Source organism: Microbacterium sp. USTB-Y (assembly GCF_023703415.1).
GTDB lineage: Bacteria > Actinomycetota > Actinomycetes > Actinomycetales > Microbacteriaceae > Microbacterium.
Window position 1 is genome coordinate 56,071 of the sequence record NZ_JAGMTU010000002.1, and the last position, 113,683, is coordinate 169,753.

Consider the following 113,683-nt stretch of genomic DNA (forward strand, 5'->3'; position numbering starts at 1 on the left):
CTGACCTTCGCCCGATCCGACGGAGATGCGGTGCAGACCCTTCCGGATCCCCTCCACGTCCACGTCCTCGGGCTCGGCGGGCATCCGCATCGGCTCGTTGTACACGGTCAGGTAGTACATGACGTCCGGGTCGGGGTGCGTGCCGCCGTACATGCGCTCGATGCCGTCCTGCACGATGTGCGAGACCTCGTAGCCGTAGGCCGCGTCGTAGACGAGCGTCGCGGGGTTCGTCGACGCGAGCAGCGGCGAGTGGCCGTCGGCGTGCTGGGTGCCCTCACCGGTCAGCGTGGTGCGCCCGGCGGTGGCGCCGATGATGAAACCTCGGCCCATCTGGTCCCCGGCGGCCCAGAAGGCGTCTCCGGTGCGCTGGTAGCCGAACATCGAGTAGAAGATGTAGATCGGGATCAGCGGCTGGCCGTGCGTCGAGTAGGCCGTCGAGGTCGCCGTGAACGCGGCGACCGCACCGGCCTCGTTGATGCCGACGTGCATGAGCTGGCCCTGCGGGCTCTCCTTGTACGCGAGCAGCAGCTCCCGGTCGACCGAGGTGTAGTTCTGGCCGTTCGGGTTGTAGATCTTCGCGGTCGGGAAGTACGCGTCCATGCCGAACGTGCGGGCCTCGTCCGGGATGATCGGGACGATCCGCTCGCCGAAGCCCTTGACCCGCATGAGGTCCTTGACCATGCGCACGAAGGCCATGGTCGTGGCGACCTCCTGGTTGCCGGATCCCTTCTTCGGCAGCGCGTAGTCCTTCTCCTGCGGCAGTTCCAGGCCCACGTGGGTGGTGCGGCGCTCGGGGAGGAAGCCTCCGAGGTCGCGGCGGCGCTCCAGCATGTACTGGATCGTCTCGTCGTTCTGTCCCGGGTGGTAGTACGGCGGGCGGTACGGGTCGGCCTCGAGCTGCGCGTCCGTGATCGGGATGTGCATCGTGTCGCGGAAGAGCTTGAGGTCGTCCAGCGTCATCTTCTTCATCTGGTGCGTCGCGTTGCGCCCCTCGAAGTGCGGGCCGAGGCCGTAGCCCTTGACGGTCTTCGCGAGGATGACGGTCGGCTGGCCCTTGTGCTCCATGGCGGCCTTGTAGGCGGCGTACACCTTGCGGTAGTCGTGACCGCCGCGGCGCAGGTGCCAGATGTCGTCGTCCGAGTAGTCCTTGACGAGGGCGAGCGCGCGCTCGTCGCGGCCGAAGAAGTTCTCGCGGACGTAGGCGCCGCTCTCGGCCTTGAACGTCTGGAAGTCGCCGTCGGGCGTGACGTTCATGAGGTTCAGCAGGGCGCCGTCGGTGTCGCGGGCGAGCAGGTCGTCCCACTCACGGCCCCACACGACCTTGATGACGTTCCAGCCGGCGCCGCGGAAGAAGCTCTCCAGCTCCTGGACGATCTTGCCGTTTCCGCGCACCGGGCCGTCGAGGCGCTGCAGGTTGCAGTTGATCACGAAGGTCAGGTTGTCCAGGCCCTCGTTCGCCGCGACCTGGAGCTGTCCGCGGGACTCGACCTCGTCCATCTCGCCGTCGCCGAGGAACGCCCACACGTGGGAGTCGTTCTGCTTGATGCCGCGGTTGGCGAGGTACTTGTTCGTCATCGCCTGGTAGATCGCGTTGATCGGGCCGAGGCCCATCGACACGGTCGGGAACTGCCAGAACTCCGGCATCATCCGCGGGTGCGGGTAGGACGGAAGGCCGTTCGGCGCGCCGGACTTCTCCTGGCGGAACGCGTCGAGCTGCTGCTCGGCGATCCGGCCCTCGAGGAAGCCGCGGGCATAGGCGCCGGGGGAGGCGTGGCCCTGGTAGAAGATCTGGTCGCCGCCGGACGGGTGGTCCTGGCCGCGGAAGAAGTGGTTGAAGCCGACCTCGTACAGCGAGGCGGCCGATGCGTAGGTCGAGATGTGTCCGCCCACACCGATGCCGGGGCGCTGCGCGCGGTGCACCGTGATCGCCGCGTTCCAGCGGATCCAGTGGCGGTAGCGGCGCTCGAGCTCCTCGTCGCCGGGGAACTCCGGCTCGTTCTCCGGGGCGATGGTGTTGATGTAGTCGGTGGTGGGCACCATCGGCACGCCCAGGTGCAGGTCCTTCGAGCGCTTCAGCAGGCTGAGCATGATCTCGCGGCCGCGGCCGTGGCCCTTCGCGCCGACGAGCTCGTCGAGCGATTGCTGCCATTCGCTGGTCTCCTCCGGGTCGCTGTCGAGCGGGCCCTGGGAGTACGGATCCTGGTCGTGAACAGTCACAGGAGGCCTTTCGTCTGTCTGGCAGGTCGTGCCAACGAAATCGGGATGCGGCGCGAGGGAGGCTTGTCGACTCCGCACAAGAGCGCGCGTCAGTCAGCCTAGCCCCGATCGCCGAGACCGGGCGCACGGAGGCGCCGAGGGTCGAGGTGCGCCCAGAGAGACTCGAACTCCCGACCACATCGGTGTAAACGACGTGCTCTACCAACTGAGCTATAGGCGCGTGCCTCCAGCCTAGCGGGGCGCGTGTGCCAGGCTGGGCGCATGAACCTTCCGCACGACGATGTCGATCCCGACGGTCTGCTGGAGTACTCGGTGGTCTTCACCGACCGCTCCCTGAACCACATGTCCGCGCGATTCATCGGCGTGATGCAGCGGATCCAGTCCGACCTGCGCGCCGCCTACGGCGCGTCGACCACGGCCGTGGTCCCGGGCGGCGGCACGTACGCCATGGAGGCGGTCGCCCGCCAGCTCGCCACAGGACGGCGCTGCCTCATCGTGCGCAACGGCCTGTTCTCCTACCGCTGGTCGCAGATCCTCGATGCCGGCGACATCGCGCAGAACGTCGTCGTCTGCGCGGCGAGGCCCGATTCGGATGACGCGCAGGCCGCGTGGGCGCCGGCGCCCATCGATGAGGTCGTCGCGGCGATCCGGGCGCAGCGCAGCGAGGTCGTGTTCGCACCCCACGTCGAGACCGCCGCAGGGATCCTCCTCCCGGACGAGTATGTGCGGGCCCTCGCCGACGCCGTCCACGAGGTCGGCGGGCTGCTGGTGCTGGACTCGATCGCGTCCGGCGCCCTCTGGGTGGACATGGCGGCGCTCGGCGTCGACGTGCTGATCTCCGCCCCGCAGAAGGGGTGGAGCGGATCCCCGGGCGCGGGGTACGTGATGCTCGGCGACGCGGGCCGGCAGGCCGTGACGTCGCGGGTCTCCTCGAGCTTCGCGATGGATCTGGCGAAGTGGCTGTGGATCGCGGAGGAGTACCGGGACGGCCGGGCTCCGTATCACGCGACGATGCCCACCGACACGCTGCAGCACAATGCGCTGCTGATGGCGGAGACCCGCGAACGTGGGTTCGAGGCGCTGCGCACCGCCCAGTGGGAGCTGGGCACCCGGGTGCGCGCACTCCTGGCCGAGCGAGGCCTGCCTTCGGTCGCGGCAGCGGACTTCGCGTCGCCGAGCGTGGCGGTCGTGCATGCGACCGACCCTGCGCTGCGGACGGGCGTCGCTTTCCGCGAGCAGGGGCTGCAGATCGCGGCAGGGGTGCCCCTGCACTGCGGCGAGCCCGATTCGTTCTCGACGTTCCGCATCGGTCTCTTCGGTCTCGACAAGCTCGCCGACGTGGACGGTACGGTGCAGCGTCTCGCCGACGCTCTGGACCGGATCGGGCGCTGAGCCCGACCCGGTCCCGCGGTGCTCAGCGTCCGGTCGCCGTGACACTCTCCGGCCGCAGATCCAGCCGTCGCAGGAGCTGTGCGTTGAGCGCGACGACGACCGTGGACACCGACATGAGCACCGCTCCGACCGACATCGGCAGGAGGAACCCGATCGGCGCCAGAACGCCGGCGGCCAGGGGGACGGCGGCGAGGTTGTAGCCCGCCGCCCACCACAGGTTCTGCCGCATCTTGCGATAGGCCGCGCGGGACAGCTCGATCGTGGAGACGACCGAGCGGGGATCCGAGCTCGCGAGCACCACTCCGGCCGAGCCGATGGCGACGTCGGTGCCCGCGCCGATCGCGATGCCGACGTCGGCCTTGGCCAGCGCCGGAGCGTCGTTGACCCCGTCGCCCACCATGGCGACGACGCGGCCCTCGCTCTGGAGCTCGCCGACGCGAGCCGCCTTGTCCTCGGGCCGCACGCCGGCGAAGTAGCGCCGGATGCCGAGCTCTGCGGCCACCGAGGCGGCGACCGCTTCCGCGTCCCCGGTGATCATGACCACGTCGATGCCGCGCCTCTGCAGTGCCTGCACGGTCGTGCGCGACTCCTCGCGGATCGCGTCAGCCAGACGGAGGGCGCCTGCGACGACGCCGTCGACGAGCACGTGCAGGATGATCGCGCCCTGCGCACGCCACTGGTCGGAGACCGCCATCTCGGCGACGCCGGAGCGGGTGAGCAGGGCGGGCCCGCCGACCTCGACGATGCGCCCGGCGACCGTCGCGCGCACGCCCAGCGCCGGCTCGGACCGGAATCCCGACGCCTCGGTCCGCGGCAGCCCCCGGTGCTCCGCCGCGATGCGGATCGCCGCGGCGAGAGGATGCTCGGAGTCCGCCTCGGCGGAGGCCGCGACCGCGAGCAGTTCGTCGTCGGTGAAACCGGGGGCGGCGGCCACCGCCGTCACGGCGGGCGCCCCTTCGGTGAGCGTGCCGGTCTTGTCGAACAGCACGGCGTCGACCTGACGCATCCGTTCGAGCGCCATCCGATCCTTGACGAGGATTCCGCCGCGCGCCGCGCGTTCGGTCGCGATCGACACGACGAGCGGGATGGCGAGCCCCAGTGCATGCGGGCAGGCGATCACGAGCACGGTGATGACGCGAACCACGGCGGCGTCGGGCAACCCGATCGCCGTCCAGACGATCGCGGTGAGGACGCCCGAGATGAGGGCGAACCAGAACAGCCAGCCCGCCGCACGGTCGGCCAGGCGCTGTGCTCGCGACGACGAGGCCTGCGCCTCGGCGACCAGCCGGCCGATCCCGGCGAGCGCCGTGTCCTCGCCGACGGCGGTCACCCGCGCGCGCAGCGCCGAGTCGGTCGCGATCGTTCCGGCGACGACGGGGTCGCCGACGGAGCGGGCGACCGCACGCGATTCGCCGGTGATCATGGACTCGTCCACCTCGGCGGATCCCTGCACGACCGTCGCGTCGGCCGGCACGCGCCCGCCGGGGCGGATCAGCACGAGGTCGCCGATCCGCAGATCGGCGGGAGCGACCATCTCGACCTCGTCGCCGACGACGCGCTCGGCGGAATCGGGGAGCAGCGCGGCGAGCGAGTCGAGCGCGGAGGTCGTCTGGGCCAGGGAGCGCATCTCGATCCAGTGGCCGAGGAGCATGATGACGATCAGCAGCGCCAGCTCCCACCAGAAGTCGAGTTCGTGGTCGAGGAGCCCGAGCGTCGCACCCCAGGAGGCGAGGAAGGCCACGGTGATCGCGAGGGCGATGAGCAGCATCATCCCGGGTTGCCGTGCGCGCAGCTCGCCGACAGCGCCGACGAGGAAGGGCCACCCGCCCCAGACGAAGAGCACGGTGCCGATCACCGGAGGGACCGCGCGCAGCACGAGGAGATCGGGCACCTCGTAGCCGACGAGCATGGCGAACATGGGGGAGAGCGCCACGACGGGCACGGCCAGCACGAGCATGATCCAGAACAGGCGCCGGAACTGCGCGACGTGGTCGCCGTGACCGCCGTGACCGCCTCCGGTGCCGTGGTCGCCGTGACCCGTTTCGGTGTCGTGGTCGCCGTGCCCCGCGTGAGCGGCGTGGCCTGCGTGCGGGGCGTGGCCGCCATGCTCCGCGTGCGGGCCGTGCGGCGCTTCGTGCATCGGCGCGTCGTCGTGCGCGTGGGTGGTTCCGTGCATCGCTCGTTCGTCCATGATGACTCCAACCATATACCCCCTAGGGGTATTCCGCGGGAGAGGTGCGCCCGCGGGGTCATAGAGTGGATCCGATGGATGAGGCGACCGGCGACCGGGATCCCGCGCGGCGTTGCCCCTGCGGGAGCGGCGATCGGTTCGACGCCTGCTGCGGGCCCCTCCTCGCGGGCCGCGCCGCGCCGACCGCCGAGCGTCTGATGCGCTCCCGCTACACCGCGTTCGCGATCGGCGACACCGAGTACCTGCGGCTTTCCTGGCATCCCTCCACGCGGCCCACGCGGCTGGACCTCGATGAAGACGTGCGGTGGCTCCGTCTCGACATCATCGCGAGGAGCTCGGGCGGGCCGTTCGACACGGAGGGCGTGGTGGAGTTCGAGGCCATCCACCGCTCGGCGGCCGGCCGCGGCGTCCTGCGCGAGCGCAGCCGGTTCCTCCGCGAGTCCGGCCACTGGTACTACCTCGACGGCGACGTGTCCTGACGGATCCTGCCGCGCAGGCGGATGCTCGTCTGGCGTAGGTTTGAGGGCGTGAAAGCCAACCCCGCGCACCAGATCGTGCTCCTCGACATCGCCGACATCGACCGCCGCATCCTGCAGGCCGACCACGCGCGCACGCACCCGGTCCAGGGGGAGCGGATCAACGAGCTCGCCGCCCAGCGCCAGGGGCAGCTGCGCGAGCTGACCGAGCTCTCCGGTGCGAGGGACGACGTGCAGGCGGAGCTCAAGCGGCTGGAATCCGACGTCGCACTGGCGGCGCAGCGGCGCGATCGCGACGCCGAGCGGCTCGCGGCGACGCAGAACCCCAAGGACGCGGTCGCTCTGGAGCAGGAGATCGCGAGCCTAGGACGACGGATCAGCGATCTCGAGGACGCGGAGCTCGAGATCATGGGCCGGCTCGAGGACGCCGACGCCGCCGTCGCGGCCCAGCAGGCTCTCATCGACGAGACGGTCGCCGAGGGCACCCGACTGACCGCCGAGGCCAAGGCGCTGATCGCCGCGGCCGTGACCGAGGGGGAGCAGCTCGCCCGGGATCGGGTCGCGCTCGTCGACTCCGTCTCGCCCTCGCTCATGGCGGAGTACCAGCGGCGGTCCGGTCGGACCGCGGGGGCGGCGCTGCTGCGTCGCGCCACGTGCGAGGGCTGTCGGATGGTCCTGTCGGGGACGGATCTGAACGTCATCCGTCAGGCTGCCGATGACGACGTGGTGTCCTGCCCCGAGTGCGGCTGCATCCTGGTGCGCACCGAGGAGTCGGGACTGAGGAGCAGCGCCGCCGCGGCGGACTGACCTCGTCCGCGCGGCGTCGCCGTGCTCGTCAGAACTCTTCGTGGGTGGCGGGATCGGCGCCCCAGAGTCGCCCGTCGGATTCGCCCAGCGCGGTGATGGCGTCGACGTCGTCCCGGCTCAGACGCACCTGCGCCGCGGCGAGGTTCTGCGCCTGATGCTCGGCTGAGGCCGCCTTCGGGATCGCGACCACGCCGCGCGCGGCGTGCCAGGCGAGCACGGTCTGCGCCGGCGTGATCCCGCGTGCGGCGGCGATCGTCGTGATGACCGGATCCTCGAGCACCTCGCCGGCCCGCCCGAGCGGACTCCAGGCCTCGGTGATGATCCCGCGGGCGCGGTGGTAGGCGAGCGCCTCCTCCTGCGGGTAGCGGGGATGCAGCTCGATCTGGTTCACGACCGGTCGCACACCCGTCGCGTCCTCGATGCGCTCGAGGTGCTCCGGAAGGAAGTTCGAGACGCCGATCTGGTGGACGAGTCCTCGCTCGCGCGCCTCGATCAGCGCCTGCCATGCCTCGACGTACGAGTCCTGGCGCGGCAGCGGCCAGTGGATGAGGAACAGGTCGATCGCCTCGGCTCCCAGGCGGAAGCGGCTCTCCTCGATCGCGTCGAGCGCCTTCTCCCGCCGGTGGTGGCGGCCGGCCAGCTTCGAGGTGACGATGAGCTCGGCGCGATCGACGGCGGCGCCGGAGATGCCCCAGCCCACCGCGCCCTCGTTCTCGTAGTTGAACGCGGAGTCGATCAGCCGGTAGCCGCTCTCGATTCCGCTGCGGACGGCGTCCGCGCCCGCCTCGCCGCGGAATCCGTAGGTGCCGAGGCCCTGGACGGGCAGGGTGAAGCCGTTGTGGGCTATGAAGGGGGATGCGTCGGACATGGGGTCTCCTCTCCGGTGCTTCCACGCTAACGGTGCTCGAGGTCCTCCGTGCGGGACGCGATACACGCCGACATACCCGGTCGTCACCGGTTCGTCAGGGAGTCTGTCGCGCACCGCGCCGGAGACGGCGTAGATTCGAAGACATGATCGAATCGGCCGTTCCGCACGAGGTCGTGCTGGGACGCTCGGATCGGCCCGAGCACTGGTGCCTCGTGTCGTTCGGTGCGGACGGGGCGGAGCAGGGGATGCGGGAGCTTCCCGGGGCCGGCCTGCACGCCGCGATCGCGGCGATCGAGGAGACGGCGCACCCGCGCTGGGTGGTGCGGAGCCTGCGCGACGTCTATCCGCCGCTGCTCGCCGCGGGGATCCGGATCCGTCGCGCGCACGACCTGCTGCTCTGCCACGCGATCCTGCGCGACACCGCGAGCCTCGCGGAAGCGGTGCCGCCGTCCCCGCGCTGGATCCGCGTGGATCCGCTCGCGGGGTCGGCGGCGGCGCCCGCGCTGTTCGACCTGCACGACGTCGCAGTGTCGCCGGCCGATCAGGTGCCCGAGATCGACGAGCTCCGCGCCGAGTTCGCCCGGCAGAGGTCGGCCCTGCGCCGGGCTCCGGACGGGCGGCTGGCGCTGCTCTGCGCGGCGGAGTCGACCGGCGCGCTGATCGCCGAGGAGATGACAGCGGCCGGGGTGCCGTGGAGCACGAACGTGCACGAGCGGCTCCTCACGGAGGCTCTCGGCCCTCGTCCCGTCCCCGGGGCGCGCCCGGCGCGGATGGCCGAACTCGCCGCCGAGATCGCGCGCACGCTGGAAGACCCCTCGGTCAACCCGGACAGTCCGCCGCGGCTGCTGAAGTCCCTGCGTCGTGCCGGCATCCTCGTCGACTCCACCTCCCGCTGGGAGCTGGGGGAGATCGAGCACCCGGTCGTGGAGCCGCTCCTCGCCTACAAGAAGCTCGCGCGGCTGTTCACCGCGAACGGCTGGCACTGGCTGGGCGAGTGGGTGCGCGATGAGCGCTTCCGCCCGATCTATCTGACCGGCGGCGTCGTCACGGGCCGCTGGGCCTCCAGCGGCGGGGGTGCGCTGCAGATCCCGCGGAGCCTGCGCCCGGCGGTGCGCGCCGATGAGGGATGGGTGCTGGTGAGCGCCGACGTCGCCCAGCTGGAGCCGCGTGTGCTCGCGGCGATGTCCAAGGACGGCGCGATGGCGGCCGCGGCGCGGGGCGCAGATCTGTACGAGGGCGTCGTGCGCTCCGGAGCCGTGCAGACGCGGCAGGACGCCAAGTACGCGGTGCTGGGCGCGATGTACGGCGCGACGACCGGGCCCAGCGGCCAGCTCGGGCCCCGGCTGCGCAGCGTCTTCCCACGCGCGATGGCGCTCGTCGACGGCGCGGCGAAGACCGGCGAGGACGGCGGGGTGGTCTCGACCCTGCTGGGGCGCAGCTCGCCGCGACCGGATGCGGCCTGGACCGCTGCACAGTCGCGTGCGAGCGATCCCGACGCCGATGGCGCCGACGAGCGGGTGGCACGCAGCAGGGCGAGGGATCGCGGCCGGTTCACGCGTAATTTCGTCGTGCAGGGAACCGCGGCCGAGTGGTCGCTGCTGTGGCTCGCCGAGATCCGGCATCGGCTGAGCGCGCTGCCCGAGGCCGCCCGGCCCGCCGCGGGGTCGGGCCCGGTGTTCGGTCGTCGCCCGCATCTCGCCTTCTTCCTGCACGACGAGGTGATCGTGCATGCGCCGGCGGAGCTCGCCGACGAGGCCGCACAGGCGGTGCGGGACTCCGCCGATGCCGCGACCCGCCGCCTCTTCCCGGGATTCGACATCGACATCCCGCTCGATCTGCGCATCGCCGAGGATGCGGGGAAGTCCTCGTAGACTGGTCGGGAACGGGTCGGCCGGACGGTCGCGTGGCGGGAGACCGCACCGAGGAACGTCCGGGCTCCACAGGGCAGGGCGGTGGGCAACACCCACCCGGAGCAATCCGCGAGACAGTGCCACAGAGAGAAGACCGCCCCCGCCGTCAGGCGCGGGGTAAGGGTGAAAGGGTGGTGTAAGAGACCACCGGGGGCCGTGGCGACACGGCCCGCCAGGTAAACCTCGCCCGGAGCAAGGCCAGACAGGGGATGATGACGCGGCTCGCCGAGTCCCCGGGTAGGCCGCTGGAGCGGCGCGGCAACGCGTCGCCGAGAGAGATGACCGTCGAAGGGACACCCCGAGAGGGGCCCCGGAACAGAACCCGGCGTACAGGCCGGCCCGTTCCCCGCACGGAGAAGGCCCGGATCCGCAGCAGATGCGGATCCGGGCCTTCTGGCGTCTTGCGGATGGTCCGGGGCGCGCGGTATCAGTCCGCGGCGAGCGATGCGGCGCCGATGATGCCCGAGGAGTTGCGGTGCACCGCGGCCACGATCGGGGTCTTCAGATCCAGCAGCGGCAGGAACTTCTCGGGGTGCTTGGAGACGCCGCCGCCGACGACGAACAGGTCGGGGCTGAACAGGAACTCGACGTGCGAGAAGAAGTCCTGCAGGCGCGCCGACCACTCGGCCCAGTCCAGCTGATCGCGCTCCATGGCCGAGTACGCCGCCCACTTCTCGATCGACTCGCCGCGGAAGTCGAGGTGGCCGAGCTCGGTGTTGGGAACCAGCACGCCGTTGTAGAGGAACGCGGATCCGATGCCGGTGCCGAGCGTGGCGAGGATCGTGAGGCCCCGGGCGTCGCGGGCCGCGCCGTGGCGGCTCTCGGCGACACCGGCGGCATCGGCGTCGTTCACGAAGGTGATCTGCCGGCCGAGGCCGTCCTCGAAGAACCGCTCCGCCTCGAAGTCGATCCAGTCCTTGGCGATGTTGGCCGCGGACAGGGTGCGGCCGTGCTTCACGATCGCGGGGAAGGCGACGCCCAGGGGGAGCCGGGAGTCCTGCACGCCGAGGGTCGAGAGCACCTGCTTGACCGTCTCGAGCACGTCCGCGGGCTTCGCGCCCTTCGGGGTCGGGATCCGGATCCGGTCGGATTCCAGGGTGCCGTGCTCGAGGTCGACGACACCCGCCTTGATGCCGGTCCCGCCGATGTCCACGCCGATCGCTTTTGCCATGCGCAACAGCCTAGCGAGACGCGGGAGCCCCAGTAGGATCGTGACAAGCACACAGGAGGAGCAGCGATGAGCGACGCGCACCGCGACGACAAGTACGACGGCGAAGACTTCGGCGACGAGAAGTACTGGTTCAACAGCAAGACCGGGCAGGTCGAGCACGGCATGCTGTCCTCCTCCCTCGACCGCATCGGGCCCTTCGACACCGCCGAGGAGGCGGCTCGCGCCCCGCAGGTGCTCAAGGAGCGCTCGCGGCTCTGGGCCGACGAGGACACGGCGGAGGACGACTGGGGCGGGGCGGACGGCGCTCGATGAGCGGGATGGACAAGCAGCGGGACTTCGTGCTGCGCACCATCGAGGAGCGGGGCGTCAAGTTCATCCGCCTCTGGTTCACCGACGTGATCGGCACGCTGAAGTCGGTGGCGATCGCTCCCGCCGAGGTGGAGGGCGCCTTCGCGGAAGGCATCGGTTTCGACGGCTCGGCGATCGAGGGTCTCACGCGGACCTTCGAGTCGGATCTGCTCGCGCAGCCGGACCCGACGACGTTCCAGATCCTCCCGTGGCGCGGGGAGATCGATCCGACGGCCCGGATGTTCTGCGATCTGACGACGCCGGACGGGCGTCCGGCGGTCGCCGACCCGCGGCACGTCCTCAAGCGCACCCTCGCCAAGGCGGCCGATGCGGGCTTCACGTTCTACACGCATCCGGAGATCGAGTTCTATCTGCTGAAGTCGTCGCAGTTCGGGCCCGAGGGCCCGGTGCCGGTCGACTCGGCGGGCTACTTCGACAACGTCCCGGGCGGCACGGCGCACGACTTCCGCCGCCGCTCCGTGCGGATGCTCGAAGACCTCGGGATCTCGGTCGAGTACAGCCACCACGAGGGCGGTCCCGGGCAGAACGAGATCGACCTGCGTTACGCGGACGCGCTCACCACGGCGGACAACATCATGACGTTCCGCACCGTGGTGAAGGAGGTGGCCATCGAGCAGGGCGTCTACGCGACGTTCATGCCGAAGCCGCTGAGCAACCACCCGGGCAGCGGCATGCACACGCACATGTCGCTGTTCGAAGGCGACCTGAACGCGTTCTACGAGGAGGGCGCCAAGTATCAGCTCTCCCGCACCGGACGCCAGTTCATCGCAGGCCTGCTCCGGCACGCGAACGAGATCGCGGCCGTGACGAACCAGTTCGTCAACTCGTACAAGCGGCTCTGGGGCGGCGATGAAGCCCCGAGCTTCGTCACCTGGGGGCATGCGAACCGGTCCGCGCTCATCCGGGTGCCGATGTACAAGCCGAACAAGGGGCAGTCCACGCGGATCGAGTACCGCGCCCTCGACTCGGCGGCCAACCCCTATCTCGCGTACGCGCTCATGCTGGCCGCGGGACTCAAGGGCATCGAGGAGGGGTACGAGCTGCCGCCGGAGGCGGAGGACAACGTGTGGTCGCTGAGCGACACGGAGCGCCGTGCCCTGGGCTACGCGTCGCTGCCCGCGAGCCTGGACCACGCGCTCGAGCTGATGGAGGACTCGGAGCTCGTCGCGGAGACCCTCGGCGAGCAGGTGTTCACCTATGTCCTGCTGAACAAGCGCAAGGAGTGGGAGGCGTACCGCGGTCAGGTCACGCCGTTCGAGCTCAAGAGCAACCTCGAGCTGCTCTGATCGGGCCGCGTCGTGCCCCGATTCGACGATTCGCTCTCCCTCTCCGCTCTCGCACGGCTCGGCTTCGTCGAACTGTCGGAAGCGGCGGCGGGACTGCGTGAGCTGTCCGAGCTGTCCGGCGCTTCGCCCGCGGCGCTGATCGAGGGACTGCGCAGCGCGGACCCGGATGAGGCCCTCGCGGGCCTCATCCGGGTCGCGCGCCGTGACCCGGCGGCGGTGGTGGCCATGCTCTCCGACGAGGGCGCCCGCGCCCGGGCCTGGGCCGTTTTCGGCGCCTCGCCCGGACTCGGGCGTTTCTTCGAACGCCGGCCGGCAGAGCTCGTCGTGCTTCAGGAGGACCGGCCCGCGCTGCCGACCGCTCAGGAGCTCGGCGCCGAGATGCTCGCATCCGTCGGCGCCGACGACGGGTTCGCCGCGACGGCGCGGGTGCGTCTGCGTGTCGCCTACCGGCGCGCCGTGGTGCGGATCGCGGTCTGGGACCTGGCGGCGCCGGATCCGGTCGAGGCCGTCGCCCCGGTCGCTTCGGCCCTCGCGGACGCGGCGTCGGCCGCGCTCGAGGCGGCTCTCGCGGTCGCCCGAGCAGAGGTCGCGGGGGCATCGGAGGATGCGCGGCGTGACGTGGCCCTCACCCGGCTGGCCATCATCGGCATGGGCAAGACGGGGGCCCGCGAGCTGAACTACGTCAGCGACGTCGACGTGATCTACGTCGCCGGCACGGAGGACGAGGAACGGCTGGACGAGTCCAAGGCCATCGACATCGCCACGAGGCTGGCCCGCAGCACGATGCAGGCGATCTCGGGCATCGAGGCGGAACCGCCGCTGTGGGAGGTCGACGCGGCGCTGCGCCCCGAGGGCAAGCAAGGCGCGCTCGTGCGTTCGCTCTCCTCGCACGTGGCCTATTACGATCGCTGGGCGAAGAGCTGGGAGTTCCAAGCCCTGCTGAAGGCGCGTGCGATCGCCGGTGATGCCGATCTCGGCCGTGAGTATCTCGCCGCGGTGCAGCCCAAGGTGTGGTCGAGCGCGGCGCGGGAGGACTTCGTCGGCAGCGTTCAGCGCATGCGCGAGCGGGTCACCGAGCACATCGCTCCGGAAGACGTCCCCTACCAGCTGAAGCTCGGGCCGGGAGGCCTCCGTGACATCGAGTTCACCGTGCAGCTGCTCCAGCTGGTGCACGGGCTCACGGATCCCGAGATCCGTACCCGGGGCACTCTCGAGTCCCTGGATGCGCTCGTCCTCGGCGGCTACATCGGCCGTGCGGAGGCCGCGCTGTTCGGGCGCGACTACCGTGTGCTGCGTCTCATCGAGCATCGGTTGCAGCTCCGCGAGATGCAGCGGACGCATCTCGTCCCCCGCGAGGAGGAGGCGCTCCGCGTGCTCGGGCGCGCGACCGGTCTCGCGGAGACCGCGGACGGCATCCGGCGGGTCTGGGAGGACGTGCGCCGCGAGGTCCGCGACCTGCACACGCGCCTGTTCTACCGGCCGCTGCTGAGCGCGGTCGCCTCGCTGCCGGAGGAGGAGCGCACGCTCTCCACCGACCAGGCCCACGACCGCCTCGCGGCCATCGGCTTCCGCGACCCCGCCGGCGCCCTGCGGCACATCGGCGCGCTGACCACTGGCCTCAGCCGCAAGGCGACGATCCAGCGGCACCTGATGCCCGTCATGGTGCGCTGGTTCGCCGACGGCACGGATCCCGATTACGGCCTCATCGCGTTCCGGAGGATCAGCGAGCGCCTGGGGGACACCCCGTGGTTCCTGCGGATGCTGCGGGATTCGTCCGGCGCTGCGGAGCGGCTCACCCGGGTGCTGTCCACGTCCCGCTACATCGGCGAGTTGATGGAGTGGATCCCCGAGTCCGTCGCCTGGCTGGAGAGCACGGAGCAGCTGCGGCCCCGGCCCGGCCGGGCGCTGGACGAGGAGGCCAGGGCGATCCAGACCCGGCACGAGACGATCCTCGACGCGATGCGGTCGGTGCGGGCCCTACGACGGCGCGAACTGCTGCGGACTGCGATGGGTGCGGTGCTGGACGTGCTCACGATCGACGATGTCGCCGCCGCCCTCACCGCGATCACGGAGGCCACGATCCAGGCGGCACTGCGCGCCGTGCGGCGCGACGCGGTGCCGGCGGAGGACGACGCGCTCGATTTCTCGGTGATCGCGATGGGGCGCTTCGGGGGCGCGGAACTGGGATTCGGGTCGGATGCGGACGTGCTGTTCGTCTACGACGCGAACGGGATCGAGCCCCAGCGCGCGCAGCAGCTCGCGGCGCGCATGGTCGCCGGCCTGCGCGAGCACCTGACCGATCATCGTCTGCCTCTGGAACTGGACGCGGATCTGCGCCCGGAGGGCCGCAACGGTCCGCTGGTGCGCAGCCTCGACGCGTACGCGGAGTACTACCGGCGCTGGTCGCTGTCCTGGGAGGCGCAGGCGCTGCTGAGGGCCAGGGGGGTGGCCGGCAGCCACAAGCTCATCGAGCGCTTCACGTCCCTCGCGGACGGCGTGCGCTATCCCGAGGCGCTGGACGTGAACTCGCTGCGGGAGATCAAGCGCATCAAGGCGCGTGTGGAGGGGGAGCGCCTGCCGCAGGGGGTCGATCCGCGTCGCCATCTGAAGCTCGGGCCCGGCACGCTGAGCGACGTGGAGTGGCTGATCCAGATCGTCCAGCTGGAGCACGCCCACGCGGTACCCGCGCTGCGCACCACCTCGACCCTGGCGGCCCTCGACGTCGCTGTCGGTGCCGGCTTCGTACCGGAGGAGGCGGGGGAGCGGTTGCGCGAGGCATGGCGGTTGTCGAGCCGGCTGCGCTCCGCGATGACGCTGCTGACCGGCCAGACCAAAGACGTCCTGCCGGCGGATCCGCGCGAGCTCGACGGAGTGGGCCGGATCCTCGGCTACCCCGATCGCTCGGCGGTCGCGGTCGAGGAGGAGTACCTCCGCGTCACGCGCCGCGCGAGAAAGGTGTTCGAGACGCTGTTCTACGGCTGACGCGCGGAGATCCACCATTCGCACGGCGGAACGGGCAGGCTGAGACCATGACGAAGATCGGCGTGGTCCGCAACCCCGTGAAGCTCGCGTCCGAGGAGGAGGTGCGCGCGGCGATCCTGCAGAGCATCCCCGACGCCGACATCCGGTTCTCCACGACCACGGAGGACGACCCGGGGCGTGCCATGGCGCAGGACGCGGTCGACGCCGGCTGCGAGCTCATCCTCGCCGCAGGGGGCGACGGCACCGTACGCGCGGTCGCCGCCGTCGTCGCCGGAACCGACAGCGCACTGGGGATCCTGCCGCACGGCACCGGAAACCTGCTCGCCCGGAATCTCGGCGTGCCCCTGGACAGCACACAGGCCGCGGTCGCGCACGCCCTGGCCGCGCAGCCGCGCCGGATCGATGTGGGAACGATCGAGATCACCGACGGCGACGACCCGGGCGAGCACATGTTCGTGGTGATGGCCGGCCTCGGACTCGACGCGCGCATGCTGGAGGAGACGGACGACGAGCTCAAGGCGAAGGCGGGTTGGCTCGCCTATGTGAAGGCGCTCGGCGCGGCGGCGGCCGGGACCGAGCTGGTGCGCGCCTCGCTCTCCCTCGACGACGAGCCGGAGGATCGCGCGCAGCTCCACACGCTCCTGATCGGCAACTGCGGCATGATCCAGGGCGGGATCACGCTGCTTCCCGATGCCGCACCCGACGACGGCGTGCTGGATCTTCTGCTGGTCAGCGCGGACGGCGTCGCGGACTGGTTCGAGACCGTGCGCACCCTGGTCTGGGACAACGGACTGCGACGTCTGCTCGGTGGGGAGACCATGAGCACGGATGTGATGCGCCACGCGTCGGGCCGACGGGTCAGGGTCGAACTGGAGGAGGCGCAGCCGTTCCAGATCGACGGCGAACAGCACGGAACGGTGCGCGCCTTCACCGCGACGATCCGGCCGGGCGTCCTGCTGGTCCGGGCCTGAGTTCCGAGAGCCCGTCTCTTCACCGAGACCTGGGCGGAGACACCGCGCGCCCCCGCCAGCGAGACCGGGGTTTGCATGTCTGCGCTCCGGGGACGAACATCGCACTGTGACCGAGTTCGACAGCATCGCGGCGGAGCTCCTCTCCTGCGCGCCCGGTGACTTCGTGTCCGCGCGGGAGGCCCGCGCGAAGGAAGCGGGGGACGCGCACCTCGCGGCGCGGATCCGCGCACTGCGCAAGCCGACCACCGCGGCCTGGGCCGTGAACCTCTTCGCGCAGGAGCGCGCGCCGCAGTTGCAGGAGGCGCTCCAGCTCGCCGCCGCGCTGCGCGAAGCACAGGCCGAGCTCGACGTGCCGGCGCTCGCGAAGCTGGGCCGGGACCGGCGCGCGCTCACGGCGCGGCTCGCCGAGGACGCGGCAGAGCTCGCGCGCGCCCGCGGGGGACGCATCAGCGCCGGGATGCTCGACGCGGTGCAGCGGACCCTCTCGGCGGCGTTCTTCGACCCGGGCGCGGCAGCCGCCGTCGCCTCGGGAAGACTCCTGAGTGAGCTCGACGGCGACGGCACACCCGTCGATCCGTCCACGGTGATCGCCGGCGACGTCGCGGACACGCCGGTGGCAGCGACGCGACCCGATGACGACCTGGCCGCCCTGCGGGCGCGTCGTCGGGCGGAGCAGACGCTGAGACAGGCCGAGCGAGAGCGCGCGGCGGCCGAACGCGATCACGCTGCGGCCGAGCGGGCCGTCCGGGATGCATCGCGCCGCGGCGCGCAGATCGCTGCGCGCATCGCCGAGCTCGAGGGCGAGCTCAGCGCCGTGCGGGAGAGTGCGCAGGCAGCGGCGATGGCGGTCTCGGGCGCCGAAGCGGAGGAGAGGCGGGCGGCGGCGGAGCTCGCGCGCCGGGAAGAGATCGTCGCGGCGGCGCGCGCGGCATCGGACGCGCGCCCGGCCGGCTGAACGGAGGAACGAAGAACCCGCCTCAGCCGGGGGACGCTGAGACGGGTTCTTCGGAACTGCGGTTCTCCTGCGGACCAGCCCCAGGAGAACCGCGGAATCTGCTTACACGCCGTAGTAGAGCTCGTACTCGTACGGGTGCGGGCGCTGTGCCATCGGCAGGATCTCGTTGTTGTACTTGTAGGAGATCCAGGTCTCGATGAGCTCCTCGGTGAACACGCCGCCCTCGAGGAGGAAGGCGTGGTCGGCGCGCAGCGCCTCGAGCGAGTCCAGCAGGGAGTTCGGCACCTGCGGGATGTTCTTGGCCTCCTCGGGCGGGAGCTCGTAGAGGTCCTTGTCGATCGGCTCGAGCGGCTCGATGCGGTTGCGGATGCCGTCGAGGCCCGCCATGAGCTGCGCGGCGAAGGCGAGGTACGGGTTGCCCGATGCGTCCGGCACGCGGAACTCGATGCGCTTGGCCTTCGGGTTCGAGCCCGTGAGCGGGATGCGGATCGCGGCGGAGCGGTTGCCCGCGGAGTAGGCCAGGTTGACCGGCGCCTCGAAGTGCTTCACCAGGCGGTGGTAGCTGTTCAGGGTCGGGTTGGTGAAGGCGAGCACCGCGTGCGCGTGCTTGAGCAGGCCGCCGATGTACCAGCGCGCCGTGTCGCTGAGCTGGCCGTAGCCGTTCTCGTCGAAGAACAGCGGCTTGCCGTCGAGCCACAGCGACTGGTGCGTGTGCATGCCGGAGCCGTTGTCGCCGAACAGCGGCTTCGGCATGAACGTGACCGTCTTGCCCCACTCCTCGGCCGTGTTCTTGACGATGTACTTGAACTTCAGGATGTCGTCGGCCGCGTGCACCATGGTGTCGAAGCGGTAGTTGATCTCCTGCTGACCGGCGGTGCCGACCTCGTGGTGCGAGCGCTCGAGGTGGAAGCCGGAGTCGATCAGGCGCAGCGTGATGTCGTCGCGCAGGTCCGCGGTCTTGTCGACCGGCGCGACCGGGAAGTAGCCGCCCTTGAACGGCGTCTTGTTGCCGAGGTTGCCGCCCTCCTCCTCGCGGCCGCTGTTCCACGCGGCCTCCTCGGAGTCGACCTTGTAGAAGCTCTCACCGGCGGTGACGGAGTAGCGCACGTCGTCGAAGATGTAGAACTCGGCCTCGGGGGCGAAGTACGCGGTGTCGGCGATGCCGGTCGAGGCGAGGTACTTCTCGGCCTTCTTCGCGACCTGGCGCGGGTCCTTGCTGTAGATCTCGCCGGTGCGCGGGTTGTAGATGTCGAACACCATGACGATGGTGCTCGCCTCGCGGAACGGGTCCACGTACGCGGTGGTCACGTCGGGGATGAGCTGCATGTCGGACTCGTGGATCGACGCGAAGCCGCGGATCGAGGAGCCGTCGAAGAGCTGGCCGTTGGCGAAGAAGTCCTCGTCGACCGTCGCAGCCGGGATGTTGAAGTGCTGCTGCACGCCGGGCAGGTCGGTGAAGCGGATGTCGAGGAACTTGACGTCGTTGTCGCGGATGTACGCGAGCACGTCGGCGGGGGTGGTGAACATGCATCAACTCCTGGAGGAACGGGTGCGGTCGAGCGACCTGCAAGCAGGTTACGGGCGAGGGATGACGCGGCCGTGTCTGGAATGTTTCCGGCGTGTTACGTCCGGGCGAGGGTCCGACGGCGGCGCGTCGGGTGCTCCGCATCGCCTCGCCTAGGCTGGAGGGATGTCCGACACCGCGCAGAGATACCCCGGCGAACGACTCGGCCTCCCGGAGACCGGACCCGGCAGCGTCGGTCGTCTCGGGCGTCGGATCGCGGCGCTGTTCATCGACTACGCCGCCGCGACGATCATCGCCACGGCGTATCTCGGGTTCCAGCAGTGGGCGCTGCCGAAGGAGGCGGGACTCAGCCAGTTCGCGCCGATGATCGTCTTCGCGGTGCTCCAGATCGTCTTCATCCCGACGATCGGAGGGAGCCCGGGCCATCGCATCGTCGGGATGCGGCTCGTGATGCTGCACGGCGGCTGGGTGGGGCTGTGGCGCCCCATCGTTCGCACGGTCCTGCTGGTCTTCGTCATTCCGGCCGTCATCTTCGACGCGGATCAGCGGGGACTGCACGACAAGGCGGTCGGAACCGTCCTGATCCGCGCCTGAGACCGGCTCAGACCGCGGCGTGGCCGCGATTCAGGCGGCGGTAGGTCTTGGGCGCCTTGCCGCCCAGGAAGGACCGTGCCGGGTCGATCGTGAAGCCCTGACGCAGCGCCTCCCGCCCGATCAGCATCCGGAAGCCCATCTCGCTGCGGTTGCTCAGGGTCACTTCGGCGGTGACCCTCCGATCGACGAGGATCAGATCGAGCAGCACGACGAGCCGGCTCTGCGCATGTCCGGACGATGAGCGCACGTCCCGCCGGTCGAACACGGGGAGCTCCACGGGAACGAGCTCATGGGCGCCCTGCCACGGGCGCACGTCGAAGCGCACCCAGGCCGCACCGTCGCGTTCGAACTCGCGGATGTGCTGCGCGTGCAGCGACGAGCTGCGTGCCCCGGTGTCGACCTTCGCCTTGATCCACGGGATCCCGACGTCGGGCAGGGAGACCCACTCCCGCCACCCGATAAGGGTGCTTGAATGAGTAGGTCGGTCCACACACACATCCTGGCAGGAAATCACCGTGAAGCTCGCCGTGCTCTCGCGCGCCCCGCAGTCCTACTCCACCCAGCGCCTCCGTGCCGCCGCGATCCAGCGCGGTCATCAGATCAAGGTGCTGAACACCCTGCGCTTCGCGATCGACCTCACCGCGGATGAACCGGACCTGCATTTCCGCGGGCGGCGCCTGAGCGACTACGACGCGATCCTGCCCCGCATCGGCAACTCCATCACCTACTTCGGCACGGCCGTCGTGCGCCAGTTCGAGCAGATGGACGTCTACACGCCGAACACGGCGAACGGCATCTCGAGCGCGCGCGACAAGCTGCGGGCGAACCAGATCCTCTCCCGCCATAACATCGCGATGCCGCCCACGGCGTTCGTGCGCAACCGGGCCGATGTGCGCCCTGCGATCGAGCGGGTCGGCGGTGCCCCGGTCGTCATCAAGCTCCTCGAGGGCACCCAGGGGATCGGGGTGATCCTCGCGCCGCAGGTGAAGGTCGCCGAGGCGATCATCGAGACCCTGCACTCGACGAAGCAGAACGTGCTGATCCAGAAGTTCATCGCGGAGAGCCGCGGCCGGGACATCCGCGCCCTCGTCGTCGGCGACCGCGTCGTCGCCGCGATGCGGCGGGTGGCCAACGGCGACGAGTTCCGCTCGAACGTCCATCGGGGCGGGACGGTCGAGGCCGTGCAGCTCGACCCCGTCTATGAGCAGACGGCCGTGCGGGCAGCCCAGATCATGGGGCTGCGCGTCGCCGGCGTGGACATGCTGGAGGGCGAGGACGGTCCCCTCGTCATGGAGGTCAACTCCTCTCCGGGGCTCCAGGGCATCGAGGCGGCGACCAGCCTCGACGTCGCCGGCGCCATCATCGACTTCATCGCGAACCAGGTGAACTTCCCCGAGATCGACGTGCGTCAGCGCCTCAGCGTGTCGACGGGCTACGGCGTCGCCGAGCTCGTGATCCATGCGGGCGCCGAACAGGTGGGCAAGCAGCTCGGCGAGCTGGGGCTGTGGGACCGCGACATCACCGTGCTCACGCTGCACCGCGGCGTCACCGTGATCCCCAACCCCCGCAAGCATGTCGTGCTGGAGGACGAGGACCGTCTCCTCTGCTTCGGCAAGCTCGATGAGATGCGGTCGATGATCCCCGAGCGCCGACGCCGCAGGGCGAAGGTGCGGAAGCTCCCGAAGGAGCATCTGCCCGATTCGGCGAACTGAGCGGACGCCCCCCTCACGACGAAGCGCCCGGCGCCCGCGGGAAGCGGGGCCGGGCGCTCGGACGTTCCGTGCTCAGCGCGGACGCGGTGCGCGCGTCTTGAGCGGGTCGATGCCCTTCGGGATCGGCAGCGAGGCGACCGACTGCGACACCGACTCCATGCGCTTGATCACGGCGGCCATCGTCGCGTTGTCGATGGCCTTGGGAAGCTTCTTGATGGTCTTGGCGAGCTTGTCGATCGAGACGTCGTCCTCGCCGTGGCCGACGTAGAACACGTTGACGGGCACGCCCTGCGCGACACGCATCGCCTTGGTCTTCTCGTCCTTGACGAGACGGGTGAGACGACCGCGTGCGCCCTCGGCGACCACGACGATCCCGCCTCGTCCGATGGCGCGGTACACCGCGTCCTGCGACTTGGGGTTGACCCCCACCGGCATCTCGGAGCCCTGCCAGCTGCGGCCGAGCGACGTGCTGAGCACGTGCCCTGCGGCGCCCGGCATGCCGTCGATCTTGCGGTACATCGCCGTCGTCGACAGACGGGTCATCAGGAACATGGCGCCGAGCACGCCCGCGAGCAGGCCGGTGACGCCCCACAGCACGACGCTCCAGATCTGGAACGGGGGGATCAGATAGCCGACGATGACGCCGATGAGGATGCCGGCCACCAGGATCGCGATCTGGGCCCAGGGCAGCCACGGGTAGATCTCCCGGGTGAAGCGGAAGAGCGAACGCAGCTGGGAGAAGAAGCCGGGCTGCTTCTCCGTCGCGGAGGGACTTTTTGCCATGCCTTCCAGCCTACCGATTCCGCGGGCTCCATGACGGCGCGCGGGCGAACGCGCTGGGCGAACACGATCGTCCTGCACAGAGGGGATGCGGAGCGTTCAGCGCACAGTTCGCGGGCGGCCGGATCCGCGGAGAATGCCGCCGAGGTCGAATGGGGGCATGACCGAACGCAGCATGGGCACCGCCGTGGCGGGGGCGCACCGCACGATCCGGGTACTCGGTGAGAACGAAGGGCCGTTCCCGGGCGCCCTCGTCCCGCGCAAAGAGGGGATGGCCGTCCGCGTGCCGGCGGAACGGCTGCGGGGCTGGCCCGGGTGGGCGCTCGCGGGCGCGGAGCACGTCGTGGCGCCGCTGGACATCGTGCTGCGGCCCGATGGTCACGACGTGCTGCTGCCGTGGTGCGTCCGTTCCGTCAGCAGCCAGCTGGCGCTCCGGAGTGCGGGAGAGGCCGAGGGAGTGACACGGGGCGAGGCCGTGACGCTCGCGGTCAGCATCCTGCGCGGCGCGGTCGAGCTGATGCCCGGAGACGCCGGGGAAGCCCCGGAGCCTCGGGGACGATGGTGGCTGACGGACGAGGGGCGTCCGGTGTTCGCGATCGCCCCGTCCGCCGAGACCGAGGAGGAATCGCCGTGGGCATCCGCTCGGCGGCTGCTGAGCGACCTGGAGCGCGCGGTGGATGACCGGGCGCTGCGTCGCCTGCTGCTCCGTCTCGCCGATGCGACGCAGGATCCGCGACGTCTGCGCGCCGAGGCCGGGCGCTGGGAGGAGGAGCTGTTGGAGATCGCGGCACCGCGCACACTGCGCATCATCGAGGGCGACCTCACGGATGCACGGGACGCCGTGGACGCGGCGCGGCGCCGAGAGGGTCTGCCTCCCCGCCGCCGCGATCTGCGGCTCGCTCGCGACCCGCGAAGACGTGTCCGGGAAGGGAGTCGGCGCGGGACGGTTCCGCGCTCCGCGGGCGCGACGACGGCATTGCTCACGACTCCGGCGCGGGTGATCGAGGCGGGGCGGCGAGCCATGGCCGGGCTGTCGGCGCGACTCGCCGGGCGGACCTCCGCCGGGCAACGGCAGCGGGCCGGGGCAGAAGCGCCCGTGCGGCGTCGGCGATGGGTCGGGCCGGCGACGGTCGCCGCCTCGGTCGCGGCGGTGATCGCCGTCGGCGGTGCGCTCTGGCCGACCGGCAGCGGCAGCGCCGGGGCGGCCGATGCGACGCCGCGGGAGTCGGCGGCGGTGTCCGGACCCGGAACAGACCTGCCGGGCTCTGACTCGGTCGTTCCCGTGCCGGCTTCCACCGCCCCGGAGAATCCGCGTCCCCTCGGACCCTCCGCAGATCCGGATCCGGAACGCGCGGGGCAGGAGCTCGTCGCGGGCGTGCTCCGCTGTCAGGCGGCGCCGATGCCCGCCTGCGGGGATCTCTGGAACGACGGTCCCGGCGCGATCAAGCCGGTGCGCGATCCGGGCGGGTCGCTCTCGCTGATCGAGGACTACGGCGACCTCGCCGCGCTGCGGAGCGGCTCGGGGGAGGGCGGTCAGATGGTCGTGATCATCCGCCGAGACGCCGAATGGCGGATCCGTGATGTGTACGACATCGCGGATCCGCCATCCGATGAGAGCGGTGCCTCGTGAATCCGTGCGGATCAGGCTCCGAGCTGCGCGGCGAAGTCGGCCGCCTCCAGGCGCGCCTTCACCGACGAGAGGAAGCGCGCGGCATCCGCGCCGTCGATCGTGCGGTGGTCGTAGGACAGCGCGAGGTACACGTAGGAGCGGATCGCGATCGCCTGCTGGCCATCGACGGTCACGACACCGGGCCGCTTCACCACGATGCCGGTGCCGAGAATCGCGGACTGGGGCAGGAAGACGACGGGGGTGTCGAACAGCGCGCCACGCGAACCGGTGTTGGTCAGGGTGAACGTGCCGCCGGCGAGCTCGTCGGGCTTCAGCTTGTTGTCGCGCGTACGGGCAGCGAGGTCGGCGATCTCGTGGGCGATCTGGGCGATGTTCTTGGAACCCGCGTCGCGCAGCACCGGGGTGAGCAGGCCGCGCTCGGTGTCCACCGCGATGGAGATGTTCTCCGAGGCGGGGTACACGATGTCCGTGCCGTCGACCGTCGAGTTCACGATCGGGAACTCCTGGAGCGCCTCGGCCGCGGCCAGGGCGAAGAACGGCAGGAACGACAGCTTGTCACCGGTCTTCTGCTGGAAGGAGCCCTTGACCTCGTCGCGGTACGCGGCGAGCTTGGTGACGTCCACCTCGACCACGGTGGTGAGCTGCGCGGTCTGCTGCATGGACGCGACCGCCCGCTCCGCCAGCACCTTGCGCAGGCGGGACATCGGCTGCGTCGTACCGCGCAGCGGCGAGATCACGCGCTCCTTCGGAGCGGCGGCCACCGCAGCCGGTGCCGTCGCCGCCGGAGCGGACGCGGCGTTGAGCACGTCCTCCTTGCGGATGCGGCCGCCGACGCCGGTGCCGGCGACGGTCGCCAGGTCGACGCCCTTCTCGGCGGCGAGGCGGCGCACCAGCGGGGTGACGTACAGCGAGTCGGAACCGGAATCGGCGACGGGAGCCGCGGCCGGGGCCGGAGCGACAGCGGCCGCAGCCGGGGCAGCCGCCGGAGCCGGGGCAGCCGCCGGAGCCGGAGCCTCAGCCGGAGCCTCAGCCGGAGCCGGGGCGGCGGCGGGAGCCGGGGCGGCGGCGGGAGCCGGAGCAGCAGCCGGAGCCGGGGCCTCGGCGGGAGCCGGAGCCGCAGCGGCGGGGGCGCCGCTGCCGATGCGTGCGAGCACCGCACCGACGGCGATGGTCTCGTCCTCGGCGGCCAGGATCTCCTGGAGGGTGCCGGCGACGGGCGAGGGGATCTCGGTGTCGACCTTGTCGGTGGAGATCTCCAGCAGCGGCTCGTCCACCGCGACGTCGTCGCCGACCTGCTTCAGCCAGCGGGTGACGGTGCCCTCGGTGACGCTCTCGCCCAGCTCGGGCAGGCGGACATCGGTCGCGTCAGACGATGCGGCGGGTGCCGCAGCAGGGGCAGCGGGGGCAGCGGCAGGCTCGGCGGCCGGCGCCTCGGCGGCGGGGGCAGCGGCCTCGGCAGCAGGGGCAGCGGCCTCAGCGGCCGGGGCGGCAGGCGCGGAAGCGCCAGAGCCGTCGCCGATGCGCGCGAGGATGGCGCCGATCTCGACCGTGTCGTCCTCGGCGACGAGGATCTCCTCGATCACACCGCTGACGGGCGAAGGGATCTCGGTGTCGACCTTGTCGGTCGAGATCTCGAGCAGTCCCTCGTCGGCCTGGACGGTGTCGCCGACCTGCTTGAGCCAACGGGTCACAGTGCCCTCGGTGACGCTCTCGCCGAGGGCGGGAAGGACCACAGGTGTGCTCATGACGGAGTCTCCTTAAGGAAGTTCGTGATGGTGTTCAGCTTAGTGGGCAACCGGGTGTTCAGCCCAGCATTGATTTCCACGATGCGCAAGAAAAGTTTCACAATGCGTGAAGTGGCTTGCCCGCGAGCGCGAGGAACGCCTCGCCGAGGGCCTCGCTCTGCGTCGGGTGCGCATGGATCAGGGGCGCGATGTCCTCGGGGTGGGCCTCCCAGCTCACGGCGAGCTGGCCCTCGGTGATGAGTTCGCCGACGCGGTCGCCGAGCAGGTGCACGCCGAGCACGGGGCCGTCCTTGAGCCGCACGACCTTGACCAGGCCGCCGGTGCCGATGATCTCGCTCTTGCCGTTGCCTGCGAGGTTGTACTCGTAGGACGCGACGCGCTCGGCGCCGTGCGCCTCGATCGCGGCGGCTTCGGTGATCCCCACGGACGCGACCTCCGGGCTGCAGTAGGTGACGCGGGGCACCTGCGAGTCGGGGATGACGGCGGGCGCGAGGCCGGCGATGCGCTCGGCGACGGCGATGCCCTGCAGGAACCCGCGGTGCGCGAGCTGGAGGCCGGGCACGATGTCCCCGACCGCCCAGACGTGCGCGACATTCGTGCGCAGCTCCGGATCCGTCAGCACGAAGCCGCGATCCATCTCGATCCCCGCCTCCTCGAAGCCGAGACCCGAGGTCGCCGGTCCGCGGCCCACGGCCACGAGCAGGTAGTCGGCGTCGTAGGTCGTCCCGTTCTCCAGCGTGACCGTGACGCCGTCGGCCGTCTGGGTCGCGCTCGCGAACCGCACGCCCAGCGAGTACGCGATGCCGCGGCGGCGGAACGCGCGCTCCAGGCCCTTGCTGAGCGCGATGTCCTCGTTCGGTGCGAGATGCTCCAGCGCCTCGACGATCGTGACCTCCGCGCCGAACGAACGCCAGACGCTCGCGAACTCGACACCGATGACTCCGCCGCCGAGGATGACCACGCGCTGCGGGACCTCCTCGAGCGCGAGCGCCTGCTCGCTGGTGAGGATGCGCCCGCCGATCTCCAGGCCGGGCAGGCTGCGGCTGTACGAGCCCGTGGCGAGGACGACGTCCGCGCCGCTGTAGACGTCCTCGCCGACGGCCACCGAGCGATCGGGGCGCAGGGTTCCGGATCCGCTCACGACCGTGATGCCCCGGGCCTTGATGAGGCCCTCGAGGCCCTTGAACTTCTTGGCGACGATGCCCTCGCGATAGGCGCGGACGCCTGCTGGATCGATGCCCTCGAACGCGGCGCCCACGCCGTACTTCGCGGCGTCACGGACGTTCTCCGCCACCTCGGCGGAGTGCAGCAGCGCCTTGGTGGGGATGCACCCGCGGTGCAGGCAGGTGCCGCCCACCTTGTCCTTCTCGATCAGGGCGACCGACTTGCCGAGCTCCGCGGCGCGGAGGGCGGCTGCGTAGCCGCCGCTGCCGCCGCCGAGGATCACGACGTCGAAGCTGTGCGCGGTCATGCCCTGCCTCCGTTCGCTCGCTTCTCGGCGAAGGCGATCAGAGTGCGCACGATCGCGCCGGTTGCCCCCTTCTCGATGAAGCCGTACGGGGCGCCCTTGTGCTCGGACGAACCCGCGATGTCGAGATGGGCCCAGGGGATCCGCGGGGCGTCCGCCTCGTCCGAGGCGCGTCCGACCATCCGCCGAAGGAACAGCCCCGCGAAGAGCGCCCCTCCCGCGGGATCGCCGATCTTGGCGTTCACGAGGTCGGCGATCGGCGACTTCAGCTCGTCCTCCATGTGCTCGGGGAGCGGCATCGGCCAGGCCGCCTCGCCCGTTGCGGATGCCGCGGCGAGGACCTCCTGCACCGTCGTGTCGTCGCCGAAGACGCCGGTGTGCCGCATGCCGAGGGCGACGATGATCGCGCCGGTGAGCGTCGCCACGTCGAGGATCACGTCCGGGTTCTCCCGGCTCGCGGCGACGAGGCCGTCGGCCAGGACCAGGCGGCCCTCGGCGTCGGTGTTGAGCACTTCCACGGTCTGTCCGTCCGCGAAGCGCAGCACGTCGCCCGGGCGGATCGCGGAGCCCGAGGGCATGTTGTCCGCGATGCACAGCCAGGCGGTGACCCGGATCGGAAGGCCGAGCGAGGCGACCGCCTGGGTCGCGGCGAGGATGCTCGCGGCGCCCGCCATGTCCGTCTTCATGCCGACCATGCTGGCCGGCGGCTTGAGCGAGAGGCCGCCCGTGTCGAAGGTGATGCCCTTGCCCACCAGTGCGATGTGTCCGGTGGCGTCGGCGGGGGAGTAGTCCAGACGGACGAGACGCGGCGGGCGGGCCGAACCCTGGCCCACGCCGAGGATGCCGCCGAAACCGCCCGCGGCGAGCGCCGTCTCGTCGAGGATCTCGACCTCGACCGGCAGGTCGGCCACCGCTTCCGCGGCGCGCGCGGCGAGATCCTCCGGGCCGAGCCACTCGGCCGGAGTGGTCACCAGGTCCCGCGTGAGGGCGACCGCGTCGGCGAGCGCCTTCGCATGCGCGATCTCTTCGGGGGAGAGGTCGGCGTGCAGCACCACGACGCCCGCCCGCCGGGGCTGCTCGCCCGACCGGTAGTCGTCGAAGCGGTAGCCGCCGAGCAGCGCGCCCTCGGCGGCGGCCACGGCGAAGCCGGAGACGGCGTCGCTGAGACGCACCTCCACCCGGTCGAACCCGGTGAGCGTGCGAAGCGCGGCGCCCGCGGCCTCGCGCACGGCGTTCGCGTCCGGCGACGAGCCGGCGCTCACCACCGCGACCGGGACCTCGGCGACCTCGGGTGCAGGGATCCTCGCGACGACACCTGCCTTCCCCGTGAAGCCGACGGCGGTCAGCGCCGCGTGCGTGGAGGAGAAGGGGGACAGGTCTTCCGGGGTGTCCGTGAGACCGGCGACGACGAGCACGAGCGCATCCGCGTTCGTGTCCGCCGGAGCGCCTGTGGAGAGCTCGAGCGCAGGTGACGTCATGGCCTCCATCCTAGATTCGGACGGGGGCGGCCGGAGCGGATGCGCCGCACGTGTGTTCGCTCTCAGCGCTCTGCGGATCCGCGGCGCGAGGGGGCTCGTAGCATGGAGGCATGCCCATCTCCGGAGAGATCCACGAACGCGTCGCCCGCTCCGGCGGTGTGCCGTCCGGCCTGCCTCTGGTCATCCTGCTGACCGGGTTCACCGACGCGGGATCGGCGGTCTCCGGGCTGATCGACCACCTCGGCGAGACGACGGCTCCGGAGCCCGTCCTGGTCTTCGACAACGATGCGCTGCTGGACTATCGCGCGCGGCGTCCGGTGCTGACTTTCGACCAGGACCACATCGCCGACCTCACCCCGGCACGGCTCGAGCTCTCGATCGCGCACGACGCCCTCGGCCGGCCCTTCCTGCTGCTGGCCGGGTACGAGCCGGACTTCGCCTGGAACGCGTTCGCCGACGTCGTACTGGACTTCGCGGCGGAGCACGAGGTGTCCACGGTCACGTGGGTGCACGCGATCGCCATGCCGGTTCCGCACACGCGGCCGATCGGGGTGACGGTCAGCGGCAACCGCGCAGAGTTGATCGCGGCCCATTCGGTCTGGCGCCCCCGCACCCAGGTGCCGGGGACGGCGGGACATCTGCTCGAGCACCGTTTCGTACGCGCCGAGCGGAGCGTCGCGAGCTTCGTGCTGCTGATCCCGCACTACCTCGCCGACACCGAGTACCCCGACGCGGTGCTGACCGCGGCGGAGAAGGTCATGGCGGCCACTGGCCTCGTGCTGCTGACGGACGATCTACGGGAGAAGCGCGTCTCGTACCTGGAGCGCGTGGACGAGCAGGTCCGCGACAACGAGGAGCTCGGCCAGATGGTCAGCACCCTGGAGCACCGGTACGACGCGTACATGGCCGGGCTGGACTTCGAGGACGAGGGCCCCTCCGGGTTCGACGAGCGGTCCCTTCCCAGCGCCGACGAGCTGGCGGCCGAGCTCGAGCGCTTCCTGGCGTCGCGCCCCGGTGACGAGGACAAGAACGGCCGGATCTGATCTCCTCCCCGGGAGGATCCGGCTCTCCGGCAGGATCCGGCCTCGTCCACGGCAGAGTGTGCGATACTTATCTGACGACCCGTTGTCAAGACCCTCCGCAAGGTCGGGGACTTGACAAGGGTCTTACTAGTGCCCGAAACGGCACAGGCCGATCAAGCCGAAAGGCTGAGCGAACACAGGGCGCCCGCGCAGCGCCCCGGTGAGAGGCGAGACGTGACGACTGCCACGAAGAAGAACACCCGGACGAAGAACGAGGCCACCGAGCCCGAGGAGGTCGCGGCCACCGCCGCCGACGCCGCGGAGCAGGCCGCCCCGACCACGGCGGCGGCGAAGAAGCCGGCCGCGAAGAAGACCGCCAAGGCGAAGAAGGACGCTGTCGACGAGGCCACCTCCGACGAGTCGGCCGTCGACGCGGCGGACGACGGCGATGAGGAGGAGGGCGCCAAGCCCGCCTTCACCGAGCCGCTGCCCACCGGCGCCATCCGGATCAGCTCGACCGACGAGGACGACGTCCCCGTCTACTCGACCCAGATCACCGGCGCCACCGCGGACCCGGTCAAGGACTACCTGAAGCAGATCGGAAAGGTCGCGCTGCTGAACGCGGCCGAAGAGGTCGAGCTCGCGATGCGTATCGAGGCCGGCCTGTTCGCCGAGGAGAAGCTGTCGACCATGTCGCCGGCAGAGAAGACCGGCCAGCTCGGGCTCGACCTGCAGTGGGTCGCCCGTGACGGCCAGCGGGCCAAGAGCCACCTGCTCGGAGCCAACCTGCGTCTGGTGGTCTCCCTCGCCAAGCGCTACACGGGCCGCGGCATGCAGTTCCTGGACCTCATCCAGGAGGGAAACCTCGGTCTCATCCGTGCGGTCGAGAAGTTCGACTACACCAAGGGCTTCAAGTTCTCGACCTACGCGACCTGGTGGATCCGTCAGGCGATCACCCGCGCGATGGCCGACCAGGCCCGCACGATCCGCATCCCGGTGCACATGGTCGAGGTCATCAACAAGCTCGCCCGGGTGCAGCGTCAGATGCTGCAGGACCTCGGTCGCGAACCCACTCCGGAGGAGCTGAGCCGTGAGCTCGACATGACCCCGGAGAAGGTCATCGAGGTGCAGAAGTACGGCCGCGAGCCGATCTCGCTGCACACCCCGCTCGGCGAGGACGGCGACAGCGAGTTCGGCGACCTGATCGAGGACACCGAGGCGGTCGTCCCGGCCGACGCCGTCGGCTTCACGATGCTGCAGCGCCAGCTCGAGCAGCTGCTGGACTCGCTCTCCGAGCGCGAGGCTGGCGTGATCCGCATGCGCTTCGGCCTCGGAGACGGTCAGCCGAAGACGCTCGACCAGATCGGCGACACCTTCGGCGTGACCCGCGAGCGGATCCGCCAGATCGAGTCCAAGACGATGGCGAAGCTGCGCCACCCGAGCCGGTCGCAGTCGCTGCGGGACTACCTCGAGTGAGCGCGGAGGCGAGGCCCAACGACGGCAAGAACCTCGAGATCTCGGTCGAGGGGGCGCGCTGGCAGCGGATCCCGATCCGCACGAAGGTGGTCATGCCCGGCGACGTGCTCGCCGACATCGTCACCGAGTACGCCGCGGGCGAGGTGCAGAAGGGCGACATCCTCTTCATCACCGAGAAGATCGTCGGCATCACCCAGGGTCGTTCGTTCCTGCTCGAGGAGATCCAGCCGCGCAAGCTGGCGTTCTTCCTGTCGAAGTACGTCACGCGCACGCCCTACGGCATCGGTCTCGGCATGCCCGAGACCATGGAGATGGCGCTGCGCGAGTGCGGCACGCCCCGGATCCTGCTCGCGGCGGCGGTGTCGGCCGTGACCAAGGCGTTCGGGCGCCGCGGCGACTTCTACCGCATCGCCGGTGAGAAGGCGCGCGCGATCGACGGACCGACCGAGGGCACCATGCCGCCGTACGACCGCTCGGTCGTGCTGGGACCCGCACGCCCGCGCGAGGTCGCGCACGAGATGCAGCGGCTTATCGGCGGCGTCTGCGATGTCGCCGTGGTCGACATCAACGACCTCGGCGGCAACATCCTCGGGTCCACGCTCGACAAGCCCGCGGAGAAGGGCCTCGTCGCGATCCTCAAGGACAACCCGCTCGGTCAGGGCACGGAGTCGACGCCGATGGGCATCATCCGCCCGGCCTGACTGCTCGCCGGGGTCGTTGAGCGAGCACCGACGAAGTCGGAGCGAGACGAAACGCGGTTCTTCTGCGGGAAGCCGCGTTTCGTCTCGGTCTCGCTGCGCTCGTCCTCGCTGACGACCCCGGGGAGATGCAGCTCAGAACTTGATGGCGGCCTGGTAGCGCGGCTTGTGGCCGGTGCGGATGCCCGAGACGCTCGGCTTGTTCTCGTAGACGCCGGCGCCCCAGTTGCCCTCGACGAGCACGGGGCCGTCCGGGCCGACGACGATGTCCCAGCCGACGTACTGCACCTGCGGCACGACGCGGGCCACCTGGTCGACGAACGCCTTGACCTCGTCGATGAGCGGCAGCTGGAAGTCGGCGATGCGGAAGCCCGAGTCGGGGTGCAGCTCGTGCACGTGCCCGTGGGAGTCGTAGCCGGCGCTCACCGCGTGGCCGTCGTCGTCCAGCATCGTGTAGAAGCCGCCGAACGACATCTGGTCGCTGACCTCGCCGCGGCCGAACTTCTGCGCCATCGCGAGGATGTGGGTCTTCTCGCCGTCGAAGAACGCGGTCACCCGGGTCGTGTTGACCGTGCCGGGGCAGACGGCGGCGAGATCGGGGTGCTGGCGGATGACCTCTTCGACGAGCAGGCGGCCCTGGCCCAGCAGGTCGGCGTGGAACGCGTCCCAGTCGGAGACGTCGGCGGCGTGATAGCGGAACACGCCGGAACCGGCCTGGCCCATCGGCGTCTTCACGATGACGGTGCCCTGGCGCTGCACGAAGTCGCGCAGTTCGTCCGCGTTGCCGGGCTTCACGACCATCCACTCGCGGCGGAGGAAGTCCGAGAACTTCTCGTCGAACTCGATCTTGTCGTGGAAGAGGTGCCGGAAGTCGGGATGCGCGTAGCGCTCCGAGATCTGGTTCGACACGGGGTGCGTCATGTAGGTGGCGCGCTCCGCGCGGTTGAGGATCGCGAAGTCGTAGTCGATGTAGTCCTGGAACCCGACGTTGTGGCGGCCGGCGGACCACAGCATGTCCACCACCACGGCGGGGACGGCCTTGCCGTGCTGCGCGGACGCCTCCTTGGCGCGCTCGATCACCGAGCCGACATTGATGCGACGGGCGCGCTCGGCGAGATAGCCGAGACGGGACTTGAGGCCGAGGCCGTTCGAGGGCATGCGTACTCCGGGTCGAGGATCGGGAACCGGTCCATTCTAGGCGGCGATGCTCCGAGACCCCCGGGACGAGCCCTCGCCGCGGAGGGGCGGTCGCGCCGCGCCGCTAGGCTGGGACGGTGACCGCACTGCTCCCCGCCTCCGATTCGCGGAGCGCGATGCTGCGAGCGGTGGTGTCGCGCTCGGCCCTCGCGGAGGGCGCGGCGAGGGCCGTCGCCGCCGCAGGCGCAGGGGTCGCCGATCTGCGCAGGGATGCCTGGGGGCACGGGCTGCTCGAGACCGCGCGGATCGCGCAGCGCGCCGGCGTCGACGCGGTGCGCGTGGACGGAGCCGACGAGGTCGCGCTGCTCGCCGCCGAGGGGATCGTCGCCACGTGCGAGCGCCGGCCCGACCTGGATCCGGCGCTGTTCTACGGCCTTCCGGACGCGTCCGCCACCGTGGCGGGCGAGCCGGCGATGAGCGCGGTCGGCCGCGTGCTGTCCACGAAGGACATCGCCGCGGGCTCCGGGGTGTCCTACGGCTACATCCATCGGGCCCCCGTCGATTCGCGCCTGGCCCTCGTCACGGGCGGCTACGCCCAGGGCGTCGTGCGGGCCCTCGGGAGCCGCGCATCGGTCGAGATCGACGGCGTCGTGCACCCGATCGTCGGCCGGATCGCGATGGACGTGTGCGTGGTCGACATCGGCGACGCCGAGGTGATTCCCGGAGCAGCCGCGATCTTCTTCGGGGGCCGCGGCCCTCTCGCCGCCGGACTCGCCGAGTGGGCGCGGATCACGGGGATGACCCCGGGCGAGCTCGCCGCCGTGCTCGGACAGCGGACGGAGCGCGTGTGGCTGGACTGAACGGACCAGTGCTGCGCGCCGACGAGGCCGTGCTGCGGGCGAACATCGCCGCGGTGCAGGCCCGGGTCACCCCTGCCGAGCTGATGATGGTCGTCAAAGACGACGGCTACGGACTCGGCGCCGACTGGGCCTCACGGGTGGCTGTGGATGCCGGAGTGGGCTGGCTCGGCACCTATGACATCCCGACCGCCGTCCAGCTGCGCGCAGCAGTCGGCCCGCAGCCGCGGCTCTTCGCCTGGGTGACCTCGTCCGACGAGGAGATCGCCGCGGCGCTGCACGCGCACATCGACCTCGGCGTGGGCAGCGTCGAGTATCTCGAGCGCGTGATCGTGCAGGCGGATGCGACGGGGTTCCGCGCGCGGATCCACCTCAAGATCGACACAGGGCTGCACCGCAACGGCCTGTCCGCCGCGGAGTGGGACGACGGCGTCCGCATCGCGCTGGACGCCCAGCACCGCGGGATGATCGACCTCGTCGGCGCCTGGAGCCACCTCGCGGAGGCCAGCGACGCGGAGGACGACGCCGCGCAGGCGCGATTCCTCGCGGCGGTGACCCGGGCGGAGACGCTCGGCGCACAGTTGCCGTATCAGCACCTGACGGCGTCCGCGGCGACCTGGGAGCGCCCGGAGCTGCGCGGCACGCTCGTGCGCGTCGGGGCGTTCTGCTTCGGCGTGCGGTCTGCGGACGGCCCCGACCTGCCCGGAATCGCCCCGGCGGCCGAGCTCGTGGCCCCGGTACGGCGGATCGAGGACGACGAGGTCGTCATCGGCGCCGGATCGTTCGACGGGCTGCCCAGCACCCTCGCCCGTCGGGTGCGGGTCGGCACCCCCGGCGGCGCGCGGGAGCTCAGGTCCGTGGGGATCGACGAGATGCGCGTCGAGGCGTGGCAGGGAGCGAGCGTGGGCGACGAGGTCGTCGTCTTCGGGCGGGGACGATGCGGCGAGGAGTCGCCCACGACCCTGGCCGAAGCCGTCGGGACCGTGGGCGAGGAGATCCTCTGCCGTCTCACGCCGAGCGTGCGCCGCGAGTACCGCTGAACCGGCCCGAGCGACGAAAACGCCCGATGTCGGGTGACACCGGGCGCTTCTGTGCATCCGCGGCCGGTCGTCGTGGCCGCGGACCTCGGGCTCTCAGGACGCTTCGCTGAGGCGCGACGTCTCGTCGTGCCAGCTCGTGGCCACGGCCCGCAGCTTCTCTTCGTACTTGCGTCCGTGGTGGGCGCAGTAGAGCAGCTCGTGCCCGTTGACCACGGCGGCGATGTAGGCCTGGGCTCCGCAGGCGTCGCATCGGTCCATCGCCGTGAGGCGGGGGATGACGGTGGCATCCCGTTCGGTCGTCGCGTTCATCTCGATGCCTCCTTGGTGTATCGGGTCCGCTGTGAGGTGTGCTCAATACAACCACGCAGACCTGGGAGTCATGCCCGCGAGACGGCGTGTTTCGCTCAGCGCGTACGAAGGCTCTGCGGGTCCGGATCGCGGTAGGAGTGTCGACCGCCGTACGCCTGCGGGCCTCGATACGATTGAGGATTGTGACAGCCGAGTACTCCGCCCATCATCTCCAGGTCCTCGAAGGGCTCGAAGCGGTCCGCAAGCGACCCGGCATGTACATCGGCTCGAACGGCTCGCCGGGCCTCATGCACTGCCTCTGGGAGATCATCGACAACGCCGTGGACGAGGCCGTCGCCGGCAACGGATCCAAGATCGACATCATCCTGCACCCCGACGGGAGCGTCGAGGTGCACGATCGCGGACGGGGAATCCCCGTGGATGTGGAACCCCGCACCGGACTCACGGGCGTGGAGGTCGTCTTCACCAAGCTGCACGCCGGCGGCAAGTTCGGCGGCGGCTCGTACGCCGCCTCGGGCGGGCTGCACGGCGTGGGCGCCTCGGTCGTGAACGCTCTCTCCGAGCGCCTCGACGTCGAGGTGGACCGCGGCGGCAAGGTCTACGCGATGTCGTTCCGTCGCGGCGAGCCCGGTCTGTTCACCGACGACGGCGAGAAGCGCCCCGATGCGCCGTTCGCGCCGTTCCAGGACAAGAGCGAGCTGCGCGTGATCGGGAAGGCGGCCAAGGGCGCCACCGGCACCCGGATCCGCTACTGGGCGGACCGGCAGATCTTCACGAAGGACGCGGCCTTCCAGCTCGCCGACCTCGAGAACCGCGCCAGGCAGACCGCCTTCCTCGTACCAGGACTGGAGCTCGTCGTCCACGACGAGCGCGTGCCGGCGGGCTCGGACGCAGAGTCCGACGCGTCGGCCGCCGCCGTCGGCAACGAGACCTCGTATCACTACGAGGGCGGCATCTCGGAGTTCGTGGAGTACCTCGCGACCGATGCGCCCGTGACCGACACCTGGCGGGTGCAGGGGGAGGGGACCTTCAAGGAGACCGTCCCCGTGCTGCAGCCGGACGGGCACATGGTGGCGACCGAGGTGGAGCGGGTCTGCGCCGTCGACATCGCCCTGCGCTGGGGCACCGGGTACGAGACCACCACCCGGTCCTTCGTCAACATCATCGCGACCCCCAAGGGCGGCACCCATCAGCAGGGCTTCGAGCAGGAGCTCCTCAAGGTGCTCCGGGCCCAGGTCGAGCAGAACGCGCGACGGCTCAAGGTCGGCAACGACAAGCTGGAGAAGGACGACGTGCTCGCCGGCCTCACCGCCGTGCTCACGGTCAACGTCCCCGAACCGCAGTTCGAGGGGCAGACCAAGGAGGTGCTCGGGACTCCCGCGGTGCGGCAGATCGTGGCCCAGGTGCTCCGCAAGGACCTGGGTGAGCGGTTCAGCTCGCCCAAGCGCGACGACAAGAGCCAGGCGGCTCAGCTGCTCGACAAGATCGTCGCCGAGATGAAGGCGCGCGTCTCGGCGCGCGCCCACAAGGAGACGCAGCGCCGCAAGAACGCGCTCGAGTCCTCTTCTCTGCCCGCGAAGCTCGTGGACTGCCGCTCGACCGATGTGGCGCAGACCGAGCTCTTCATCGTCGAGGGCGATTCCGCGCTCGGCACCGCCAAGCACGCCCGCACGAGCGAGTACCAGGCTCTGCTGCCCATCCGCGGCAAGATCCTGAACGTGCAGAAGGCCTCGGTCAGCGACATGCTGTCCAATGTCGAATGCGCCTCGATCATCCAGGTGATCGGCGCCGGCTCCGGGCGCTCCTTCGACCTCAGCACCGCCCGCTACGGGAAGATCATCCTGATGAGCGACGCGGATGTCGACGGCGCGCACATCCGCACGCTGCTGCTCACGCTCTTCTACCGGTACATGCGACCGCTCATCGAGGACGGACGCGTGTTCGCCGCGGTGCCGCCGCTGCATCGGGTGATCGTGATGAACCCCGGATCCAAGCCCAACGAGACCATCTACACGTACAGCGAGGGCGAGCTGCACACGCTGCTCGCGAAGCTGCGCAAGCAGAACAAGCGCTGGCACGAGCCGATCCAGCGATACAAGGGTCTCGGCGAGATGGATGCGGAACAGCTCGCCTCCACGACGATGGACCGCTCCGGACGGCTGCTGCGCCGTGTGCGCATGGAGGATGCCGAAGCCGCCGGCCGGGTGTTCGAGCTCCTGATGGGCAACGAGGTCGCTCCGCGGCGCGAGTTCATCATCGACTCCTCCGACCGCTTGGCCCGCGAGGCGATCGACGCCTGATGATCGCGCTCGCACCGGGCGTGTCACTGCGCCCTGCGCGCCCGGGGGACGTCGATACGGTCGCGGCGCTCAAGGAGCGCGTGCTGCGCGGGGATCTCGAACCGCTGGTCGGCTGGGATCCGGCGCGCTCGCGCGCCCGTGTCGTGGAGCACTTCTCCCCGGCGCACACGTGGATGATCCTCGTCGACGGCGAGACCGCGGGCACGATCACCCTGCGTCCCGACCGCGATGCGCTGTGGCTGGAGATGTTCTATCTGGACGAACGGCACCAGGGACGGGGCATCGGAACCTCCCTCCTTCGCGCCGTGCTGAGGGATGCGCCCGTCGATCGGCCGCTGCGGCTCCAGGTGCTCGTCGGCTCCGCGGCCCTGCGCCTGTACGAGCGGCACGGCTTCATCGTCGAGGAGAACGACGGCGTGGACATCTGGATGCGCCGCGACCCGCGCGCGGCTGCCGAGTCCGTCCCGGCGCCTTGACAGACTGAGACGATGGTCGCGCTCGTCTCCGCCCCCACGAATCTCGGACTGCGTCCGCCCGTGCGCGGCGGCGTGCCCGGCACGGCCAAGGCCCCGGAAGCCCTGCGGGAGGCCGGCCTGCATCGTCGGCTCCATGCCGGGGGCGCGGTCGACGCCGGCGTCGTGCTGCCCGGACGCTATGTGGACGATGACGGACGGCGCCCGAAGGGAACAGTGCGCAACCAGGCGGCGATCGTCGATCACGCGCGGCGACTCGCCCATCGGCTGTTCGAGATCCGGGAGTCGGGTGAGGCCCCTCTCGTGCTCGGCGGAGACTGCAGCCTCGTGATCGCCGCAGGACTGGCGTCGCGGGTGAGCGGCGGCGGGGGACTGGTGCACATCGACGGGCACACCGACTTCCGTCATCCGGGCAACAGCGCCGCCGTCGGCAGCGTCGCGGGCGAGGACCTGGCGATCGCGGTCGGCCGTCATGCGCCCGAGCTCGCCGGGATCGACGGGCTCGGGCCGTACTTCGATGCCGGCCGCGTGGCGCACATCGGGCACCGCTACGAGGACGCCTTCGCCGAGGAGGTGCGCGACGCGATCGCCCTCGTCGTCCCCGCCGATGAGGTGATCCTGCACGGAGCGGCGCGGGCCGCGTCCCGCGTGCGGGCGATCGAAGGGAGGGGGCGCGACTACTGGATCCAGGTCGACGTCGACGTGCTCGACCCCGTGCACATGCCCGCCGTGGACAGCCCCGATCCCGGCGGCCTCGCCCCCGATGAGCTGACCGCCCTGCTGCGCGCCCTCGCGCCGCACGCGTGGGGTGCCTCGGTGACGGTGTTCGATCCGGATCTGGATCCGGGCGGCGGCCATGCCTCGACCCTCGTCGACGTGATCGCCGAAGGTCTCGCCGAGCTCGGGACGGCTCTCCGCGAGGACTGATGCTCAGCGCGAGGAACGCGCGGACACGGCGGCGCGATAGACGCGGATCAGCCCTTCGCGGTGGGCGCTCTGTGTGACGTGAGGCCGGTGCGCGATGGCGGCCGCGCTCATGCCCGCGACCCGGGCGGGATCGTCGCGCAGCGCGGCGAGCGCCTCGGCGAGCCCCGCGGCATCCGGTCGTGGTGCGACCAGATGACCGTCGGGCGGCAGAGCCTCGGACAGGTCGGGATCCGCGACGATCACCGGCAGACCGGCGGCGACCGCCTCGAGGAGCACCATCGGCTGATTGTCGAAGTCGAAGGAGCTGGACACGAACACGTGCGCCGCGCGCATCGCCGAGAGCACGTCGGCCTGGGTCACGGAGCCGCGCACGTCCACGCGTCCCGGCCCCATCCGGGCAGCCTCGCGGGCGACCGCCCGGCGCGAGATCCCGTCGCCCAGCATCACGGCCTCGACCCCCGGGGTGCGGGACACGGCGTCGAGGAAGACCTCGGGGCGCTTCTCGGGCGACAGCCGGCCGCACCACAGCGCCCGCAGCGGAGCCCCGGGTTCCGGCCGGCGTTCGGCGGGCGTCCCGAGCGCCGCGAGCACGGTGCCCTCGAGCCCGTTCGAGAGCACGTCCACGGGGGTCCGCACCCCCTGCGCGACGAGCTTCGCAGCGAAGTGCGTCGACGGCACGATCACCCGGTCTGCGCGCTGAGCCTGGCTCACCATGAGCCGCCACATGCGCCGTGCCGTGCGACTGCGGGCGTAGGGGGCGCTCGTGTCGAGGCGGACCGCTCGCGAACCGGGGCCGGCACCGAGCCCGCGCCGATGCAGCCCGGCGAGCAGAGCCGTCGTGATCGCCGGCAGCGGGAGCACCGCGCGCGTGTAGACGTCGATGCGCCCGTGCATGGTCTGGACGAGCGGGATCCGCAGCGCTCGCGCGGCACGATACGCGGCGAGGGCGGCGAACATCTCGGTGTGCACGTGCACGACGTCGAAGCCCGCGAGAGCGCGTTCGAGCTGGCGGGCGGCGTCTCGCAGCGGCCACGTGAACGGGTAGCCGTCGGGTGCGAATCCGCGCGCGGTCGGCAGCCGGACCACGGTCGGATCGGGGGAGGGCTCCGCGAGCGGTGCGAAAACGGTGACCTCGTGCCCTGCGTCCATGAGTTCTTCGCGGTGAGCCTTGATCGCGGTCTGCACGCCGCCGAGCGTCGGCAGGTAATAGTCGGTGACCATCGCGATGCGCACCGTCCCACTCTAGGCGCGGCCGGACGCCGCCCCGCAGGCGCCGGAGCTCCCCAGGGCCGGGCGATCGTGCCTTAGCATCGGGGCATGTCTGCGTCCTCCCGGCCCGTCCTCGTGACCGGAGCCGGGGGATTCCTCGGCGGGTACGTCGTGCGCGAACTCAGGGCCCACGGCATCCCGGTCCTGGCCTCGGGACGCGATGCGCAGGCGCTCGCGCGGGTGGCCGCGCCGGAGGAGACGCTGGTCTCGTCCCTGGCCGGGCTTCCCGGTGCGGTGCGCCCGGTCGACGCGATCGTGCACTGCGCCGCGCTGTCCTCGCCCTGGGGGCGTCGGAGCGACTTCGCGGCAGCCAACGTCGAAGGCACCGCCGCGGCCGTGTCGTTCGCCGAGAAGAGCGGAGCGCGCCGGTTCGTGTTCGTGTCGTCGCCGAGCGTCTACGCCGCGGCGCGTGATCGGATCGGCATCCGGGAGGACGACGTCGACCCCGGCAACCGCCTGAACGACTACATCCGTTCCAAGCTCGCCGCCGAGGAGCTGCTGCGCGAGGCGCAGCGGGCGGGACGGATCCCCGAGCTCGTGATCGTGCGTCCGCGCGGACTGATCGGCGCGGGGGATCCGAGCCTCGTCCCACGGCTCATCGCCGTGCACCGTCGCATCGGCGTGCCGCTCTTCGACGACGGGCGCAACCTCATCGACGTCACCGCGGTGGAGAACGCGGCGAGCGCCCTCCGCCTCGCGCTGCGCGCGGGCGATCCGGCCGGCGGCGTCTACAACATCAGTAACGGCGACCCCCGGCCGTTCCGCGAGCTGCTCGAGGGGCTGCTGTCACGGCTCGGCGAGACGCCCCGGTTCCGACGGCTGTCACGGCGCGGTGCCTGGACGCTCGCGGCGTCGCTCGAGGGGATCTGCCGGGCGCTTCCGGGGAGACCGGAGCCGCCGCTGACCCGGTACACGCTCTCGACGATCGCCTATGCGCAGACGCTCGACATCTCCCGGGCCCGCTCCGAGCTGGGCTACGCGCCGGTCGTGTCACTGGACGAGGCGCTCGACCGCGCCGTGGCCGACCTGCGTGCACGGGCGGAGCGTGCGGCATGACGCGCCGGCTGAGGCACTATGCCTGCGGGAGCACGGTGCACGACATCGGCGTCCTCTTCCGCGGCGCCGGACGCGCGGTGCGAGAGTTCCCGTCCGGGGTGTTCCTCTACGAGCCGGGGGACGGGCGCCGGATCCTCGTCGACACCGGATACGCTCCCGAGCCCTGGGACACGGGGTGGCGCGGCGCCGTCTACCGGCGCATCCTGCCGCCGAGCATGGCCGCCGAAGAGGACGTCGCGCGTCAGCTCGCGGACGACGGCGTCGCTCCCGAGAGCGTCACCCATCTCGTGCTGAGCCACCTCCACCCGGACCACATCGGAGGTGTCGGGCTCTTTCCGGCGGCGCGCATCGTGACGACCGCCGGACAGCTCGAGACGCTGCGGCGGGCGCGCCTGCGCGACGCGATCCTGCCCGGTCTGCTGCCGGCCTGGTTCCCCGGGCCGGATCCGCTCGTCCTGGCGCGGAGCGATTTCGCCCCGACGGAGGTCGCGGGCGTGGGCCTGAGCGTCGCGGATCCGTTCCCCGGGGCGGGCGTGCGGATCGTGGATCTGCCCGGGCACGCGAACGGGCACATCGGCGTGCTCGTCGATGACCGCGTGCTGCTCGCCGGAGATGCCGCCTGGGGCTCCGATCTGCTCGCCGAGGAGCCGCGGATGCGTTCCCTGCCGCGGGCTCTCCAGCACGACGGCGACGCCTACGGCGACACAGCGGGCAGGCTGGTGGCGCTCTCGCACGCCGGGATCCGAGTGGTCTGCAGTCACGATCCGATCGGCGACCGAGAGCTGCTCCCGAGATGAGCAGGCTGCGGATCGTCGCGGAGTTCGCCGCCACGCGCTGGTTCCGGCCGTTGCGCAGGCGCGCCGCGGTGGAGCGTCGGCAGCGGCGCCTGCTGCGTCGCCATCTCCGATTCCTCCGTCGCAGATCCGCCTACTTCCGACCCCTGCTCGCTGAGCGATCCGCGGGTCTCGCGGCGCTCCCGCTCATGGACAAGGGCATCATGATGGAGCGCTTCGACGAGCTGAACACGGTCGGGGTCCATCGCGAGGACGCGTTGCGGACCGCGCTCGCGAACGAGCGCTCGCGCGACTTCGCCGCCGACGTCCGGGGCTGCTCGATCGGACTGTCCAGCGGCACGAGCGGGCACCGCGGCCTCTTCCTCGTGAGCCGCGCGGAACGAGAGGCCTGGGCCGGGACGATGCTCGCGCGCACGCTGCCGCGCGGACGGATCCTCGGACACCGCATCGCGCTGTTCCTGCGTGCCGACAACACGCTGTACGAAGCGGTGGGATCCCGCGCCGTCTCCTTCTCCTACTTCGATGTGTTCGCGGAGATGACGGAGAACCTCGATCGTCTCGACCGCTACGCGCCGACGATCCTGGTCGGACCCCCCTCAGTGCTGCTCGCGATCGCCCGCGCGGCGGAGAGGGGCGAGATCGCCGTGCACCCGGAGAAGGTCTACGCGGTCGCCGAGGTGCTCGAGGTCTCCGATGAGCGCAGGATCGCGGCCGGGCTGGGACAGGAGCGGATCCATCAGCTCTATCAATGCACCGAGGGATTCCTCGCGCACACCTGCGAGGAGGGCGTTCTGCACCTCAACGAGGACGGCGTGCTCATCGAGCGGGAGCCGCTGGGCGGCGGCCGGTTCGTGCCTGTCGTGACGGATCTGCGTCGCCGGGCGCAGCCCATCGTGCGCTACCGTCTGGGCGATGTGCTCCGGGAGCGCGACGTCCCCTGCCCGTGCGGGAGCGCCCTGACCGCGGTCGCCCGGATCGAGGGGCGCGAGGGCGACACCCTGCAGCTGCCGGGCCGGGACGGGGGTGTCGTCGAGGTGTTCGCCGATCTCGTCTCCCGCGCCGTGGTCTACGCGGACGGGGTGGCGGAGTACCGCATCGTGCAGACGGGGCGCCGGGAGCTGGAGGTCGGCATCGAGGCGGCCGGCGACACGCCGCTCGCGGTCGCGCGGGCGCACGTCGCGGCGGAGCTGGGATCCTTGGCGGACCGCCTCGGCGCGGTGCGGGCCCAGGTGCGCTTCGTGACCTACGCGCCGGAGCCGGGGCGGAAGCTGCGTCGCGTCGAGCGACGCTGGAGGGGGGAGCAGGACGATGCGGAGCTGTGAGATCGCGGGGTGGGGCAGCATGCTTCCGGGCCGGACGGTGCGGTTCGGCGAGAGCGTGCGCTATCGCATCGAGGATGACGTGTCGCACCTCGACATGCTCGCCGGGGCGGCGCGGCGCGCCATCGCGCACGCCGGCCTGACGACCGATGACGTCGATCTCGTGCTGGGGGCGTCCGCCGCGGGGGTGCAGCCGATCCCGTGCACCGCGGCACTGGTCTGGGAGCGTCTCACCTCGGCCGGCCATGCCGCCGCCTTCGATGTGAACTCGACCTGCACGAGCTTCGTCACAGCCCTGGACATCGCCTCCCGGTATCTCGACGACGGCGACCATCGGACGGTGCTCGTGGTCGCCGGCGACGTCGCCTCGCGGTTCCTCAACCCCGACCAGCAGGAGAGCTTCGAGCTGTTCAGCGATGCCGCGGTGGCGGTCGTGCTGCGCCGTGCCACGGCGCCCGATCGCGGGGTGGTGTCGAGCCTGCAGCAGACCTGGCCCGCACACGCGCACGACACGGAGCTGCGCGGGGGCCTGTCGCACGCGCCCGCCCAGCAGTACGCGGCGGCCGATCCGGCCGATTACCTCTTCGACATGGATGGACGGCGTGCGCTGCTCGGGATGATGCGCGTCCTGCCCGATTTCTTCGACCGCTTCCTGCGCAGGGCGGGCCTCGTCCACGATGACATCTCCCTGTGGATCCCGCATCAGGCCTCGGCGGCGCTCGGGCCGATGCTCGACCGGATCGGCGTGCCGGCGGATCGCCGTGTCGACGAGGTCGAGGCGTTCGGCAACATGGTCTCCGCGTCCGTGCCGTTCATGCTGACCCGGGCGCTCGAGTCCGGCCGCATCGCCACGGGCGACACCGTCGTCCTGTGCGGCACTGCCGCCGGCCTCACCGCCAACGCGCTCGCGCTGCGGCTCTGAACGGCGAGGGGGCGGAGGTCAGGCTCCGAGCACCCCGCCGATCGAGCCGATCACGCCGTCGATCGGCTGGCCGGAGGCGTCGCGCTTCGCTCCGACGTCCGGCAGCGTGCGCGCCGAACCGTCGGGGCCGACCGCGAGCGCCGGCTCCGTGCCGACCCAGGCCAGCGTGAGCCGATCCTCGCCCTTCAGGAACGCGTGCGCGCGGACGCCGCCGGTGGCGCGGCCCTTCCCGGGGAACTCGGTGAAACGCGATGCCTTGGCGCGCCCGGCGTCGGTGCCGGCGATCATGCCTGCGGCTCCCGAGACGGTCACGACGATGGCGTCGTCGCCGGCGTCCAGGACGGAGAACGCGATGACCTCGGCCTTGGCGCCGAGCTTGATGCCGGCCATGCCGCCGGCCGGAGCGCCCTGGGGGCGCACGCCCGACGCGGCGAAGTGCAGCAGCTGCGCGTCGCTGGTCACGAACACGAGTTCGGCGTCGTCGGGCGCCGAGCCCGCGCCGACCACGACATCCCCGGGCTTCATGCCGATGATCTCCAGCTCCGGCTTCACCGCGAGAGTCGACGGGACGACGCGCTTCACGACGCCCGTCCTGGTGCCGACGGCGAGCGGAGTGTCGTCGTCGAACCGGATGAGGGCGAGGATCCGCTCGCTCTTGTCGAGCAGCCCGATGTAGTCGCGCAGCGGAACGCCGGCCGCGAGGTGGACGGACGCCGACGGCACCGAGGGGAGATCCATCGCGGTGAAACGCAGGACGCGTCCGGCGGAGGTGACCGCGCCGATCTCGGTGCGCGTGGTCGTCGTGAGCGTCGAGAGGACCGCATCGTGCTTGCTGCGCCGCGCAGCGGGGGAGAGCACCTGGCCCGGCTCCAGGTCGACCCGCACCGCACGACCGGTGGTCGAGAGCACGACGACGGTGGGCGCGTCGGCGATCTGCGTGTCCACTGGTCCCTTGGCGGCGCGCGCCTTGGGGGGCGCCGCGTTGAGGAGCAGGGTGCGCCGCGGGGTTCCGTAGGCCTCTGCGGCCGCGTCGAGTTCGGTCGCGACCTGGGCGCGCAGCAACGCCTCGCTGCCGAGCAGCTCCTGCAGCGCGGCGATCTCGGCGAGCAGCTGGTCGCGCTCGGTCTCCAGCTCGATGCGGGAGAACTTGGTGAGGCGCCGCAGGCGCAGCTCGAGGATGTACTCGGCCTGGCGCTCGCTGAGGTCGAAGACGCTCTGCAGGCGGGTGCGGGCCTGTTCCGAATCGTCCGAGGAGCGGATGACCTGGATGACCTCGTCGATGTCGAGGATCGCGATGAGCAGACCCTCCACGAGGTGCAGGCGCTCCTCGCGGCGGGCGAGGCGGAAGCGGCTGCGCCGCGTGACGACCTCGAGGCGGTGCCGCACGTAGACGCTGAGGAGCTCCTTGAGCCCGAGGGTGCGCGGCTGCCCGTCGACGAGGGCGACGTTGTTGATGCTGAACGAGTCCTCGAGCGGAGTCAGCCGGTACAGCTGCTCCAGCACGGCGTTCGGGTCGAAACCGGTCTTGATGCCGATCTGGATCCGCATGCCGTGGTTGCGGTCGGTGAGGTCGTTGACGTCGCTGATGCCCTGGAGCTTCTTCGCCTGCACCGCGTCGCGGATCTTCTCGATCACGCGCTCGGGGCCGACCATGTAGGGCAGTTCCGTGACGACGATGCCGGTCCGGCGCGGGCCGAGGGGCTCGATCGAGACCTTGCCGCGCACCTTGAACGCCCCGCGGCCGTTCGCGTAGGCGTCGCGGACGCCGTCGAGGCCCATCACGATCCCGCCCGAGGGGAAGTCGGGGCCGGGGACGAACTCCATGAGCTCCTCGGTCGTCGCCTCGGGGTGCTCGAGCAGATGGATGGCCGCAGCGACGACCTCGATGAGGTTGTGCGGCGCCATGTTGGTCGCCATTCCCACGGCGATGCCGCTGGCTCCGTTGACGAGCAGGTTGGGGAACGCGGCCGGCAGCACGGACGGCTGCTGGAACTGGCCGTCGTAGTTGGGCACGAAGTCGACGACGTCCTCGTCCAGGCTCTCCGTCAGTGCGAGGGAGGACGGCGCGAGACGTGCCTCGGTGTACCGGGACGCCGCAGGCCCGTCGTCGAGCGAGCCGAAGTTGCCATGGCCGTCGACGAGCGGCAGGCGCAGCGAGAACGGCTGCGCGAGACGGACGAGCGCGTCGTAGATCGCGGAGTCGCCGTGCGGATGCAGCTTGCCCATCACGTCGCCGACGACGCGCGCGCTCTTCACGTGCCCGCGGTCGGGCCGCAGGCCCATCTCCGCCATCTGGAACAGGATCCGCCGCTGCACGGGCTTGAGTCCGTCCCGGGCGTCCGGGAGGGCGCGGGAGTAGATGACCGAGTACGCGTATTCCAGGAAGGAGCCCTGCATCTCGCTCGACAGATCGATGTCCTGGATGCGCTCTTCGATCGGCTCGGGCGGCGTGGTGCGGGGCATGGGCTTCCTGCGGTAATCGGGAGGCGGCGGAGCGGTTCTCGACGCCGGACCGCGCCGGTCTCTGTGCGAGACTGACTCGGATGACCCTTATGCTACCGGCGATCCCGTCGTCCCCCCGGAGCATCACCGGGGTGGCGCACGACCTGCTCGGCGCGCTCGACGGCCGCGCGGGAGCCCTCCCGGCGGCGCGATCGGCCGTCCTCGTGGTCATGGACGGGCTCGGCGCGATCCCGCTGAGGGCGCATGCCGGCCATGCGCGGCGTCTGACCGCGGCGATGGCCAAGAAGGACGTGCTCTCCAGCGTCTTCCCCTCGACGACAGCCGCGGCGCTCACGAGCCTGCTCACCGGGGTGGATCCGGGCCGGCACGGTCTCGTGGGCTACGAAGTGCGTGACCCGCGCACCGGGACGATCGTGAACCAGCTCTCGGGCTGGGAGAAGGCGAAGGCGGATCCCCGCGAGTGGCAGCGCACGCCGACCGTCTTCGAGACCGCGGCGGCCGGCGGCCGTCCCTCCTTCGCCGTCGGGCTTGCGGAGTACGCGCGCAGCGGATTCTCGGCGGCGACTCTGCGCGGCGCCGAGTTCCATGCGGCACGGACGGCGTCGGAGCGCATGGCACTGGCGCTGAACCTCGCCGAGGAGCATGAGGGCGCGATGGTCTACTGCTATCTTCCCGAGGCGGACAAGGCCGGGCACAAGCACGGCATGGCGTCGGGGGAGTGGGTCGCGGCGCTCGAGGAGCTCGACGCGGCGATCCCCGCGACGGTCCCCGACGGCGTCGGTCTGCTCGTGACCGCCGACCACGGGATGGTCGACGTCCCCGCGTCCCGGCACCTCGTCATCGACGGACGCAGCCCCCTGCAGGACGGCGTCGCGGCGATCGCCGGTGAGCCCCGCATGCTGCACGTCTACCTGGAGGATCCCGCGCGGACCGACGAAGCCGCGGCGCGATGGGCCGCCGGAGTGGACGGGGCGGCCGACGTCCTCACTCGTGCGCAGGCCGTGCGGGGAGGTCTGTTCGGATCCGGAACCACCTCGGAGGCGCAGTCGCGGATCGGCGACCTCGTGGTCCCGGCGCGGGGCCTGTGGGCCTTGTACGACGGCGCGGCAGCGGATCAGCGGTCGCAGGGCATGATCGGCCAGCACGGTTCGTTGAGCGCGGAGGAGCTGCGCGTGCCGCTCATCCGCCTCGGTGCGTTCGCCCGCTGAGCGACCTCCCCGAGGGCGGCACGACACGGCGACGACGGAGCCCGGCCAGATCCGGCCGCGCCGTCAGTCCTCGCTGCGGGCTCCGAACACGATCTCGTCCCAGGAGGGCATGCCCCGGCGCCGGCGGCGCGAGCCGGAGTCTCCGTCGATCGACGCCGGCGCCTCGGACTCCTCCGGAGCGGGCTCCGGCTGATAGCCCGGCTCCAGCGCGTCGAAGAGGGCGAGCGGACGGGAGTCGTCGCTCTCCTCGTCGACACGGGGACGGGCCTCGCGCTGACCGCGTCGACGGCGCAGTGCCTCCAGCAGGTCGGCGGTGTCGGACGGAGTGGCCGGGGCGAACGACGCGCTGCGCGTGGCCGCCTCCTGTGCGTTCGAGGACGACTGGGGGTGGCGTGCGGAACGCGGCTCGGGCGCGTCCGTCGATCCTTCGTCGCCGGTGGTCTCGGACGCCTCGGCCGGAGCGGCCGGCGCAGGCACGAGGCGCGGGCCGAAGGCGCCGGAGTCGAACCGGGTCTCGTCCTTGTAGGGCGACGGGCGGTCCTTGTCCAGGGCGCGCAGGCGCGGGATCAGCCCCTCCGGCAGCGAGCCCTGCCGGGACAGCTGCGTCGCATCGGCGTTGAGCGGTGCAAGGGCGCTGCGGCGCGGGTCGAAGCTCCAGCGCGCGTCGTGCTCGACCTCGTTCGCGGTGAACTCGAGCTTGACGATCCAGCCGCTGTCGTCCTTCCAGCTCGCCCAGCGCTCGTCGGCCGCCGCCAGCTCGGCCAGCTTCGCCCTGATCGCGACTCCGAAGGTGGGCTGGGCGTCGGGTTCGACCTCGCTCCCGATCAGCACGGGGACCGCGAGCGCCTGGCCGACGATGTGCTCGCGCTCGGCGAGCACCGGGCCCTCGAACCGCTGCACGACCTCGAGGCCGACGCCGAGCAGCTCCGCCACCTCGGCCGCGGACATGCCCGCCCGGACATGGGCCTGGATCTCCCGGGGGCTGGCGGCGAGCGGAGCGGGCTTCTCCTCGCGTCCGGCCTTCGCCCGGCGCAGCTCGGTGCGCAGCACCTCGTCGATGGGCAGGGCGAATCGTTCCCCCGACTCGGTGGCGAGGACGAGGACGTCCTCCTCTGCGCCGACGATCGTGACGTGTTCCATGGCTTCAGCCCCTCAGGATGAGTGTCGATTCATGGTGTCATGGGCCGGGGCGGGCGCAGGGAATATCGTGGGCGCGCCGTGAGTTCCGGTGGGATGGATCGAGTGGCATTTGCGATTTGCACGCGCGTCATGCAAACTATGGGCCGCCGAACACCCCCGGCTCCCGCCACTCGCAGGATGAAAGTGGAGATCCATGGCAACCGATTACGACGCCCCGCGCAAGAGCGAAGACGAGAGCGAGTCCATCGAGGCTCTCAAGGAGCGCGTCCCCGACAAGCTGTCGGGATCGATCGATGTCGAGGATTCGGACAACCCGGGTGGCTTCGACCTTCCCGGGGCGGACCTCTCCGACGTCGAGCTCGACGTCGTGGTGCTGCCCCCGCAGGAGGACGAGTTCACCTGTGTCAGCTGTTTCCTCGTGAAGCATCGCTCACAGCTCGATCACGAGGACAAGGCAGGCCCCATCTGCAAGGAATGCGCGGCCTGATTCCTCGACGCTGCTCGCGCCCGGACCATCCTGGTTCCGGGCGCGTTCTGCGTTCTCGGGCCGAACCGGAAGCAGAAGGCTCAGACCGAGGCCGCGTCCGTCGCCGCGGAGGCGCGGGCGGCCTCGATCGCGGCCGCCAGCCGATCCGGAGTGCGCGTCGAGATCGTCCAGCTCGGCGCAGGGTCGGCCGGATCGGTGTTGGGCACGATCACGACGCCGTCGATGCCGCCCCGGATGAGGTGCCAGCCGCGGGCCGGGAGCGCCGGGCCACGGGCCTGCCGGGCGTCCTCGCCGGTCCGGATCTCGGGTGCGCCGAGCCAGGAGGCGTCGATCCATGCACGACCCGCGCGCAGAACGCGCCGATCCACCTCGACGCGTGGCGAGCCGGCGATCATCAGCGCGATGATGGCGATCGTGGCGACCACGCCGATCGCGAGGGCGATGACGGATCCGGCGGGGACGAACACCAGGGTGATCATCGGACCGCCCAGCGCTGCCGCGAGGAACAGCCAGAGGCTCGGCGCGAGACGCTCGCGATAGCGGACGACGGCGGAAGCGGGGCGGGCGTCGCCCGGTGCGTTCTGCATTAGCCTCTTTCCGTGACCGAAACCGTGGACGTTCCCATTATCGCGCCCGAGCCTCCCGTCTATGCGCACCCGGGCGACGCCGGGGCCGACCTGGTCTCGACCGAGGCGGTGCGCCTCGAGCCGGGGCAGCGGGCGCTCATCGGCACCGGCGTCAGCATCGCGCTGCCCGAGGGATACGCCGCATTCGTGGTGCCCCGCAGCGGACTGGCCGCGAAGCACGGGATCACCGTGGTAAACGCGCCGGGAACGGTCGACGCGGGGTATCGCGGCGAGATCAAGGTCAGTCTTCTGAATACGGACAGCGATGCGGCGTACGATGTCGCGGTCGGTGATCGCATCGCGCAGCTGATCGTCATGCCCGTCACCCGAGCCCGGTTCATCCCGGTCGGAACCCTCGACGAGTCGGCGCGCGGTGCGGACGGATTCGGTTCCACCGGCTACCAGACCCAGAGCGCCGCCCCTGTCGGCGCGGAGGAGAACGCATGAGCGACGAAAGCACGTCCGACCTCGAGCCGACCGAGGACACGGTGTCGGCGCCCGCGCACGACCGCGCGGTCGACGGCCCGTTCGACGAGAGCGAGGCCAATCCGGTCCGTCCGTACATCGATCTCGGCGCGATCAAGATCCTTCCCCGGGAGGGCCTGAACCTGCGCCTCGAGGTGGAGGAGCAGACGCAGCGCATCGTCGCCGTGGGCCTGGACTACGCCGACTCGACGCTGCAGGTGCAGCCGTTCGCCGCTCCGCGATCGAGCGGCCTCTGGGACGAGACCCGTGCGCAGATCCAGGAGCAGATCTCGCAGCAGGGCGGCACCGTGACGGAGCGCGACGGTGCTCTGGGGGCGGAGCTCCTGGCCGAGATCCCCGCCGTCGCCGGCGACACGGCCGTCACCCGGCTCGCGCGCTTCGTCGGCGTCGACGGCCCGCGCTGGTTCCTGCGCGGCGTGATCGGCGGGGCCGCCGCCTCGGATGAGACCGCGGGCGCTGCCGTCGAGGATCTGTTCCGATCGATCGTCGTCGTCCGCGGCGGGGCTCCCATGCCGCCGCGCGACCTCATCCCGCTGCGGATGCCCGCGGCGCCCGGCACGGCGTGAGCACGGCGGGCGGACCGGAGCGGCCCGCCGAGTCGGGAGCCGAGCAGTACGTGCCGCCGCCGGCTCCGGATGCGGTGCAGAGCCTGGGTGCTGCACTCGGCGGCGCGGCGCAGCGGCTCGGTATCGATCCCGCCTCCGGCGCCAGTACCGGACACGTCGTGTGGCGCGCCATGGGCGGATGGCGCGGCGTCCTGGAGTCGGTGCTGCCCAGCGCCGCATTCCTCGTGATCTACACGCTGCGCCCCGAGCCGCTCTGGCTCTCCCTGGTCGTCTCCGTGGGCCTGGCCGCCGTCTTCTCCGTCATCCGCCTGCTGCAGCGTTCCCCGGCGGCGTCGGCCCTCGGCGGCCTCGTCGCGGTCGCGGTCGCGGCGGGACTGGCGCTCTGGACCGGCCGTGGCCAGGACAACTTCGTCCCCGGCTTCTTCACGAACGCCGCCTACGGCACCGTGCTGCTGGTCTCCGCACTCGTCGGCTGGGCGCTCATCGGCCTCGCCGCGGGCTTCCTCATGGGCGATGTACGGGGCTGGCGGCAGGAGCCGCGCAAGCGCCGCGCGTTCTTCTGGCTCACGATCGCCTGGGCGGCGCTCTTCTTCGCGCGGCTGGCCGTGCAGCTGCCGCTCTACTTCTCCGGCAATGTGCAGGCGCTCGGCACGCTGAAGCTCGTGATGGGCCTGCCGCTCTTCGCGCCGATGGTGGCGCTCACCTGGCTGGTCGTCCGCGCGCTGTATCCGGCCGGACGCGACGACGAAGCGGTGGAGGAGCCGTCGGATCCCGCCTCCTGAGACCCGTGTGAATGACGGACTCATCCGCCGTCTCCGCGTGCTAGATTTATCTCGACGTCAAGATAAATCGACACCTTTCGCTCGCTCGCGCCGAAGCGCAGACTGGTAAGGCCCGCCTTGCTAGCCGCGCGGGGGAGCGGGCGAGCAAGATGGAGTCGCCTGTCGCTTCCATCCGAACAGAAGGAGACGGATCCGTGTCCACGGTGAACAGCTTCGGTGCCAAGAGCACCCTGACGGTCGGCAGCACCGACTACGAGATCTTCCGGATCGACACGGTCCCCGGGTACGAGAAGCTCCCGTTCAGCCTCAAGGTCCTCCTGGAGAACCTGCTTCGCACCGAGGACGGCGCGAACGTGACCAAGGCTCAGATCGAGGCGCTCGGCTCCTGGGACCCGGCCGCCCAGCCCGACACCGAGATCCAGTTCACGCCGGCCCGCGTCGTCATGCAGGACTTCACCGGCGTGCCCTGCATCGTCGACCTCGCGACCATGCGCGAGGCCGTCACCGCCCTCGGCGGCGACCCGAGCAAGATCAACCCGCTCTCGCCCGCCGAGATGGTCATCGACCACTCCGTCATCGCCGATCTGTTCGGCCGCCCCGACGCGATCGAGCGCAACGTCGAGATCGAGTACGAGCGCAACGGCGAGCGCTACCAGTTCCTGCGCTGGGGCCAGACCGCGTTCGACGACTTCAAGGTCGTCCCCCCGGGCACCGGCATCGTGCACCAGGTGAACATCGAGCACCTGGCCAAGGTCATCTACGACCGCTCCGTCGACGGCGTCCTGCGCGCCTACCCCGACACCTGCGTCGGCACCGACTCGCACACCACGATGGTCAACGGCCTGGGCGTGCTGGGCTGGGGCGTCGGCGGCATCGAGGCCGAGGCCGCCATGCTCGGCCAGCCCGTCTCCATGCTCATCCCGCGCGTCGTGGGCTTCAAGCTCACGGGTGAGATCCCCGCCGGGGTCACCGCGACCGACGTCGTGCTCACGATCACCGACATGCTGCGCCAGCACGGTGTGGTCGGCAAGTTCGTGGAGTTCTACGGCGCCGGGGTCGCATCTGTGCCGCTCGCCAACCGCGCCACGATCGGCAACATGTCGCCGGAGTTCGGCTCCACGGCCGCGATCTTCCCGATCGACGACGTCACGCTCGACTACCTGCGCCTGACCGGTCGCGACGAGCAGGCCGTGGCCCTCGTCGAGGCCTACGCGAAGCAGCAGTCGCTCTGGCACGACGCCGCGAACGAGCCCGGTTTCAGCGAGTACCTCGAGCTCGACCTCTCCACCGTCGTGCCCTCGATCGCCGGCCCGAAGCGTCCGCAGGACCGCATCCTCCTCTCCGAGGCGAAGGCGCAGTTCGAGAAGGACATCCTGAACTACGCGACCGGTCCGATCGACGTCGCCGACTCCGGCTCGTTCCCCGCCTCCGACCCGGGATCCGTGCCCGGCGAGGAGATCGAGACCAACGAGATCCCGGTCGTGCTCAACTCCGGTGCGCCCACCGAGGCGTCCAAGCCGGTCAAGGTCAAGACGCCCGACGGGCAGAAGTACATCCTCGACAACGGCGCGGTGACCCTCGCGGCCATCACCTCCTGCACGAACACGTCGAACCCGTCGGTCATGATCGCCGCGGGCCTGCTCGCCCGGAACGCCCTCGCCAAGGGACTGAAGCAGAAGCCGTGGGTCAAGACCACGCTCGGCCCCGGATCCAAGGTCGTCACCGATTACTACGAGAAGTCGGGCCTCGACAAGGACCTCGAGGGTCTCGGCTTCTACACCGTCGGCTACGGCTGCACGATCTGCATCGGAAACTCCGGTCCGCTGATCGAGGAGGTCTCCGCCGCGATCAACGAGAACGACCTCGCGGTCACCGCGGTGCTCTCCGGCAACCGCAACTTCGAGGGCCGGATCAGCCCCGACGTGAAGATGAACTACCTCGCCAGCCCGCCGCTGGTCGTCGCCTATGCCCTCGCCGGGTCGATGAACTTCGACTTCGACACCCAGGCGCTCGGCACCGACGGCGAGGGCAAGGAGGTGTTCCTCAAGGACGTCTGGCCCGACCCCGCCGAGGTGCAGCAGATCATCGACTCGTCGATCTCTCGCGACCAGTTCATCAAGCAGTACGCGACCGTGTTCGACGGCGATGAGCGCTGGACCAGCCTGCCCACCCCGACCGGCCCGGTCTTCGAGTGGGACGCCGACTCGACCTACGTGCGCAAGGCGCCGTACTTCGACGGGATGCAGGCGGAGCCGGCGCCGGTCACCGACATCTCGGGCGCCCGCGTGCTCGCGACGCTCGGCGACTCGGTCACGACCGACCACATCTCGCCCGCCGGCAACATCAAGGCCGGCACCCCGGCCGCGCAGTACCTCACCGAGCACGGCGTCGCGCAGAAGGACTTCAACTCCTACGGCTCGCGCCGTGGCAACCACGAGGTCATGATCCGCGGCACGTTCGCCAACATCCGGCTGAAGAACGCGCTGGTCAAGGCGGTCAACGACGGGCAGCAGATCGAGGGCGGCTACACCCGCGACTTCACCCAGGCCGGTGGCCCGCAGTCCTACATCTTCGACGCCTCGACCAACTACCAGGCACAGGGCACCCCGCTGGTGATCTTCGGCGGCAAGGAGTACGGATCCGGATCCTCCCGCGACTGGGCGGCGAAGGGCACGAACCTCCTCGGCGTCAAGGCGGTCATCACGGAGAGCTTCGAGCGGATCCACCGCTCGAACCTCATCGGCATGGGTGTCGTCCCGCTGCAGTTCCCCGCCGGCGAGTCCTGGGAGTCCCTGGGCCTGGACGGCACCGAGATCGTCTCGATCGCGGGTCTCGAGGAGCTGAACGAGGGCACCACTCCCAAGACGGTGCGCGTCACCGCCGAGCCGAGCGAGTTCTCGCCCGAGGGCAAGCAGACGGTCGAGTTCGACGCGGTCGTGCGCATCGACACCCCCGGTGAGGCCGACTACTACCGCAACGGCGGCATCCTGCAGTACGTGCTGCGCTCGCTGGTCTGATCCACGCACGCGATTCGGGGCCGGTTCCTTCGGGAGCCGGCCCCGTTCGCGTGTGTGCTCCGCGCGCACCGACGGGTGTCGGCATCCTCACGCCGTGCGACGCGTGTCGGCGTCCGCCCGCGCGATAGCATCCGTGGGTGGAACACGAGGAGGCGCCCTTTACGGTGGCAGTCGGCGAAGGGGCTCCCGTCTCCGTCCGTAAGCGCGTCGGCCGCCCTCTGCTGGTTCTCGCTGCCGCCGCGGTGGTGCTGTTCGGCGGCTGGGAAGCGGCAGCCGCCCAGTTCGCTCTCGCGTCGGTCGTCGCTGCGGCCGTTCTCGTGTCGGCGGCAGTCGTGCTGGCGGCCTTCGGCGAGCTCGCCTACCGGGATCTGACTTCCGGCGCCATCGATCGGTACGTGCTGGCGTGGGCCGGATCGCTGTTCGCCTGCGGAGTCGCGCTGTCCTTCGGCGTGATCGGGTGGATCCCCCTGGCTGGGGCCGGCTGGGTCCTCGCGGGCCAGAGGTTCGCCCCGGTGAGGCGGATCCGGAGGGCGATGCCGCACCGGCGCTGGAGGACCACGGTGACCGCGTTGGCGGCGACCGGAGTCGTCTGCATGCTCCTTCTCCCGCTGGCCGTCGGCCTGGGGTCCCTTCCGCTGATCGTGATCGTGATGGCGGGACGCATCGTGGCGCCACTCTTCTTCGGCTTCGCCCTCCGATGCCGGGGCCGCACGACGTACTCCGGTGCTCCGGCCGACGACTGAGCCAGGACCTTCGGCGACGCGAGGCGCGCCGCCGCGTGTCGGCGTGCGCCTCGCCCCGCGACGCGTGCAGGAGATCGCGACGCATGCAGGAGCTGGTCGGGGAATCGATCCTGGAGGCGCCGTGGGATCCTGCACGCGTCAGGAATGCTCGGCGATCAACGAGGTCGTGACGCCGCCCCGACGTAACGGGACGAGGGGCGCAGGATCTTGCCGTCCTGCACCTGTTCGCAGGCATGCGCGCCCCATCCGATGAGCCGCGCCGAGGCGAAGGTCGGGGTGAACAGCTCGCGGGGGATGCCGCACGCCTCCATGACGACCGCGGCGTAGAGCTCGACGTTCGTGCGCAGGGCTCGCCCGGGCTTGAGCTCGTCCAGGACGCGCAGCACGGTCTGCTCCACGGTCACGGCGAGGTCCACGCGGTCCGTCGCCAGTCCGTCGGCGCGCAGCCGCTGAGCGACGCCGCGCAGCAGGCGGGAACGGGGATCCTCCGTGCGGTAGACGGCGTGTCCGAACCCCATGATCCGGCCGCCGTGCTGCACGCGCTCGCGCACCCAGGCGTCCGCACGCTCCGGTGCGCCGATGTCGTCCAGCATGTCCAGAGTGCGCGCAGGAGCGCCCCCGTGCAGCGGCCCGGACAGCGCTCCGAGCGCGCCGCCGACGCACGACGCGAGGTCGGCGCCGGTGGACGCGATGACCCGCGCCGTGAACGTCGACGCGTTGAAGCCATGGTCGATCGCCGCCGTCAGATAGGTTCCCAGGGCCGTGGCGAGGCGGATGTCGGGCGTGACGCCCGTGAGCATGCGCAGATAGTCGGTGACCGGGTCGAGATCTCCGTCGGGCTCGATCGGATCCTGACCCGTGCTCCAGCGGTGCAGCGCGGCGATCAGGGTCGGCGCGACCGCGGCGAGGCGGATCGCGTCATCGCTCCGCTCGGTCTCCGTCTCGTCGTAGAGCGCCCGCCTGCCGTCCGCGGACGAGATCAGGGCGAGTCCGGTGCGCAGCTGGGCCATGGGGTCCAGCGCCGACGTCGCGATCGACGACAGTGATCCGTGCAGACTCTCGGGGATCGCGCGCGCGGAAGCCGTGCGCGCGCGAAAGGCCGCGGACTCCGCGCCGTCCCGGGGCAGCCCGCCCAGCGCGACCAGGTTCCAGGCGTCCTCGAAACGGGCCTCGGCGGCCAGTTCCACCCCGGAGACCCCGCGGTAGTGGAAGAAGCCCTCCTCGCCGCGGACGTCGCCGATCGCGGTCTCTGCGACGACCACGTTGGTGAGTCCTCGCGGGACGTCGATGAGCTGCGTGTCGTTGCGATCGATGGTGATGGCCATGTCGGCTCCTCTCTGGCGAGTCGCGGATGGCGGCTCTGTGCTCCTCGGAGTCGCGATGCGGCTCCTCGCTCACCCTGCATAGTGGATCCGGATATCGTCAATGTTGATCGGATCAATGAGAGGGGCTGACGATGGACGCACTCACGGCCGCGCAGACCGCGGCGCGGCTCGGCGTACGGACGGAGACGCTCTACGCGTACGTCTCGCGCGGCCTGATCTCGCGGGAGCGCGGAGCGCACGGCTCCCTCTTCGACCCGCTCGAGGTGGAGCGCTTCGCCCGTGCTCGCCGCCGCGTGACCTCGCCCTCGCACGGCGCGGCCCGCGCTGCCGGCGCCGACGGGAGCCCGCTGGCGGTCATCGACACCGACATCGCCTTGATCGAGGACGGCGAGCTCTGGATCCGCGGCATCCCGATCGACGAGCTGGTCGCGGGAGAGGGCGGTCCGCCGAGGTTCGACGCCGTCGTGCGGTGGCTCTTCGCCCGCACCGACCTGCCGGCGGAGGACGCGCCGCCGCTGGAACGGCCCGACAGCGCAGTGGCGCGCCGGGTGGTCGCCGCGCTGCCCGTCGCCGCCGGGGCGTTCAGCCGCCTGCTCGCCGCGGTCGCGGCTCTTGCGGCGGAGGATCCCGAGCGCTACGACCTCCGCGCGGAGACCGTGGCGCGGGTGGCGCCCCGTCTCGTCGCGGGGCTCGTCGACGCGCTTCCGACGGTCGGCACGGAGCGGGAGGCGAAGGAGGGGCCGGCACCGGACCGCAGTGCGGAGGACGAGCACGTCGCGGCGCGGCTCTGGCCTCGTCTCACGGCACTTTCGGCATCGCCCGACCGGCTGCGGGTGCTCGACGCCGCACTCGTCCTGCTCGTCGACCACGACATGGCGGCATCGACGCTCGCCGCGCGGGCGGCGGCGTCGGCGCGCGCCCACCCGTACGCGGTCGTGGCGGCCGGATTCGGCGCCCTCGACTCCGCTCTGCACGGCGCCGTGAGCGCCGCCGTCCACGCGCTGCTGCGGCAGGTGCAGGACGGCGAGGATCCGGCGGCGGCGGTCGCGACCGCGACGCGTCTCGGCGGCGCGGGGATCCCCGGCTTCGGGCAGCTGCTGTATCCGGACGGTGATCCTCGCGCGCGGCTGCTGTTGCGACGGATGCGGGAGACCTCGGATCCGCGGGCCCGGGCGGCGCTGGATCTGGCGGACCGGGTCACCGCCGTCGTGCATGCCAGGACGGGCCTTCACCCGACCATCGATCTCGCGCTGGCCGTGATGGCGCTGGCCTGGGACATGCCCGCAGACGCCGGGGAGACCGTCTTCGCCGTCGCGCGCTCCGCCGGCTGGTGCGTGCATGCGCAGGACGAGTACGGACGGGCTCCGCTGCGGTTGCGGCCGATCGGGCACTACGTCGGTCCGGATGCGGCGGATGTCCAGCGCCCCGGGAGCAATGCTCGGTAGTCTTGGTCGGTGCTGCGGGCTCCGGCTCGCGGTTCCCGTTTCGTTTCAGGAGGCAGATACGGTGGCGATCCTTCCCGGCATCTCCGGTCCCCGCGACCTCGATCGGCTCACCCCCGAACAGCTCGTGCAGCTGGCCGCGGAGGTCCGTTCGTTCCTGATCGAGAACGTGGCCCGCACGGGCGGCCACCTCGGACCGAACCTCGGAGTCGTCGAGCTGACGATCGCCCTGCATCGGGTGTTCTCCTCGCCGGATGACCCGATCATCTTCGACACCGGCCATCAGTCTTACGTGCACAAGCTCCTCACCGGGCGTCAGGACTTCTCCGCGCTGCGCTCGCGCGGGGGGCTGGCCGGCTACCCGCAGCGATCGGAGAGCCCGCATGACGTGGTCGAGTCCTCACACGCCTCCAGCTCGCTGAGCTGGGCCGACGGGATCTCCCGCGCCTTCACCGCGACGGGACGCGAGGACCGCCACGTCGTCGCGGTCGTCGGCGACGGCGCGCTCACCGGTGGGATGACGTGGGAGGCGCTCAACAACATCTCCGATGACAACGAGCGCAACCTCGTCATCGTCGTGAACGACAACGGCCGCTCCTACGCGCCGACGATCGGCGGAATGGCGCGGTACATGAACCGGGTGCGCACGGCGGGCGTGTACCGCGACCTGCATCAGAAGTCGGATCGGTTCTTCCGTGCGTTCGGCCCGGTCGGGCGGGCGTTCTACCGCGGCGTGCGAGGCGGTACGCACGGCTTCCTCTCGCGCTTCTCGAACAACGAGGAGCTGTACTCGAACCTCGACATCAAGTACCTGGGCCCGGTGGACGGGCACGACATCCCGTCGCTCCTCGAGACGCTGCAGCTCGCCAAGGACTTCGGCGCGCCGGTCATCGTGCACGTGATCACGGAGAAGGGTCGCGGCTATCAGCCGGCGCTCGATGACGAAGCGGATCAGTTCCACGCCGTGAACAAGATCGATCCGAAGACGGGCACGCCCCTCGCCGCGACGAGCACGGGATGGACCGATGTGTTCGCCGAGGCGCTGGTCGACGTCGGCGCGCGCACGCCGAACGTCATCGCCATGACGGCGGCGATGCTGCGCCCGACCGGGCTCGCTCCCTTCGCCGAGCGCTTCCCGGACCGGGTCTACGACGTGGGCATCGCCGAGCAGCATGCGGTCGCATCCGCGGCGGGGCTCGCATACGGGGGACTGCACCCCGTCGTCGCCCTGTACGCCACGTTCATGGGGCGGGCGTTCGATCAGGTGCTCATGGACGTCGGCCTGCATCGCGCGGGCGTCACGTTCGTGCTCGACCGGGCCGGCGTCACGGGCCCCGACGGCCCCAGTCATCACGGGCTGTGGGATCTGTCGATGCTGCAGATCGTGCCGGGGATCAGGATCGCCGCCCCGCGCGACGGTGAGCGGCTTCGTGAAGAGCTGGAGGAGGCCGTCGCGGTGGACGACGCGCCCACCGTGATCCGCTTCCCGAAGGGGGCCGTGACGCCTGAGATCCCGGCTCTGGAGCGCCTGCACGACGGTGTGGACGTACTGTCGCGCGGCGAGAGCGAGGATGTGCTGCTGGTCGGGATCGGCCCGTTCGCGACGCTCGCCCTCGATGTGGCGGAACGGCTCAGGGCGCAGGGGATCGGCGCGACCGTGATCGACCCGCGCTGGGCGATCCCCGTGCAGCCGTCGGTCGTCGAGCTCGCGGCCCGGCATCGCCTCGTCATCACGCTCGAGGACGGCATCCGCGTCGGCGGCGTCGGCACACGCGTGCGTCAGGTGCTGCGCGAGGCCGGCATCGACACGGCGGTCGACGAGCTCGGCCTGCCCGACGAGTACATCGACCACGCGAGCCGGGAGCAGATCCTGGAGGACGCGGGGCTCACCGCCGGCAAGATCGCGCAGGACGTGGTCGCGCAGGTGCTCGGCACGCGGGTTCCGATCGCACGCCCGACGGGCGAGATGCCGTTGCACACGGGCGCGGTCGACATCGTCGCGGGCCGCACCGTCGACACGGACGCCGAGGAGCGCCGGCGGCTCTGACGCGCCTTGGCCCGGAAAGCTCGGAGGTCACCGAGAGGCGGTCGCGGGGATTCGCCGACGGCGGCGGAACCACGCGGGGGTCTTCAGCCCGCGGTCGGCGCGCAGCGCGATGGAGGCGGTTCTCGCCCACCCGAGCGGGATGGCCGCGCTGCCGGCGAGGAAGCCGGTGACGAGGAACGCGCTCATCAGGCTGATCTGGTCCCGGAACAGCAGATGTGAGATGGCGAGCGAGACGGCGCCCGAGAAGACGGTGCCGAACGCGCACCAGGCCAGCAGGTGCGTGCGGAACGTCCGGACCCGGACCAGCGCGCGTCCCAGCAGGAGAGCGGGGAGGATCCCGATCACCGTGGCGATCAGGCTGAAGGGAACGGCGTAGGCGCCCACGAAGAGCACGAGTCCGATCGAGCCGCCCAGCGCAGAGAAGAAGACCTCGATCGAGGGCCCGTCATGGACCATCCCCATGACCAGGCTCGCCAGCTCGGAGAGGATCACGAAGAGCGCGAAGTGCAGGGCGACCGCGCGTGCCGCGCCGCTCGCGAACTCGCCGGAGTCGAACGCCATCGGTCTCGTCCGCGTCCGGAGAGAGGGCCCGGCCTGCGTCGGAGGCGTGGGCCGAACGGTGTCGGCGCTCACGGCCGCACGTCCGCGATCTGGTCGAGGAGATCGCGCGTGACGCCGCGAACTCCGGGAACCCGCAGGAACGGCAGCGCGACGGCGAACAGCCGTAGGCCGGTGTCCAGCAGACGCGTCGTCTTCGCCTGCCCCGGCGACTCGTCGTAGGTCCACCGTAGGATCAGGGCCAGGTACATCGGGAAAAGCGCCTCCGGAAGGCGTTCGGCGATGTCCTCGGGAAGGCGATGAGAGGCCCCGCCGACGACCTCGCGGAGCAGCCCGATGGTCATGTCGCGCGCGGGGGACGACTCCACCGAGAGCGGGTTGATCGGCGAGTCGGGGGAGACCATCGCGCTGAGGAACCCCGGAGCCACCGCGCGATACGCGCCGACCGTCTCGAGTCCGGTCTCGAAGAACACGCGCAGGCGGTCGACGAGCCCGGTCACGCCGTCCAGCCGCGGGCGCGCCGCCGCCCCGTGGTCCCGCTGCTGCTGGTCGTAGAGCTCCTGGACCAAGTGCTCCTTGGAGGGGAAGTAGTAGTAGGCGTTGCCGACGGAGACGCCGGCCTCCTTGGCGATCAGGCGGATCGTGGTGTCGGGATAGCCGCGTTCGACGAACGAGGCCATCGCCGCGTCGCGGATCCGCGCCCTGGTCGCCTCCGCCTTGGGGGTGAGGGGCTTCTGGGAGGCGTCCGCCGATGAACTGAACATGTTCAAAGAATACTCCTGCGGAGTCGTCGCGTCCAACCGGACGTCAGCGCGGGGTCGCTCAGGCGAGGTCGGCCAGCGTCTCGGCGACCAGGGACGTGACCGCGTCGTGCGCGCGGATGCGATCGTCGTCGACGAGGCCGATGCGCGTGCGGCGGTCGAGCACGTCGTCGGCGGTGAGCGCACCCTCCGCCCGCACGGCGAACTCCACTTCCGCGCGTGTGATGTCGAGACCCGGTGCGACCTGTGCGCGAGGATCCGCGCACCGGGCCCGGGCCAGGATCCCTTCCGCTTCGGCTCCGTACCGCCAGCCGAGCGAGCCCCTCCCGGGCCACGGCGCCGCGATCGCACCGACGAGCGGCAGCCGGGCCGTGCGTGAGGGGCCGGCCGGCAGTGCCGCGAGAGCGACCGCTCGATCGACCGCATCCTCCGCCATCTTCCGATAGGTGGTGAGCTTGCCTCCGAGCACGTTCACGAAGCCGCCGTCCGACAGAGCGACGAGGTGACGTCGTGAGATGTCCGCGGTGGATGCGGCATCGGTACCCACCAGCGGACGGAGGCCCGCGTATGCGCCGCGCACCTGATCCCGCCGCACAGGGGTGCGCAGCCCCGGGTTGAGCGTGTCGAGCAGGAAACGGATCTCGGCTTCGGTCGGCGCGGCGACGGCGGGAACGGGGCCGGGGGCGTCCTCGTCCGTGAGCCCGACGACCACGCGCCCGAGCTGCTGCGGGAGCGCGAACACGAAACGGCTGATCGATCCCGGGTGCGGCATCGTGAGTGCCGCGGTCGGTCCGCCGAGCGCTTCCGCGTCGAGCACGATGTGCGTGCCGCGGCTCGGACGCATCCTGATCGCGTCGTCGAGCTGCCCGGCCCAGACGCCGGTGGCGTTCACCACCGCTCGTGCGCGCAGCTCGAGCCTCTCGCCGGAGAGCGCATCCTCCACATGGGCCCCGTGGCGATGCAGGCTGAGCGCGCGCACCCGGGTGAGGATCCGCGCACCATGCGCCGCCGCGGTGCGCGCGACCGCGACGACGAGCCGCGCGTCGTCGACGAGCTGGCCGTCGGCGGCGAGCACGGCGCCGTGCAGGCCGACCGGATCGAGTGCGGGGACCATCCGCCGTGCCGTGCGCGCCGAGATCGGACGAGGTCCGGGGAGCACCGCCGCGGGAGTTCCGGCACGAAGCCGCAGCAGGTCGCCGAGGGCGAAACCGACCGCCCCCACGGCGCGCTGCCGCATGGTCGCGGCAGGGGAGAAGGGGAGCAGCTGGGGCATCGGACGGATGAGGTGCGGGGCGATCCGCGTCATCAGCAGATGCCGCTCGAGCGCGCTCTCCCGCGCCGTCGCGACGTCGCCGGTTGCCAGGTAGCGCAGGCCGCCGTGGACGAGCTTCGAGCTGAAGCGGCTCGTGCCGAACGCGAGGTCCTCGGCCTCGATGAGTGCGACGCTCAACCCTCTGGCGGCCGCGTCGAGCGCGACGCCGGCGCCGGTGATTCCGCCGCCCACGACGAGCAGATCGGCCACCTGCTCCGCGGCGAGCGCGAGCTCGCGGCGACGTCGTGCGGCGTCGAGCTTCGAGGATCCGGTCACGGTCGCAGCAGCCCCTCCAGCGCGGCGCGCAGTTCGCGTTCCCAGGACGCCTCATCGATCAGCTCGCTCACCGTGTTGTGCGAGAGCAGCGCCGACTGCGTGATGAGCAGCAGCATCACGGCCATGGCCTGCGGATCGTCGCGACGCACGGAGCCGCCGCGCTGCGCCGCATCGATCGCGACGGCGAGCCAGGCGAGGATCGCCCGCTGGCTGGATCCGACCCGTTCCAGGGTGTAGCGGGTGAACGACGCCGGTTCCTCCTCCAGCAGATGCCGGTAGACGGGATCGGCGCGGAACCGGGCGGCGAAGCGCAGCACGTCGTCGACGATCTCGGATCGACTGGTCGCGGGCTCATCGAACGCCGTGAGGATGCCGACGACGCGGCGCAGCAGCGCGGACCGCACCGCGTCGTCGGCGTCCGACCAGCTGCGGTAGATCGTCGGGCGGCTGACTCCGGCGCGCCGGGCGAGCTCGGCGATCGTCACGCCGTGCACGCCGCGGGACGCGATGAGGGCGTCGGCGGCGTCGAGGATCCGCGTCTGGGTCGCGTCCCAGGAGGGGAGCGCGGGATCGAAAGCGCCTTGACGTTTTGTCATGATCTGTCACACTGTAACGCATGAGGACCGAGAGCGGCAGACCTGCCGGGAGCGACGACGCTGTGGCGATGACCGAGGTCGCGCCGATGCGCTGGGACGGCTGGGGCGACCCGGCGCGCGCGGATGCGCTGCCCTTCGCCGTGCGGTCCCTGCTGCCGCTCCTCCTGGGCCGTGTGCGTCGCCCCGCACCCGGACCCGCGCTCGATGAGGTGCGGCTCGACGATCCCGCGCTCACCGCCGCGGATCTCGACGCATTCCGTGCCCTGCTCGGCGCAGAGCACGTCCGCACGGATGCCGAGAGCCGCATCCGGCATGCGGGTGGCCGGTCGACACCGGATCTGCTGCGGCGCCGCGACGTGGTCCAGGCCGCGCCGGACGCGATCCTTGCGCCGGGAGGTCACGACGAGGTCGCCGCGTGCCTGCGCCTGGCCTCGGAGCGCGGCATCGCCGTCATCCCGTTCGGCGGCGGGACGAGCGTCGTCGGCGCCCTCGACCCCGAACGCGGGGAACAGCGCGCGGTGGTGAGCCTGGATCTCGGCCGGCTCAGCGGTCTGCTCGACTACGACGCGATCAGCGCGGAGGCCGTGCTCGCCGCGGGCACGACGGGGCCGGAGGCCGAGCGCCTGCTCGCCGAGCACGGCATGGAACTCGGCCATTACCCGCAGAGTTTCCGTTACGCGACCATCGGCGGATTCGCCGCGGCGCGCTCGTCCGGGCAGAACTCGGCCGGCTACGGGCGTTTCGAAGCGATGGTCACCGGCATCAGGGTGGCCACCCCGACGGGCGACATCGACCTCGGCCGCTCGCCGGGGAGCGCCGCAGGACCCGATCTGGTGCGCCTGTTCCTCGGATCCGAGGGCATCTTCGGCGTCATCACCGAGGTGCGCGTGCGCGTGCATCCCGTGCCGGCCGAACGGGTGCTGGAATCCTGGACGTTCCCGGACTTCGCCGCCGGCGCCGCGGCCCTGCGGCACATCGCGCAGCACGGCGGTGGTCCGACCGTCATCCGGCTCTCCGACGAGACCGAGACGGGGGTGAGTCTCGCGCAGGTCGGCAAGATCGGCAAGGCACTCGCGAAGGGGGCGAGCGTGGTCACCGTGTTCGAGGGTGAGGATGTCGCAGCGCGGCGCGCCCGCACCGCCGCGGCGCTGCAGGCCGCCGGCGGCACGTCGCTCGGCGAGGGCGCAGCGGAGGACTGGCTGCGCACCCGCTTCGACGGTCCCTACCTCCGTGATGCGCTGCTCGATGCCGGCGTCTTCTGCGAGACGCTCGAGACCGCCACGACCTGGTCGCGCCTGGCCGGCCTGCGCGATGCGGTGACCACGACGCTCAAGTCGGGTTTCGCCGAGTCCGGGCGCAAGGCGTTCGTCATGTGCCACATCTCCCACATCTATCCGACCGGTGCGTCGCTGTACTTCACCGTGCTGGCGCCGCTCGGCGACGAGCCGCTCCCGGCGTGGGCGAGGATCAAGCACGCCGTCGGCGACGCGATCATGTCCGCGGGAGGCACGATCAGCCACCATCACGCGGTGGGCCGTGATCACGCGCCCTGGCTCGCCGAGGAGATCGGGGGGACGGGCATCCGCATCCTCCGAGCGGTGAAGCGGGAACTGGACCCGCACGGCATCATGAACCCCGGCGCCGTGCTCGGATCCGTCGCGGTCACGGAACATCCGGGAGAGTAGCCGCGTGCCGAGGATCTCGCTCATCGCCAACCCCCGTTCCGGAAAGGGGCGCGGCGCCGCGGCCGCCGACGCCGCCGTGGCCGCCCTGCGCGCGTCGGGAGCAGAGGTACACGTCCATGCGGGCGCGTCCGCCGCGGACACCCGTGCGCTGATCGCGACGGCGCTGACGGAGCAGCCGGATGCGATCGTGGTCGTCGGAGGCGATGGAACCGTCTCTGAGGTCCTGCCGGAGCTGATCGAGGCGACGGTGCCGCTCACTCTCGTGCCCGCGGGCACGGGCAACGACCTCGCACGCGCTCTGGCGCTGCCGCTGCACGATCCCACGCAGGCGGCGCTCCTCGCCCTGCACGGCCGTCCTCGCCGGATCGACGTGGGCGAGATCGTGACGGGCTCCCGCACGGTTCCGTTCCTGACGGTCGCCGCGCTCGGTTTCGACGCGAAGGTCAGCGATCGCACCAATCGGCTCCGGTGGCCCCGCGGCGCCGCTCGCTACTACCTCGCGATCCTCGTCGAGCTGGCGCGGCTCGCGCCGACCCGATTCCGGCTGGCCTGCGACGGGGAGGCCCTGCACGATGCGCCGGGCACGCTGATCGCGGTCGGCAACACCACGAGCTACGGCGGCGGGATGCCGATCACCCCGACGTCGCTCCCGGACGACGGGCTGCTGGACGTGGTGCACGTCGCGCCGCTGCGTCGGCACACGCTGGTGCGCCTGTTCCCGCTGCTCCTCGCCGGTCGTCACCTCGAACGCCGGGAGGTCGCGCACCGTCGGGTGCGGCAGATCGAGGTCGAGGCAGCCGACCTCGTGGTCTACGCGGACGGCGAGCGCATCGCCGAACGAGGCTGCACGATCCGGGTGCGCCCGGGCGCGCTCACGATCCTGGTTCCGGAAGGGGACTGAGACGATGACGGACTTCGACGAGGATGTCGTGGTGATCGGATCCGGATTCGGCGGTTCCGTCGCGGCCCTCCGGCTGGCGGAGAAGGGATACCGTGTGCGGGTCTACGAGGCCGGGCGCCGCTTCGCGGACGAGGACTTCGCCAGGACGAACTGGAACGTGCGGCGCTACCTGTGGGCGCCCGCGTTCGGCTGCTTCGGCGTGCAGCGGATCCATCGGCTCCCGCACGTGATGATCCTTGCCGGGGCGGGCGTCGGCGGCGGATCGCTCAATTACGCCAACACGCTCTATCAGCCGGGAGCCGCCTTCTTCGAGGACCCGCAGTGGGCCGGCATCGCGCCCTGGCAGGACGAACTCGGCCCGCACTACGCGACGGCCAAGCGCATGCTGGGCGTGGTGGAGCACTATCCGCACACCGGGCCGGTGGAGCGCATCATGGCCGGTGCCGCCGAGGATCTCGGGGTCGCCGCTTCCTTCCGACGGGCACCCGTCGGCGTGTACTTCGGCAGACCCGGCGAGACCGTCGAGGATCCGTTCTTCGGCGGCGAGGGTCCCGCACGGACCGGTTGCACGCTCTGCGGCAACTGCATGGTGGGCTGCCGCGTCGGCGCGAAGAACACCCTCGTGAAGAACTACCTCGCGCTCGCGGAGCGACGCGGCGTCGTCGTCGAGGCGCTCCGCACCGTCGTCGAGGTGCGCGAGCGCGCGGAGGGAGGATTCTCCGTCACGACCCGCCGCAGCGGCGCCTGGGGTCGAGGTCGCACGCGCACCGTCACCGCCGAGCAGGTGGTCTTCGCGGCGGGCACGTGGGGCACCCAGCAGCTGCTGCACCGGATGAAGGCCTCCGGCGCGCTGCCGCGGATCCCGGATGCGCTCGGCCGGCTCACCCGCACCAACTCGGAGGCGCTCGACGGGGCGGTCTCCACCGCCGTGCCGGCCGGCGCGGAGTACGCACGCGGCGTGGCGATCACCACCTCGTTCCATGTGGACGACCGCACGCATGTCGAGAACGTGCGCTACGGTCCCGGATCCAACCTCATGGGGGCCTTGGCGACCGTCCTGGTGCCCGGCGATCGTCCGCTGCTTCGACGGCTCGGCGCGCTGTGCGGCGCGGCGCTGAGACATCCGATCCGGCAGCTCCGGCTCGGGTCGCTGCGCCGCTGGAGCGAACGCGGGATCATCGCCCTCGTCATGCAGAACGCGGACAACTCCTTGACGCTGTCGCTGCGTCGGCGGTTCGGCAGGGACGTGCTCACCAGTGCCCAAGGCCACGGCGCGCCGAATCCCAGCCACCTTCCCGAGGCGCACCGTGCGGCGGAGGCGATCGCGAGACGCATGACCGCGGAGACGGGCGTGCCTGCCGATGCCCGCGGATCCTGGCCGGAGGTGTTCGGCATCCCGCTCACCGCCCACTTCCTCGGCGGAGCGGTGCTCTCCGACGCCCCCGAACACGGCGTCGTCGATCCCTACCACCGGGTGTGGGGACATCCCGGACTCTCCGTCGTCGACGGCTCCGCGGTGCCGGCGAACCCCGGGGTCAACCCCTCACTCACGATCACCGCCCTCGCGGAGCGCGCACTCTCGTACTGGCCGCGCCGAGGCGAGCCCGATGCCCGGCCGGAGCAGGCCGCGTCTCGGGGTCGCTGAGCGAGCACGGCGGGAGCAGACGGCGTCCCGGGGGCCGTTGAGCGAGCACGGCCGGAGCAGACGGCGTCCCGGGGTCGTTGAGCGCGCACGGCGGGAGCAGGCGGCGTCCCGGGGGCGTTGAGCGAGCACGGCCGCAGGCCGAGCAAGACGAAACGCGGTTCCCTGCAGGCTAGGCCTGAGGGGAACCGCGTTTCGTCTCGGTCGCGCGACGCGCGTCCTCGTCAACGACCTCGAGGGTCAGGCGCTCGCGATGCCGCGGATCGCCGGAGTGTGGAACGTGGCGCCGAACACGCGCTCCGACGCACCCTCGCGATCGAGGTACGGCGACGCGCCGCCGTCGATGAACGGCCAGCCCGCGCCGAGGATGAGGCACAGGTCGATGTCCTCGACCTCGGGCACCACGCCTTCGTCGAGCATGAGCTTGATCTCCTGCGCGAGCCCGTCCTGCACGCGGCGGAGGATCTCGGCGGCGGGCGTCGGGGTCGAGCCCGCGGCCTGCTTCACGAGCTTGTCCGCGGCCTTGGTGAAGCCGGTCACCCGGCCGCCCTTGTCCTTCTCGACGACCTCGGGCAGATCGGCGAGCGCGTGGAAGTTCTCGTTCGCGTAGAAGCGCTCCGGGAACGCGTGCACCATGGTGTCCTGCACGTGCGCGGCGACCTTCCAGCCGACCAGGTCGATGAGCTGGAACGGTCCCATCGGCAGCCCGAGCGGTCCGAAGGCCTTCTCGACGTCGGCGACGGGCGTGCCCTCGTAGACGGCGCGCGCGGCCTCGCCCATGACCTTGGCGAGAAGGCGGTTCACCACGAAGCCGGGGGCGTCGGCGGTGAGCACCGCGTTCTTGCCCAGGCCCTTCGCGACGACGAAGGCGGTCGACAGTGCGGCATCGGTGGTCGTCGGCGTCTTCACGATCTCGATCAGCGGCATGACCGCGACCGGGTTGAAGAAGTGGAAGCCGACCAGCCGCTCGGGATGAGCGAGCTGGGATCCGATCTCCTCGACCGAGAGCGAGGACGTGTTGGTCGCGAGGATGGCGTCCTCGGCGACGATCTTCTCGATCTCGCCGAACACCGCCTGCTTCACGCCGACCTCCTCGAACACGGCCTCGATCACGAAGTCGCAGTCGGCATAGAGGCTCTTGTCGGTCGTCCCGGTGACGAGGGCGCGCAGCTTGTTCGCGGAGTCCGCGTCCAGGCGGCCCTTCGCCTCGAGCTTGCCGATCTCGTCGTGGATGTAGGCGACGCCCTTGTCGACGCGCGCCTGGTCGAGATCGGTGATGAGCACCGGCACCTGGAGCTTCCGCACGAACAGCAGCGCGAACTGGCTCGCCATGAGGCCGGCGCCGATGATGCCGACCTTGGTGACCTTCTTCGCGAGCGCCTTGTCGGGCGCGCCGACGGGGCGCTTGGCGCGCTTCTGCACGAGATCGAACGCGTACATCGACGCGGCGAACTGGTCGCCCGTGACGAGGTCGGCGAGGGCCTCGTCCTCCCGGGCGAACCCTTCCTCCCTGCTCCCGCTCTTCGCCTTGTCGAGCAGGTCGAGGGCCACGTAGGGAGACCGGGGCACGGTGCCGATCTTCGACTCCAGCATGCCGCGGGCCATCTTGATGGCGATCGGCCACTTGGTGAGACGCTCGATCTTGCCGGGCTCGTTCTTCCGCTCGACCTTCTTGCCGCCGAGCACCGCGTCCGCCCAGCGCAGCGAGTCCTCGAGGAAGTTCGCGGCGGGGAAGATCGCGTCCATCATGCCGAGCTCGAAGGCCTGCTGCGGCTTGAGCATGCGGTTCTGCTTGAGCGGGTTCGAGATAACGACCTCGAGCGCGTTCTCGATGCCGATGAGGTTCGGCAGCAGTGAGGCGCCGCCCCAGCCCGGAATGATCCCGAGGAACACCTCGGGCAGGGCGATGGCCGCCGCCGAGGCGTCGACCGTGCGGTACGTGGAGTTGAGCGCGATCTCGACGCCGCCGCCGAGGGCGAGGCCGTTCACGAACGCGAAGGACGGCACTCCGAGCGTGCTGAGGGAACCCAGCACCTTGTGGCCGAGCTGCGCGATAAGGCGCGCGTTGTCGCGGGATCCGACCCTGCTGATATCGGAGAGGTCGGCACCGGCGGCGAGGATGTACTGCTTGCCGGTGATGCCCACCGCGTCGATCTCACCCGCGCCGGCCCGGGCGCGGAGCCCGGCGAGCGTCTCGCCGAGTTCGGTGAGCGTCGCGGGGCCGAGCGTGTTCGGGCGCGTGTGGTCGCGGCCGTTGTCGAGGGTGATGAGGGCGAGCACCTTGCCGGAGGGCAGGCGCACGTCGCGCACGGGGGAGTGCGTGACGACCTCGCCCTCGGTGAGGGCCATGACGGGCGAGAAGTCGATGGCGTCGTAGTTCGTCATTCCTGCACTCACTTCCGCTTCTTGGCGTCGAAGTAGGGGTTCTCCCAGATGACCGAGCCGCCCTGGCCGAGCCCCACGCACATGGCGGTGAGGCCGTAGCGGACGTCGGGACGCTCCGCGAACTGCGCGGCGAGCTGGATCATCAGCCGCACACCGCTGGCGGCGAGCGGGTGGCCGAGCGCGATCGCGCCGCCCCAGGCGTTGACCCGGGGGTCGTCGTCGGCGATGCCGAAGTGGTCCAGCAGCGAGATGACCTGGATCGCGAACGCCTCATTGAGCTCGAAGAGACCGATGTCGGAGATCGTGAGGCCGGCCTTCTTGAGGGCCTTCTCGGTGGACGGGATCGGACCGATGCCCATGATCTCCGGCTGCACGCCGGCGAACGCGAACGAGACCATGCGCATCTTCGGGGCGAGGCCGAGCTCCTTGACGGCGCCGCCTCCGGCGAGCAGCGACATGGTCGCGCCGTCGGTGAGCGGGGAGGAGGTACCGGCGGTCACGCGGCCGTGCGGACGGAACGGCGTCTTGAGGTTCGCCAGATCCTCCATCGTGGTCTGCGGGCGACGACCCTCGTCCTCGGTCGCGAGACCCCAGGCGCCGTCGGCTCCCTTGATCGCGACGGGCACGAGGTCCGGCTGGATCTTGCCGGCGTCGTACGCGGCCTGCACCTTGTGCTGGCTCAGCATGCCGAAGCGGTCGGAGCGCTCCTTGGTGAGGTGCGGGAAGCGGTCGAAGATGCGCTCCGCGGTCACGCCCATGTTCAGGGCGCCCGGGTCGACCATCTTCTCGGCGACGAACCGCGGGTTCGGGTCGGCGTTGCCGCCGATGGGGTGGTGCCCCATGTGCTCCACGCCGCCGGCGAGGGCGAGGTCGTACATGCCGACGCCGATCGATGCACCCATCGTGGTGACGCTGGTCATGGCGCCGGCGCACATGCGCTCGACGGCCAGGCCGGGCACCGTCTGCGGGAGCCCGGCGAGGATCGCGACCGAACGGCCGAGGGTGAGGCCCTGGTCGCCCGTCTGCGAGGTCGCCGCGATGGCGACGTCGTCGATCCGGTCCAGAGGGACGTTCGCGTTCCGCTCCATCAGGCCGATCGTGGCCTTGACGGCCAGGTCGTCCGCGCGGGTGTTCCAGTACATGCCCTTCTCGCCGGCGCGCCCGAAGGGGGTGCGCACTCCATCGACGAAGAAGACGTCCGAGATCTCGGCCACTCTGCCTCCACACATCCAGGTTCGAAGACCGCGCGAGCGCAGGGCCTCCAGATTTCAGGGTCGCACTCAGCCTAGGAGCGAGGGGGGATGCGCCGACGAATCGGTTGGGCTGAACCTACGAAGCGGGTCCGGACGCCTCGTCCGGCGTTTGCGCAGCTTCGACAAAAGCATCGGCGATCCGCTGTGCGGTTTCCTCAATCTGCCAGGCGCGCGCCTCGCGCGCGGCGAGGGCCCCGCCGATCGACGCTGCGTCGATCTCCGTCGGCGGCTCCCAGGCCACACGTCGCAGCGTGTCGGGGGTCAGGAGGTTCTCGGTCGGCATGCCGAGCTCCTCGGCGCGGGCCTCGACCGCCGCCCGTGCCGCCTTCAGCCGGGCGTCGGCCTCGGGGTTCCGGTCCGCCCACGCGCGGGGCGGGGGAGGCGCGTCGCTGGGCACGCGCTCACGGGGGAGATCGGTGCGCTCGCGTCCGCGCTCGATCGCCGCCCACCAGCGGTCGAGCTGGCTGCGGCTGGCGCGTCCCGTGAAGGCCGACACCGCGGCGAGCGCGCCCTTGTTCTGCGGATTGGCCTGCACGGCGGCGATGAGGGCGCGATCGGGCACGAGGCGGCCGGGGGAGACGTCCGACTCGCGGGCGAACTCCTCGCGTGCCTCCCAGAGTTCGCGGGCGACGGCGAGATTCTTCGCTCCGCGGACCTGATGCAGTCCGCTCAGGCGACGCCAGGGCTCCTCACGCGGAGGCTTGGGCTGGCGGAGCCTGGTCGCCTCGAACTCCTCGGCGGCGAACGCGGTCTTCCCGGACTCCTCGAGCTCGGCGGCGATGAAGTCGCGGACGTCGATGAGATGCAGCACATCGAGCTCCGCGTATTCGAGCCAGGCATTCGGCAGCGGGCGGGTCGACCAGTCCGCCGCGGAGTGCTCCTTCGCCAGCACGATGCCGAGCGCTCGCTCGACGACTGCCGCGAGGCCGACGCGCTCGTAGCCGAGCAGGCGGGCGGCCAGCTCGGTGTCGAAGACGCGGGCCGGTGCGAGCCCGAGCTCGTGGAGGGAGGGGAGATCCTGGCTCGCCGCATGGAACACCCACTCCTCGGCGCCGATCGCCTCCTGCAGCGGCGCGAAAGACGAGATCCCGATCGGATCGAACAGGAACGCGCCGGCGTCCCGCCGGAACACCTGCACCAGATACGCCCGCTGCGAGTAGCGGAAGCCGGAGGCGCGCTCCACGTCCACGGCGGCGGGGCCCTGTCCTGCGGCGAGCTCCTGCGCGGCGGCGGCGAAGGCCTCGTCGTTGTCGATGACGACGTAGTCAGTCACGGATGGTTCTCCTGGCGCCGAACACGGCGATGTCCTCTGAGCCCGGCGGCAGTCCCGCCAGCATTCCGACCAGCTCCGCCCACGCTTCTGCGTGCGGGGCGAGCGGGCCCGTCGGCGACCACGACGCACGCAGTTCGATCTGAGCGCCATCGCCCTCCGCCGCCAGCCCGCCGAACCCCTTCGAGAGGGTCTTCGTCGAGGTGCCGGACGCGGAGTGGTGCGACGCGCCGCGGGAAGCCAGCGCATCGATCAGCCAGGACCACGCTACATCCGCGAGGAGCGGATCCGTGCCGATCTCCGGTTCCAGGGGCGCCTGGGCGAAGGCGACGATGCGCCACGGACCGCCCCAGGCATCCGGTTCGGAGGGATCGTGCAGGAGGACGAACCGTCCCGTCCCGTACAGCGAGTCGCCGTTCTCGTCGGGCCGCACGTCGGCCGCGAACGCCAGAGCGTCCGGGGCGAGACCGGAAGGCGCGGGGATCTCCCGCACCACGATGTCGGGCCGGAAACCCAGCGCTCGCAACTGCTCGGCGGCATGCGCGAAGACGCCGTCGGGTCCGGGATGAGCGCTCACGCGGACAGACTAGAGTCAGGAGGCGATGAAGAGTCTCAGGCACGCCGCGACGGTCGGCGCGATCGCATTCGCGGGGGTCGCGGCTCTCGGCGCCGCGATCGGGGGAGCCCTCGTGCTGCGGATCGCGCGCGAGGTCGTCACCCCGGCGCCGCGCAAGAACGACACCGACGTGCTCGCCGTCGACACCGGCGCGCAGACGATCGAGCTGGGGCGCACCCCGGACACCGAGCTGCCCGGCAGCTACGGCCTGTACGTGGAGGGAACCCCGGGCTACGTCAAGCTCGGCGCCGTGCTGCACGCGGACGCGCGCACGGTGCGACGCAAGCTTCTGACGCAGATCGCCCCCGGAGCCGAGATCGGCCGGCGTGCGGCGTTCAGCGGCTACTACTACCTGGCGCCCGGGGAAGTCCACGTGCCGTACGAGTCCGTGCTGATCGGAACGCCCGCCGGGCCCTGCCCGGCCTGGCTGTTCCCGGCGGAGTCGACGACCTGGGTGGTGCAGGTGCACGGGCGCGGCGCGACGCGTTCCGAGTGCCTGCGCGCCGTTCCGGTGCTGCACGCGGCCGGGCTGCCGGTGCTCGTGACGTCCTATCGCAACGACGGCGAGGGGCCGCGCACGCGCCCGGGTTCGTACGGTCTCGGGAGCACGGAATGGCAGGACGTCGATCTCGCGATCGCCTACGCGCTGCGTCACGGGGCGGAGCGGATCCTGCTCATGGGGTGGTCGATGGGCGGCGCGATCGCGCTGCAGGCGCTCGTCTCCTCGGACCACGGCGGCGCGGTCGTCGGCATGATCCTGGATTCGCCGGTCGTGGACTGGCGGACCGTGCTGCGGTACCAGGCGCGGGCGATGCGACTGCCGGATCCGCTTCCGCAACTGGCGATGGACGCCCTCGGGCAGCCCTGGTCGGCACGTCTGAGCGGCGCGGACCAGGCGATCCCGTTCGACGCGCTCGACATGGTCGCGCGCTCTGCGGAGTTGGACGTCCCGATCCTGCTGCTGCACAGCGACGACGACGGGTTCGTGCCCGCGGACGCGTCGCACGCCCTCGCGGCGGCCCGTCCCGATCTGGTGACCATGCCGCCCTTCACCGGCGCCCGGCACACCAAGCTGTGGAACTACGACCAGAACCGGTGGACCGACGCGATCACCGACTGGCTCGGCGAGCACGGCTTCGCCGACTGACCGAATCCCTATCCGACCGCGAGACCGAACCTCCCTCACGAGACCGTGGGAAGAAAGCGCGGTCTCGTGAGGGAGGTTCGGTCTCGCGGTCGGACAGGGGCGGGGAGTCAGGAGGCGAGGCGCGTGCGCACCTGGCGCTTGGCCCGCATGAGCATTCCGGTCATCCCCGAGATCCGCAGCGGGGAGACGACCCTGGTGAGACCGATGGACTGCGGGAAGTCGTCGGGGATCGCGAGCACCGCCTCGGGGCTCAGTCCGGCCATGCCCTGCGCGAGGATGCTGGCGAAGCCCCGGGTCGTCGGCGCCTCCGCCGGCGCGGTGGCGTGCATCGTGACGGCCCCGTCGGCCACCTCGACGTAGATATAGACGGGCGACTGGCACTCCGCGACGCGCTCGGTCATCTCGGGGTGCGCGGCGACCTCGTCCGACACCGGCGGGAGCTCGTTCGAGAACTCCAGCAGCAGCTGCAGCCGATCCGATTCGGGCAGCTCCAGAAACTCGTCCCTGATCTCGGCCAGGGAGTCGGGGAGGGCGGAGGCGGGGGTGTCAGTCATCCCCGCCATCCTCCCACGCTCAGATCGAGCCGGGCTCCTCGCCGGTGACGATCGGCACGCGCACCGCACTGCCCCATTCGGTCCAGGATCCGTCGTAGTTGCGCACGTTCTCGAAGCCGAGCAGGTGCTTCAGCACGAACCAGGTGTGAGCGGAGCGCTCACCGATGCGGCAGTACGCCACGACGTCGTCCCCGGCCTCGAGACCCGCGCCGTCGAGGTAGATCGCCTCCAGCTCGGCGCGGGGCTTGAAGCCCCCGTCCTCGGCGACGGCCCTGGCCCACGGCACGTTCTGCGCAGTGGGGATGTGCCCGGCGCGCAGCGCGCCCTCCTCCGGGTAGGCCGGCGCGGACGTGCGCGAGCCGTTGTACTCCTCGGGGGAGCGCACGTCGATGAGCGGGTTGCCGAGGTGGGCGAGCACGTCCTCCTTGTAGGCGCGCAGCGCCGTGTCGTCGCGCTCGACCACGGGATACTCGGTGGCCTCCCGGGCAGGGAGCTCGGTGGTGATCTCGCGGCCCTCGGAGATCCAGCGGTCGCGACCGCCGTCGAGCAGGCGCACGTCCTCGTGTCCGAAGAGCGAGAACACCCACAGCGCGTAGGCGGCCCACCAGTTGTTCTTGTCGCCGTAGATGACGACGGTGTCGTCGCGGGAGATGCCCTTGCGGCTGAGCAGCTCGGCGAACCCGGCGCCGTCGACGTAGTCGCGCACGACCGGGTCGTTCAGCTCGGTGTGCCAGTCGACCTTCACCGCACCGGGGATGTGCCCGGTCTCGTACAGCAGCACGTCCTCGTCGGATTCGACGACGACGAGGCCCGGCTCGCCGAGGCGGGCGGCCAGCCATTCGGTGCTGACGAGGCGGCCCGGCTCGGCGTAGTCGGCGAACGTTGCGGAGGTGGTGTCGAACTCGACGGTCACAGGGTGCTCCCTCGGAGACGGTGGTACAGGGCGGCAGGGTCCGTGAGCGGTGCCTCGCACGCGATGACGCGCGGTGAAACCGGTGACGGCGACGGCGTAGGGTTGATCCGTCACCTCGACACTAGAACCCCGTGCGCCCCTGCGCATCCGCAGGGTAAGACTTCGACACAGGATCCGCATGACCGATCAGGCCGCCCCCTCCGGCGTCGTCCACCTCATCGACCGCCAGCCGCAGATGACCGGCACCGAACTGCTGACGGGGCTCGTGCCTCCTCCGCAGTTCGACGGCGCGACGTTCGACAGCTACCGGTCGGATCCCGCCTTTCCCTCCCAGGAGGAGGCGAAGCAGCAGCTCATGGCGTTCGCCACGGGGGCGCAGCCGATCAAGCGCGGAGGTCTGTTCCGCCGTGCGCCCAAGGTTCCGGAGTCCAAGCCGGGGGTCTATCTCGACGGCGGCTTCGGCGTCGGCAAGACCCACCTCCTCGCCTCGATCTACCACGCGATGCCCGCGCGGAGGAAGTACTTCGGATCCTTCATCGAGTACACCGCGCTCGTGGGCGCGCTCGGCTACCGCAACACGGTCGATCTGCTGCGCGGATCCGATCTGCTCTGCATCGACGAGTTCGAGCTCGACGATCCGGGCGACACGATGGTGATGACGCGCCTGCTCGGCGAGCTCGTCGGCGGAGGCACCAAGCTCGCCGCCACCTCGAACACCCCGCCGAACGCGCTGGGCGAGGGACGCTTCGCCGCGCAGGACTTCCTCCGCGAGATCCACGCGATGTCGGACAGCTTCGAGACGATCCGCATCGACGGCGTCGACTTCCGTCAGCGCGCGCTGGACGGGCACGCCCTCGCTCTGAGCGCCGACGAATACGCCGCGCAGCTCGGCGCCCTGAGCGCCGGACACCGCGTCTCGGACGACGCGTTCGACGACATCGTCAAGCATCTCGCCCAGGTGCACCCGTCGCGCTACATCCGCCTCATCGCCGGTGTCGAGGCGCTGGGGATCCGCGATGTGCGTCAGCTCACCGATCAGTCGGAGGCGCTGCGGTTCGTCGCGTTCGTCGATCGTGCGTACGACGCGCAGATCCCGATCCTCGCGACCGGTCGTCCGCTGGACGAGGTCTTCAGCGAGGAGATGCTCGGCGGGGGATACCGCAAGAAGTACCTGCGGGCCATCTCGCGCCTGAACGCGCTCTCGCACGCGGAGCGTCCCGCCACGGTCTGACGCGGTGGTCTCGGTGCGCGCGAGAGCGGCCGCCGAGCCTGCCGAAGAGCCACGAAACACGTTGTTCACACGGGAGAGCCTCCTGTAACACCGCCGCAACATGCGCCGTGTCCGCGCGAAACACGACGTCGCCACACTGAAACGCACACGGCGATCAAGTGGAGGCGCAGCGCATGGAAGCAACAGGGAACATCTCCTGGGGAGTCACGGCGACGGCGCTCGTGCTGCTCATGACCCCGGGAGTCGCGTTCTTCTACGGCGGTCTGGTCAAGGCCAAGAGCGTCATCAGCATGATGATGATGAGCTTCGGCGCGATCGGGCTCGTCGCCGTGCTGTGGATCCTCTACGGGTCGTCCATGGCGAGCGTCTCCTCGCCCACCCAGTTCGCGGGCGACCCGTTCGCCGACTTCGGGCTCGCGTCGCTCGCGAGCGGCAAGGGATCCAACATCGCGCTGCTGACCGTCGGGTACGGCGCGACCTTCGCGATCATCACCGTCGCGCTCATCTCCGGTGCGATCGCCGACCGCGCCAAGTTCGGGCCGTGGCTCATCTTCGTGGGGGTGTTCGCCACCGTCGGCTACTTCCCGATCGCCGCATGGGTGTGGGGCGGCGGATGGATCATGCACCTCGGTGCGATGCTGTTCGGCAAGGACAGCGGCATCGAGTTCATCGACTACGCCGGCGGCACCGCCGTGCACATCAACGCGGGCGCGGCCGCGTTCGCCCTCGCCCTCGTGCTGGGCAAGCGGATCGGGTTCCAGAAGGGCATCCAGAAGCCGCACAACGTCCCGCTCACCCTCCTCGGCGCCGCCCTGCTGTGGTTCGGCTGGTTCGGTTTCAACGCCGGTGCGCAGTGGACCACGAAGGGGATGGACGGGGTCGGCCTCATCACGATCAACACCTTCGGCGCGGCCGCGGCAGGCATCCTCGGCTGGATCCTCATCGAGCGGATCCGCGGCGGCAAGGCCACGTCCGTCGGAGCGGCGAGCGGTGCCGTCGCTGGACTCGTCGCCATCACTCCGGCGTGTGCGAACCTGACGCCGGGTTGGGCCCTGCTGCTCGGCGCGGTGACCGGCGCGGTGTGCGCCCTGGCCGTCGAGCTCAAGTTCCACCTCGGGTTCGACGACTCGCTCGACGTGGTCGGGCTGCACCTGGTGGGCGGCTTCATCGGCACCATCTACCTCGGCTTCTTCGCCACCGGCCAGGGCCTGTTCACCGGCGGCGACCTCCGCCTGCTCGTGGTGCAGGTGCTGGCGTCGGGCGGCGTGCTCGTCTACTCCTTCGTCGTGGCGCTGGTGATCGGCCTCGTCATCGACAAGACCATCGGCTTCCGTGTCACCAGCGAGGACGAGATCGCCGGCGTCGACCTCGTGGTGCACGGCGAGGAGGGCTACGCGCTCACCTCGTGACAGCCCGCGGGGATGCGGGAACGCGCGGATAGGGTGTCGTTGTGACCACCAATGGCAACGGCATCCTGTCCGCGCTCGTCGGCGCCGTCGCCGCGATCCTCCGCTCGCTCGGTGGCGGCTCGCGCCAGGGCCGGGCATCCGCCTCCCCGGCGGGGACGGCCGCGGGAGCACCGGCCGTCGTCCCGGGTCAGGGCGGCCTGACCGAGACCATCGAACTGGATCCGAGGTCGGTGCGGGACCTGCGGGTCGCCTACGCGCCGCGCCGGGACGGCGCGCCCGACGCCGGCGAGATCGTCTGGACCTGGGTGCCCTACGCCGAGCGCGACGGTCGTGGCAAGGACCGGCCCGTGCTGGTCATCGCGACGCAGTCGGCGGAGCGCGTGTACGCGGTGAAGCTCACGAGCAAGTCGCACGACGGCGACCGCGACTTCCTCTCCCTCGGATCCGGTCCCTGGGACGGTCAGGGACGCGAGAGCTGGGTGGACGTCGACCAGCTGTACAGCGTGCACGTCTCCGGCGTGCGCCGGGAGGCGGCGGCTCTGGACCGCCGCCGGTTCGAGAGCGTCGCGGGCGTCCTGGAGCGCCGGTTCGGATGGACCTCCGCCTGAGCGGTCCTCGCCGGAACGGGTCCGTTCCGCGTCGGGGCCGCCGTAGGCTGGGCTCGTGGCGAAGAGCATCCTCATCACGTCCATCGAAGGCCATTCCGGCAAGTCGCTGATCGCGCTGGGGGTGATCGACGCGCTGAGCAGGGCGACGGCGCGCGTCGGCGTCTTCCGCCCCGTGACGCGGGCGAGCGACGGCACCGACGACGTGCTCGAGATGCTCCTCTCGCGCAGCGGGATCGGACTGCCGGCCGCGGACTGCATCGGCGTCGGCTACGACGAGCTGCACGCGGATCCGGATGCCGCGCTCGGCCGCATCCTCGAGCGCTTCCACGCCGTCGAAGCGCGCAGCGATGCCGTGGTGATCCTCGGCAGCGACTACACGGACGTCGCCGGTCCCGCAGAGCTCGGGCTCAACGCCCGCATCGCGGCGAACCTGGGCGCGACCGTGCTGCTGGTGCTCGGCGGGCGGGACACCGCTGGCCACGGCGAGCGCCTCGGGGCGACCTCGGCGCGCACCGCCGCGCAGCTCGGCCAGCTGGCGCGGCTCGGCATCGCCGAACTCGCGCAGGAGCGGGCGGTGCTGTCGGCGATCGTCGTCAATCGTGCCGATCCCGATCACGGCGAGGACATCCGTGCCGCCGTCTCCGCGGTCCTCGAGGAACGGACGGACGACGGTGCCGACGGTGTGCCGGTGTGGGTCATCCCGGAGGATCCGCCGCTCGTGGCGCCGTCCGTGCGCGGCGTGCTGCAGGCACTCGGCGGCCGGCTGGCGCGGGGCGACGAGGGGCTCCTGGACCGCGAGGTGCTGGACGTCGTCATCGCCGGCATGTCGATGGTGAACGTTCTCCCGCGGCTGATCGAATCCTCGGTCGTCGTGATCCCCGCCGACCGTGAGGAGGTGCTCCTGGCCACGCTGCTCGCGCAGGCCGCCGGTACCTTCCCGTCGATCGCCGCGATCGTGCTCAACGGGCCCTTCGTGCTCCCGGAGCCGATCGAACGGCTGCTCGACGGCCTCGGCCCCCGGGTGCCGATCATCGCGACCGATCTCGGGACCTACGAGACGACCGTGCGCGTGATGAACGCGCCGGGCCGCCTCTCCGTCGACGCGCCGCACCGGGTCGGACGGGCGCTGGCGCTCTTCGAGCAGCACGTCGACGTGCCCGCGCTCATCGCACTGCTCGGCGTCGCGCGGTCCGACGTCGTGACGCCGCTGATGTTCCAGTACGAGCTGTTCGACCGGGCGCGCACCCAGCGCCGGACGATCGTCCTTCCCGAGGGAGGGGACGACCGCGTGCTGCGCGCCGCGGGCGCGGTGCTCAGCGGCGGCATCGCCGATCTCGTGATCCTCGGCGACGAACCGGCCGTGCGCTCGCGCGCCCGCGAGCTCGGCGTCGACCTCGATGCGGCGCGCATCGTGTCGCCGACGGATCCCGAACTGGTGCCGCGCTTCGCCGCCGAGTACGCCCGGCTCAGGGCGCACAAGGGGGTGACGCTCGCCCAGGCCGCGGACACGGTCACCGACGTGTCGTACTTCGGCACGCTCATGGTCCATCTCGGGCTGGCCGATGGCATGGTCTCGGGCGCCGCGCACACGACCGCGCACACGATCCGGCCGGCGTTCGAGATCATCAAGACGCGCCCCGGTGTCTCGGTGGTGTCCTCGGTGTTCCTCATGGCGCTCGCCGATCGGGTGCTCGTCTACGGCGACTGCGCGGTGATCCCGGATCCCACGAGCGAGCAGCTCGCCGACATCGCGATCTCGTCGGCGGCCACGGCGACGGCCTTCGGCATCGAGCCGCGGGTGGCGATGCTGTCGTACTCGACCGGCGACTCCGGATCCGGGGCCGAGGTGGAGAAGGTGCGCGCGGCGACGCAGCTCGTGCGCGAACGCGCGCCGGAGCTCCCGGTCGAGGGGCCGATCCAGTACGACGCGGCCGCGGACGCCGCCGTGGCGCGGGCGAAGCTGCCGGGATCGTCGGTGGCGGGGCGAGCGACCGTGTTCGTGTTCCCCGACCTCAACACGGGCAACAACACCTACAAGGCGGTGCAGCGCTCGGCCGGCGCCGTCGCCATGGGACCGGTGCTGCAGGGGCTGAACAAGCCCATCAACGACCTGTCCCGCGGAGCGCTGGTGGAGGACATCGTCAACACGATCGCGATCACGGCGATCCAGGCCCAGGAGGTGCCGGCATGAGCGTCGTGCTCGTGATCAACAGCGGATCCTCGTCGTTCAAGTACCAGCTCGTCGACACGGCCACCGGAGCGGCGCTCGCGTCGGGGCTGGTCGAACGGATCGGGCAGGACGAGGGCCGGGCCGTGCACGTCGACGCCGCGGGGACGGAGACGGAGCGGATCCTGCCGATCCCCGACCACACCGCCGGCTTCCAGGTGATGCTGGACGCCTTCGGCGCGCACGGTCCGTCGCTGGACGAGTTCCCGCCCGCGGCGGTGGGGCATCGGGTGGTGCACGGCGGTGCGCGCTTCTTCGAGCCGACGGTGATCACGCCGCAGGTCGAGGCCGACATCGACGAGCTCGCGGCTCTCGCGCCGCTGCACAACCCCGGCGCGCTGCAGGGGATCAGGGCCGCAGAACGCGCGTTCCCGGCGGTGCCGCACGTCGCCGTCTTCGACACGGCGTTCCACCAGACGCTCCCGCCCGCCGCCTACACCTACGCGATCGACCGCGATCTGGCGGAGTCGTACCGCATTCGGCGATACGGGTTCCACGGCACGTCGCACAAGTTCGTCTCCGAGGCGGCCGCAGCGTTCGTCGGCGGCGAGCGGGAGGGCCTGCGACAGCTCGTGTTCCATCTCGGCAACGGGGCCTCCGTGACCGCCGTGCTCGGCGGCCGGTCGGTGGAGACGTCGATGGGGATGACGCCGCTGGAAGGGCTCGTCATGGGAACACGGTCGGGCGACATCGACCCCGCGGTGCTGTTCACGCTCGCACGGCGCGCAGGCCTCACGGTGGCGGAGCTGGACGAGCTGCTGAACACCCGGAGCGGACTGAAGGGCCTTTCCGGCGTCTCCGACATGCGCGACGTGCTCGCCCGGGCCGCGGCGGGGGATGAGGCGGCGACGCTCGCCTTCGACGTGTACATCCACCGGCTGCGCGGCTACGCGGGGGCCTACATCGCCCAGCTCGGCGGCGTGGACGTCATCTCGTTCACCGCGGGGGTCGGCGAGAACAACGCCCTGGTGCGTCGTGAGGCGATGGCGACCCTGGGGTTCGCGGGAGTCGAGATCGATCCGCTGCGGAATGAGACTCCGGGGCGGGGGATCCGGGTGATCTCGACCGACTCCTCGCCGGTGACGGTCCTCGTCGTCCCGACCAACGAGGAACTCGAGATCGCGCGGCAGACCGCCCGGATCCTGGAGTGAGCGCGACGCTGCGCGCGGTCACGCGAACAGCGCGTCGAGATCGTCCAAGCGCACCCGCGGGCCCTGGGACGCCGGTGAGGCGCCGGGAGCGGTGACCCTGGTGTCCACGACGGCGAGGCACGCGAGCGCCTCACTCGTCAGGAACCGGCTCGGCTTGGCCAGGACGTGCCGGGCCGCGAATGCCGTGGGGTGCGTGGGCAGGGTGGCCGGCGCGTAGATGCTCAGCGTGTCGCGGGCTCGCGTGAGGCCGACGTAGAACAGGCGCCGCTCCTCTTCGAGCCCCGCCCTCGTGGTCAGCGCCATATCGGAGGGCATGGCGCCGTCGGTCGCTCTCAGCAGATGCACCGCGGACCATTCGAGCCCTTTCGCCGAGTGGATCGTCGACAGCGTCACCCAGTCCTCGTCGAGGTGCGGCGTGGAGGCCCAGTCGCCCGCCAGGGTCACGGGGTCGATGGCCTGGTCGCCCACGAACGCCCGGAGATCCCGCTGCCTGGCCGCGGCCTCGGCCACCGCGGCCACGTCGGCCGCGCGGCGCTGCCAATCGGGGTAGTGCTGGGCCAGCAGCGTCGTGGCCGCGTCGACGCACGCCTCCACCAGCTCGGGCACGGGGGATCCCGCGTCCACGACGCCGAGCAGGGAGAGGGTGGTCGCGAGCCCGACGCGCGCCGTGGCCGGCGCCGCGGCGATCGCCTCCGGGCCGCCGGCGATGCCCTGATCGGCGAGGACGCCGGCGAGGCGGCGCGCGCCCACCTTGCCGAGTCCGCGATGCCGGGTGAGCAGGCGGTACCAGGCGATCTCGTCGGCGGGGTTCAGCACCACGCGGAACGCGGCGAGCAGGTCCCGCACATGCGCGGTCTCCAGATAGCCGATCCCGCCGAACTTCGCGAAGGGGATGCCGCGGACTTTCAGTTCGACTTCGAGCAGTGCGCTGTGCGAGCCGGCGCGCATCAGCACCGCCTGCTCCCGCAGGGGCAGACCGTCCGCGTGGGCCGCGAGGATCCGCTCCGCCACGGTGCGCGCCTCGTCGTCGGCGTTCTCGCAGCGGACGAGCTCGGGCCGCGGCGCCGTGCCCGGACGATGCGCCACCAGGCGGATCGGGAAGTCCTGGGGGCGTGCGGCGTTCGCCAGGTCGAGGATGGGCTGGGTCGACCGGAAGTTCCGCTCGAGGCGGATGACCTGGGCCTGGGGGTGCCGGTCGAGAACGCCCTGGAGCTGCCCGGCCCCGGCGCCGCGGAAGCCGTAGATCGCCTGCGCGTCGTCGCCGACCACGGTCAGACCGCGCCCCTGGGGGCAGAGCTCCTGGACGATCTCTGCCTGCACGCGGTTGACGTCCTGGTACTCGTCGACCAGGACCCAGTCCCAGCGCGCGCGGAGCCGTGCACCGACGTCGGGATCGCGCAGCAGCGAGCGCCACGCGACGAGGAGGTCGTCGAGGTCGAGCAGGCCCCGGGCCCGCTTGCGCTGCGTGTACGCACGCAGCAGCGCCATGATCTCGTCGGCGTGATCGAGCGCCCATGGGAACTGCTCCTGGATGATCTCGCGCCCGGGTCGCTCCAGGCTGACGGCCCTGGATCCGATGTCGGCGATCGCCCTGCTCGTCGGCATGCGGCGGCCCGTGCCGTCGAGGCCGTGCTCGCTGCGCAGGAGGTCGACGAGGTCGACGATGTCGTCCGGAGCCAGGACCGTGACGTCGGCCAGTCCGAGATGATGCGCGTTCTCGGCGACGATGCGATGCGCGACCGCGTGGAAGGTCCCTCCGGCGATCCGCTGGGCGAGCGCGGTGTCGCCCACCATCGCGGCAGCGCGGGAGGTCATCGCCGCCGCGGCCCGGCGGGTGAAGGTCAGCAGCAGGATCCGCTCCGGCGCGGCGCCCGCATCGATGAGCCGGGCGACGCGGCTGGTCAGGACCCGGGTCTTGCCCGTGCCCGCGCCGGTCGCGACGACGAGCGGCTCTTCGCCGTGCTCGACCGCGCGGCGTTGCATCTCGTCCAGGTCGTCGACCAGCTCTGCAGTGCTCACGGTGATGACGGTATCCGCGGGCTCGGACATCCCCGGTTCGTCTTCGGCCGGTGTCTGCGCCACGCCCGGCGGACGGCGTGGTCGGAGTGCCGCCGCCGGATCGGGTATGCTCTTTACCTGTGCCTCAGGGCACGAAAACCCGCAAGGGCGATTGGCGCAGTTGGTAGCGCGCTTCCTTCACACGGAAGAGGTCGTCGGTTCGAGTCCGGCATCGCCCACCATCATCTCCTCCTCCCTCCGGAACCTTGTGGGGTAACCTCTCCGTTGCAGGACAGCCGGTCTCGGCGTTCCTGCCGGTTCGGGAGGATGTCACATGCAGGGTGCCGCCGGCGGCGATCGAGCAGTGCTCGACGGCGAGACCTACACCGTGACCCGGAGCATCTCCATCGCCGCGCCCGTCGAGAAGGTGTGGCGCGCGATCACGGATCCGGAGCATCTCTCGCGCTGGTTCGGCCGCACCGTCCTGCGCGGCGCAGGGGTCGGCGCGGTGGGAACGATGACCTTCGAGGGGCACGGGGCCGTCCCGATCCGCGTGGAGGCCGTGGACGCGCCGCGCTCGGTGACCTACCGCTGGAACAACGACGACGCCCTCCGCATCCTGCCCCCGGACCTCGACGAGTCGAGCTCGACGGTCTTCACGTTCACCCTCGAAACTCAGAAGTCGGGCACGAGGCTCACCGTCGTGGAGTCCGGCTTCGAGCGCACCTCCGACCCGGAGGCGAATCTCGAGAGCCACCGACGCGGCTGGGATCTCGAGATCGACAAGCTCGTCGCCCTGCTGAGGGAGGGCGGAAGATGACGGCCTCGCTGGTGCCCGTGTTCGCCGCGCTCGGCGACGAGACGCGGTGGAGGATCCTCGCCGCGCTGGGGGAGGGGGATGCCTCCGCCTCCGCTCTGGCCGCGCGCTTCCCGGTGTCCCGGCAGGCGATCGCGAAGCACCTGTCGGTGCTCGCTGACGTCGGCCTGGTCGAACCCGTGCGCGTCGGTCGCGAGGTGCGCTATCGCGTCGTCGGTTCCGAACTCAGCGCCGCAGCGCGCCGGCTCGACGCGATCGGCCGGGAGTGGGAGGGCCGGCTCGCGGTGATCAAGGAGATCGCCGAGCGGCTCTGATCCGGATCCCTGCCTTAGTGCAACCTGAGGGTTGCGTCAGAGTGTTCTCAGTGCAATCCTGAAGTTGCAGACGCAGACGAAGGAGAGCGCATCATGCTGCTGGAGAACAAGGTCGCGGTCATCCATGGCGGCGGCGGGTCGATCGGAGCGGCCGCCGCCCGGGTCTTCGCGCGGGAGGGGGCGCGGCTGTTCCTCGCGGGGCGCTCGCTGCCGCGGCTCGAGGCGGCGGCCTCCCGGGTGCGATCGGAAGGCGGCGAGGTGTCGGTCGCCGTCGTCGACGCCTCCGACCCGTTCGCCGTCGAGCGGCACGCGGACGAGATCGCCGAGAGCGCGGGGCGCATCGACGTCGCACTGAACGCGGTGGGGTTCGACCATGTGCAGGGGAGGGGCATCACGGAGACATCCCTCGACGACTTCCTGCATCCGGTCGTCGGTTATCTGCGGACGAACTTCCTCACGGCGAAGGCCGCGGCGCGCCACATGGTCGCGCAGCGCTCCGGTGTGATCCTGACGATCTCGACGCCCGGCGCACGGCTCTCCGGACGCGGGCTGATCGGCAACGCCGCGCAGTCCGCCGGACTGGAGGGCTTCTCACGCGCCCTCGCCGGCGAGCTCGGGCCCGACGGCGTCCGGGTGGTCTGCGTGCGACCGCACGCGATCTCGGACGCGCTCACGACCTCGTACACCCGGGCGATGTTCGGACGGATCGCTGACGCGTCGGGCCTTGGCATGGACGAGTGGATCCGGGGACTCACCGGGTCCACGGCACTGGGGCGACTTCCGGTACTCGACGAGGTGGCCGAGTATCTCGCCTTCGCCGCGTCCGACCGTGCGGGGTCGATGACCGGGGCGATCGCCAATCTCACCGCCGGGGCGCTCGTCGACTGACGGGCGCCCCGGGGAGAGGCGGCTCAGGCGTCGGTCTTGCGCTGCCACAGGCCGAACCGGTTGCCCGCCGGGTCGGTCAGATGAGCGAAGAGGATGACCCCGTTGTCCACCAGAGGCAGAACCGTCCCCGCGCCGTGGGAGAGCGCGGACGCGATGCTCGTCTCGATGTCGGCGACCTCGACGTAGAACACCGCCCAGGTGCCCGACCCGATGCCGCTCGTGTCCCAGAGCCCGCCGCCGGTGTCGTTCACCATGCTGTAGCCCGCGGGTCCCGCGGGGCCGAAGCTCCAGCCGAAAACCTCGCCGTAGAACGCACGCGCCGCCTCGGGGTCGGGCGTGCCGATCTCGTAGTAGTTCACCGTGTTCATGGTCTCGTTCATCCCCATCGTCCTCTCGATCTGCGGCGCCGGTCGATCCCGGCGCCCGCAGATCAAGGCTGGAACCTGCCACAGTGGCAGAGTCAAGCCCGCCGTCCGACGGAGGCGCGTCGGGGCGGAGTCACGCGATCGGGATGTTGACCTCGGTCACCCACTGGTCCGGGTCGTCGGTCCGCCCGGGGCCGACGACGTACAGGTTGAACACGGGGCCGATCTGGGTGCGGCCGTGCTGCGCGACCCACTCGCCGAGCGCCTCCGTCGCCCGCCCGATCGACTCGAACCCGCCCCGGTGCGTCGTCCAGGCGACCCGGCGGGACGGGAGATCGACGATCTCGAAGCCGTGCCGCGGCGTGAACGGGCCGCGGTAGTCGCGCCAGATGGCCATCTCCACGTCGTCGTCGCGGTACTCGGCGTCGAAGTACGTCGCACCGATCAGGTCTCCGAACATGCTCGGATCCACCTCCGCGGGGGAGGCGAGCAGGTCGCGCAGGTCGGACCAGAGCTCGCCCTCCGCCGGGTAGCACGCCACCGTCCGATGCAGGGCGAGCACGCGGGCCGCGGAGAACGTCCGCTCGCCGACGACCGGCTCCACGCCGTCGATCCCGGCGATCAGGGAGCGGGTGAGACGCCGCTGAGCGGCCAGCTGCTCAACGGCCTCGTCGAGTCCGACGACATGCGCTTCCAGGCGTTCGTGAAGGGTCTCCGGCGACTCCTGGAACAGCGGCAGCAGCTCCGCGATCAGCGGGATCCCGCAGCCCGCATCGCGGAGCGATCGGATCCGCCCCGCCGTGCGCAGCTGTTCGGGCGCATATCGGCGGTACCCGGTGAACGGGTCGACTTCGGCGGGGGCGAGGAGTCCGCGCTCGTCGTAGTGGCGCAGCATCCGCACGCTGATCCGCGAGTACCGGGAGAAGTCTCCGATGCTCAGCAGGGCGCCGCCGATGCGTGCCGGCGAGGTCGGAACGGCGAGGGGACCGACGGGTCGTGCCCCTTCGTCACACTGCTCGTCACGGGTCATGCCCGGCATTCTGCCATTCAGTCCTCGCGTCGCCCAGCGGTGTCCGGGCCGTGCCCGTGGACACGCCCGAGAACGGGGCCCGGTTTGGCGAAGCGTGGATCCTCGGCTAATGTATTTCAAGTGCCCGGGACACCGGGGAAAACACAAAACGCGGATGTAGCGCAGTTGGTAGCGCACAACCTTGCCAAGGTTGGGGTCGCGAGTTCGAGTCTCGTCATCCGCTCCAGTGCAGGAGCCCCTTCGGGGGCTTCCGCATGTGGGTTCGAATCCACATGGTGGCGTGGCCGAGAGGCTAGGCACCGGCCTGCAAAGCCGTTTACACGGGTTCGAATCCCGTCGCCACCTCGCTCTTCTCAACTGAATAGCCTGAACAGGCGCGATTGGCGCAGCGGTAGCGCGCTTCCCTGACACGGAAGAGGTCACTGGTTCGATCCCAGTATCGCGCACAGGAGAAACCCCCGGCTTACCCGGGGGTTTCGTCGTTTCCGGGTGAGGGCGTTCCTCGTCACGAAGCGCCTCGCGTCCTAGCCTGGAGCGATGCACAAGACGCTTGCCGCCACCGCCGCCGCTCTGGCGGCCGCCGGTGCTGCCTTCCTGTTCTGGGGAGAGGTCGTGTCGGCGCGTGCGAGCAGGCGCGGACTGGCGGCGGGCCGCCCCGGGGCGCGGCGCACGGTGCTCGTCCTCGGCTACGGCAATCGCGGTGCCCGCGCCAACGCGGTGAACCGCTTCCGCGTCCGCGCAGGGCTCCGCACCCTGCGCACCCCGGACGATGTGCTGGTCTTCTCCGGGGGTGCGGTGCGCGGGGCGGAGCCGGAGGCGCGGATCCTCGCCCGGTACGCCGCGCAGCGCGGCTTCTCCGGGACCACCCTCGTCGAGACCGCGAGCCGGACCACCGAGGAGAACATCGCCTACTCCCTCCCGCTCCTCGAAGACGCCGTGGAGCTCGCGATCGTGTCGAACGCCCTGCACGCCGAGCGCGCCCGGGGGCTGCTGCGGGCCGCCCGCCCGGATCTCGCCGCCCGGCTCATCCGCGCCGACGACTACCGCTTCGGAGAGATCACCGTGATCAAGGCGATCGCGGCAGCCCTGACCCTCCGGAAGGGGCACCGAGATCGCCGGGATCCGGCGCCGCGCTAGGTTGGACGCTGCACGATTCCGCGGCGAGGCTGCGGGGTCCCGAGGGGAAACGGGGAGCAGCATGACGAACGCGGTCGAACGGTATCGACACGGACTGCGGCCGATGCGCGGGCGTCCCCGGCATGAGCCGCACCGCGCGGCGACGCCGCTCGAGGCGCTCTACGATCTCGTGTTCGCCGCGGCGTTCGGGGTGGCCGGGGCGCAGTTCGCGGCCGGCGTCGCCGCCGGCCACGGGGGAGCGGCGGTTGGCGCGTTCGCCTTCGCGACCGCCGCCGTCATCTGGGCGTGGATCAACTTCGCCTGGTTCGCCTCCGCCTTCGACACCGACGACTGGCTGTTCCGCGTCTTCACGATGGTGCAGATGTCCGGCGTGATCGTGCTCGCGATCGGGTTGCCGCGGATGTTCGAGTCCCTCGAGCTCGACGGTGTGTTCGACAACCGCATCATGGTGGCGGGCTACATCGTCATGCGGGTCGGACTCCTGGCGCAGTGGCTGCGTGCAGCGCGAGACCCCGCCTATCGCCGGCACGCGCTCACCTACGTCGTGTTCATCGCGATCGCTCAGCTCGGCTGGGTCGTGGTGGCCTGGGCGCCGCTGCCGTTCGGAGCCGCGATCCTCGCGGCCGCGCTGTGCTGGCTGGTCGAGCTCGGCGGCCCGGTCGTCGCGGAGCGCAAGGGCGAAGGCGAGGGACGGGGCACGCCCTGGCACGCGCACCACATCGCCGAGCGCTATTCCCTGCTGACGATCATCGCCCTGGGCGAGACGGTCATCGGAACCCTCGCCGCAGCCCAGGAGATCTCGGAGACCCAGGGCTGGACCGGTGACGCCGTGGTGGTGATCGGTGCGGGCGTCGCGATGACCTTCGCCCTGTGGTGGTCGTACACGATGATGCCGTCCGGTGCGATCCTCGCCGTCCATCGTCGACGCTCGTTCGTCTGGGGATACGGCCACGCGTTCATCTTCGCGAGCGTCGCCGCAGTCGGGGCCGGCCTGCACGCCATCGGTTACGCCTTCCGCCATGAGCACCCGCTCGCGACACCCGTGGTCATCCTCATGATCGCGATCCCCGTGATCGTCTTCATGGTCTCGATCTCGCTGCTGCATTCGTATCTCGTGCACTCGCTGATGAAGGGCCTGCCGTTGCACGCCCTCGCCATGGTGCTGCCGGTGCTCGGCATCGTGCTCGCGTTCGCCGGCCTGCCGCTGTGGGCCTGCCTGCTCGTCGTGCTGGCGGGCCCCGTGCTCGTCGTCGTCGCATACGAGGCCGGCGGATGGCGGCTCGCGCAGCGGCACCTGGACCAGGCTCTGGCGGTCGCGGCGTAGGATTCTCCTATGGACTTCGCCCGGCTGACGCACGCGACCCCGATCGCGCTCAGCGGCACGCGAACTCTCAGGGCCTGAGCGGGCAGGGCGCCGACGCGCCCGAAGCTGAGCCGAGACCATCGCCAAACTGGAGAACTTCCTTTGTCTGAGAACCCTGTGTCCGCCCCCGCATCGCCGTCCTACCCCTGCGACGGCTTCGCGCTCTACGGCGCGAACGGCCCGTACAGCGATCGTTCCGTGATCGCCATGCTCGTCAACGGGCAGCAGAAGGACCTCGCCGCCCTCGTCAACGAGGACGACGACGTCCAGCCCATCAGGATCGACAGCCCCGAGGGCCTCGCGATCCTGCGCCACTCCACCGCCCACGTGCTCGCCCAGGCTGTGCAGCGCATCAAGCCTCAGGCCAACCTCGGCATCGGCCCGCCCATCACCGACGGCTTCTACTACGACTTCGGCGTGGACACCCCGTTCACGCCGGAGGACGTCAAGGCGATCTCCAAGGAGATGCAGCGGATCCAGCGCGAGGGCCAGCGCTTCGTGCGCCGGGTCGTGAGCGACGACGAGGCGCGTGCCGAGCTCGCCGACGAGCCGTTCAAGCTCGAGCTCATCGGGCTCAAGGGTCCCGGCGCCGACAAGACCGAGGGCGCCTCGGTCGAGGTCGGCGAGGGCGAGCTCACCATCTACGACAACGTGGCCAAGGACGGCGAGGTCGTCTGGAAGGATCTCTGCCGCGGTCCGCACCTGCCGAACACCCGCATGATCGGCAACGGATGGGACCTCACGCGGATCGCCGCTGCCTATTGGCGCGGATCCGAGAAGAACCCGCAGCTGCAGCGCATCTACGGCACGGCCTGGCCGACCAAGGACGAGCTGCGTGCCTACCAGCAGCGCCTGGAGGAGGCGGCCAAGCGCGACCACCGCCGCCTGGGCAAGGAGCTCGACCTGTTCTCGTTCCCGGACGAGATCGGATCCGGTCTGTCCGTCTGGCATCCGCGGGGCGGCATCATCCGCGGCGAGATGGAGCAGCATGCGCGCCGTCGGCACATCGCCGACGGCTACACCTACGTGTACACGCCGCACATCTCGAAGGAAGACCTCTTCCTCACGTCCAACCACCTCGTCACCTACCGCGACGGCATGTTCCCGCCGATCCGGATGGACGAGGAGCGCGACGAGGACGGGCACGTCACGAAGCAGGGCCAGGACTATTACCTGAAGCCCATGAACTGCCCGATGCACATCCTCATCTACAAGGAGCGGGCGCGCAGCTACCGCGACCTGCCGCTGCGGTTCGCCGAGAACGGCACCGTCTACCGCAACGAGCTCTCCGGAGCCCTGCACGGCCTCACGCGCGTGCGCGGCTTCACCCAGGACGACTCGCACCTGTTCGTGACGCCGGACCAGCTCGAGGCCGAGGTCACCAAGGTCCTCGAGTTCATCCTGTCGATGCTGCGCGACTTCGGTCTCAACGACTTCGAGCTCGAGCTCTCGATGCGCGACGACGAGAAGGACAAGTGGATCGGATCCGACGAGTTCTGGGAGTACTCCACGAACGCGCTGCGCAACGTGGCCCTGGCCTCCGGTCTGAAGCTCACCGAGGTCCCCGGCGAGGCGGCCTTCTACGGTCCGAAGATCGACCTCAAGACGACCGACGCGATCGGCCGGGTGTGGCAGCTGTCCACGGTGCAGGTCGACCCGAACCTGCCGGAGCGCTTCGGACTCGAGTTCACCGACAAGGACGGGCAGAAGAAGCGCCCGATCATGATCCACCGGGCCCTCTTCGGTTCGATCGAGCGGTTCTTCGCGATCCTGCTCGAGCACTACGCGGGCGACTTCCCGCTGTGGCTCTCGCCGGTGCAGGTCGTCGGGATTCCCGTCGCCGACACGTTCGCCGACTATCTCGACGACGCCGTCTCCGCTCTGCGCGCGGCGGGTGTGCGCGCCGAGGTCGACCACTCGGACGAGCGCATGCAGAAGAAGATCCGCAACCACACCACGGGCAAGGTCCCGCTCATCCTCATCGCAGGGGAGCAGGACCGGGCCGCGGGAACGGTCTCGTTCCGGTTCCGCGACGGCACCCAGGAGAACGGCGTTCCGCTCGCGGAGGCCGTCGACCGCGTGCGTCGGGCGATCGAGAGTCACGCGCTGATCCAGACCGCCGGCGACCTGGCATGAGCGACGTCGGGGACGCGGGCGCGGGCGCGCAGCTGGAAGACGCCGCGCACCTCGCCGGCGTCCCCGACGAGTTCCAGCGCCTGTGGGTGCCGCATCGGATGGCGTACATCCAGGCCGGCCCGGAGCCGCTGCGCGAGGAGTGCCCGTTCTGCGAGGCGCCGAAGCATCCGGACGAGGAGCGGCTCATCGTCGCGCGGGGACGCACCGCGTACGTGCTGCTGAACCTGTTCCCGTACAACTCGGGCCATCTGCTCGTGTGCCCGTACCGGCACATCGCGACCTACGACGAGGCGACGGCCGAGGAAGTCGCGGAGATCGGCGAGCTCACCCAGATCGCGATGCGCGTGCTCAAGGCGACCTCGCGCTGCGACGGCTTCAACCTCGGCATGAACCAGGGGGCCATCGCGGGCGCCGGCGTGGACGCGCACCTGCACCAGCACGTGGTGCCGCGGTGGAACAGCGACGCCAACTTCTTCCCGATCATCGCGAAGACCAAGGCCCTGCCGCAGCTGCTGGGCGACGTGCGCAACACGGTCGCGGACGCCTGGCCCGCCTGAGCCTGGGACGGCGCTCGGCGCGCCGGACCGTGCCTCGTCCGAGACCAGGTGGATCGCCCGAGATCAGGCGCCTTCATCAGGATCCACCCCATCTCGGGCGATCCACCCGATCTCCGCGCGCGGGGTCGCATCCGCGTCGCGTGACCGGCTCGGATCGGCTCAGCGCACCTGGCGTGCCGCGAACTGCAGCGGCGGGTTCGCGTAGAACTCCTGTGCGGGGATGAGCTGCAGCTCACGCTCGCCCGACTCCAGGGTGAGCCTGAGCAGCTCGTACACGCTTGACACGGTCCGTTCGAGGGCCGTCTTCGCGTCCTTCGTCTCGACGTAGTGCGCAGTGAAGAGCGCCGCGGTGACGTCGCCGGATCCGTTGGCCTTCATCGGCAGATGCGGCGTGGCGACGAGCCAGGCGCCCTTGTCGTCGACGGCCAGCATCTCGATCGTCCCTTCTTCGCGGTCGGGGCGCTCGACGCTCGTCACCAGCACGGTGTTCGGGCCCATCGCGCGCGCCGCGTCGACGGAGGCGAGCGTCGATTCGAGCGTGTCCGGCTCGGTGCCCGTGAGGAAGCCCAGCTCGAATTGGTTGGGGGTGATGATGTCGGCGACGGGCACGACCTTGTCGCGCAGCAGCACGGGGATCGCGGGAGCGACGAAGCAGCCCGACTTGGCGTTGCCCATGACGGGGTCGCACGCGTACACCGCGTTCGGGTTGGCGGCCTTGACCCTGGCGACGGCGTCGACGATCACGTCGCCGATGCCCTCGCCGCCCTGATAGCCGCTCAGCACCGCGTCGATCTCGCCGAGCACGCCGCGCTCCTCGATCCCGGTGATGACCTCGCGGACGTCGTCCGGGGCGATCATCGGTCCGCGCCAGGCGCCGTAGCCGGTGTGGTTGGAGAAGTTCACCGTGTAGACGGGGAGGACCTCGACGCCGATGCGCTGCAGCGGGAACACCGCGGCGGAGTTGCCGACATGGCCGTAAGCGACGGCGGACTGGATGGAGAGCACCTTCAGCATCCCTCGATCCTCTCACTTGAGGCGGGGATCCCGCGCCACTGTCTGCGCGGTGTCGGGACGCGTAGCAGACAGCGTATGATCTGTCCTATGACAGAACCTGCACCCGAATCGACCACCGGAACCGGCCGCGTCAAGCGCGGCCTCGCCGAGATGCTCAAGGGCGGCGTCATCATGGACGTCGTCACTCCCGAGCAGGCGAAGATCGCGGAGGATGCGGGTGCCGTCGCCGTCATGGCCCTCGAGCGGGTGCCCGCCGACATCCGCGCCCAGGGCGGCGTGTCGCGCATGAGCGACCCCGACATGATCGACGGGATCATCTCGGCGGTGTCGATCCCGGTGATGGCGAAGGCGCGCATCGGTCACTTCGTCGAGGCGCAGGTGCTGCAGGAGCTCGGCGTCGACTACATCGACGAGTCCGAGGTGCTCTCGCCGGCCGACTACGTGAACCACATCGACAAGTGGGGCTTCACCGTGCCCTTCGTCTGCGGCGCGACCAACCTGGGCGAGGCGCTGCGCCGCATCACCGAGGGCGCGGCGATGATCCGCTCCAAGGGCGAGGCGGGCACCGGTGACGTCTCCGAGGCCATGAAGCACATCCGCACGATCCGCGGCGAGATCGCGCGCCTGACGACCCTGTCCAAGGACGAGCTGTACGTCGCCGCCAAGGAGCTGCAGGCGCCCTACGAGCTGGTCGCAGAGGTCGCCGAGAAGGGCGCGCTGCCCGTGGTCATGTTCGTGGCCGGGGGAGTGGCGACTCCTGCCGACGCGGCGATGATGATGCAGCTCGGCGCCGACGGCGTGTTCGTCGGGTCCGGCATCTTCAAGTCGGGCGACCCGGCGGCCCGCGCCGCGGCGATCGTGAAGGCGACCGCGGCCTACGACGACCCCGCGGTGATCGCGCAGGTCTCCCGGGGCCTCGGCGAGGCCATGGTCGGTATCAACGTGGCGGATCTTCCCGCTCCGCACCGTCTCGCGGAGCGCGGCTGGTAATCCCGGGTCAGATCAGGACCGGTGTCCCACGGATGCGTCCGTGGGGCACCGGTCTTCTGCCGTCGTAGCGCGGCGTCGGCGACCTGCACAGCGGGGTGTCAGGGCGGCAGAGCCGGCGGGCCGTCGGCGTCCATCACTTCGAGTCCGTTCTTGAAGCGGCCGAGATCGCGCTGTGCGATGCCTCTGTCCACGCCGAGTCCGGCGCTGATGCGCTCCAGGAGAGACTTGGGCGTCCAGACCACACGCAGCGTCGCACGCGTTCGGTCGGAGCCGAGGGGTGCGAACACGACGGTGCCGTTGTGTTCCCTTCCCGCCGTGCTCTCCCAGCTGATGCATTCGTCAGGGACGTCCTCGACAGTTCGGGCGTAGAACGAGCGCCGGAGACCCCCGACTCGTGCGTCCCAGTGCGTCATGTCGTCGCTGAGGCGCTCGACGCGCTCGACGCTGGGTAGGAGTTCGGGCAGATCATCGAGATCGGTCCATCGGCGGTAGACCTCGCCGACGGGGCGGCCGATCTCGACGACCGCGACCACGGTACTGGCCTTCACGCTCATGTGGCGACGGTGAGCCGGGATGGACTGGCTTCTTCAGTCCGGCGGTTCACTTGTCGGACGTGCCGGACTGGCGCCGCCGGAGTCGGTCTCGTCGCCTGTGCCCTCCACGCCCGTTCTGCCGTCGACCCGTCCGCCGTCCTCATCCGGGGCCGGTGCGCCTGCGTCGTGGGAGTCTTCGTCGCGCTTGGCGTACGGATCGTCGGATCCCTCCGCCGCGCGATCCCCTGCGTGTTCCGCGTGAGGGTGCTGTCGCGCGCTGTCGTCGGGTGTGCTCTCTCGCCGAGTGCGCTGTTCCGCTGTGTCCTCGTCCGTGTCCTCCGCCGCTCGTTCGCGGTCGGCGTCCTCGTCGGGGAGTCGAGGACTCTCGGGACGCGCGTGATGCACGTTCGGTGGCAGCAGTCCTTCGTCATTGATCTCGCTCATCTCAACCTCCTGCCGGGATCTCTCTGATGACCCCAGACTCCGTGATCCCCGGGGGAATGGCGAGGGCCTTGACAACCGCCGTCGCCAGTCGTCAGGTGTTGCCGGGCGCAACGCAGATCAAAAGATCAAAAGAGCGTTCGGAGTGAGCTCCGCCTACCGGCATCTGTGTCACGAGATGTCCGGCATCGGGCGCTTGCCCGCGTTTGTCAATCCCGTGCTCGCCCCGAGAGAAGACTCGTAGAGATGCTGACAGATCGTGACATCGTCGTCCGTTGCCTTGCGCGCGGCGGCGATCCGAACATCGTGACTGCCGGCGAGCTTGCGGAGGGCACGCCGGCATACGTGGATGCGAACGCTGACATCGCGGATGTGCTGCGGCTCATGCAGGATCGACAGATCCGACGTGTGCCGGTGATCCAGGATCACGACCTTGTCGGCATCATCAGCCAGGGCGATATCTCGTTGAGCGTCGCTCCGTCCGCTACGGGAGAGACGGTGGCGCGGATCTCGCAATGATCGGCTGCGCCGATGGCCCGGGTGGCGGAGTTCGCGATCGCCTGGATCCTCGCCGGATCGAGCTCAAACCGGCGGACCGACTCCTGAAGGTGTCCGAAGCCTGGGACCGGGTAGAAGTATCTGCGACCGTGCCCTAGCCCTCCCCGCGATCAGCCCGGATAATGCTGGGCAGGCTTCTGAGATGCAGGGTCGGGTCCGTGCTGGGCGTAATGTCTTCGGCGGAAGAGACGGGGAGCATTGGGTCTGGAGTTCGAGCATCGAGCGTCGGCTTCGCCGTGGGTGGAGCGGGTGTGGCGCAGTCGCAGTACCGACGGAACCGCGTCTATGTCCTCTGTTGCCCGGGCCGAGTGGGATCTCGTCTTGTGGGAGGACCCCGACGGCGTCCACGCAGGTTTGCAGGGGCCGGAATCGCGGGCGACCAAGGCAGCGGTCCCGGTTGGTGCCGACTTCGTCGGCATCAGGGTGGTTCGGGGCGCGATCCTTCCGGCACTTCCCGGCGTGGCGATGGTGGATCGGTTCATCCCGCTTCGGGTGGCGGACGGCCGGCTCGGGCTCTTCGGCGAGCGGCTCGACCTGCCTGGTTTCGATGATGCGGAGCGTTTCGTGGAAACCCTCGTGCGCGGAGGACTGCTGGTCCGAGCTGATCTCGAATCGGGCGCCATGCTCAGCGAGCGAACGCGGCAGCGGCGATATCTCTCGGCAGTCGGTCTTCCACTCCGCACCGTTCGGCAGATCGAGCGAGCGGCCGACGCTGCCGTCCTTCTGCGGGCCGGTGGACACGTCGCAGAAGTTGCACACGAGGCGGGCTACTTCGACCAGCCGCATCTCGCGCGCTCCCTCCGCCGCTTCATCGGTCCGTCGGCGACCGGGCTGACCGATTCCGGCGACGGTGGCACGCTGTCGTTGTTGTACAAGACAGGTCGGGAGGAGACCCGATAGCGTCCGAGAGCGACCGAGCGACGGTCGCGTGAAAGGAAGCATCGTGAACAAGAACCGTGCAGAGAAGATCGGACGTCGTGTCGTCGTCTACGAGCTGATGTCTCTGGACGGCTTCGCGGACGAGCCTGGCGAAGGGAAGTGGCTACGTGACACGGGCTCCGGGCTCGGTGAGTTCCTGGCCGAGACGATCGCGACGCAGGACACGGTGCTGCTCGGTCGGCGCACCTACGAGAAGTGGGCGCCGTACTGGCCGACGGCGGACGTGCAGCCGTTCGCGGACTTCATCAACACGACGACGAAGTATGTCTTCACGAGTTCTCCGATCGCAGGGGAGTGGCGCGAGTCGACGGCCGTCGCGGATCCGGCGGCCGCGTTCGTTGCAGACCTCAAACAGCGGTCGGGAGGCGATATCGGCATCCACGGCAGCCTCTCCGTTGCTCGGGCTCTGCTCGCTGCGCACCTCGTGGACGATATTCGGCTCGTCATCGCACCGACCATTGCCGGTAACGGCACGAGGTTGTTCAGCGATGACGGTGATCTGCAGCGGTTCGAGCTTGTGAGCGATCAGAGGTCGGGAGGATGCATGATGCTCTACTATCGACGCAGCGGCCGCATCTGACGCCCCGCGCGCTGCGATGCTGGCGAGCGGGGGCCAGCCGGCCTCGGGCTGGGATGCGTTCAGTGCGCGCTGCAGGCGGCCATGACGCGCGAAGATGAGTGGTCCCTGGAACGGCAAACCGACGACCCTGCGCGTGCTGGCGTCCTTCCACGAGACGGTGAGTCGACTTGATCGTCGCAACAGGTTCCTAGAGCAGAAGGCCGAGCCGGGTGCGGCCAGCGTTGAGGGGCGTGATCATGACGACGCCGCTGTGCTGTTTTCCCGCATCGCCGGTCCAGCTGATCTGGTGGTCCTCTATCTGCTCGACAGTCGTTGCGTAGAACGAGCGCTACAACCCGGCGACACGGGTGTCCCAGTGGGTCATGTCCTCCTCGATACGTTCGACGCGTTCGACGCGGGGAAGCAGATCAGGGCAGATCATCGAGATCATTCCAGCGAGAGTGGACCTCCTCAACCGGCCGGGCGATCTCGTCCACCGCGTTCATGGTGCTGATCATGATGCCCCTCATGCCGCGCCGGTAGGCGTAGGTCGATCATGCTGCGCGAGGGTTCCGATCGACACCAGGAGAACGTACTATCGCGCAGCCGCAGCCGCAGCCGCAGCCGCAGCCGCAGCCGCTCCCCAACCCGTCTCGTTGAGGTGCACAGTACTGCCTCAGGCCCGACATCGGGGTGTCTGGTCGTTGACGATGGTCCCGCTGTTCAGCCGGGTCTCAACGCTGGCAGCACAAGAACACCCATGCAGGGCGATGCTCGGATCTGGTTCGACGTCGACGGCCGCCGAGGATGCGGATGGAGGATGCGGCTTTCCCGCGGGGGAGCGCCTGGTCCTGTGCCATCCGCAAGGCGTCCCCGTCAAGCCCCTCGGCGCGGTTTCGGGCTGCGCATACGGTGGAGCCCTCGGTCGCTCGTTACGCGATCAAGAACACGGAGAGGAGACGCGCATGACCGTGAAGCTCAACGAGAAGGCCCTGCGCCACGCTCAGTCGCTGGTGCGCGAGAGGCACGTGGTGCACGACCGGCGCGACGACTGGAGTGAGCACGCCCCCAGCGCGTCGGACGGCAACGACTACATCGATGCGCACGGGATGGACGCGTATGCGCTCTGGTTCCTGGGCGAGGACACGGGGGAGAGCGAGGGGACGAAGGGACGACACCTCTTCCCCTATGGCGACTTCACGGATCTGCATCGTTGTGCGGTGATCTCCGGGGAGAGCAGGGCCGGGCAGTACCACCACAAGAGCGTCGAGGACGCTCTCAAGCACCTCCTCGCTCTCATCGACGAGGACGAGCAGGAGAAGCGCTGACGGGCGCACAGGGAGGCGAACATGCAGCAGCTCATCGATCAGGCGGACCGGGGCACGACGACCTTCCCCAGGGAGCCGTGGGCGTTCGCGGCCCGCGGACCGCTGAGCCGCGCCCTGATGGACGCGCTCACGGGATCCGGATCCGATCGCGTGGACGATGTCGTCGAAGGTGCCGGACAGGCTGTCGCGGAAGCCGGCGATGTCCTCCGCGACGACGATGTCCAGCTCTCCTTGTTCCTGCTGTATGCGTCCGCGTATGGATCCATCCCGGCGTGTGATCCGCGCCTCGAATGGGATGTGAGGCTCCTGGCTGCGCGGCGCGTCCTGGAGGACGCATTCGAGGCCGCGCTCCGCGATCTCGTGGTCGTCGACGCCCTTCCGGAGCGCTCTCCGGTGGCGGTCGCGTCGGCGCTGTTCGCGTTGACCTCCTCCGACTCCGGACCGAGTCTGTCGCGCCACGTGGCGAAGAAGGCCACCCGGGAGCAGGCGCTGGAGTTCCTGATCCAGCGTTCGATCTACACGCTGCATGAGGCGGATCCGCATTCGTGGGCGATCCCGCGGTTGAACGGTCGAGCCAAGGCAGCGCTCGTGGAGATCCAGGCCGACGAGTACGGAGGAGGTCGGCCTGAGCGGATGCACGCCGAGATCTTCGCGAAGGCGATGCGCGGCGCCGGCCTCGACGACCGCTACGGAGGCTATGTGGACGCCGTGCCGGCGATCACCCTCTGCTCCCTGAACATGATGTCGATGTTCGGCCTCAACCGACGCCTGCTGGGCGCGATCGTCGGCCATCTCGCGGCGTTCGAGATGACGTCGTCGATTCCCAATCGGTTCTACGGCGACGGGCTGCGTCGACTCGGGTTCGGTGATGACGTGACCGACTACTTCGACGAGCATGTCGAGGCCGACGCCGTGCACGAACAGATCGCCGGGCGCGATCTGGCCGGTGCCCTCGCGGAGGATCAGCCCGAAACGCTCCCCGAGATCATGTTCGGTGCGCGCGCATGCCTGACCGTCGACGGCCTTGTCGGCGCTCATATCCTGGAGGCCTGGGAGCAGGGGCGGTCGTCCTTGCGCACTACGGCGGCAGGCGCATGAGGCCCCCACGGGTCACGATCAGCCCGTACCAGGACGGGCCGCTGATCGTGCGCGGCGATGTGGAACTCGTCGCCGCCGACGGCACGCCGATCGCGGCACACCGGCGCACCGTGGCGCTGTGCCGTTGCGGGTTATCCGCGATCAAGCCCTTCTGCGACGGGACGCACAAGCCGGCGGGGTTCAGGGCCGAGTGAATGGCGACCACTTTCGGAATCGAAGAGGAGTTCCTGCTCCTCGATGCACGGACGCTCGCCCCGGTCGACGACGCGATGCAGGCGATCGCAGAGCTCGACGGCAGGCATGACGGCACCGTGGCCGCGGAGTTCCTGCGGTCCCAGGTCGAGTACGCGACTCCGGTGTGCACCACGATGCCCGAGGCCATCGATGCGCTGCTCGGCTTTCGTCGTCTGCTCGGCCGCTGGGCCGCCGACGCCGGTGTCGTCGCCGCGGGAACAGGAACGCCACCGGCAGGGCAGACACTCGCTGTGATCAGCGAGGGCGAGCGGTACGCGGAGCTCTCCGCCGAGGTCACCTCCTTGACGGACGACCATCAGATCGGTGGGCTGCACGTGCACGTCGGCGTCGACCGCGACCTCCGCGTGCGGGCGTCCAACGCCTTGCGCGGCTGGCTTCCCGTCCTGCTCGGGCTGTCTGCCAACTCGCCGTTCTGGAACGGGAGTGACACCGGCTACGACAGCTGGCGGGCGATCCACTCGCGACGGTGGACGACCTACGGGATTCCGCCGGCCTTCCGCGATGACGACGACTACGTCCGCACCGTCGCGGCTCTGGTCGGAATCGGCGCCACCACAGACGCGCGCGCTCTGAACTGGAACGTGCGCCTGTCCACCGTGTTCCCGACCGTGGAGGTGAGAGTGTGCGATGCTCAGCTCGACGCCGCGTCGTCCGTCGCCCTGGCCGTCATCATCCGAGCGCTCGTCGACGCCGCAGATGACGAAGGCATGTCGCGTAGCGACCACGCTCCCTGGGATGCGGCGCTCTGGCATGCCGCACGGCACGGGCTCCGCGGCACACTGGTCGACCCGCGGACCCGACGCCTCGCCCCGGCTTCAGACGTGCTCCGGGCGCTCTTCGACCGCGTCGCCCCGCACCTGAACGGCAGCGAGACCCTCGCCGTGACGGCGATGCTCGATCGCCGACGCACCGGTGCAGCGCGGCAACGCGCGGCCCGCGACCACGGGACGGCCGCGCTCGCGGAGCTGTATCGGAAACGACTCGATCAGAGACCGTAGGTCCACATCGCTCGGCGGCCCCTGGCCATCGGGCAGCTCAGGGGCGGAGCCGATGCTCTCGTCTCCCGCGGTGGATCGGCAGCATCCAGATCATGAGGCCTGCCGCCAGGCCGCATCCTGCCGTGATGATGGCGGCGGTGACCCCGACAGCTGCGTCGAAGATGAACACCGCGACCCCGATGGCGAGGATCGTCACGAGGACGAGCAGCACCACGAGCACGCGTGACCCCATGGTCACGAGCCGCTCGCTGGGTCGCTTGTCCATGCGTCTGCGGTGCTGAACGACCGGCAGGAGACCGAGCAGGGTCGTGCTGCACGCCAGCACCACGAGAACCAGGTAGATCACGTGCGCATGCGCGGGAAGCTTGGCGAACGTGGGTTGGAAGGCGACGGACAGCAGGAAACCCGAGATGATCTGCGTGCCGGTCTGCGTGACCCGCAGCTCTTGAAGGATCCGCTCCCACCGCCCCGCGAGGTCGCGTCGCACATCGCCTGCGGTTGACAGTCCGGACTTGCCGCTCATGTCGTCACCTCCCGGCTCCGGTCAGCCCGGGCGGGGAGCAGGGTTCCTGGGATCGGTGGTTCGTCACGCAGACATTCTCGCCACGTGCCCGGTCGGAAGCGAGCGTCTTGACTCGCCGCGTTCGCCCGTGGCAGCCCTTGCCCGGAACCCCCGTCCGGCACATGCCCCTTCACGACCCTGGACGGTTCATGCCAGCGTGAACCTCGGAGGCCGGTCAGAGGAGCGCACCAGTGGTCGATCGCAAGCACCGAATCGCCGGAGAGGGCTCCGGCCGACATCCGTCGGAGCGCGAAGGCGGCGACACGCGCGCCGACACGGACAAGCCGGAACGCAAGCACAATCCCGTCGTGCGGTTTCTGCGCATCGCCGGCATCTACGGCATCTGGTTCACGATCGCCGGCGGCTGACGCTCCCGGTGACATCATCCACGACGCGGGAAAGTCCACGACCTTCAGTCCGGAAGTCAACACCCTGTCCGGAGCCGGTGCCTTTTCATACAGTCGATGACACACGAAAGGAGAACCACCATGAGTGATCCCCAGAACGGCGGTCCGCAGAACACGCAGGGCACGCCCGGCCCGAACGAGGAAGCCGACACCGCATCCGGCGGAGCCCCGGAACGGCCCGATCAAGATCTCCTGGATGAGGAGACCACTGACGAGAACGGCAAGCCGGTCGAGAACCCGTCCGGCGGCTGAGTGCCCTTCGACTAGGCTTTGGCCTATGACAATCCGGCGCCTCGTCGACATCTCCTCGACATCCACCTCGGTGACATCTCCCGTGCGGATCGGCGTGCTCGCGCTGCAGGGTGATGTGCGCGAGCACGCCGCGATCCTCACCGCGCTCGGGGCGGAGGCGATTCCCGTGCGCCGCCCCGAGCAGCTGGACGGGCTCGACGGCCTGGTGATCCCGGGCGGCGAGTCGAGTGTGATCGACAAGCTGTCCCGGATCTTCGGGGTGCGGGATCCACTGCGTGCGCTCATCGCCGACGGCCTGCCGGTCTACGGCACGTGCGCCGGGCTGATCCTCCTCGCCGACGAGATCGAGGGGGCGATCGACGGGCAGCTCACCTTCGGCGGGCTCGACGTCACCGTCGCGCGCAACGCGTTCGGCGGCCAGGTCGAGTCCTTCGAGACGACCCTGGACGTCGACGGCATCGACGAGCCGGTGGACGCCACCTTCATCCGGGCCCCCCTCATCACGCGGGTGGGGCCGGGCGCCTCGGCGATCGCCGCCCTGCCCGACGGGGGTGTGGTGGCGGTGCAGCAGGGGAACCTGCTCGGCACGAGCTTCCACCCCGAGATGAACGGCGAGACGCGTCTGCATGCGCGGTTCCTGGAGCTGGTCGAGGCGCGCCGCGCCGTCGCGGCGGCCTGATCCCGGCGGTATCGCGCCGACCGTCGGTGCCCGGAGCGCGGATCTTCTAGAATGGACGATGCCCTGGCGGGATGAACCACAGGGCGGATACGAGCGGGAGACATATGTCCGGGCATTCCAAGTGGGCCACGACCAAGCACAAGAAGGCCGTCATCGACGCGCGCCGTGCCAAGTCCTGGGCCAAGCTCATCAAGAACATCGAGGTCGCCGCCAAGCTCGGCGGACCCGACCAGGCCGGCAACCCGACGCTGTTCGACGCCGTGCTCAAGGCGAAGAAGACCTCCGTCCCGAAGGACAACATCGACCGCGCCATCAAGCGCGGCGCCGGCATCGGCGGCGAGTCGGTCGAGTACTCCTCGATCATGTACGAGGGCTACGGCGCCCACGGCGTCGCGCTCATGATCGAGTGTCTGACCGACAACAAGAACCGCGCGGCGGCCGAGGTCCGCACCGCGCTGAGCCGCAACGGCGGAACCCTCGCCGACCCGGGAAGCGTGGCCTACAACTTCACCCGCAAGGGCGTGATCGTCGTCGAGGGCGAGAACACCACCGAGGACGACGTCATGATGGCGGCGCTCGAGGCCGGCGCCGAGGAGATCGAGCCGCACGCGCAGGGCTTCGAGATCATCACCGACGCCTCCGACCTGGTCGCGGTGCGCACCGCCCTCCAGGAGGCGGGCATCGAGTACGAGTCCGCCGACGTCGAGTTCGTCCCCAACCTCAAGGTGGAGATCGACGCCGAGGCGGCGCGCAAGATCTTCCGTCTCATCGACGCGCTCGAGGACAGCGACGACGTGCAGAACGTCTACGCGAACTTCGACCTCACGCCCGAGGTGCAGGCCGAGCTCGAGAACGACGAGTAAGCCGCGAGACCCTTCGATGGCCGCGCCGGAGACCGTCCCGTACGATCCGGCGTGGCCATCGGTCGCTTCGCGCTGGATCCGGTGGATCCGGGAGGTGCTCGCGCAGGCCGGAATCCCCGTCGCGGGGTTCCAGCACATCGGATCCACCGCAGTGCCGGGCCTCGCCGCCAAGGCGTACCTGGACCTCCAGCTCCTCGTCCCGGTGATCCCCGATGAAGCCGCGGTCAGCGCGGCGCTCGGGTCGCTCCTGATCGAGAGGGCGCGCGGATCCCGGCCCGACTCCCCAGGGGTCGATGTCGACACGCCTCGACCCGGATCCGACGCCCGTCACCATGAGAAGCTGCTCTACTTCCGGGAACTGGATCCGACGGGACCGGCGCAGGGGCTGATCCTGCACGTGCGGCGCGCCGACTCGCCGTTCGCCGACTTCGTCGTCGCCTTCCGCGACTGGCTGCGCGCGGATCCCGCGGCCCGATCCGGGTACGAACGACTGAAGCGAAGGCTCGCGGAGGACAACGCCGCCGCTGCCGACCACGACGACTACACGAGGGCAAAGAGCGTGTTCATGGACCGCGCGCAGGCGGCGATGGGCTGGCCGCGCGCCTCGGCGGCGAGTGGCGGATCCGCGCCTAGCCTGGAGGGATGAGCGGAGTACGACGGGTGCTGGGCATCGACCCCGGCCTCACGCGCTGCGGCGTCGGCGTGGTCGACGTCGACCCGATGCGCCGCGGCACGCTCGTGCACGTGGGCGTGATCCGCACCCCGGTGGATGCGCCGATCGGAGAGCGGCTCGCCGCGGTCGCCGCGGGGATCCGCGCGGTGATCGCCGAGCATGCACCGGATGCGGTGGCCGTGGAACGGGTCTTCGCCCAGCAGAACACGCACACCGTCATGGGCACGGCCCAGGCCAGCGGCGTCGCGCTGCTCGTCGCCGCCGAGCACGGTCTCCCCGCCGCCACCCACACGCCGAGCGAGGTGAAGGCGGCCGTGACCGGATACGGCTCCGCGGACAAGAAGCAGGTGCAGGCGATGATCGCGCGCATCCTGCGGCTCGATGCTCCGCCGCAGCCCGCCGATGCGGCGGATGCCCTCGCGATCGCTCTGTGCCACGCGTGGCGCGGGCCGGGTCTGATCGGCGCGGCGGGCGAGGGCGGCGCGCAGACGCCGGCCCAGAAGGCGTGGACCGATGCGGAGCGTGTCGCTCGAACATACCTACGAGCACGTGCGTAGACTGCTCACATGATCTCCTCCCTGCGTGGCATCGTGCTGTCCGCGACCACGGACTCCGTCATCATCGAGGTCGGGGGAGTCGGCTTCTCGGTCGCGGTCCCGGGCGATGTCGCACACACCGCCCGAGTGGGGCACGAACTGCGCCTGCACACCTCGCTGATCGTGCGCGAGGATGCACTTTCCCTCTACGGCTTCGCGGACTCCGCAGAGCTCGAGGTCTTCGGCCATCTGCTCTCCGTCACAGGAGTGGGGCCGAAGTCCGCCCTCGGGGTGCTCTCGCATCTCTCGGTCGACCAGATCGCGACCGCCGTCGCCGCGGACGACGATGCGCCCTTCCGCCGGGTCTCCGGGATCGGCCCGAAGACCGCGAAGCTCATCGTGGTGCAGCTCACCGGCAAGCTGCAGGCCCCCGTCGCGGCACCCGCGACGGCCTCGATCCCCGACGAGATCGGCACGCAGCTGATCGCGGCCCTCATCGGCCTCGGCTGGTCCGAGCGCGTCGCCGCCGAAGCCGCCGAACGGAGCACGACCGAGGCGAGCGAGACCGAACGCGGATCCGTGGCGCTGCTCCTGCGGCGCACGCTCGCGTCGCTCGGCCCCGCGCAGGGCGGGGCCGGCCGTGGTTGAGTTCCAGGATTCCGGCCAGGCCGTCGACGAGGCCGAGCTCGCCATCGAGGGCGCGCTGCGCCCGTCGAGCCTGGACGAGTTCGTCGGGCAGCACAAGGTCCGCGGGCAGATGAAGCTCCTGCTCGAGGCCGCGCGGATCCAGGATCGGCCGGCCGATCACATCCTGCTCTCCGGCCCTCCGGGGCTGGGCAAGACCACGCTCGCGATGATCGTGGCGCACGAGAGCGGCCGCCCGCTGCGGATGTCCAGCGGCCCGGCGATCCAGCACGCGGGCGACCTCGCGGCGCTGCTCAGCAGCCTGACGCCGGGCGAGGTGCTGTTCATCGACGAGATCCATCGCATGGCGCGCTCCGCCGAGGAGATGCTGTACCTCGCGATGGAGGACTTCCGCATCGACATCATGGTGGGCAAGGGGGCCGGGGCGACGAGCATCCCGCTCGAGCTCGCGCCGTTCACGCTCGTCGGGGCGACGACACGATCGGGCCTGCTGCCCAATCCGCTGCGCGACCGGTTCGGCTTCACCGCGCACCTCGAGTACTACGAGCCGGATGAGCTCGAGCGCGTCGTGGAGCGCTCGGCGATCGTCCTGGGGGTGGGCGTGCCGGCGGTGGCCCGCGCCGAGATCGCCCGGCGCTCCCGCGGCACTCCGCGCATCGCCAACCGGCTTCTGCGCCGCGTCCGCGACTACGCCCTCGTGCACGGCGGGGGAGCGTCCGCGTCCGTCGACGACGTGCGCGCCGCGCTCGAGCTCTACGACGTCGACCGCATCGGACTCGACCGACTCGACCGCGCCGTCCTGGACGCCATCGTGCGCCGATTCCGCGGAGGGCCGGTGGGGCTCAGCACCCTCGCCGTCTCGGTCGGCGAGGAGGCCGACACCATCGAGAGCGTGGTCGAGCCGTACCTCGTACGGATCGGCTTCCTCGGTCGCACGCCCCGGGGTCGCATCGCGATGCCCGAGGCCTATGCGCATCTCGGAGCGGCGCACCCCGAGGGGGCCGCGTTGTTCGATGACCTATAATCGCTGAAGACTTCCACCGTCCCCATTTCTGTGCGCCATCGATGGCGCATGCCCGAAAGGTGCACCGCTCGCATGAATATCGCGACCTTCTTCTCGCAGTACGGCCTGTTCTTCGTTCTGGCCATCCTGCTCGTCTTCATGGTGTTCTCCACGCGCCGCCGCAACAAGCGGATGAAGGAGGAGCAGGAGAAGAAGGCCCAGGAGACGGTGCCCGGCGCCCGGGTGCTGCTCCAGGGCGGCCTGTACGGCACGATCGTCGAGTTCGACCCGGAGAACCTGGACCGCCCGGCGAAGGTCGAGATCGCACCCGGAGTGGTCATCGAGGTGCACTCGCAGGCGATCCTGCGCATCGTCGACGAGGAGCAGCCTGCCCCGGTCGAGGAGAGCGCGCACACGCCGCTCGACGAGCAGACGCCGCTGGACGAGCACACTCCGCTGGACGAGCGTGCCGGGGACATCCGCATCGAATCGGCCGAGGAGACCCGCGCGCGCCTGGAGCGCGAAGCCGACGACAAGAACTGACGCGCGCCCCGCCCGGCGCACGACCGTCCCTCCGGACAGACCGTCCCCCTCAGAAAGCGAAGAACCTTCGTGGCATCGTCTTCTCCCGTCAAGCACGCCTGGCGGGTCCTGCTCGGCCTGCTCATCGCCATCGGCGTCCTGTTCGGACTGAACGCCCTCGGCGTGTACGGCTTCGGCAAGAGCTCGTGGACGCCTCAGCTGGCCCTGGACCTGCAGGGCGGCACGCAGATCATCCTCAGCGCCCAGACCGCCGACGGCAAGGATCCGAACGCCGACCAGCTCACGCAGGCCGCGCAGATCATCCGTCAGCGCGTCGACGCCTCGGGAGTCGGCGAGTCCGACATCACGACCGAGGGCGGGCGCAACATCGTCGTCCAGATCGCCGGCAAGGCGGACGAGGCGACGCGCAACCGGATCCAGGCGAGCGCCAAGATGGAGCTGCGCGCGGTGCTGGCGGCGACCAGTCCGTCCACCTCCTTCGTGGGCGATGACGGCAAGTCGACGCCGTACCCGACTCCGGCCCCGGGCCTCGCCTCCACGCCGTCGCCGTCGCCCACTGACGGCAGCGACATGTCGTGGGTGACGCCGAAGCTGCAGGCCGAGTTCCTCGCCTTCGACTGCAAGACGAAGCGCGACGCCGCGAAGCAGCCGACGGATCAGCCGCTCATCGCCTGCGACAGCAGCGGGCAGGCCAAATACCTGCTCGGGCCTGTGGAGCTCGACGGCACGTCGATCAAGGATGCGACGGCCGGCCTGAACCAGCAGAACGGCCAGTGGGAGGTCAACCTGACCTTCGACGGCAAGGGCACCGACGCCTTCGGCAAGGTCAGCCAGCGCCTCTACGCCTTCACGCAGCAGAACCAGACGCCGCGCAACCAATTCGCCTTCGTGCTCGACGGGTCGGTCATCTCCGCACCGACCATGAACGGCGTCATCCTCGACGGACGCCCGTCGATCAGCGGCTCGTTCACCCAGGAGACCGCGAAGAGCCTGGCCGACCAGCTCAAGTTCGGTGCGCTGCCGCTCAGCTTCACGGTGCAGAGCTCCGACACCATCTCGGCGACCCTCGGCTCCCAGCAGCTGCAGATCGGCCTCATCGCCGGACTCATCGGCCTCGGGCTCGTCGCGATCTACTCGCTGCTCAGCTATCGCGCGCTCGGCTTCGTCATCATCGCCTCGATCGCCGTGATGGCGGTCATCACCTACGTGCTCATCTGCATCCTGGGCTGGCGCATGGGCTTCCGGCTGTCGCTGGCCGGCGTGGCCGGTCTGATCGTGTCGATCGGATTCACGGCGGACTCGTTCATCGTCTACTTCGAGCGAATAAGGGACGAGCTGCGCGACGGGAAGTCCATCACCGGTGCGGTGGAGGACGGCTGGAGCCGCGCCAAGCGCACGATCTACATCTCCAAGTCGATCAACATCCTCGCGGCCGTGGTGCTGTACATCCTCGCCGACGCGACGGTCAAGGGCTTCGCCTTCACGCTCGGTCTCACGACCCTCATCGACGTGCTGATCTTCGTGGTCTTCACGCACCCGGTCATGCAGCTCCTGGCCCGTACCCGGTTCTTCGGCAACGGTCACCCGCTCTCCGGGATGGATCCGGAGGCGCTGGGAGCGGTCTACCGTGGACGCACCGAGTACCGTGCAGTGGCGACGGCCTCCCAGGGCAAGGCAGCCCGTGCCGGCCGCTCGCGCGGTGAGGCGGAGCGCCGCCAGACGATCGCCGAACGAAAGCGCGCGGAGGCCCAGGCCACCGCGGACCAGGGCGCGAGCCGGAACGGGGAGAACGACTGATGCGCTCCATGAACGAGCTCGGCAACGATCTCTACTCCGGCAAGACCTCCTTCCCGTTCGTCGGGAGACGGCGGCTCTGGTTCATCATCGCGATCCTGCTCGTCGTGGGCTCGGCGCTCGTGCCGCTGTTCCGCCCGGTGCAGTTCTCGATCGAGTTCACCGGCGGATCCCAGTTCACCGTCGAGGCTCCGGCGAACCGCAACCAGGACATCGCGACGACGGCGGTGCGCTCGGTGCTGCCGAACGTCACCACGAAGGTGACCACGGTCAACAACCGCGACATCCGCGTGCAGACGGCTCAGCTCAAGAGCGAGCAGCAGAGCCACGACGTCGCGGCCGCCCTCGCGAAGGCCTACGGGGTCTCCGTGGACAAGGTGAACACCTCGTTCATCGGCCCGAGCTGGGGCGAGGGGGTGACCCGTCAGTCGCTGTGGGGCCTCGCGATCTTCCTCGCGCTGACGTTCCTGATCCTGGCGATCTACTTCCGCACCTGGAAGATGTCGGCGGCGTCCATCCTCGGCCTGCTCGACGTGCTCGTCATCACGGTCGGCGTGTACGCCCTGGCCGGGTTCGAGATCTCGCCGGCGGCGGTGATCGGCTTCCTGACGATCCTCGCCTACTCGCTCTACGACACCACGGTCGTGTTCGACAAGATCCGCGAGAACACGAGCGAAGAGGGCACGAAGTCGTCGCGCACGTTCGGCGAGGCCGTGAACCTCGCCGTGAACCAGACGCTGGTCCGCTCGATCAACACGGCGGTCATCGCGGCGCTCCCGGTCGGTGCGATCCTCTTCATCGGCGCGTTCTGGCTGGGTGCGCAGACGCTGACGGACATCTCGCTGTCGATCTTCGTGGGCATCATCGTGGCCGCGTACTCGACGCTGTTCGTCGCGGCTCCGCTGTACTCCCTCTTCCGCGAGAACGAGCCGGCCATCCGCGAGCACGACAAGCGCGTGCTCGCGGCCCGCGAGCGCGCGACGGTCAGCGCGGTCGAGGTCTGATGCCCCGCAGGGTCGGCGACGGGCAGTCGTCGCCCCTGCACGGGATCCCGCGCTCCTGGGCGCTTGTAGGATGATCTGCCTGGAGGTCGGATGAGCGAGGTCGGGACGACGCCGGGGGCGCCGGCACAGGGATCGAGTCTGCGCAGGCTCGTGCCCCGCATCTTCTCGCGCGCGCCCCGGATCAACGACCTCGACAACCTCATCCGCACGGTGCGGCAGAACCACCCGCGCGGAGATCTCGCGATCATCGAGCGCGCCTACGCCGTGGCGGCCGAGAAGCACGCGGGGCAGAAGCGTCAGAGCGGTGAGCCGTACATCACGCATCCGCTCGCGGTCGCGCAGATCCTCGCCGATCTCGGCCTCGGCCCGCGGGCGATCGCGGCCGCCCTGTTGCACGACACCGTCGAGGACACCGGCTACGCCCTGACCGACCTCACCGCGACGTTCGGCGACGAGGTCGCGATGCTGGTCGACGGCGTCACCAAGCTCGACAAGGTCAAGTACGGGGACAGCGCGCAGGCCGAGACCGTCCGCAAGATGATCGTCGCGATGTCGAAGGACATCCGGGTCCTGATCATCAAGCTCGCCGATCGCCTGCACAACGCGCGCACGTGGGGCTTCGTGCCGCCCGAGAAGGCGGCGAAGAAGGCCACCGAGACCCTCGAGATCTATGCTCCGCTCGCGCATCGCCTCGGGATCCAGGCGATCAAGTCGGAGCTCGAGGATCTCTCCTTCGCCGTGCTGCATCCGAAGATCTACGCCGAGATCGACAGTCTCATCAAGCAGCGCACCCCCCAGCGGGAGAAGTACATCCGCGAGGTCGTCGACGCGGTCGAGAGCGATCTGCGCGACTTGCGGGTCCGCGGCAAGGTCGCCGGGCGGCCGAAGCAGCTCTACTCCGTCTACCAGAAGATGGTCGTCCGCGGACGCGAGTTCGACGACATCTACGACCTCATCGGCATCCGCGTGCTCGTCGGCACGGTGCGGGACTGCTACGCGGTGCTCGGTGCGATCCACGCCCGCTGGACTCCGCTGCCCGGCCGGTTCAAGGACTACATCGCGACTCCGAAGTTCAACCTCTACCAGTCGCTGCACACCACGGTTATCGGCCCCGGCGGACGCACGGTGGAGATCCAGATCCGCACGCACGAGATGCACCAGCAGGCGGAGTTCGGCGTCGCCGCGCACTGGATGTACAAGGAGCGGATGAACGGCGGCGGCAAGGGCTCCACGGCAGACGCCGACATGACCTGGCTCGCGCACATCTCGGACTGGCAGGCGGAGACGGCGGATCCGAGCGAGTTCCTCGACTCGCTGCGCTTCGAGATCGGCGCGAAGGAAGTCTACGTCTTCACGCCGAAGGGACGCGTGATCGGACTGCCCTCGGGCGCCACGCCGGTCGACTTCGCCTACGCCGTGCACACGGAGATCGGCCATCGCACGATGGGCGCCAAGGTCAACGGGCGCCTCGTGCCCCTGGAGACCGCGCTCAACAGCGGCGACGTGGTCGAGGTGTTCACCTCGAAGAACCCCGACGCGGGCCCTAGCCAGGACTGGCTGACGTTCGTGAAGAGCACCCGCGCGCGGAACAAGATCCGCGGGTGGTTCACGAAGGAGCGCCGCGAGGAGGCGATCGAGCAGGGCAAGGAGGCCATCGCCCGCGCGATGCGCCGCCAGAACCTGCCCCTGCAGCGTCTGATGAGCCAGGAGTCGTTCACCGAGGTCGCACACCAGCTGCGCTACGAGGACGTCTCGGCGCTCTACGCCGCGGTCGGCGAAGGGCACGTCTCCACCCAGTCGGTGCTGGAGAAGGTCACCGCACTGATCTCCACGACCGAGGACACCTCGACCGGGGCGATCGACATCCCCGCCCAGGGACGCAGCCGAATACCGCGCGAAGGCGATTCCGGCGTGCTGGTGCGCGGCGCCGCCGACATCCTCGTCAAGCTCGCGAAGTGCTGCACCCCGGTGCCCGGCGACGACATCGTCGGATTCGTGACCCGGGGGAGCGGCGTCTCGGTGCACCGCTCGGACTGCGTGAACGTGAAGGCGCTGTCGGTGGAGAAGGACCGGATGGTCGACGTGGAGTGGGCGCCGACCACCCGCAGCGTGTTCCTCGTGCAGATCCAGGTCGAAGCGCTCGACCGGTCGGGCCTGCTGTCCGATGTCACGCGGGTGCTCAGCGAGCATCACGTCAACATCCTCTCCGCCACGGTGCAGACCACGAACGACCGGCTCGCGCTGAGTCGCTTCGTGTTCGAGATGGGGGACACGGTGCACCTCGACCGGGTCCTCAACGCGGTGCGCCGGATCGACGCCGTCTACGACGTGTACCGGGTCACCTCGTCCTGACTCCGGCCCTCAGACCGCGCGTGCCGTGGCGTCATGCGTCGACGCCGTGCGCGGCGAGGAACCGGGCGACGCGCTGGTGTCCGGGACCCTGATCGGTCG

General features: G+C 70.5%; 103 protein-coding genes, 5 tRNA genes and 1 other RNA gene (2 of these 109 running past the window's edge). 74 read left to right on the plus strand and 35 right to left on the minus strand.

Annotation, left to right across the window (positions count from 1 at the left end):
• Together aceE and J8G10_RS03915 are read right to left on the minus strand one after the other, a co-directional pair.
• Positions 1–2,217, minus strand: partial view of a pyruvate dehydrogenase (acetyl-transferring), homodimeric type gene (gene aceE / locus J8G10_RS03910; protein ID WP_251439491.1) — the 5' portion only. The gene continues 507 nt to the left of window position 1, outside the view; 2,217 of the gene's 2,724 nt are visible here — the first part of the coding sequence; its start codon is at positions 2,215–2,217; its stop codon lies beyond the left edge, outside the window.
• A gap of 147 nt (positions 2,218–2,364) precedes the next feature.
• Positions 2,365–2,437 (minus strand) — tRNA-Val (locus J8G10_RS03915).
• A gap of 41 nt (positions 2,438–2,478) precedes the next feature.
• On the opposite strand from J8G10_RS03915, the gene J8G10_RS03920 reads away from it, so the two are divergent.
• A complete protein-coding gene (locus tag J8G10_RS03920) occupies positions 2,479–3,609 on the plus strand; it encodes an aminotransferase class V-fold PLP-dependent enzyme (protein ID WP_251439493.1) in 1,131 nt (376 codons plus the stop codon).
• Between the two features lie 22 nt (positions 3,610–3,631).
• Here the strand turns inward: J8G10_RS03920 and J8G10_RS03925 are convergent, their stop codons facing one another.
• Positions 3,632–5,800 (minus strand): heavy metal translocating P-type ATPase, encoded by a 2,169-nt coding sequence (locus J8G10_RS03925; protein WP_374208756.1) that lies wholly within the window; start codon positions 5,798–5,800, stop codon positions 3,632–3,634.
• A 74-nt stretch (positions 5,801–5,874) separates the two neighbouring features.
• On the opposite strand from J8G10_RS03925, the gene J8G10_RS03930 reads away from it, so the two are divergent.
• Positions 5,875–6,279 carry a YchJ family protein gene (locus tag J8G10_RS03930; protein ID WP_251439495.1) on the plus strand — a complete coding sequence of 135 codons (405 nt, stop codon included), beginning with the start codon at positions 5,875–5,877 and terminating at the stop codon, positions 6,277–6,279.
• Positions 6,280–6,327: 48 nt separating this feature from the next.
• Positions 6,328–7,083 carry a zinc ribbon domain-containing protein gene (locus J8G10_RS03935; protein ID WP_251439496.1) on the plus strand — a complete coding sequence of 252 codons (756 nt, stop codon included), beginning with the start codon at positions 6,328–6,330 and terminating at the stop codon, positions 7,081–7,083.
• Between the two features lie 28 nt (positions 7,084–7,111).
• Here J8G10_RS03935 and J8G10_RS03940 read toward each other — a convergent pair whose 3' ends face one another.
• The gene (locus tag J8G10_RS03940; RefSeq protein WP_251439497.1) at positions 7,112–7,951 is read right to left on the minus strand and encodes an aldo/keto reductase; all 840 of its coding nucleotides are present in this window, start codon (positions 7,949–7,951) and stop codon (positions 7,112–7,114) included.
• Positions 7,952–8,094: 143 nt separating this feature from the next.
• On the opposite strand from J8G10_RS03940, the gene J8G10_RS03945 reads away from it, so the two are divergent.
• Together J8G10_RS03945 and rnpB are read left to right on the plus strand one after the other, a co-directional pair.
• Positions 8,095–9,822, plus strand: a complete 1,728-nt coding sequence (locus J8G10_RS03945) for a bifunctional 3'-5' exonuclease/DNA polymerase (protein ID WP_251439498.1) — start codon at positions 8,095–8,097, stop codon at positions 9,820–9,822.
• 12 nt (positions 9,823–9,834) lie between these two features.
• Positions 9,835–10,207: RNase P RNA component class A (gene rnpB, locus J8G10_RS03950), an RNA gene on the plus strand.
• An 81-nt stretch (positions 10,208–10,288) separates the two neighbouring features.
• On the opposite strand, the gene ppgK is transcribed toward rnpB, so the two are convergent.
• Complete coding sequence (gene ppgK, locus J8G10_RS03955; protein ID WP_251439499.1) at positions 10,289–11,032, minus strand: polyphosphate--glucose phosphotransferase; 744 nt, start codon at positions 11,030–11,032, stop codon at positions 10,289–10,291.
• Positions 11,033–11,098: 66 nt separating this feature from the next.
• Here ppgK and J8G10_RS03960 point away from each other — a divergent pair, with 66 nt between their 5' ends.
• From J8G10_RS03960 to J8G10_RS03980, 5 genes are all read left to right on the plus strand, one after another.
• On the plus strand, positions 11,099–11,344 hold the full coding sequence (locus tag J8G10_RS03960) for an SPOR domain-containing protein (RefSeq protein WP_251439500.1): 246 nt from the start codon (positions 11,099–11,101) through the stop codon (positions 11,342–11,344).
• Between the two features lie 5 nt (positions 11,345–11,349).
• Positions 11,350–12,687: a glutamine synthetase family protein gene (locus J8G10_RS03965; RefSeq protein ID WP_251439501.1), complete on the plus strand. Its 1,338-nt coding sequence runs from the start codon at positions 11,350–11,352 to the stop codon at positions 12,685–12,687.
• Positions 12,688–12,699: 12 nt separating this feature from the next.
• Positions 12,700–15,669: a bifunctional [glutamine synthetase] adenylyltransferase/[glutamine synthetase]-adenylyl-L-tyrosine phosphorylase gene (locus tag J8G10_RS03970; protein WP_251439502.1), complete on the plus strand. Its 2,970-nt coding sequence runs from the start codon at positions 12,700–12,702 to the stop codon at positions 15,667–15,669.
• 47 nt (positions 15,670–15,716) lie between these two features.
• A complete protein-coding gene (locus J8G10_RS03975; RefSeq protein ID WP_251439503.1) occupies positions 15,717–16,640 on the plus strand; it encodes a diacylglycerol kinase family protein in 924 nt (307 codons plus the stop codon).
• Positions 16,641–16,746: 106 nt separating this feature from the next.
• Positions 16,747–17,595: a transposase gene (locus J8G10_RS03980; protein WP_251439505.1), complete on the plus strand. Its 849-nt coding sequence runs from the start codon at positions 16,747–16,749 to the stop codon at positions 17,593–17,595.
• Between the two features lie 102 nt (positions 17,596–17,697).
• Here J8G10_RS03980 and glnA read toward each other — a convergent pair whose 3' ends face one another.
• Entirely contained in the window at positions 17,698–19,122 is a 1,425-nt protein-coding gene (gene glnA, locus J8G10_RS03985; RefSeq protein WP_251439508.1) for a type I glutamate--ammonia ligase, read from the minus strand.
• Positions 19,123–19,285: 163 nt separating this feature from the next.
• Here glnA and J8G10_RS03990 point away from each other — a divergent pair, with 163 nt between their 5' ends.
• Positions 19,286–19,714: an RDD family protein gene (locus J8G10_RS03990; RefSeq protein WP_251439509.1), complete on the plus strand. Its 429-nt coding sequence runs from the start codon at positions 19,286–19,288 to the stop codon at positions 19,712–19,714.
• A 7-nt stretch (positions 19,715–19,721) separates the two neighbouring features.
• Here J8G10_RS03990 and J8G10_RS03995 read toward each other — a convergent pair whose 3' ends face one another.
• Positions 19,722–20,204 carry a RimK/LysX family protein gene (locus J8G10_RS03995; protein WP_251439511.1) on the minus strand — a complete coding sequence of 161 codons (483 nt, stop codon included), beginning with the start codon at positions 20,202–20,204 and terminating at the stop codon, positions 19,722–19,724.
• A gap of 25 nt (positions 20,205–20,229) precedes the next feature.
• On the opposite strand from J8G10_RS03995, the gene J8G10_RS04000 reads away from it, so the two are divergent.
• A complete protein-coding gene (locus tag J8G10_RS04000) occupies positions 20,230–21,426 on the plus strand; it encodes a RimK family alpha-L-glutamate ligase (RefSeq protein WP_251439513.1) in 1,197 nt (398 codons plus the stop codon).
• Positions 21,427–21,498: 72 nt separating this feature from the next.
• On the opposite strand, the gene J8G10_RS04005 is transcribed toward J8G10_RS04000, so the two are convergent.
• The gene (locus J8G10_RS04005; RefSeq protein WP_251439514.1) at positions 21,499–22,209 is read right to left on the minus strand and encodes a DUF4191 domain-containing protein; all 711 of its coding nucleotides are present in this window, start codon (positions 22,207–22,209) and stop codon (positions 21,499–21,501) included.
• Positions 22,210–22,366: 157 nt separating this feature from the next.
• On the opposite strand from J8G10_RS04005, the gene J8G10_RS04010 reads away from it, so the two are divergent.
• Complete coding sequence (locus tag J8G10_RS04010; protein WP_251439515.1) at positions 22,367–23,836, plus strand: hypothetical protein; 1,470 nt, start codon at positions 22,367–22,369, stop codon at positions 23,834–23,836.
• An 11-nt stretch (positions 23,837–23,847) separates the two neighbouring features.
• Here J8G10_RS04010 and sucB read toward each other — a convergent pair whose 3' ends face one another.
• The 3 genes from sucB to J8G10_RS04025 all read right to left on the minus strand — a co-directional run bounded on the left by sucB (position 23,848) and on the right by J8G10_RS04025 (position 28,527).
• Positions 23,848–25,581, minus strand: a complete 1,734-nt coding sequence (gene sucB / locus J8G10_RS04015) for a 2-oxoglutarate dehydrogenase, E2 component, dihydrolipoamide succinyltransferase (RefSeq protein WP_251439516.1) — start codon at positions 25,579–25,581, stop codon at positions 23,848–23,850.
• Positions 25,582–25,678: 97 nt separating this feature from the next.
• Positions 25,679–27,052 (minus strand): dihydrolipoyl dehydrogenase, encoded by a 1,374-nt coding sequence (gene lpdA, locus J8G10_RS04020; RefSeq protein WP_251439517.1) that lies wholly within the window; start codon positions 27,050–27,052, stop codon positions 25,679–25,681.
• Positions 27,049–28,527, minus strand: a complete 1,479-nt coding sequence (locus tag J8G10_RS04025; RefSeq protein ID WP_251439518.1) for a leucyl aminopeptidase — start codon at positions 28,525–28,527, stop codon at positions 27,049–27,051. Before J8G10_RS04025 ends, lpdA begins: the two co-directional genes overlap by 4 nt.
• Before the next feature lie 110 nt (positions 28,528–28,637).
• On the opposite strand from J8G10_RS04025, the gene J8G10_RS04030 reads away from it, so the two are divergent.
• The 3 genes from J8G10_RS04030 to J8G10_RS04040 all read left to right on the plus strand — a co-directional run bounded on the left by J8G10_RS04030 (position 28,638) and on the right by J8G10_RS04040 (position 31,726).
• On the plus strand, positions 28,638–29,570 hold the full coding sequence (locus tag J8G10_RS04030) for a proteasome assembly chaperone family protein (protein ID WP_251439524.1): 933 nt from the start codon (positions 28,638–28,640) through the stop codon (positions 29,568–29,570).
• Between the two features lie 213 nt (positions 29,571–29,783).
• The gene (locus J8G10_RS04035; RefSeq protein WP_251439526.1) at positions 29,784–31,025 is read left to right on the plus strand and encodes an RNA polymerase sigma factor; all 1,242 of its coding nucleotides are present in this window, start codon (positions 29,784–29,786) and stop codon (positions 31,023–31,025) included.
• Positions 31,022–31,726, plus strand: coding sequence for a coenzyme F420-0:L-glutamate ligase (locus J8G10_RS04040; RefSeq protein ID WP_251439528.1), 705 nt, complete (start codon positions 31,022–31,024; stop codon positions 31,724–31,726). Before J8G10_RS04035 ends, J8G10_RS04040 begins: the two co-directional genes overlap by 4 nt.
• Positions 31,727–31,858: 132 nt before the next feature.
• Here the strand turns inward: J8G10_RS04040 and J8G10_RS04045 are convergent, their stop codons facing one another.
• Positions 31,859–32,881, minus strand: coding sequence for a sugar-transfer associated ATP-grasp domain-containing protein (locus tag J8G10_RS04045; RefSeq protein ID WP_251439530.1), 1,023 nt, complete (start codon positions 32,879–32,881; stop codon positions 31,859–31,861).
• A 116-nt stretch (positions 32,882–32,997) separates the two neighbouring features.
• Here J8G10_RS04045 and J8G10_RS04050 point away from each other — a divergent pair, with 116 nt between their 5' ends.
• Both J8G10_RS04050 and J8G10_RS04055 read left to right on the plus strand, forming a co-directional pair.
• Positions 32,998–33,720 (plus strand): alanine racemase C-terminal domain-containing protein, encoded by a 723-nt coding sequence (locus tag J8G10_RS04050; protein ID WP_251439532.1) that lies wholly within the window; start codon positions 32,998–33,000, stop codon positions 33,718–33,720.
• Entirely contained in the window at positions 33,708–34,757 is a 1,050-nt protein-coding gene (locus J8G10_RS04055) for an alanine racemase (RefSeq protein ID WP_251439534.1), read from the plus strand. The genes J8G10_RS04050 and J8G10_RS04055 overlap by 13 nt, the downstream gene beginning before the upstream one ends.
• 93 nt (positions 34,758–34,850) lie before the next feature.
• Here J8G10_RS04055 and J8G10_RS04060 read toward each other — a convergent pair whose 3' ends face one another.
• Positions 34,851–35,066, minus strand: coding sequence for a hypothetical protein (locus tag J8G10_RS04060; protein WP_251439536.1), 216 nt, complete (start codon positions 35,064–35,066; stop codon positions 34,851–34,853).
• A 182-nt stretch (positions 35,067–35,248) separates the two neighbouring features.
• Here J8G10_RS04060 and J8G10_RS04065 point away from each other — a divergent pair, with 182 nt between their 5' ends.
• Genes J8G10_RS04065 through J8G10_RS04075 form a run of 3 tightly spaced genes read left to right on the plus strand, consistent with a single transcriptional unit; the run spans position 35,249 to position 38,766 of the window.
• Positions 35,249–37,366, plus strand: coding sequence for a type IIA DNA topoisomerase subunit B (locus J8G10_RS04065; protein WP_374208757.1), 2,118 nt, complete (start codon positions 35,249–35,251; stop codon positions 37,364–37,366).
• Positions 37,366–37,842, plus strand: coding sequence for a GNAT family N-acetyltransferase (locus J8G10_RS04070; RefSeq protein ID WP_251439538.1), 477 nt, complete (start codon positions 37,366–37,368; stop codon positions 37,840–37,842). The genes J8G10_RS04065 and J8G10_RS04070 overlap by 1 nt, the downstream gene beginning before the upstream one ends.
• A 12-nt stretch (positions 37,843–37,854) precedes the next feature.
• Positions 37,855–38,766, plus strand: a complete 912-nt coding sequence (locus tag J8G10_RS04075) for an arginase family protein (protein ID WP_251439540.1) — start codon at positions 37,855–37,857, stop codon at positions 38,764–38,766.
• A gap of 3 nt (positions 38,767–38,769) precedes the next feature.
• Here the strand turns inward: J8G10_RS04075 and J8G10_RS04080 are convergent, their stop codons facing one another.
• Positions 38,770–39,999 carry a glycosyltransferase gene (locus tag J8G10_RS04080; RefSeq protein ID WP_251439542.1) on the minus strand — a complete coding sequence of 410 codons (1,230 nt, stop codon included), beginning with the start codon at positions 39,997–39,999 and terminating at the stop codon, positions 38,770–38,772.
• Positions 40,000–40,083: 84 nt separating this feature from the next.
• Between J8G10_RS04080 and J8G10_RS04085 the strand changes: the two genes are divergently transcribed.
• Genes J8G10_RS04085 through J8G10_RS04100 form a run of 4 tightly spaced genes read left to right on the plus strand, consistent with a single transcriptional unit; the run spans position 40,084 to position 44,126 of the window.
• Positions 40,084–41,091, plus strand: coding sequence for an NAD(P)-dependent oxidoreductase (locus tag J8G10_RS04085; protein WP_251439544.1), 1,008 nt, complete (start codon positions 40,084–40,086; stop codon positions 41,089–41,091).
• The gene (locus tag J8G10_RS04090) at positions 41,088–41,888 is read left to right on the plus strand and encodes an MBL fold metallo-hydrolase (RefSeq protein ID WP_251439546.1); all 801 of its coding nucleotides are present in this window, start codon (positions 41,088–41,090) and stop codon (positions 41,886–41,888) included. The genes J8G10_RS04085 and J8G10_RS04090 overlap by 4 nt, the downstream gene beginning before the upstream one ends.
• A complete protein-coding gene (locus tag J8G10_RS04095) occupies positions 41,885–43,207 on the plus strand; it encodes a F390 synthetase-related protein (protein ID WP_251439548.1) in 1,323 nt (440 codons plus the stop codon). Before J8G10_RS04090 ends, J8G10_RS04095 begins: the two co-directional genes overlap by 4 nt.
• On the plus strand, positions 43,194–44,126 hold the full coding sequence (locus J8G10_RS04100) for a 3-oxoacyl-ACP synthase III family protein (protein WP_251439550.1): 933 nt from the start codon (positions 43,194–43,196) through the stop codon (positions 44,124–44,126). Before J8G10_RS04095 ends, J8G10_RS04100 begins: the two co-directional genes overlap by 14 nt.
• A gap of 18 nt (positions 44,127–44,144) precedes the next feature.
• Here the strand turns inward: J8G10_RS04100 and J8G10_RS04105 are convergent, their stop codons facing one another.
• Positions 44,145–46,589, minus strand: coding sequence for a DNA topoisomerase (ATP-hydrolyzing) subunit A (locus tag J8G10_RS04105; protein WP_251439552.1), 2,445 nt, complete (start codon positions 46,587–46,589; stop codon positions 44,145–44,147).
• Positions 46,590–46,669: 80 nt separating this feature from the next.
• On the opposite strand from J8G10_RS04105, the gene J8G10_RS04110 reads away from it, so the two are divergent.
• Positions 46,670–47,797 carry an alkaline phosphatase family protein gene (locus tag J8G10_RS04110; RefSeq protein ID WP_251439554.1) on the plus strand — a complete coding sequence of 376 codons (1,128 nt, stop codon included), beginning with the start codon at positions 46,670–46,672 and terminating at the stop codon, positions 47,795–47,797.
• A 63-nt stretch (positions 47,798–47,860) separates the two neighbouring features.
• Here the strand turns inward: J8G10_RS04110 and sepH are convergent, their stop codons facing one another.
• Entirely contained in the window at positions 47,861–48,937 is a 1,077-nt protein-coding gene (sepH, locus tag J8G10_RS04115; protein ID WP_251439555.1) for a septation protein SepH, read from the minus strand.
• A gap of 193 nt (positions 48,938–49,130) precedes the next feature.
• On the opposite strand from sepH, the gene J8G10_RS04120 reads away from it, so the two are divergent.
• Positions 49,131–49,424 (plus strand): DUF4193 domain-containing protein, encoded by a 294-nt coding sequence (locus J8G10_RS04120; protein ID WP_233310015.1) that lies wholly within the window; start codon positions 49,131–49,133, stop codon positions 49,422–49,424.
• A gap of 80 nt (positions 49,425–49,504) precedes the next feature.
• Here J8G10_RS04120 and J8G10_RS04125 read toward each other — a convergent pair whose 3' ends face one another.
• Complete coding sequence (locus tag J8G10_RS04125) at positions 49,505–50,011, minus strand: DUF3093 domain-containing protein (protein WP_251439556.1); 507 nt, start codon at positions 50,009–50,011, stop codon at positions 49,505–49,507.
• A 12-nt stretch (positions 50,012–50,023) separates the two neighbouring features.
• Between J8G10_RS04125 and dut the strand changes: the two genes are divergently transcribed.
• From dut to J8G10_RS04150, 5 genes are all read left to right on the plus strand, one after another.
• A complete protein-coding gene (gene dut / locus J8G10_RS04130) occupies positions 50,024–50,497 on the plus strand; it encodes a dUTP diphosphatase (protein ID WP_251439557.1) in 474 nt (157 codons plus the stop codon).
• Complete coding sequence (locus J8G10_RS04135; protein WP_251439558.1) at positions 50,494–51,102, plus strand: DUF3710 domain-containing protein; 609 nt, start codon at positions 50,494–50,496, stop codon at positions 51,100–51,102. The genes dut and J8G10_RS04135 overlap by 4 nt, the downstream gene beginning before the upstream one ends.
• A complete protein-coding gene (locus J8G10_RS04140) occupies positions 51,099–51,884 on the plus strand; it encodes a DUF3159 domain-containing protein (protein WP_374208758.1) in 786 nt (261 codons plus the stop codon). The genes J8G10_RS04135 and J8G10_RS04140 overlap by 4 nt, the downstream gene beginning before the upstream one ends.
• A 194-nt stretch (positions 51,885–52,078) precedes the next feature.
• Positions 52,079–54,901, plus strand: coding sequence for an aconitate hydratase AcnA (acnA, locus tag J8G10_RS04145; protein ID WP_292880284.1), 2,823 nt, complete (start codon positions 52,079–52,081; stop codon positions 54,899–54,901).
• Between the two features lie 137 nt (positions 54,902–55,038).
• Positions 55,039–55,644: a hypothetical protein gene (locus J8G10_RS04150; protein WP_251439560.1), complete on the plus strand. Its 606-nt coding sequence runs from the start codon at positions 55,039–55,041 to the stop codon at positions 55,642–55,644.
• Between the two features lie 155 nt (positions 55,645–55,799).
• Here J8G10_RS04150 and J8G10_RS04155 read toward each other — a convergent pair whose 3' ends face one another.
• On the minus strand, positions 55,800–56,969 hold the full coding sequence (locus tag J8G10_RS04155) for a citrate synthase (RefSeq protein ID WP_251439562.1): 1,170 nt from the start codon (positions 56,967–56,969) through the stop codon (positions 55,800–55,802).
• 131 nt (positions 56,970–57,100) lie between these two features.
• Here J8G10_RS04155 and J8G10_RS04160 point away from each other — a divergent pair, with 131 nt between their 5' ends.
• The gene (locus J8G10_RS04160; protein WP_251439564.1) at positions 57,101–58,414 is read left to right on the plus strand and encodes a citrate synthase; all 1,314 of its coding nucleotides are present in this window, start codon (positions 57,101–57,103) and stop codon (positions 58,412–58,414) included.
• A 61-nt stretch (positions 58,415–58,475) separates the two neighbouring features.
• Positions 58,476–60,458: a 1-deoxy-D-xylulose-5-phosphate synthase gene (dxs, locus tag J8G10_RS04165; RefSeq protein ID WP_251439565.1), complete on the plus strand. Its 1,983-nt coding sequence runs from the start codon at positions 58,476–58,478 to the stop codon at positions 60,456–60,458.
• Between the two features lie 27 nt (positions 60,459–60,485).
• Here dxs and J8G10_RS04170 read toward each other — a convergent pair whose 3' ends face one another.
• The 4 genes from J8G10_RS04170 to J8G10_RS04185 form a co-directional block, all read right to left on the minus strand.
• Positions 60,486–61,019: a hypothetical protein gene (locus J8G10_RS04170; RefSeq protein WP_251439567.1), complete on the minus strand. Its 534-nt coding sequence runs from the start codon at positions 61,017–61,019 to the stop codon at positions 60,486–60,488.
• 68 nt (positions 61,020–61,087) lie between these two features.
• The gene (locus J8G10_RS04175) at positions 61,088–61,780 is read right to left on the minus strand and encodes a TetR/AcrR family transcriptional regulator (RefSeq protein WP_251439573.1); all 693 of its coding nucleotides are present in this window, start codon (positions 61,778–61,780) and stop codon (positions 61,088–61,090) included.
• A 58-nt stretch (positions 61,781–61,838) separates the two neighbouring features.
• On the minus strand, positions 61,839–63,365 hold the full coding sequence (locus J8G10_RS04180; RefSeq protein WP_251439575.1) for a glycerol-3-phosphate dehydrogenase/oxidase: 1,527 nt from the start codon (positions 63,363–63,365) through the stop codon (positions 61,839–61,841).
• On the minus strand, positions 63,362–63,961 hold the full coding sequence (locus J8G10_RS04185) for a TetR/AcrR family transcriptional regulator (RefSeq protein WP_251439577.1): 600 nt from the start codon (positions 63,959–63,961) through the stop codon (positions 63,362–63,364). Before J8G10_RS04185 ends, J8G10_RS04180 begins: the two co-directional genes overlap by 4 nt.
• 68 nt (positions 63,962–64,029) lie before the next feature.
• Between J8G10_RS04185 and J8G10_RS04190 the strand changes: the two genes are divergently transcribed.
• Genes J8G10_RS04190 through J8G10_RS04200 form a run of 3 tightly spaced genes read left to right on the plus strand, consistent with a single transcriptional unit; the run spans position 64,030 to position 68,192 of the window.
• Positions 64,030–65,646 carry an FAD-binding oxidoreductase gene (locus tag J8G10_RS04190; RefSeq protein ID WP_251439579.1) on the plus strand — a complete coding sequence of 539 codons (1,617 nt, stop codon included), beginning with the start codon at positions 64,030–64,032 and terminating at the stop codon, positions 65,644–65,646.
• A gap of 4 nt (positions 65,647–65,650) precedes the next feature.
• Positions 65,651–66,547, plus strand: coding sequence for a YegS/Rv2252/BmrU family lipid kinase (locus J8G10_RS04195; protein ID WP_251439582.1), 897 nt, complete (start codon positions 65,651–65,653; stop codon positions 66,545–66,547).
• A 4-nt stretch (positions 66,548–66,551) separates the two neighbouring features.
• Entirely contained in the window at positions 66,552–68,192 is a 1,641-nt protein-coding gene (locus J8G10_RS04200; RefSeq protein ID WP_251439584.1) for a GMC oxidoreductase, read from the plus strand.
• Positions 68,193–68,429: 237 nt separating this feature from the next.
• On the opposite strand, the gene J8G10_RS04205 is transcribed toward J8G10_RS04200, so the two are convergent.
• The 4 genes from J8G10_RS04205 to J8G10_RS04220 all read right to left on the minus strand — a co-directional run bounded on the left by J8G10_RS04205 (position 68,430) and on the right by J8G10_RS04220 (position 73,674).
• Positions 68,430–70,574: a 3-hydroxyacyl-CoA dehydrogenase NAD-binding domain-containing protein gene (locus tag J8G10_RS04205; protein WP_251439586.1), complete on the minus strand. Its 2,145-nt coding sequence runs from the start codon at positions 70,572–70,574 to the stop codon at positions 68,430–68,432.
• Positions 70,575–70,582: 8 nt separating this feature from the next.
• Positions 70,583–71,788, minus strand: coding sequence for a thiolase family protein (locus J8G10_RS04210; RefSeq protein ID WP_251439588.1), 1,206 nt, complete (start codon positions 71,786–71,788; stop codon positions 70,583–70,585).
• A gap of 115 nt (positions 71,789–71,903) precedes the next feature.
• Positions 71,904–73,100 (minus strand): HRDC domain-containing protein, encoded by a 1,197-nt coding sequence (locus J8G10_RS04215; protein ID WP_251439590.1) that lies wholly within the window; start codon positions 73,098–73,100, stop codon positions 71,904–71,906.
• The gene (locus J8G10_RS04220) at positions 73,093–73,674 is read right to left on the minus strand and encodes a DUF3000 domain-containing protein (RefSeq protein ID WP_251439592.1); all 582 of its coding nucleotides are present in this window, start codon (positions 73,672–73,674) and stop codon (positions 73,093–73,095) included. Before J8G10_RS04220 ends, J8G10_RS04215 begins: the two co-directional genes overlap by 8 nt.
• Positions 73,675–73,699: 25 nt before the next feature.
• Here J8G10_RS04220 and J8G10_RS04225 point away from each other — a divergent pair, with 25 nt between their 5' ends.
• Positions 73,700–74,860 (plus strand): S9 family peptidase, encoded by a 1,161-nt coding sequence (locus J8G10_RS04225; RefSeq protein WP_251439594.1) that lies wholly within the window; start codon positions 73,700–73,702, stop codon positions 74,858–74,860.
• Between the two features lie 107 nt (positions 74,861–74,967).
• Here the strand turns inward: J8G10_RS04225 and J8G10_RS04230 are convergent, their stop codons facing one another.
• Entirely contained in the window at positions 74,968–75,414 is a 447-nt protein-coding gene (locus tag J8G10_RS04230; protein ID WP_251439599.1) for a SufE family protein, read from the minus strand.
• A gap of 19 nt (positions 75,415–75,433) precedes the next feature.
• A complete protein-coding gene (locus J8G10_RS04235; protein ID WP_251439600.1) occupies positions 75,434–76,327 on the minus strand; it encodes a sulfurtransferase in 894 nt (297 codons plus the stop codon).
• 178 nt (positions 76,328–76,505) lie between these two features.
• Between J8G10_RS04235 and zapE the strand changes: the two genes are divergently transcribed.
• From zapE to J8G10_RS04260, 5 genes are all read left to right on the plus strand, one after another.
• The gene (gene zapE / locus J8G10_RS04240) at positions 76,506–77,558 is read left to right on the plus strand and encodes a cell division protein ZapE (protein ID WP_251439601.1); all 1,053 of its coding nucleotides are present in this window, start codon (positions 76,506–76,508) and stop codon (positions 77,556–77,558) included.
• Positions 77,559–77,731: 173 nt separating this feature from the next.
• Positions 77,732–78,967 (plus strand): ammonium transporter, encoded by a 1,236-nt coding sequence (locus J8G10_RS04245; protein WP_251439607.1) that lies wholly within the window; start codon positions 77,732–77,734, stop codon positions 78,965–78,967.
• Positions 78,968–79,008: 41 nt separating this feature from the next.
• Positions 79,009–79,575 (plus strand): type II toxin-antitoxin system PemK/MazF family toxin, encoded by a 567-nt coding sequence (locus J8G10_RS04250; RefSeq protein ID WP_251439609.1) that lies wholly within the window; start codon positions 79,009–79,011, stop codon positions 79,573–79,575.
• 55 nt (positions 79,576–79,630) lie between these two features.
• Positions 79,631–81,766, plus strand: a complete 2,136-nt coding sequence (pta, locus tag J8G10_RS04255; RefSeq protein WP_251439611.1) for a phosphate acetyltransferase — start codon at positions 79,631–79,633, stop codon at positions 81,764–81,766.
• On the plus strand, positions 81,763–82,953 hold the full coding sequence (locus J8G10_RS04260; protein WP_251439613.1) for an acetate/propionate family kinase: 1,191 nt from the start codon (positions 81,763–81,765) through the stop codon (positions 82,951–82,953). The genes pta and J8G10_RS04260 overlap by 4 nt, the downstream gene beginning before the upstream one ends.
• An 18-nt stretch (positions 82,954–82,971) precedes the next feature.
• Here the strand turns inward: J8G10_RS04260 and J8G10_RS04265 are convergent, their stop codons facing one another.
• A complete protein-coding gene (locus J8G10_RS04265; protein WP_251439615.1) occupies positions 82,972–84,972 on the minus strand; it encodes an ATP-dependent helicase in 2,001 nt (666 codons plus the stop codon).
• Positions 84,973–85,117: 145 nt separating this feature from the next.
• Here J8G10_RS04265 and J8G10_RS04270 point away from each other — a divergent pair.
• From J8G10_RS04270 to J8G10_RS04285, 4 genes are all read left to right on the plus strand, one after another.
• A tRNA-Val gene (locus tag J8G10_RS04270) sits at positions 85,118–85,193 on the plus strand.
• A 92-nt stretch (positions 85,194–85,285) separates the two neighbouring features.
• Positions 85,286–85,771, plus strand: coding sequence for an SRPBCC domain-containing protein (locus J8G10_RS04275; protein WP_251439618.1), 486 nt, complete (start codon positions 85,286–85,288; stop codon positions 85,769–85,771).
• Positions 85,768–86,082: a helix-turn-helix transcriptional regulator gene (locus J8G10_RS04280; RefSeq protein ID WP_251439620.1), complete on the plus strand. Its 315-nt coding sequence runs from the start codon at positions 85,768–85,770 to the stop codon at positions 86,080–86,082. The genes J8G10_RS04275 and J8G10_RS04280 overlap by 4 nt, the downstream gene beginning before the upstream one ends.
• A gap of 93 nt (positions 86,083–86,175) precedes the next feature.
• The gene (locus tag J8G10_RS04285) at positions 86,176–86,970 is read left to right on the plus strand and encodes an SDR family NAD(P)-dependent oxidoreductase (protein ID WP_251439622.1); all 795 of its coding nucleotides are present in this window, start codon (positions 86,176–86,178) and stop codon (positions 86,968–86,970) included.
• A gap of 23 nt (positions 86,971–86,993) precedes the next feature.
• On the opposite strand, the gene J8G10_RS04290 is transcribed toward J8G10_RS04285, so the two are convergent.
• A complete protein-coding gene (locus J8G10_RS04290) occupies positions 86,994–87,350 on the minus strand; it encodes a VOC family protein (RefSeq protein ID WP_251439630.1) in 357 nt (118 codons plus the stop codon).
• A gap of 118 nt (positions 87,351–87,468) precedes the next feature.
• Complete coding sequence (locus J8G10_RS04295; protein WP_251439632.1) at positions 87,469–88,365, minus strand: MerR family transcriptional regulator; 897 nt, start codon at positions 88,363–88,365, stop codon at positions 87,469–87,471.
• Between the two features lie 150 nt (positions 88,366–88,515).
• Between J8G10_RS04295 and J8G10_RS04300 the strand changes: the two genes are divergently transcribed.
• The 7 genes from J8G10_RS04300 to J8G10_RS04330 all read left to right on the plus strand — a co-directional run bounded on the left by J8G10_RS04300 (position 88,516) and on the right by J8G10_RS04330 (position 93,558).
• Positions 88,516–88,591, plus strand: a tRNA-Gly gene (locus tag J8G10_RS04300).
• Between the two features lie 48 nt (positions 88,592–88,639).
• Positions 88,640–88,710 (plus strand) — tRNA-Cys (locus J8G10_RS04305).
• 29 nt (positions 88,711–88,739) lie between these two features.
• Positions 88,740–88,811: transfer RNA gene (locus J8G10_RS04310), tRNA-Val, on the plus strand.
• Positions 88,812–88,902: 91 nt separating this feature from the next.
• Positions 88,903–89,502 (plus strand): YdcF family protein, encoded by a 600-nt coding sequence (locus tag J8G10_RS04315; RefSeq protein ID WP_251439634.1) that lies wholly within the window; start codon positions 88,903–88,905, stop codon positions 89,500–89,502.
• Positions 89,503–89,563: 61 nt separating this feature from the next.
• The gene (locus J8G10_RS04320) at positions 89,564–90,826 is read left to right on the plus strand and encodes a low temperature requirement protein A (protein WP_251439636.1); all 1,263 of its coding nucleotides are present in this window, start codon (positions 89,564–89,566) and stop codon (positions 90,824–90,826) included.
• Between the two features lie 246 nt (positions 90,827–91,072).
• Entirely contained in the window at positions 91,073–93,001 is a 1,929-nt protein-coding gene (thrS, locus tag J8G10_RS04325; protein WP_251442325.1) for a threonine--tRNA ligase, read from the plus strand.
• The gene (locus tag J8G10_RS04330) at positions 92,998–93,558 is read left to right on the plus strand and encodes an HIT domain-containing protein (protein ID WP_251439638.1); all 561 of its coding nucleotides are present in this window, start codon (positions 92,998–93,000) and stop codon (positions 93,556–93,558) included. Before thrS ends, J8G10_RS04330 begins: the two co-directional genes overlap by 4 nt.
• A 159-nt stretch (positions 93,559–93,717) precedes the next feature.
• Here the strand turns inward: J8G10_RS04330 and pdxY are convergent, their stop codons facing one another.
• Positions 93,718–94,569 carry a pyridoxal kinase PdxY gene (gene pdxY / locus J8G10_RS04335; protein WP_251442328.1) on the minus strand — a complete coding sequence of 284 codons (852 nt, stop codon included), beginning with the start codon at positions 94,567–94,569 and terminating at the stop codon, positions 93,718–93,720.
• A 90-nt stretch (positions 94,570–94,659) separates the two neighbouring features.
• Here pdxY and pdxS point away from each other — a divergent pair, with 90 nt between their 5' ends.
• Positions 94,660–95,562, plus strand: coding sequence for a pyridoxal 5'-phosphate synthase lyase subunit PdxS (gene pdxS, locus J8G10_RS04340; RefSeq protein ID WP_251439640.1), 903 nt, complete (start codon positions 94,660–94,662; stop codon positions 95,560–95,562).
• Positions 95,563–95,660: 98 nt separating this feature from the next.
• Here the strand turns inward: pdxS and J8G10_RS04345 are convergent, their stop codons facing one another.
• Positions 95,661–96,116, minus strand: a complete 456-nt coding sequence (locus J8G10_RS04345; protein ID WP_251439642.1) for an SRPBCC family protein — start codon at positions 96,114–96,116, stop codon at positions 95,661–95,663.
• Between the two features lie 666 nt (positions 96,117–96,782).
• Here J8G10_RS04345 and J8G10_RS04350 point away from each other — a divergent pair.
• The 7 genes from J8G10_RS04350 to J8G10_RS04380 all read left to right on the plus strand — a co-directional run bounded on the left by J8G10_RS04350 (position 96,783) and on the right by J8G10_RS04380 (position 102,271).
• On the plus strand, positions 96,783–97,055 hold the full coding sequence (locus tag J8G10_RS04350; protein ID WP_251439643.1) for a CBS domain-containing protein: 273 nt from the start codon (positions 96,783–96,785) through the stop codon (positions 97,053–97,055).
• 324 nt (positions 97,056–97,379) lie between these two features.
• Positions 97,380–97,994, plus strand: a complete 615-nt coding sequence (locus J8G10_RS04355; RefSeq protein ID WP_251439644.1) for a helix-turn-helix domain-containing protein — start codon at positions 97,380–97,382, stop codon at positions 97,992–97,994.
• A 43-nt stretch (positions 97,995–98,037) separates the two neighbouring features.
• Complete coding sequence (locus J8G10_RS04360; RefSeq protein ID WP_308220669.1) at positions 98,038–98,613, plus strand: dihydrofolate reductase family protein; 576 nt, start codon at positions 98,038–98,040, stop codon at positions 98,611–98,613.
• Between the two features lie 944 nt (positions 98,614–99,557).
• A complete protein-coding gene (locus tag J8G10_RS04365) occupies positions 99,558–99,920 on the plus strand; it encodes a hypothetical protein (protein ID WP_251439649.1) in 363 nt (120 codons plus the stop codon).
• A gap of 21 nt (positions 99,921–99,941) precedes the next feature.
• Complete coding sequence (locus tag J8G10_RS04370; protein ID WP_374208759.1) at positions 99,942–101,018, plus strand: iron-containing redox enzyme family protein; 1,077 nt, start codon at positions 99,942–99,944, stop codon at positions 101,016–101,018.
• The gene (locus J8G10_RS04375) at positions 101,015–101,212 is read left to right on the plus strand and encodes a CDGSH iron-sulfur domain-containing protein (RefSeq protein WP_251439651.1); all 198 of its coding nucleotides are present in this window, start codon (positions 101,015–101,017) and stop codon (positions 101,210–101,212) included. The genes J8G10_RS04370 and J8G10_RS04375 overlap by 4 nt, the downstream gene beginning before the upstream one ends.
• Positions 101,213–102,271, plus strand: coding sequence for a YbdK family carboxylate-amine ligase (locus J8G10_RS04380; protein ID WP_251439653.1), 1,059 nt, complete (start codon positions 101,213–101,215; stop codon positions 102,269–102,271).
• Positions 102,272–102,308: 37 nt separating this feature from the next.
• On the opposite strand, the gene J8G10_RS04385 is transcribed toward J8G10_RS04380, so the two are convergent.
• Complete coding sequence (locus J8G10_RS04385) at positions 102,309–102,794, minus strand: DUF6328 family protein (RefSeq protein ID WP_251439655.1); 486 nt, start codon at positions 102,792–102,794, stop codon at positions 102,309–102,311.
• Between the two features lie 230 nt (positions 102,795–103,024).
• Between J8G10_RS04385 and J8G10_RS04390 the strand changes: the two genes are divergently transcribed.
• The 12 genes from J8G10_RS04390 (at position 103,025) to J8G10_RS04445 (ending at position 113,584) form a co-directional block, all read left to right on the plus strand.
• Positions 103,025–103,201: a hypothetical protein gene (locus J8G10_RS04390; RefSeq protein ID WP_251439656.1), complete on the plus strand. Its 177-nt coding sequence runs from the start codon at positions 103,025–103,027 to the stop codon at positions 103,199–103,201.
• A 120-nt stretch (positions 103,202–103,321) separates the two neighbouring features.
• A complete protein-coding gene (locus J8G10_RS04395) occupies positions 103,322–103,492 on the plus strand; it encodes a hypothetical protein (RefSeq protein WP_251439658.1) in 171 nt (56 codons plus the stop codon).
• 25 nt (positions 103,493–103,517) lie between these two features.
• Positions 103,518–104,171: a pyridoxal 5'-phosphate synthase glutaminase subunit PdxT gene (pdxT, locus tag J8G10_RS04400; protein WP_251439659.1), complete on the plus strand. Its 654-nt coding sequence runs from the start codon at positions 103,518–103,520 to the stop codon at positions 104,169–104,171.
• A gap of 104 nt (positions 104,172–104,275) precedes the next feature.
• Positions 104,276–105,034 carry a YebC/PmpR family DNA-binding transcriptional regulator gene (locus J8G10_RS04405; RefSeq protein ID WP_251439661.1) on the plus strand — a complete coding sequence of 253 codons (759 nt, stop codon included), beginning with the start codon at positions 104,276–104,278 and terminating at the stop codon, positions 105,032–105,034.
• 16 nt (positions 105,035–105,050) lie between these two features.
• Positions 105,051–105,680, plus strand: coding sequence for a GrpB family protein (locus tag J8G10_RS04410; RefSeq protein ID WP_251439663.1), 630 nt, complete (start codon positions 105,051–105,053; stop codon positions 105,678–105,680).
• On the plus strand, positions 105,677–106,264 hold the full coding sequence (gene ruvC / locus J8G10_RS04415; protein ID WP_251439665.1) for a crossover junction endodeoxyribonuclease RuvC: 588 nt from the start codon (positions 105,677–105,679) through the stop codon (positions 106,262–106,264). Before J8G10_RS04410 ends, ruvC begins: the two co-directional genes overlap by 4 nt.
• A 9-nt stretch (positions 106,265–106,273) precedes the next feature.
• Positions 106,274–106,891 (plus strand): Holliday junction branch migration protein RuvA, encoded by a 618-nt coding sequence (ruvA, locus tag J8G10_RS04420; protein ID WP_251439667.1) that lies wholly within the window; start codon positions 106,274–106,276, stop codon positions 106,889–106,891.
• Positions 106,884–107,912 (plus strand): Holliday junction branch migration DNA helicase RuvB, encoded by a 1,029-nt coding sequence (gene ruvB, locus J8G10_RS04425; RefSeq protein ID WP_251439669.1) that lies wholly within the window; start codon positions 106,884–106,886, stop codon positions 107,910–107,912. Before ruvA ends, ruvB begins: the two co-directional genes overlap by 8 nt.
• A gap of 72 nt (positions 107,913–107,984) precedes the next feature.
• Positions 107,985–108,434, plus strand: coding sequence for a preprotein translocase subunit YajC (locus J8G10_RS04430; RefSeq protein WP_251439671.1), 450 nt, complete (start codon positions 107,985–107,987; stop codon positions 108,432–108,434).
• Between the two features lie 69 nt (positions 108,435–108,503).
• Positions 108,504–110,231 carry a protein translocase subunit SecD gene (gene secD, locus J8G10_RS04435; protein ID WP_251439673.1) on the plus strand — a complete coding sequence of 576 codons (1,728 nt, stop codon included), beginning with the start codon at positions 108,504–108,506 and terminating at the stop codon, positions 110,229–110,231.
• Positions 110,231–111,232 carry a protein translocase subunit SecF gene (gene secF / locus J8G10_RS04440; RefSeq protein WP_251439676.1) on the plus strand — a complete coding sequence of 334 codons (1,002 nt, stop codon included), beginning with the start codon at positions 110,231–110,233 and terminating at the stop codon, positions 111,230–111,232. Before secD ends, secF begins: the two co-directional genes overlap by 1 nt.
• A 90-nt stretch (positions 111,233–111,322) precedes the next feature.
• Positions 111,323–113,584, plus strand: coding sequence for a bifunctional (p)ppGpp synthetase/guanosine-3',5'-bis(diphosphate) 3'-pyrophosphohydrolase (locus J8G10_RS04445; protein WP_251439678.1), 2,262 nt, complete (start codon positions 111,323–111,325; stop codon positions 113,582–113,584).
• Positions 113,585–113,615: 31 nt separating this feature from the next.
• On the opposite strand, the gene J8G10_RS04450 is transcribed toward J8G10_RS04445, so the two are convergent.
• Positions 113,616–113,683, minus strand: partial view of a type IV toxin-antitoxin system AbiEi family antitoxin gene (locus J8G10_RS04450; RefSeq protein WP_251439679.1) — the 3' portion only. The gene runs 487 nt beyond the window's last position; only the last 68 of its 555 coding nucleotides appear in the window; its start codon lies beyond the right edge, outside the window — the gene reads right to left on this strand; its stop codon occupies positions 113,616–113,618.

Coding starts and splice junctions, on each gene's coding strand:
- J8G10_RS04045 (WP_251439530.1), bottom strand. CDS start 32,881: ATGCCCTCGAACGGCCTCGGCCTCAAGTCCCGTCTCGGCTATCTCGCC.
- ruvC (WP_251439665.1), top strand. CDS start 105,677: ATGAGCGGAGTACGACGGGTGCTGGGCATCGACCCCGGCCTCACGCGC.
- J8G10_RS04105 (WP_251439552.1), bottom strand. CDS start 46,589: ATGCCCCGCACCACGCCGCCCGAGCCGATCGAAGAGCGCATCCAGGAC.
- J8G10_RS04135 (WP_251439558.1), top strand. CDS start 50,494: ATGAGCGACGAAAGCACGTCCGACCTCGAGCCGACCGAGGACACGGTG.
- J8G10_RS04430 (WP_251439671.1), top strand. CDS start 107,985: ATGAATATCGCGACCTTCTTCTCGCAGTACGGCCTGTTCTTCGTTCTG.
- J8G10_RS03925 (WP_374208756.1), bottom strand. CDS start 5,800: ATGGACGAACGAGCGATGCACGGAACCACCCACGCGCACGACGACGCG.
- J8G10_RS04290 (WP_251439630.1), bottom strand. CDS start 87,350: ATGAACGAGACCATGAACACGGTGAACTACTACGAGATCGGCACGCCC.
- J8G10_RS04085 (WP_251439544.1), top strand. CDS start 40,084: ATGTCTGCGTCCTCCCGGCCCGTCCTCGTGACCGGAGCCGGGGGATTC.
- J8G10_RS04225 (WP_251439594.1), top strand. CDS start 73,700: ATGAAGAGTCTCAGGCACGCCGCGACGGTCGGCGCGATCGCATTCGCG.
- J8G10_RS04200 (WP_251439584.1), top strand. CDS start 66,552: ATGACGGACTTCGACGAGGATGTCGTGGTGATCGGATCCGGATTCGGC.
- J8G10_RS04315 (WP_251439634.1), top strand. CDS start 88,903: ATGCACAAGACGCTTGCCGCCACCGCCGCCGCTCTGGCGGCCGCCGGT.
- J8G10_RS03940 (WP_251439497.1), bottom strand. CDS start 7,951: ATGTCCGACGCATCCCCCTTCATAGCCCACAACGGCTTCACCCTGCCC.
- J8G10_RS04345 (WP_251439642.1), bottom strand. CDS start 96,116: ATGAGCGTGAAGGCCAGTACCGTGGTCGCGGTCGTCGAGATCGGCCGC.
- J8G10_RS04320 (WP_251439636.1), top strand. CDS start 89,564: ATGACGAACGCGGTCGAACGGTATCGACACGGACTGCGGCCGATGCGC.
- J8G10_RS04010 (WP_251439515.1), top strand. CDS start 22,367: ATGACCGAACGCAGCATGGGCACCGCCGTGGCGGGGGCGCACCGCACG.
- J8G10_RS04155 (WP_251439562.1), bottom strand. CDS start 56,969: ATGGCCATCACCATCGATCGCAACGACACGCAGCTCATCGACGTCCCG.
- J8G10_RS04260 (WP_251439613.1), top strand. CDS start 81,763: ATGAGCGTCGTGCTCGTGATCAACAGCGGATCCTCGTCGTTCAAGTAC.
- J8G10_RS04175 (WP_251439573.1), bottom strand. CDS start 61,780: ATGTTCAGTTCATCGGCGGACGCCTCCCAGAAGCCCCTCACCCCCAAG.
- zapE (WP_251439601.1), top strand. CDS start 76,506: ATGACCGATCAGGCCGCCCCCTCCGGCGTCGTCCACCTCATCGACCGC.
- J8G10_RS04025 (WP_251439518.1), bottom strand. CDS start 28,527: ATGACGTCACCTGCGCTCGAGCTCTCCACAGGCGCTCCGGCGGACACG.
- J8G10_RS04380 (WP_251439653.1), top strand. CDS start 101,213: ATGGCGACCACTTTCGGAATCGAAGAGGAGTTCCTGCTCCTCGATGCA.
- J8G10_RS03960 (WP_251439500.1), top strand. CDS start 11,099: ATGAGCGACGCGCACCGCGACGACAAGTACGACGGCGAAGACTTCGGC.
- pdxT (WP_251439659.1), top strand. CDS start 103,518: ATGACAATCCGGCGCCTCGTCGACATCTCCTCGACATCCACCTCGGTG.
- lpdA (WP_251439517.1), bottom strand. CDS start 27,052: ATGACCGCGCACAGCTTCGACGTCGTGATCCTCGGCGGCGGCAGCGGC.
- J8G10_RS04090 (WP_251439546.1), top strand. CDS start 41,088: ATGACGCGCCGGCTGAGGCACTATGCCTGCGGGAGCACGGTGCACGAC.
- J8G10_RS04120 (WP_233310015.1), top strand. CDS start 49,131: ATGGCAACCGATTACGACGCCCCGCGCAAGAGCGAAGACGAGAGCGAG.
- J8G10_RS04190 (WP_251439579.1), top strand. CDS start 64,030: ATGACCGAGGTCGCGCCGATGCGCTGGGACGGCTGGGGCGACCCGGCG.
- thrS (WP_251442325.1), top strand. CDS start 91,073: ATGCTCGTCAACGGGCAGCAGAAGGACCTCGCCGCCCTCGTCAACGAG.
- J8G10_RS04125 (WP_251439556.1), bottom strand. CDS start 50,011: ATGCAGAACGCACCGGGCGACGCCCGCCCCGCTTCCGCCGTCGTCCGC.
- J8G10_RS04230 (WP_251439599.1), bottom strand. CDS start 75,414: ATGACTGACACCCCCGCCTCCGCCCTCCCCGACTCCCTGGCCGAGATC.
- J8G10_RS04100 (WP_251439550.1), top strand. CDS start 43,194: ATGCGGAGCTGTGAGATCGCGGGGTGGGGCAGCATGCTTCCGGGCCGG.
- J8G10_RS04170 (WP_251439567.1), bottom strand. CDS start 61,019: ATGGCGTTCGACTCCGGCGAGTTCGCGAGCGGCGCGGCACGCGCGGTC.
- J8G10_RS04365 (WP_251439649.1), top strand. CDS start 99,558: ATGACCGTGAAGCTCAACGAGAAGGCCCTGCGCCACGCTCAGTCGCTG.
- J8G10_RS03965 (WP_251439501.1), top strand. CDS start 11,350: ATGGACAAGCAGCGGGACTTCGTGCTGCGCACCATCGAGGAGCGGGGC.
- J8G10_RS04375 (WP_251439651.1), top strand. CDS start 101,015: ATGAGGCCCCCACGGGTCACGATCAGCCCGTACCAGGACGGGCCGCTG.
- J8G10_RS04405 (WP_251439661.1), top strand. CDS start 104,276: ATGTCCGGGCATTCCAAGTGGGCCACGACCAAGCACAAGAAGGCCGTC.
- ruvA (WP_251439667.1), top strand. CDS start 106,274: ATGATCTCCTCCCTGCGTGGCATCGTGCTGTCCGCGACCACGGACTCC.
- J8G10_RS03930 (WP_251439495.1), top strand. CDS start 5,875: ATGGATGAGGCGACCGGCGACCGGGATCCCGCGCGGCGTTGCCCCTGC.
- J8G10_RS03945 (WP_251439498.1), top strand. CDS start 8,095: ATGATCGAATCGGCCGTTCCGCACGAGGTCGTGCTGGGACGCTCGGAT.
- sucB (WP_251439516.1), bottom strand. CDS start 25,581: ATGAGCACACCTGTGGTCCTTCCCGCCCTCGGCGAGAGCGTCACCGAG.
- J8G10_RS04280 (WP_251439620.1), top strand. CDS start 85,768: ATGACGGCCTCGCTGGTGCCCGTGTTCGCCGCGCTCGGCGACGAGACG.
- J8G10_RS04275 (WP_251439618.1), top strand. CDS start 85,286: ATGCAGGGTGCCGCCGGCGGCGATCGAGCAGTGCTCGACGGCGAGACC.
- J8G10_RS03920 (WP_251439493.1), top strand. CDS start 2,479: ATGAACCTTCCGCACGACGATGTCGATCCCGACGGTCTGCTGGAGTAC.
- J8G10_RS04295 (WP_251439632.1), bottom strand. CDS start 88,365: ATGACCCGTGACGAGCAGTGTGACGAAGGGGCACGACCCGTCGGTCCC.
- J8G10_RS04330 (WP_251439638.1), top strand. CDS start 92,998: ATGAGCGACGTCGGGGACGCGGGCGCGGGCGCGCAGCTGGAAGACGCC.
- J8G10_RS04285 (WP_251439622.1), top strand. CDS start 86,176: ATGCTGCTGGAGAACAAGGTCGCGGTCATCCATGGCGGCGGCGGGTCG.
- J8G10_RS03975 (WP_251439503.1), top strand. CDS start 15,717: ATGACGAAGATCGGCGTGGTCCGCAACCCCGTGAAGCTCGCGTCCGAG.
- J8G10_RS04445 (WP_251439678.1), top strand. CDS start 111,323: ATGAGCGAGGTCGGGACGACGCCGGGGGCGCCGGCACAGGGATCGAGT.
- J8G10_RS04005 (WP_251439514.1), bottom strand. CDS start 22,209: ATGGCAAAAAGTCCCTCCGCGACGGAGAAGCAGCCCGGCTTCTTCTCC.
- J8G10_RS04160 (WP_251439564.1), top strand. CDS start 57,101: ATGGACGCACTCACGGCCGCGCAGACCGCGGCGCGGCTCGGCGTACGG.
- J8G10_RS04110 (WP_251439554.1), top strand. CDS start 46,670: ATGACCCTTATGCTACCGGCGATCCCGTCGTCCCCCCGGAGCATCACC.
- J8G10_RS04075 (WP_251439540.1), top strand. CDS start 37,855: ATGGTCGCGCTCGTCTCCGCCCCCACGAATCTCGGACTGCGTCCGCCC.
- J8G10_RS04385 (WP_251439655.1), bottom strand. CDS start 102,794: ATGAGCGGCAAGTCCGGACTGTCAACCGCAGGCGATGTGCGACGCGAC.
- J8G10_RS04030 (WP_251439524.1), top strand. CDS start 28,638: ATGCCCATCTCCGGAGAGATCCACGAACGCGTCGCCCGCTCCGGCGGT.
- J8G10_RS04095 (WP_251439548.1), top strand. CDS start 41,885: ATGAGCAGGCTGCGGATCGTCGCGGAGTTCGCCGCCACGCGCTGGTTC.
- J8G10_RS04185 (WP_251439577.1), bottom strand. CDS start 63,961: ATGACAAAACGTCAAGGCGCTTTCGATCCCGCGCTCCCCTCCTGGGAC.
- J8G10_RS04205 (WP_251439586.1), bottom strand. CDS start 70,574: ATGACGAACTACGACGCCATCGACTTCTCGCCCGTCATGGCCCTCACC.
- pdxS (WP_251439640.1), top strand. CDS start 94,660: ATGACAGAACCTGCACCCGAATCGACCACCGGAACCGGCCGCGTCAAG.
- glnA (WP_251439508.1), bottom strand. CDS start 19,122: ATGTTCACCACCCCCGCCGACGTGCTCGCGTACATCCGCGACAACGAC.
- J8G10_RS04355 (WP_251439644.1), top strand. CDS start 97,380: ATGTCCTCTGTTGCCCGGGCCGAGTGGGATCTCGTCTTGTGGGAGGAC.
- J8G10_RS04350 (WP_251439643.1), top strand. CDS start 96,783: ATGCTGACAGATCGTGACATCGTCGTCCGTTGCCTTGCGCGCGGCGGC.
- J8G10_RS04410 (WP_251439663.1), top strand. CDS start 105,051: ATGGCCGCGCCGGAGACCGTCCCGTACGATCCGGCGTGGCCATCGGTC.
- J8G10_RS04060 (WP_251439536.1), bottom strand. CDS start 35,066: ATGAACGCGACGACCGAACGGGATGCCACCGTCATCCCCCGCCTCACG.
- ppgK (WP_251439499.1), bottom strand. CDS start 11,032: ATGGCAAAAGCGATCGGCGTGGACATCGGCGGGACCGGCATCAAGGCG.
- sepH (WP_251439555.1), bottom strand. CDS start 48,937: ATGGAACACGTCACGATCGTCGGCGCAGAGGAGGACGTCCTCGTCCTC.
- J8G10_RS03990 (WP_251439509.1), top strand. CDS start 19,286: ATGTCCGACACCGCGCAGAGATACCCCGGCGAACGACTCGGCCTCCCG.
- J8G10_RS04395 (WP_251439658.1), top strand. CDS start 103,322: ATGAGTGATCCCCAGAACGGCGGTCCGCAGAACACGCAGGGCACGCCC.
- J8G10_RS04245 (WP_251439607.1), top strand. CDS start 77,732: ATGGAAGCAACAGGGAACATCTCCTGGGGAGTCACGGCGACGGCGCTC.
- secF (WP_251439676.1), top strand. CDS start 110,231: ATGCGCTCCATGAACGAGCTCGGCAACGATCTCTACTCCGGCAAGACC.
- J8G10_RS04370 (WP_374208759.1), top strand. CDS start 99,942: ATGCAGCAGCTCATCGATCAGGCGGACCGGGGCACGACGACCTTCCCC.
- J8G10_RS04070 (WP_251439538.1), top strand. CDS start 37,366: ATGATCGCGCTCGCACCGGGCGTGTCACTGCGCCCTGCGCGCCCGGGG.